Origin of the sequence: Variovorax sp. YR266 (assembly GCF_900107295.1) — a bacterium.
Taxonomy (GTDB): domain Bacteria; phylum Pseudomonadota; class Gammaproteobacteria; order Burkholderiales; family Burkholderiaceae_C; genus Variovorax.
In genome coordinates this window covers 278,647-391,086 of sequence record NZ_FNPM01000005.1, presented here as the reverse complement: position 1 = coordinate 391,086, position 112,440 = coordinate 278,647, and the positions used below count along the sequence as shown (strand labels likewise).

105 protein-coding genes and 1 tRNA gene (2 of these 106 cut by a window edge) are annotated in these 112,440 nt (G+C 67.0%); 56 read left to right on the top strand and 50 right to left on the bottom strand.

Annotation, left to right across the window (positions count from 1 at the left end; translation table 11 throughout):
• Positions 1-70 carry the 3' end of a hypothetical protein gene (locus BLW48_RS16210; RefSeq protein WP_093176204.1) on the top strand. 785 nt of this gene lie to the left of the window's left edge, so the window shows 70 of its 855 coding nt (coding positions 786-855); its start codon lies beyond the left edge, outside the window; it ends in the stop codon at positions 68-70.
• On the opposite strand, the gene BLW48_RS16205 is transcribed toward BLW48_RS16210, so the two are convergent.
• On the bottom strand, positions 12-1,514 hold the full coding sequence (locus BLW48_RS16205; protein ID WP_093176201.1) for a short-chain fatty acyl-CoA regulator family protein: 1,503 nt from the start codon (positions 1,512-1,514) through the stop codon (positions 12-14). The genes BLW48_RS16210 and BLW48_RS16205 overlap by 59 nt on opposite strands.
• 405 nt (positions 1,515-1,919) lie before the next feature.
• Here BLW48_RS16205 and BLW48_RS16200 point away from each other — a divergent pair, with 405 nt between their 5' ends.
• On the top strand, positions 1,920-2,273 hold the full coding sequence (locus BLW48_RS16200) for an alpha/beta hydrolase (protein ID WP_093073331.1): 354 nt from the start codon (positions 1,920-1,922) through the stop codon (positions 2,271-2,273).
• A gap of 73 nt (positions 2,274-2,346) precedes the next feature.
• Here the strand turns inward: BLW48_RS16200 and BLW48_RS16195 are convergent, their stop codons facing one another.
• Positions 2,347-2,931 carry a DNA-3-methyladenine glycosylase I gene (locus BLW48_RS16195; RefSeq protein WP_093176199.1) on the bottom strand — a complete coding sequence of 195 codons (585 nt, stop codon included), beginning with the start codon at positions 2,929-2,931 and terminating at the stop codon, positions 2,347-2,349.
• Between the two features lie 64 nt (positions 2,932-2,995).
• Here BLW48_RS16195 and BLW48_RS16190 point away from each other — a divergent pair, with 64 nt between their 5' ends.
• Together BLW48_RS16190 and BLW48_RS16185 are read left to right on the top strand one after the other, a co-directional pair.
• Entirely contained in the window at positions 2,996-4,735 is a 1,740-nt protein-coding gene (locus BLW48_RS16190) for a dipeptidase (protein WP_093176197.1), read from the top strand.
• 137 nt (positions 4,736-4,872) lie between these two features.
• On the top strand, positions 4,873-6,612 hold the full coding sequence (locus tag BLW48_RS16185) for a dipeptidase (protein ID WP_093176195.1): 1,740 nt from the start codon (positions 4,873-4,875) through the stop codon (positions 6,610-6,612).
• Between the two features lies 1 nt (position 6,613).
• Here BLW48_RS16185 and BLW48_RS16180 read toward each other — a convergent pair whose 3' ends face one another.
• The 7 genes from BLW48_RS16180 to BLW48_RS16150 form a co-directional block, all read right to left on the bottom strand.
• Positions 6,614-6,931, bottom strand: coding sequence for a chaperone modulator CbpM (locus BLW48_RS16180; RefSeq protein WP_093055675.1), 318 nt, complete (start codon positions 6,929-6,931; stop codon positions 6,614-6,616).
• Positions 6,932-6,933: 2 nt separating this feature from the next.
• Complete coding sequence (locus tag BLW48_RS16175; RefSeq protein ID WP_093055677.1) at positions 6,934-7,896, bottom strand: DnaJ C-terminal domain-containing protein; 963 nt, start codon at positions 7,894-7,896, stop codon at positions 6,934-6,936.
• 55 nt (positions 7,897-7,951) lie between these two features.
• Positions 7,952-8,596 (bottom strand): histidine phosphatase family protein, encoded by a 645-nt coding sequence (locus BLW48_RS16170; RefSeq protein ID WP_093176192.1) that lies wholly within the window; start codon positions 8,594-8,596, stop codon positions 7,952-7,954.
• 12 nt (positions 8,597-8,608) lie between these two features.
• Positions 8,609-11,011 carry a penicillin acylase family protein gene (locus tag BLW48_RS16165; protein WP_093176191.1) on the bottom strand — a complete coding sequence of 801 codons (2,403 nt, stop codon included), beginning with the start codon at positions 11,009-11,011 and terminating at the stop codon, positions 8,609-8,611.
• A gap of 94 nt (positions 11,012-11,105) precedes the next feature.
• Complete coding sequence (locus tag BLW48_RS16160) at positions 11,106-11,687, bottom strand: glutathione S-transferase family protein (RefSeq protein ID WP_093055682.1); 582 nt, start codon at positions 11,685-11,687, stop codon at positions 11,106-11,108.
• A gap of 30 nt (positions 11,688-11,717) precedes the next feature.
• Positions 11,718-12,356, bottom strand: a complete 639-nt coding sequence (locus tag BLW48_RS16155; RefSeq protein ID WP_093055684.1) for a CDP-alcohol phosphatidyltransferase family protein — start codon at positions 12,354-12,356, stop codon at positions 11,718-11,720.
• A 76-nt stretch (positions 12,357-12,432) separates the two neighbouring features.
• Entirely contained in the window at positions 12,433-13,173 is a 741-nt protein-coding gene (locus tag BLW48_RS16150; RefSeq protein ID WP_093176188.1) for a glutamine amidotransferase, read from the bottom strand.
• Between the two features lie 119 nt (positions 13,174-13,292).
• Between BLW48_RS16150 and BLW48_RS16145 the strand changes: the two genes are divergently transcribed.
• The 3 genes from BLW48_RS16145 to BLW48_RS16135 are packed head-to-tail and all read left to right on the top strand — an operon-like array spanning position 13,293 to position 14,498.
• Complete coding sequence (locus BLW48_RS16145) at positions 13,293-13,745, top strand: hypothetical protein (RefSeq protein ID WP_143047748.1); 453 nt, start codon at positions 13,293-13,295, stop codon at positions 13,743-13,745.
• Positions 13,746-14,210 carry a ribonuclease HI family protein gene (locus BLW48_RS16140; protein WP_093176186.1) on the top strand — a complete coding sequence of 155 codons (465 nt, stop codon included), beginning with the start codon at positions 13,746-13,748 and terminating at the stop codon, positions 14,208-14,210.
• A gap of 33 nt (positions 14,211-14,243) precedes the next feature.
• Positions 14,244-14,498 carry a DUF3297 family protein gene (locus BLW48_RS16135; protein WP_093176183.1) on the top strand — a complete coding sequence of 85 codons (255 nt, stop codon included), beginning with the start codon at positions 14,244-14,246 and terminating at the stop codon, positions 14,496-14,498.
• Between the two features lie 6 nt (positions 14,499-14,504).
• Here the strand turns inward: BLW48_RS16135 and BLW48_RS16130 are convergent, their stop codons facing one another.
• From BLW48_RS16130 to BLW48_RS16100, 7 genes are all read right to left on the bottom strand, one after another.
• Complete coding sequence (locus tag BLW48_RS16130; protein ID WP_256330786.1) at positions 14,505-15,488, bottom strand: DUF2272 domain-containing protein; 984 nt, start codon at positions 15,486-15,488, stop codon at positions 14,505-14,507.
• Positions 15,489-15,537: 49 nt separating this feature from the next.
• A complete protein-coding gene (locus BLW48_RS16125; RefSeq protein ID WP_093176178.1) occupies positions 15,538-16,314 on the bottom strand; it encodes a DeoR/GlpR family DNA-binding transcription regulator in 777 nt (258 codons plus the stop codon).
• A 133-nt stretch (positions 16,315-16,447) separates the two neighbouring features.
• Complete coding sequence (locus tag BLW48_RS16120; protein WP_093176392.1) at positions 16,448-18,637, bottom strand: phosphocholine-specific phospholipase C; 2,190 nt, start codon at positions 18,635-18,637, stop codon at positions 16,448-16,450.
• Positions 18,638-18,674: 37 nt separating this feature from the next.
• Positions 18,675-18,854 (bottom strand): hypothetical protein, encoded by a 180-nt coding sequence (locus tag BLW48_RS16115; protein WP_093055695.1) that lies wholly within the window; start codon positions 18,852-18,854, stop codon positions 18,675-18,677.
• Positions 18,855-18,905: 51 nt separating this feature from the next.
• A complete protein-coding gene (locus tag BLW48_RS16110) occupies positions 18,906-20,942 on the bottom strand; it encodes a LamG-like jellyroll fold domain-containing protein (RefSeq protein ID WP_093176175.1) in 2,037 nt (678 codons plus the stop codon).
• A gap of 284 nt (positions 20,943-21,226) precedes the next feature.
• Positions 21,227-21,760, bottom strand: a complete 534-nt coding sequence (locus BLW48_RS16105) for an SRPBCC family protein (RefSeq protein ID WP_093176173.1) — start codon at positions 21,758-21,760, stop codon at positions 21,227-21,229.
• A gap of 35 nt (positions 21,761-21,795) precedes the next feature.
• Entirely contained in the window at positions 21,796-22,143 is a 348-nt protein-coding gene (locus BLW48_RS16100; RefSeq protein ID WP_093055698.1) for an ArsR/SmtB family transcription factor, read from the bottom strand.
• A gap of 174 nt (positions 22,144-22,317) precedes the next feature.
• Between BLW48_RS16100 and bla the strand changes: the two genes are divergently transcribed.
• Positions 22,318-23,205: a class A beta-lactamase gene (bla, locus tag BLW48_RS16095; protein ID WP_093176170.1), complete on the top strand. Its 888-nt coding sequence runs from the start codon at positions 22,318-22,320 to the stop codon at positions 23,203-23,205.
• On the opposite strand, the gene BLW48_RS16090 is transcribed toward bla, so the two are convergent.
• The 6 genes from BLW48_RS16090 to BLW48_RS16065 all read right to left on the bottom strand — a co-directional run bounded on the left by BLW48_RS16090 (position 23,206) and on the right by BLW48_RS16065 (position 28,666).
• A complete protein-coding gene (locus BLW48_RS16090; protein WP_093176168.1) occupies positions 23,206-24,102 on the bottom strand; it encodes an amidohydrolase family protein in 897 nt (298 codons plus the stop codon). It lies immediately after the preceding gene.
• Positions 24,103-24,120: 18 nt separating this feature from the next.
• Entirely contained in the window at positions 24,121-24,555 is a 435-nt protein-coding gene (locus BLW48_RS16085) for a DUF3806 domain-containing protein (RefSeq protein WP_256216612.1), read from the bottom strand.
• A gap of 17 nt (positions 24,556-24,572) precedes the next feature.
• Entirely contained in the window at positions 24,573-25,487 is a 915-nt protein-coding gene (locus tag BLW48_RS16080; protein ID WP_093176165.1) for a bestrophin family protein, read from the bottom strand.
• A gap of 39 nt (positions 25,488-25,526) precedes the next feature.
• Entirely contained in the window at positions 25,527-26,150 is a 624-nt protein-coding gene (locus tag BLW48_RS16075) for a PAQR family membrane homeostasis protein TrhA (protein WP_093176163.1), read from the bottom strand.
• Between the two features lie 28 nt (positions 26,151-26,178).
• Positions 26,179-27,612 (bottom strand): glycerophosphodiester phosphodiesterase family protein, encoded by a 1,434-nt coding sequence (locus BLW48_RS16070; protein ID WP_093176161.1) that lies wholly within the window; start codon positions 27,610-27,612, stop codon positions 26,179-26,181.
• A gap of 106 nt (positions 27,613-27,718) precedes the next feature.
• Positions 27,719-28,666, bottom strand: coding sequence for an AraC family transcriptional regulator (locus tag BLW48_RS16065; RefSeq protein ID WP_093176158.1), 948 nt, complete (start codon positions 28,664-28,666; stop codon positions 27,719-27,721).
• A gap of 76 nt (positions 28,667-28,742) precedes the next feature.
• On the opposite strand from BLW48_RS16065, the gene BLW48_RS16060 reads away from it, so the two are divergent.
• Positions 28,743-29,561, top strand: a complete 819-nt coding sequence (locus BLW48_RS16060) for an SDR family oxidoreductase (protein WP_093176156.1) — start codon at positions 28,743-28,745, stop codon at positions 29,559-29,561.
• Between the two features lie 10 nt (positions 29,562-29,571).
• Here BLW48_RS16060 and BLW48_RS16055 read toward each other — a convergent pair whose 3' ends face one another.
• From BLW48_RS16055 to BLW48_RS16045, 3 genes are all read right to left on the bottom strand, one after another.
• Positions 29,572-30,342 carry a class I SAM-dependent methyltransferase gene (locus BLW48_RS16055; protein ID WP_093176153.1) on the bottom strand — a complete coding sequence of 257 codons (771 nt, stop codon included), beginning with the start codon at positions 30,340-30,342 and terminating at the stop codon, positions 29,572-29,574.
• 5 nt (positions 30,343-30,347) lie between these two features.
• A complete protein-coding gene (locus BLW48_RS16050; RefSeq protein ID WP_093176151.1) occupies positions 30,348-32,102 on the bottom strand; it encodes an IlvD/Edd family dehydratase in 1,755 nt (584 codons plus the stop codon).
• A gap of 67 nt (positions 32,103-32,169) precedes the next feature.
• Entirely contained in the window at positions 32,170-32,688 is a 519-nt protein-coding gene (locus tag BLW48_RS16045; protein WP_093055722.1) for an O-acetyl-ADP-ribose deacetylase, read from the bottom strand.
• A 179-nt stretch (positions 32,689-32,867) separates the two neighbouring features.
• On the opposite strand from BLW48_RS16045, the gene BLW48_RS16040 reads away from it, so the two are divergent.
• Positions 32,868-33,857 (top strand): sialic acid TRAP transporter substrate-binding protein SiaP, encoded by a 990-nt coding sequence (locus BLW48_RS16040; RefSeq protein ID WP_093176149.1) that lies wholly within the window; start codon positions 32,868-32,870, stop codon positions 33,855-33,857.
• Here the strand turns inward: BLW48_RS16040 and BLW48_RS16035 are convergent.
• From BLW48_RS16035 to BLW48_RS16025, 3 genes are all read right to left on the bottom strand, one after another.
• A complete protein-coding gene (locus tag BLW48_RS16035) occupies positions 33,854-35,266 on the bottom strand; it encodes a GTPase/DUF3482 domain-containing protein (RefSeq protein ID WP_093176146.1) in 1,413 nt (470 codons plus the stop codon). The two genes, BLW48_RS16040 and BLW48_RS16035, sit on opposite strands and share 4 nt — an antisense overlap.
• Positions 35,263-36,660, bottom strand: a complete 1,398-nt coding sequence (locus BLW48_RS16030; protein WP_093176144.1) for a DUF2868 domain-containing protein — start codon at positions 36,658-36,660, stop codon at positions 35,263-35,265. The genes BLW48_RS16035 and BLW48_RS16030 overlap by 4 nt, the downstream gene beginning before the upstream one ends.
• Before the next feature lie 351 nt (positions 36,661-37,011).
• Complete coding sequence (locus BLW48_RS16025) at positions 37,012-37,614, bottom strand: TetR/AcrR family transcriptional regulator (RefSeq protein WP_093176141.1); 603 nt, start codon at positions 37,612-37,614, stop codon at positions 37,012-37,014.
• A gap of 56 nt (positions 37,615-37,670) precedes the next feature.
• Between BLW48_RS16025 and BLW48_RS16020 the strand changes: the two genes are divergently transcribed.
• Entirely contained in the window at positions 37,671-38,114 is a 444-nt protein-coding gene (locus tag BLW48_RS16020) for a VOC family protein (RefSeq protein WP_256329105.1), read from the top strand.
• Between the two features lie 6 nt (positions 38,115-38,120).
• Here BLW48_RS16020 and BLW48_RS16015 read toward each other — a convergent pair whose 3' ends face one another.
• Together BLW48_RS16015 and BLW48_RS16010 are read right to left on the bottom strand one after the other, a co-directional pair.
• On the bottom strand, positions 38,121-39,977 hold the full coding sequence (locus BLW48_RS16015) for an ABC transporter ATP-binding protein (RefSeq protein WP_093055732.1): 1,857 nt from the start codon (positions 39,975-39,977) through the stop codon (positions 38,121-38,123).
• A 21-nt stretch (positions 39,978-39,998) separates the two neighbouring features.
• Positions 39,999-40,943, bottom strand: a complete 945-nt coding sequence (locus BLW48_RS16010; protein WP_093055734.1) for a LysR family transcriptional regulator — start codon at positions 40,941-40,943, stop codon at positions 39,999-40,001.
• 111 nt (positions 40,944-41,054) lie between these two features.
• Between BLW48_RS16010 and BLW48_RS16005 the strand changes: the two genes are divergently transcribed.
• Positions 41,055-41,888: a DODA-type extradiol aromatic ring-opening family dioxygenase gene (locus BLW48_RS16005; protein WP_093176139.1), complete on the top strand. Its 834-nt coding sequence runs from the start codon at positions 41,055-41,057 to the stop codon at positions 41,886-41,888.
• Between the two features lies 1 nt (position 41,889).
• Here the strand turns inward: BLW48_RS16005 and BLW48_RS16000 are convergent, their stop codons facing one another.
• Positions 41,890-43,347: a glycosyltransferase family 2 protein gene (locus BLW48_RS16000; RefSeq protein WP_093176136.1), complete on the bottom strand. Its 1,458-nt coding sequence runs from the start codon at positions 43,345-43,347 to the stop codon at positions 41,890-41,892.
• A 143-nt stretch (positions 43,348-43,490) separates the two neighbouring features.
• Between BLW48_RS16000 and BLW48_RS15995 the strand changes: the two genes are divergently transcribed.
• Positions 43,491-44,051 carry a cytochrome b gene (locus BLW48_RS15995; protein ID WP_093073394.1) on the top strand — a complete coding sequence of 187 codons (561 nt, stop codon included), beginning with the start codon at positions 43,491-43,493 and terminating at the stop codon, positions 44,049-44,051.
• On the top strand, positions 44,048-44,908 hold the full coding sequence (locus tag BLW48_RS15990; RefSeq protein WP_093176134.1) for an alpha/beta fold hydrolase: 861 nt from the start codon (positions 44,048-44,050) through the stop codon (positions 44,906-44,908). The genes BLW48_RS15995 and BLW48_RS15990 overlap by 4 nt, the downstream gene beginning before the upstream one ends.
• A gap of 3 nt (positions 44,909-44,911) precedes the next feature.
• On the opposite strand, the gene BLW48_RS15985 is transcribed toward BLW48_RS15990, so the two are convergent.
• Both BLW48_RS15985 and BLW48_RS15980 read right to left on the bottom strand, forming a co-directional pair.
• Positions 44,912-45,919 carry a Bug family tripartite tricarboxylate transporter substrate binding protein gene (locus BLW48_RS15985; RefSeq protein WP_093176131.1) on the bottom strand — a complete coding sequence of 336 codons (1,008 nt, stop codon included), beginning with the start codon at positions 45,917-45,919 and terminating at the stop codon, positions 44,912-44,914.
• The gene (locus tag BLW48_RS15980) at positions 45,916-46,911 is read right to left on the bottom strand and encodes a Bug family tripartite tricarboxylate transporter substrate binding protein (protein WP_093073400.1); all 996 of its coding nucleotides are present in this window, start codon (positions 46,909-46,911) and stop codon (positions 45,916-45,918) included. Before BLW48_RS15980 ends, BLW48_RS15985 begins: the two co-directional genes overlap by 4 nt.
• 155 nt (positions 46,912-47,066) lie before the next feature.
• Here BLW48_RS15980 and BLW48_RS15975 point away from each other — a divergent pair, with 155 nt between their 5' ends.
• The 7 genes from BLW48_RS15975 to BLW48_RS15945 all read left to right on the top strand — a co-directional run bounded on the left by BLW48_RS15975 (position 47,067) and on the right by BLW48_RS15945 (position 55,199).
• Entirely contained in the window at positions 47,067-48,527 is a 1,461-nt protein-coding gene (locus BLW48_RS15975) for an FAD-dependent oxidoreductase (RefSeq protein WP_093176389.1), read from the top strand.
• A gap of 85 nt (positions 48,528-48,612) precedes the next feature.
• Complete coding sequence (locus BLW48_RS15970; RefSeq protein WP_093176129.1) at positions 48,613-49,464, top strand: IclR family transcriptional regulator; 852 nt, start codon at positions 48,613-48,615, stop codon at positions 49,462-49,464.
• Between the two features lie 53 nt (positions 49,465-49,517).
• Entirely contained in the window at positions 49,518-50,813 is a 1,296-nt protein-coding gene (locus BLW48_RS15965) for an aconitase X (protein WP_093176126.1), read from the top strand.
• Positions 50,810-51,268: an aconitase X swivel domain-containing protein gene (locus BLW48_RS15960; protein WP_093176124.1), complete on the top strand. Its 459-nt coding sequence runs from the start codon at positions 50,810-50,812 to the stop codon at positions 51,266-51,268. The genes BLW48_RS15965 and BLW48_RS15960 overlap by 4 nt, the downstream gene beginning before the upstream one ends.
• Entirely contained in the window at positions 51,265-52,965 is a 1,701-nt protein-coding gene (locus BLW48_RS15955) for a dihydroxy-acid dehydratase (RefSeq protein ID WP_093176121.1), read from the top strand. Before BLW48_RS15960 ends, BLW48_RS15955 begins: the two co-directional genes overlap by 4 nt.
• A gap of 119 nt (positions 52,966-53,084) precedes the next feature.
• Positions 53,085-54,212 carry a porin gene (locus BLW48_RS15950; protein WP_093176118.1) on the top strand — a complete coding sequence of 376 codons (1,128 nt, stop codon included), beginning with the start codon at positions 53,085-53,087 and terminating at the stop codon, positions 54,210-54,212.
• Between the two features lie 15 nt (positions 54,213-54,227).
• Positions 54,228-55,199, top strand: a complete 972-nt coding sequence (locus BLW48_RS15945) for a Bug family tripartite tricarboxylate transporter substrate binding protein (protein ID WP_093176116.1) — start codon at positions 54,228-54,230, stop codon at positions 55,197-55,199.
• Here BLW48_RS15945 and BLW48_RS15940 read toward each other — a convergent pair.
• The gene (locus BLW48_RS15940; protein ID WP_093176113.1) at positions 55,186-56,121 is read right to left on the bottom strand and encodes an aldo/keto reductase; all 936 of its coding nucleotides are present in this window, start codon (positions 56,119-56,121) and stop codon (positions 55,186-55,188) included. The genes BLW48_RS15945 and BLW48_RS15940 overlap by 14 nt on opposite strands.
• Positions 56,122-56,220: 99 nt before the next feature.
• Between BLW48_RS15940 and imuA the strand changes: the two genes are divergently transcribed.
• The 4 genes from imuA to BLW48_RS15920 all read left to right on the top strand — a co-directional run bounded on the left by imuA (position 56,221) and on the right by BLW48_RS15920 (position 62,704).
• Positions 56,221-57,027 carry a translesion DNA synthesis-associated protein ImuA gene (gene imuA, locus BLW48_RS15935; RefSeq protein ID WP_093176111.1) on the top strand — a complete coding sequence of 269 codons (807 nt, stop codon included), beginning with the start codon at positions 56,221-56,223 and terminating at the stop codon, positions 57,025-57,027.
• A complete protein-coding gene (locus tag BLW48_RS15930) occupies positions 56,996-58,360 on the top strand; it encodes a Y-family DNA polymerase (protein WP_093176108.1) in 1,365 nt (454 codons plus the stop codon). Before imuA ends, BLW48_RS15930 begins: the two co-directional genes overlap by 32 nt.
• Positions 58,353-61,706 carry an error-prone DNA polymerase gene (locus tag BLW48_RS15925; RefSeq protein ID WP_093176105.1) on the top strand — a complete coding sequence of 1,118 codons (3,354 nt, stop codon included), beginning with the start codon at positions 58,353-58,355 and terminating at the stop codon, positions 61,704-61,706. The genes BLW48_RS15930 and BLW48_RS15925 overlap by 8 nt, the downstream gene beginning before the upstream one ends.
• 80 nt (positions 61,707-61,786) lie before the next feature.
• Positions 61,787-62,704: a hypothetical protein gene (locus BLW48_RS15920; protein ID WP_093176103.1), complete on the top strand. Its 918-nt coding sequence runs from the start codon at positions 61,787-61,789 to the stop codon at positions 62,702-62,704.
• 15 nt (positions 62,705-62,719) lie between these two features.
• On the opposite strand, the gene BLW48_RS15915 is transcribed toward BLW48_RS15920, so the two are convergent.
• The 4 genes from BLW48_RS15915 to BLW48_RS15900 form a co-directional block, all read right to left on the bottom strand.
• Entirely contained in the window at positions 62,720-63,733 is a 1,014-nt protein-coding gene (locus BLW48_RS15915; RefSeq protein ID WP_093176100.1) for a phosphotransferase enzyme family protein, read from the bottom strand.
• A gap of 33 nt (positions 63,734-63,766) precedes the next feature.
• Positions 63,767-64,318 carry a 2'-5' RNA ligase family protein gene (locus tag BLW48_RS15910; protein WP_256330785.1) on the bottom strand — a complete coding sequence of 184 codons (552 nt, stop codon included), beginning with the start codon at positions 64,316-64,318 and terminating at the stop codon, positions 63,767-63,769.
• The gene (locus BLW48_RS35615) at positions 64,300-64,497 is read right to left on the bottom strand and encodes a hypothetical protein (protein WP_093055774.1); all 198 of its coding nucleotides are present in this window, start codon (positions 64,495-64,497) and stop codon (positions 64,300-64,302) included. Before BLW48_RS35615 ends, BLW48_RS15910 begins: the two co-directional genes overlap by 19 nt.
• A gap of 70 nt (positions 64,498-64,567) precedes the next feature.
• Positions 64,568-65,842: an SGNH/GDSL hydrolase family protein gene (locus tag BLW48_RS15900; RefSeq protein ID WP_093176097.1), complete on the bottom strand. Its 1,275-nt coding sequence runs from the start codon at positions 65,840-65,842 to the stop codon at positions 64,568-64,570.
• Positions 65,843-65,953: 111 nt separating this feature from the next.
• On the opposite strand from BLW48_RS15900, the gene BLW48_RS15895 reads away from it, so the two are divergent.
• Complete coding sequence (locus BLW48_RS15895) at positions 65,954-66,862, top strand: LysR family transcriptional regulator (protein WP_093055778.1); 909 nt, start codon at positions 65,954-65,956, stop codon at positions 66,860-66,862.
• Here the strand turns inward: BLW48_RS15895 and BLW48_RS15890 are convergent.
• Entirely contained in the window at positions 66,859-69,024 is a 2,166-nt protein-coding gene (locus tag BLW48_RS15890) for a DUF6351 family protein (protein WP_177142342.1), read from the bottom strand. The two genes, BLW48_RS15895 and BLW48_RS15890, sit on opposite strands and share 4 nt — an antisense overlap.
• Before the next feature lie 153 nt (positions 69,025-69,177).
• Between BLW48_RS15890 and BLW48_RS15885 the strand changes: the two genes are divergently transcribed.
• A complete protein-coding gene (locus BLW48_RS15885; protein WP_093176095.1) occupies positions 69,178-69,954 on the top strand; it encodes a Crp/Fnr family transcriptional regulator in 777 nt (258 codons plus the stop codon).
• On the opposite strand, the gene BLW48_RS15880 is transcribed toward BLW48_RS15885, so the two are convergent.
• The 3 genes from BLW48_RS15880 to BLW48_RS15870 form a co-directional block, all read right to left on the bottom strand.
• Positions 69,940-70,560: a hypothetical protein gene (locus BLW48_RS15880; protein ID WP_093055784.1), complete on the bottom strand. Its 621-nt coding sequence runs from the start codon at positions 70,558-70,560 to the stop codon at positions 69,940-69,942. The two genes, BLW48_RS15885 and BLW48_RS15880, sit on opposite strands and share 15 nt — an antisense overlap.
• Positions 70,561-70,597: 37 nt before the next feature.
• On the bottom strand, positions 70,598-70,882 hold the full coding sequence (locus BLW48_RS15875; protein ID WP_093055786.1) for a hypothetical protein: 285 nt from the start codon (positions 70,880-70,882) through the stop codon (positions 70,598-70,600).
• Positions 70,883-71,024: 142 nt separating this feature from the next.
• Positions 71,025-71,098, bottom strand: a tRNA-Gly gene (locus tag BLW48_RS15870).
• A gap of 88 nt (positions 71,099-71,186) precedes the next feature.
• On the opposite strand from BLW48_RS15870, the gene BLW48_RS15865 reads away from it, so the two are divergent.
• Together BLW48_RS15865 and BLW48_RS15860 are read left to right on the top strand one after the other, a co-directional pair.
• Positions 71,187-71,624, top strand: coding sequence for a hypothetical protein (locus BLW48_RS15865; protein WP_093176092.1), 438 nt, complete (start codon positions 71,187-71,189; stop codon positions 71,622-71,624).
• Positions 71,625-71,899: 275 nt separating this feature from the next.
• On the top strand, positions 71,900-72,187 hold the full coding sequence (locus BLW48_RS15860; protein WP_093055798.1) for a hypothetical protein: 288 nt from the start codon (positions 71,900-71,902) through the stop codon (positions 72,185-72,187).
• A gap of 465 nt (positions 72,188-72,652) precedes the next feature.
• On the opposite strand, the gene BLW48_RS15855 is transcribed toward BLW48_RS15860, so the two are convergent.
• A complete protein-coding gene (locus BLW48_RS15855; RefSeq protein ID WP_093073549.1) occupies positions 72,653-73,477 on the bottom strand; it encodes a ferritin-like domain-containing protein in 825 nt (274 codons plus the stop codon).
• 263 nt (positions 73,478-73,740) lie between these two features.
• On the opposite strand from BLW48_RS15855, the gene alaS reads away from it, so the two are divergent.
• The 22 genes from alaS (at position 73,741) to BLW48_RS15745 (ending at position 99,266) form a co-directional block, all read left to right on the top strand.
• Complete coding sequence (gene alaS / locus BLW48_RS15850) at positions 73,741-76,365, top strand: alanine--tRNA ligase (protein ID WP_093176089.1); 2,625 nt, start codon at positions 73,741-73,743, stop codon at positions 76,363-76,365.
• Between the two features lie 27 nt (positions 76,366-76,392).
• On the top strand, positions 76,393-77,409 hold the full coding sequence (locus BLW48_RS15845; RefSeq protein ID WP_093055804.1) for a 2-dehydropantoate 2-reductase: 1,017 nt from the start codon (positions 76,393-76,395) through the stop codon (positions 77,407-77,409).
• A 53-nt stretch (positions 77,410-77,462) separates the two neighbouring features.
• Positions 77,463-78,722, top strand: a complete 1,260-nt coding sequence (locus BLW48_RS15840; protein WP_093176087.1) for a D-amino acid dehydrogenase — start codon at positions 77,463-77,465, stop codon at positions 78,720-78,722.
• Between the two features lie 177 nt (positions 78,723-78,899).
• Positions 78,900-79,883, top strand: coding sequence for a Bug family tripartite tricarboxylate transporter substrate binding protein (locus BLW48_RS15835; RefSeq protein WP_093073557.1), 984 nt, complete (start codon positions 78,900-78,902; stop codon positions 79,881-79,883).
• 22 nt (positions 79,884-79,905) lie between these two features.
• Positions 79,906-80,721, top strand: coding sequence for an SDR family oxidoreductase (locus BLW48_RS15830; protein WP_093073559.1), 816 nt, complete (start codon positions 79,906-79,908; stop codon positions 80,719-80,721).
• A 25-nt stretch (positions 80,722-80,746) separates the two neighbouring features.
• A complete protein-coding gene (locus BLW48_RS15825; RefSeq protein WP_093073561.1) occupies positions 80,747-81,295 on the top strand; it encodes a cupin domain-containing protein in 549 nt (182 codons plus the stop codon).
• Positions 81,296-81,306: 11 nt separating this feature from the next.
• Complete coding sequence (locus BLW48_RS15820) at positions 81,307-82,167, top strand: alpha/beta fold hydrolase (protein WP_093176084.1); 861 nt, start codon at positions 81,307-81,309, stop codon at positions 82,165-82,167.
• A gap of 42 nt (positions 82,168-82,209) precedes the next feature.
• Entirely contained in the window at positions 82,210-83,046 is an 837-nt protein-coding gene (locus BLW48_RS15815) for an IclR family transcriptional regulator (RefSeq protein WP_093055816.1), read from the top strand.
• 5 nt (positions 83,047-83,051) lie between these two features.
• Entirely contained in the window at positions 83,052-83,885 is an 834-nt protein-coding gene (locus BLW48_RS15810; protein ID WP_093176081.1) for an SDR family oxidoreductase, read from the top strand.
• A complete protein-coding gene (locus BLW48_RS15805; protein ID WP_093176079.1) occupies positions 83,878-85,593 on the top strand; it encodes a thiamine pyrophosphate-binding protein in 1,716 nt (571 codons plus the stop codon). Before BLW48_RS15810 ends, BLW48_RS15805 begins: the two co-directional genes overlap by 8 nt.
• Before the next feature lie 14 nt (positions 85,594-85,607).
• On the top strand, positions 85,608-86,402 hold the full coding sequence (locus BLW48_RS15800; RefSeq protein ID WP_093075107.1) for an aspartate dehydrogenase: 795 nt from the start codon (positions 85,608-85,610) through the stop codon (positions 86,400-86,402).
• An 8-nt stretch (positions 86,403-86,410) separates the two neighbouring features.
• Positions 86,411-87,886: an aldehyde dehydrogenase gene (locus BLW48_RS15795; protein ID WP_093176076.1), complete on the top strand. Its 1,476-nt coding sequence runs from the start codon at positions 86,411-86,413 to the stop codon at positions 87,884-87,886.
• 13 nt (positions 87,887-87,899) lie between these two features.
• The gene (locus tag BLW48_RS15790; RefSeq protein WP_093176073.1) at positions 87,900-88,871 is read left to right on the top strand and encodes a VOC family protein; all 972 of its coding nucleotides are present in this window, start codon (positions 87,900-87,902) and stop codon (positions 88,869-88,871) included.
• 23 nt (positions 88,872-88,894) lie between these two features.
• Complete coding sequence (locus BLW48_RS15785) at positions 88,895-89,890, top strand: Bug family tripartite tricarboxylate transporter substrate binding protein (RefSeq protein WP_093055992.1); 996 nt, start codon at positions 88,895-88,897, stop codon at positions 89,888-89,890.
• Positions 89,891-89,916: 26 nt separating this feature from the next.
• On the top strand, positions 89,917-91,074 hold the full coding sequence (locus BLW48_RS15780; protein ID WP_093176071.1) for an FAD-dependent monooxygenase: 1,158 nt from the start codon (positions 89,917-89,919) through the stop codon (positions 91,072-91,074).
• A 35-nt stretch (positions 91,075-91,109) separates the two neighbouring features.
• Positions 91,110-91,334, top strand: coding sequence for a recombinase-like helix-turn-helix domain-containing protein (locus BLW48_RS15775; RefSeq protein WP_093055826.1), 225 nt, complete (start codon positions 91,110-91,112; stop codon positions 91,332-91,334).
• 12 nt (positions 91,335-91,346) lie between these two features.
• Positions 91,347-92,384, top strand: coding sequence for an aromatic ring-hydroxylating oxygenase subunit alpha (locus BLW48_RS15770; RefSeq protein ID WP_093176068.1), 1,038 nt, complete (start codon positions 91,347-91,349; stop codon positions 92,382-92,384).
• Positions 92,385-92,403: 19 nt separating this feature from the next.
• A complete protein-coding gene (locus BLW48_RS15765; RefSeq protein WP_093073577.1) occupies positions 92,404-93,372 on the top strand; it encodes a PDR/VanB family oxidoreductase in 969 nt (322 codons plus the stop codon).
• 37 nt (positions 93,373-93,409) lie between these two features.
• The gene (locus BLW48_RS15760) at positions 93,410-94,516 is read left to right on the top strand and encodes a porin (protein ID WP_093055830.1); all 1,107 of its coding nucleotides are present in this window, start codon (positions 93,410-93,412) and stop codon (positions 94,514-94,516) included.
• A gap of 42 nt (positions 94,517-94,558) precedes the next feature.
• Positions 94,559-95,893: an MFS transporter gene (locus tag BLW48_RS15755; RefSeq protein WP_093176066.1), complete on the top strand. Its 1,335-nt coding sequence runs from the start codon at positions 94,559-94,561 to the stop codon at positions 95,891-95,893.
• Positions 95,894-96,545: 652 nt separating this feature from the next.
• Complete coding sequence (locus BLW48_RS15750) at positions 96,546-98,783, top strand: M1 family metallopeptidase (protein WP_093176063.1); 2,238 nt, start codon at positions 96,546-96,548, stop codon at positions 98,781-98,783.
• 69 nt (positions 98,784-98,852) lie between these two features.
• A complete protein-coding gene (locus tag BLW48_RS15745; protein WP_093176060.1) occupies positions 98,853-99,266 on the top strand; it encodes a hypothetical protein in 414 nt (137 codons plus the stop codon).
• Positions 99,267-99,285: 19 nt separating this feature from the next.
• Here BLW48_RS15745 and BLW48_RS15740 read toward each other — a convergent pair whose 3' ends face one another.
• The 4 genes from BLW48_RS15740 to BLW48_RS15725 all read right to left on the bottom strand — a co-directional run bounded on the left by BLW48_RS15740 (position 99,286) and on the right by BLW48_RS15725 (position 102,111).
• Positions 99,286-100,020, bottom strand: a complete 735-nt coding sequence (locus BLW48_RS15740; RefSeq protein ID WP_093055837.1) for a transporter substrate-binding domain-containing protein — start codon at positions 100,018-100,020, stop codon at positions 99,286-99,288.
• Positions 100,021-100,059: 39 nt separating this feature from the next.
• Positions 100,060-100,890 carry a substrate-binding domain-containing protein gene (locus tag BLW48_RS15735; RefSeq protein ID WP_177142341.1) on the bottom strand — a complete coding sequence of 277 codons (831 nt, stop codon included), beginning with the start codon at positions 100,888-100,890 and terminating at the stop codon, positions 100,060-100,062.
• A gap of 99 nt (positions 100,891-100,989) precedes the next feature.
• A complete protein-coding gene (locus tag BLW48_RS15730; RefSeq protein WP_093073590.1) occupies positions 100,990-101,190 on the bottom strand; it encodes a type II toxin-antitoxin system antitoxin in 201 nt (66 codons plus the stop codon).
• A gap of 24 nt (positions 101,191-101,214) precedes the next feature.
• Positions 101,215-102,111 (bottom strand): SPFH domain-containing protein, encoded by an 897-nt coding sequence (locus BLW48_RS15725; RefSeq protein WP_093055841.1) that lies wholly within the window; start codon positions 102,109-102,111, stop codon positions 101,215-101,217.
• A 206-nt stretch (positions 102,112-102,317) separates the two neighbouring features.
• On the opposite strand from BLW48_RS15725, the gene BLW48_RS15720 reads away from it, so the two are divergent.
• Positions 102,318-102,800: a Spy/CpxP family protein refolding chaperone gene (locus tag BLW48_RS15720; protein ID WP_177142340.1), complete on the top strand. Its 483-nt coding sequence runs from the start codon at positions 102,318-102,320 to the stop codon at positions 102,798-102,800.
• 24 nt (positions 102,801-102,824) lie between these two features.
• On the opposite strand, the gene BLW48_RS15715 is transcribed toward BLW48_RS15720, so the two are convergent.
• The 3 genes from BLW48_RS15715 to BLW48_RS15705 form a co-directional block, all read right to left on the bottom strand.
• A complete protein-coding gene (locus tag BLW48_RS15715) occupies positions 102,825-103,595 on the bottom strand; it encodes a TIGR04325 family methyltransferase (RefSeq protein WP_093176055.1) in 771 nt (256 codons plus the stop codon).
• A gap of 90 nt (positions 103,596-103,685) precedes the next feature.
• On the bottom strand, positions 103,686-104,585 hold the full coding sequence (locus BLW48_RS15710; RefSeq protein ID WP_093055847.1) for a response regulator transcription factor: 900 nt from the start codon (positions 104,583-104,585) through the stop codon (positions 103,686-103,688).
• A complete protein-coding gene (locus tag BLW48_RS15705) occupies positions 104,563-107,958 on the bottom strand; it encodes a hybrid sensor histidine kinase/response regulator (RefSeq protein WP_256330784.1) in 3,396 nt (1,131 codons plus the stop codon). The genes BLW48_RS15710 and BLW48_RS15705 overlap by 23 nt, the downstream gene beginning before the upstream one ends.
• Before the next feature lie 257 nt (positions 107,959-108,215).
• Between BLW48_RS15705 and urtA the strand changes: the two genes are divergently transcribed.
• The 4 genes from urtA to urtD all read left to right on the top strand — a co-directional run.
• Positions 108,216-109,481, top strand: a complete 1,266-nt coding sequence (urtA, locus tag BLW48_RS15700; protein WP_093055851.1) for an urea ABC transporter substrate-binding protein — start codon at positions 108,216-108,218, stop codon at positions 109,479-109,481.
• Between the two features lie 85 nt (positions 109,482-109,566).
• The gene (gene urtB, locus BLW48_RS15695) at positions 109,567-110,481 is read left to right on the top strand and encodes an urea ABC transporter permease subunit UrtB (protein ID WP_093055853.1); all 915 of its coding nucleotides are present in this window, start codon (positions 109,567-109,569) and stop codon (positions 110,479-110,481) included.
• A 32-nt stretch (positions 110,482-110,513) separates the two neighbouring features.
• Complete coding sequence (gene urtC / locus BLW48_RS15690) at positions 110,514-111,713, top strand: urea ABC transporter permease subunit UrtC (RefSeq protein ID WP_093176050.1); 1,200 nt, start codon at positions 110,514-110,516, stop codon at positions 111,711-111,713.
• A gap of 25 nt (positions 111,714-111,738) precedes the next feature.
• Positions 111,739-112,440, top strand: partial view of an urea ABC transporter ATP-binding protein UrtD gene (urtD, locus tag BLW48_RS15685; protein WP_093055857.1) — the 5' portion only. Its footprint extends 42 nt past the window's final position; only the first 702 of its 744 coding nucleotides appear in the window; the start codon lies at positions 111,739-111,741; its stop codon lies beyond the right edge, outside the window.

Sequence of the window (112,440 nt, the reverse complement as noted above, 5' to 3'; positions counted from 1 at the left end):
CCGCGCCGAGGTCAAGGGGAGCGGCGGGGTCGCGCTGCGGACCCTGGTGCGCGCCTGGCCGCGCTCCTGACGATCGCGTTGTTGCCGGACGGTGCCGCCGCGTAAGGCATGAACCGGCTCTGGTTCTCGTCCACGTCGAGCGGCCGGCCAACGAACGGAAACGCGCGCTGCGGGCAGGCCTCGCGCTCGCACACCTTGCAGCCCGCGCCGATGGGTGTGGGCACGTCGGGATCGCGCAAGTCCATGCCCTTTGAATAGACCAGCCGCGTGGCGTGGCTGATGTCGCAGCCCAGCCCGATCGAGAAGGTCTTGTTGGGCGAGCCATAGCCGCGGTAGCCGTGCGACACGGTGCGTGCAATCCAGAGGTAGGCGCGTCCGTCTGGCATGCGAGCGAGCTGCGTGAGCACGCGGCCGGGCTGCGCGAAGGCCTCGTACACGTTCCACAACGGGCAGGTGCCGCCGGTCTTCGAGAAGTGGAAGTGCGTGGCCGATTGCCGCTTCGAGATGTTGCCCGCGCGATCGACGCGGATCAGGAAGAAAGGCACGCCTCGCGCCTCGGGCCGCTGCAGCGAACTCAGGCGGTGGCAGATGGTTTCGAAGCCCACGCCGAAGCGGCGCGCCAGCTGGTCAATGTCGTAGCGCAACTGCTCGGCAGTTTCGAGGAACTCGCCGTACGGCAGCAGCAGCGCGGCGGCGAAGTAGTTGGCCAGGCCGATGCGCGCCAGCGAGCGAGCGGTGTCGCTCGACAGCGGCGCGGCGGCCACCAGCTCGTCGAGCATGTCGCCCACCTCGAAGAAGGCGAGCTGCGTGGCGAGCTGGAATGCATGCTGCCCGGGCTCCAGGTAGGGCGAGAGCCTCAGCACGCGCGAGCCCGGGTCGTAGCGCCGCTGCGCGCCGGCCTCGCCGTCTTCGGCGGGCACAACCCGCACGCCATGCGTATCGAGCAACTGGCGCGCGAGGCGGTCGCCGGGGCTGCCTTCGCGCAGGCGCCATTGCGCGGCGAGGGCTTCGGCCGCTTCATCGAGCGGCGCGATGTGGTTCTGGTGCGCGAAGAAGAAGTCGCGCACTTCCTCGAAGGGCATGGGCCGCGCCTGCGGCATTCGTGCGAGATCACCGCGTCCGTCGCCGAGTTCGCCTGCCAGTGCTTCGAGCCGCTCCATCGCATCGCGATGGCGCTGGTGCAGCGCGACCAATGCGCGGCCCACGGCGGGCATCTGGGTGGCGACTTCGCGCAGCTCGGCCAGCGCGACGGCATCGCCGCCGGGGTTGTCGGCCAGTGCCTCGCGCAGGCTGGCGATGAGGCGCGCTTCTTCGTCTTCGGAGAAGGCTTGGATGTCGACGCCCAGCGTGGCATGCAGGCGCAGAAGCACCGGCACCGTGAGCGGCCGCTGGTTCTGCTCGATCTGGTTCAGGTAGCTGGGCGACAGGCCCAACTGCTGCGCGAGCGCGAGCTGGCTCAGGCCGCGCTCTTCGCGCAGGCTGCGCAGCCGCACGCCCATGAAAGTCTTCTTCATCGCTTTATCCGGTTATTCGCAAGATTCGCAAATACGGCGAGGCTCATTCGCAACCATTTGCCCAATCAGGCCTTCATTATGGGCACGATCTTTCTTGAATTGCGAATTGTGCAAAGCTCGCGGACCGGCCCATTGGGGAGACGGGGAGCTTGCAGGGCGCGGTAGCTGGCATGCAACGTGCTGGGATTTGCTTGCGCGATGGCCGTCGCTTGACGGGCTAGAAGAAAAGTACACAAACTAACCGCATTTCCGGCGACCGAAAGGACAGTTGAGTTAGCCTCGACCGAAAGTTCCTCGTTATTGTTTCAATTTCATGAACACTGCGATTCGATTGAGCGGGGGTTTACCCTAGGAATCGCGGTGCACACTTGGGGCACCCAAAAGCCCAATGAAGAAGGAATTGAAATGAAGACCTCGAACATCCTCGCCGCCGCCGCTCTGTCCCTGCTCGCCGCCGCTGGCGCCCATGCAGAAACCTACGAAGGCGTTCAGCCCCTGACCTCCGGCTACAGCCGCGCCGAAGTGGCGCCCCAAGCCGTGGCAGCTGCCCGTGCCGGCAACGCTTATGGCGACAACGAAGGCGCTGCGTCGACCGCAACGCCCGCCCTGGCCGCTTCGGTCGACCGCGCCACTGTTCGCAGCGAGGCTGTTGCCGCTGCACACGCACCTGGCCAGAACCTGCGTCCCGAAACCTTCGCTGGCAGCGTGATCCCCTCGCAAGCGAAGGGCCTGACCTTCACGCGTCAAGCCGGCCTGTAATTGAAGGCGGCGCAAGCCGCCTCAGTCACACGTCAATAAAAAACCGGACCTGCGAAAGCAGCGTCCGGTTTTTTCATTGGGGCTTGGGTTTGTGTTTGGCGCCGTGCCGGTGGCAGTCGTGCGCGTGGTCGTCCACGATGCCTGTGGCCTGCATCCACGCGTAGACGATGACGGGGCCCACGAACTTGAAGCCGCGCTTCTTGAGCGCTGCGGAAATATCCTCCGACAGCGGCGTCTTCACCGGAACGCTGCCGGTGCGGTTGACGATGGGCTTGCCGCCCGCCATGCCCCAGATGAATTCGGAGAAATCTTCGCCCGCCGCCTGCATCGCGAGGTAGGCGCGTGCATTGCCGATGGTGGCCTCGATCTTCGAGCGCGAGCGCACGATGCCGGCGTCCTGCATCAGCCGCTCGACATCGGCCTCGGTGAATTTGACGATCTTCTCCGGCACGAAGCCCTTGAAGGCCTTGCGGAACGCGTCGCGCTTGCGCAGGATGGTGAGCCACGAGAGGCCAGCCTGGAAGCCGTCGAGCATGAGCTTTTCCCACAGCGCGCGGCTGTCGCGCTCGGGCACGCCCCATTCGGCGTCGTGATAAGCGGCCAGCAGCGGGTCGGTCTGGGCCCAGGCGCAGCGGATCTTGTCGGTGCTGTTGCTCATTGTTCGTTCGATTCTTTGCTCGGCTATCGTCGGGGAGTGTTTTCAGAATGAGGGGGAGACCCTGATGCAGCATTTTCGATTTTCATTGTCGGCGCTTTCCTTGGGCGTCGCGCTCGCCCTTGGTGCGCAGGCGCACGCCGAAACCATCAAGAAGCCCCAACTCGATCAGCTCGCCGCCGCTTGGCAGGCCGGCAAGCCGGCCGCCGACTTCAACGCTTTCCTTGCGCAGGCTGCAAAGAGCCAGCCCGCGTTGCAGAGCAGCGTGAATGCCTACCGCAGCAAGAAGGCCTCGCTGGCCGGCGACGACCTCGTCAACATCGCGCGCCTGCTCGGCCTCTACAACCGCCTGAAGAACCAGCAGGCCGTGATTGCGAGCATCGGCACCATGGTCGCGATTCCGACGGTGCGCAACGTGCAGGTGCCGCCCCACGAAAGCGCGTCGATCATCGAGTTCGGCCAGCTGGTGCAGAAGATGGCGACCGACTTCGGGCTTGCCTACCGCAACGTCGACAACCGCATCTTCGAAGTCAGCCTCAAGGGCAAAGGCGGCGAGGAGTTCGGCATCCTCACGCATTCCGACGTGGTGCCTGCGGTGCTGTCCGAATGGGTGCTCGACGATGGCACGCGGCTCGACCCCTTCAAGATGACCCGCATCGGCGACTTTCTCTACGGCCGCGGCACCATCGACGACAAGGGCTCGATCGCCGCAGTGCTCTACGCGATGAAGGCCGTGAAGGAAAGCGGCCTGCCCATCGAGCGCAGCATCCGCCTGATGATCGAGACCACCGAGGAAACCGGTGGCGACGCGATGCAGTACTACCGCACGAAGACGCAGCTGCCGGCCTACAACATCGTGCTCGACAGCAAGTACCCGGCCGTGGTGGCAGAGAAGGGCTCGGGCGCGCTGAAGGCGTTGTTCCCGGCAGAGCAGGCGGATGGTGCATCGACAGCCATCACGGCCATGAGCGGCGCCGCATCGGCCAACGCGATTTCGCAGACGGCGATGGCCACGCTCAAGGGCGGCGATCTTGCGGCCGCGCTCGCAAAGCTCGAAGCAGCAAAGCCGGCCTTCCTGCAGAAATACGAAGGGCAGGGCGGCAAGTTCGCCATCGACATTGCGCGTGGCGCTGACAGCATCGAGCTGAAAGTGACAGGCGTTTCGGCCCACGGCTCGCGGCCCGAGGAAGGCGTGAATCCGCTGCCGCGCCTCGCGCTGTTCCTGCAGGAGTCCGGCGTGCCACTGGCCGCCAACCACTACCTGAAGGCCGTGAAGTACATCGACGCGCTCTACGGTACCGGCTACCTCGGCGAGAAGATGGGACTGGGCTACGCCGACGACTTCATGGGCCCGCTGACCTTCTCGCCCAACCTCGTGCGCATGGGCAGCGACGGCAGGCTCGAAGTCACGGTCAATGCGCGCATGCCGCGCGGACGCACGCCCGATGAACTGAAGGCGCAGGTCACGTCGAAGATCGATGCGTGGGCGAGCGCGAACAACGTGAAGCTCGAGGTTGCCTACGACCAGGGCAACTGGATGGCGCGCGACCCCAAGGGCGCGTGGCTCTCGACCCTCCTGAACATCTACGGCGACACCACCGGCCTCGAGGCCAAGCCTGTGCCCACGGCTGGCAGCACCACCGCGAAGCTGATGCCCAACGCAATCAACTTCGGTCCCGCGATGCCCGGCAAGAAGTACACGGCGCACAACGCCAAGGAGTACAAGGAAGTGCCCGACCTCGACGCCGACATGCAGATGTTCACCGAGATGCTGGTGCGCATCGGCAACCTGCAGCAGATGCAGTAACGCACGCGGTTGGCGAACTTAAAGTCGCGCTTTCTCCCTCGTGCGCAACGTTTCTTCGTAGTGCGCAGAGACCTGTCGCAGCGCGTGGCTCGGGTATCGTCGAAGGCTTCCATTTTTGTGAAAAGGGAGTCACGCACATGCTGCAATTTCGCTTCTCGTTGCCAGCCCTCACCATGGGCTTGATGGCAGTTGGCCTCACCGCACCGGCCTTCTCGGAGACGCTCAAGAAACCCGCGCTCGACCAGTTGGCCGCGGCCTGGCAAGGCGGCAAGCCCGCCTCCAGCTTCAACGCTTTCCTGGCCCAGGCCGAGAAGGCCAACCCCGAGCTGAAGCCCGCCGTGGCCGCCTATCGCAAGAAGGCACCGCTGGCTGGTGACGACCTCACCAACATCGCGCGCCTGCTGGGCCTGTACAACCGCCTGCACAACCAGAAGGCCGTGATCGCGAGCCTCGGTGCCATGGTGGCGCTGCCGACTGCGCGCAACGTGCAGATCCCGCCGCACGAGAACCCGACGATCATCGACTTCGGCAAGCTGGTCGAGAAGATGGCGCGAGACTTCGGGCTTGCGTATCGCAACGTCGACAACCGCATCTTCGAAGTCAGCCTCAAGGGCAAGGGCACTGAAGAGTTCGGCATCCTCACGCATTCCGACGTGGTGCCCGCGGTGCTTTCAGAATGGGTGCTCGACGACGGCACGCGGCTCGACCCGTTCACCATGGTCCGCGTGGGCGACCGCCTTTACGGCCGCGGCACCATCGACGACAAGGGTTCGATCGCCGCCGTGCTCTATGCAATGAAGACGGTGAAGGAAAGCGGCCTGCCGATCCAGCGCACCATGCGCCTGATGATCGAGACCACCGAGGAAACCGGTGGCGACGCCATGGAGTACTACCGCGGCAAGGTGCCGCTGCCGGCCTACAACATCGTGCTCGACAGCGGCTACCCCGCAGTCGTGGCCGAGAAGGGCGCGGGCTCGCTGAGTGTGTTCTTCCCTGCGGAGAAAACCGATGGTGCAGTCACCGCGATCACGGACATGGGCGCAGCCGTCGCGGTCAACGCGATTTCGCAGACCGCCACCGCCACGCTCAAGGGCGGCGACCTCGCTGCGGTGCTCGCAAAGCTCGAAGCCGCGAAGCCGGCCTTCCTGCAGAAGTACGAACCGCAGGGCGGCAAGTTTGCGATTGCCATCACGCGTGACGGGGACAGCATCGCCATCAAGGTCACCGGCACCTCGGCCCATGGCTCGGAGCCCCAGAACGGCGTGAATCCGCTGCCGCGGCTGGGCCTGTTCCTGCTGGAGTCCGGTGTGACGCTGGCCGACAACCAGTTCCTCAAGGCGGTGAAGTACGTCGATGCGCTCTACGGCACCGGCTACCTCGGCGAGAAGATCGGCCTGGGCTACAGGGATGACTTCATGGGGCCACTGACTTTCTCTCCCAACCTGATCCGCACGGGTGCCGACGGCCGGGTGGTAGTGGCGGTTAACACGCGCATGCCGCGCGGACGCACGCCCGAAGAACTCAAGACCCAAGTCACCGCGAAGATCAATGACTGGGCTGCGGCGAACAAGGCCACAGTCGAGATCAAGTACGACCAGGGCAACTGGATGGCGCGCGACCCTTCTGGCCAGTGGCTGACGACGCTGCTCAACATCTACGGCGACACCACCGGCCTCGAGGCCAAGCCAGTATCCGCGGCCGGCGCCACCACGGCCAAGCAGATGCCCAACGCGATCAGCTTCGGCCCCGGCATGCCCGGCAAGAAGTACACCGGGCACAACGCCAAGGAATACAAGGAAGTGCCCGACCTCGACGCCGACCTGCAGATGTTCACCGAGATGCTGGTGCGCATCGGCAACCTGCAGCAGATGCAGTAGCTCAGCGCAGGCCGCGCGCCTGCAGCACCGCCTTGAGCCGGCGCACCTCGTGCTGCAGGTCGAGGATCAGCGCGGCAGCGTCGAGGCCCACGCCGAAGTCGCGCTCCAGCCGGCGCGCTTCGAGCGCGTGCTGCAGGTCGGCACTGGAGAACTGCCAGCGCTCGGGCTGGGTCTCGGTCGTTTCGATCCGCAGGATGCCGACCTCGACCAGTTGCACGACCCAGGCGGTGTCGGCGCCAACGGCGTGCGCCAGTTCACTCGCCGCGAGCGGCTGCGAGGCGCTGACGGCGGTGGCGGTTGTGACAGTGAAATTCACCATGCTCAGACTCCCAGATGCTGGCGTGGGTGGAACGATGCCGTGGCTTGCGCCAGCTGTTCGTAGGCTTTGCGCGCATCGTCGCTGTCGGCGGGCGGCAGCGCAATGTCGAGCAGCAGGTACAGGTCGCCGGGCGTCTTGCCTGCGAAGCCACGGCCCTTGAGCCGCAGCTTCAGGCCGTTGCGCGCGTTGCGCGGCACGGTCACTTCGACCACGCCGCCGGTGGGCGTTGGCACCTGCACCTGCGCACCCAGCGCGGCTTCGGTGGGCGTGATGGGCAGCGTCATGTACAGGTCGCGCTCTTCCACGCGGTACAGCTTGTGCGGCGCGATGCGCACTTCGAGGTACAGGTCCCCGGGCGGCTCGCCGCCGTGGCCGGGCATGCCTTGCCCCGCGAGGCGGATGAACTGGCCCGGGTGCACGCCCGGCGGGATCTTCACGCTGAGCGTGCGGTTCTCCCACTGCGGGTGGCCCTGTGCGTCGACGGTCTGCGCGCGCAGCGTGATCTCGCGCTCGGCGCCGTTGAGCGCGTCTTCGAGCGTGATCTCGATGGCCGCATGATGGTCTTCGCCGCGCGCGCGGAAGTTCTGCCGCGCGGCGCCGCGGCGTTCGGCCTCGCCGAACAGCGACGAGAAGAATTCGCTGAAGTCGGCATGATCGGCCGGGCCCTGGCGCGGGCCGCGGTGAAACTCGAAGCCTTCGTCCCAGCCCGGCGGCGGCTGGAAGTCGCCCTCGGGATGGCCTCCGCGCGCGACACGATCGGCCAGCGCGTCGTAGGCGGCGCGCTTTTCCTTGTCGCCAAGCACGTCCTTGGCCTCGTTGATGTCGCGCATGCGCTTCTCGGCGTCAGGCTCGGTGCTGACGTCGGGGTGGTACTTGCGGGCGAGCTTGCGGTAGGCCTTGCGCACTTCGTCGTCGGACGCGGTGCGGTCGATGCCCAGTGCGCTGTAGTAGTCCTTGAATTCCATGGTGTGTGGCGGTTCGTTGGGTGGACGGCAACAAGGCCCGAGGAGTGGGGGGAGGCTAGGCCAGGGCTGCGTCGCCGTCGGCTTGCCGCAGCAGCGGCGTCACGGCCCATGTGGGGCCGCGGCGCTCGAAACGCAAGGGCTGTGCATTGCCGAGCAGGCCGACGTCGACCGGCACGCCCAGCAGGGCGGCCAGCGCGTAGAGCGTGCCGCCATGTGCCACCACCAGCACCGGGGCGGGCAGCCGCAGGGCCGTGTCGAGCGCGTCGCGCGTGCGTGTGACGAACTGCGTGAGCGTTTCGCCGCCCTCTGGCTCACATGCCCAGTCGATGTTGGCGGACGAGGTACCGATCAGCGCGCCGAAGTTGCGCTCGCGCAGCGCGGCCTGTGCGGCCGGCACGAGCTTCAGCGTCGTGGCCACGGTGTACGCGGTGTCGTGCGCGCGCCGCGCGTCGCTGCACACGACGGTGCTGATCGGCTCGCCGGCCAGCAGCCCGGCGGCGCGCGCGGCCTGCTGCAGACCAAGCTCGCTCAGGGGCTCGTCCACCGCCTGGAAGATGCGCAGCGCATTGCGGCCGGTCTGCCCGTGGCGCAGGAAGTAGAAGTGATCGCAGGCTGGCGACAGCGGCTGCGCCTCGGCGATGCGGATCAGTTCGCCGAGCCCGCTCGGGGCGCTGTGGGAAGGGGCGGTTTGCTGTGACATGGATGGGCGGTGTCAGTACGCGAGCTGCAGCGGAGCGCCTTCGCGCTGCGCCCGCACGTCGGCGGGGTGGAACGGCAGCGGGTGCCACTGCTTGGCTGCGAACAGCGGCAACTGGTCGTAGGCGCGCGGCGAAGCCGGGTCGCTGCTCTGGCCGTAGGTCAGCAGGCCTTGAGCAACCGGGCCGTTGGCGTCGAAGGTCACGACCTGCATGTAGCTGCTGCCGTAGTTGACGTTGTAGCCCTTCGGGTCGATCAGCGACTGGCCCTGCGACTCCAGCTTGTTGAGCACGCCCTCGAACTCGTCGCCGCCGTGCAGCGCGATCTTCTGGCCGCGCACCAGGCGCGACTGCGGCACGCCCAGCGGCACGTCGGCCGCGAAGCCGGCGGTGCGCAGGATGCCGACCGCGTCGCCCAGCGCCTTGAACACGGCTTCGCGCGTGGCCGGCGTGGCCATGTCGAGCCCGGCGGGCGTCGCCACTGGCTGCGCGGGGTCGAACGGCACGCGCCAGACCTTGGGCACGTCCTTCGTCTTGCGCCAGAACTCGCGGAACAGCGGTGCGCCCTTCGAGTCGGCATTGCTGGTGCGGTCCCAGGCGGTGAGCACGCGGCAGCCGAGCGCCTGATCGGTGGTGAGCGTGTTGCCGGCGGCGCTGCAGGCGGCCTGCAGGTCGGCCATCACCAGCATGCCTGCGAGATTCCTGTCGCGGAAGATCACGCTGCGCAGCTCGGCCGCGCCCATGCGGTTTCCGGGCAGGCCGTCGCCGCCCGAGAGCCGGCCGCGGATTTCCATGATCGCGCTGCGCGTGCGCAGTCGTTGCGGCACGCCGATCGGGCCCACCAACGGCGACACGCCCGCCATCGGCGCGGTTTCGGGGTTGCTGAGCCAGAAGCTGTCGTTGCTGTTCTGCACGTAGTCCGGCGTGATGAGCACCGGCATGCGCGCCGGCGCGATGATGCCGGGCGCTGCGGCCGCGCTGTCGCGGTTCCATGCGCAGGCGCTGCGCGAGCCGTCGAGCACCGGCAGCCCGGCTGCGTTGAGCAGCGCGGCGGCGGCGGGCGAGGGCGCGCAACTCTTCAGCATGTCGACCGATACGTCGGGCACCACCGACAGGTCGGCGTACATCGCGTTGCCGTCGCGGTCGGCCGCGATGGTGTTGATCCACGGCATGCCCTGGTTGCCCATGGCGGCGCGCAGCTCGGCCACATTGCGGGCCAGCGCCATCTTCATCCAGCTCTCGGCCGAGCGCACGTTGAGCGTGTTGGCGTCGCGGATGGCGTAGGCCTTCTGCGCGGTCCAGCCCAGGCCGGCGCGCGGCAGCGAGATCACGGGGCCCCAGTCGGTCGAATAGAAGGTGTGCTGCACCGGCGGCGTGCCGCCGCCCGTTGCCGCGGCGGGCAGTGCCACGGTGCGCGCGACCATCTTCTTCGGCTGGCCGTCGACCAGGTACATGGTCGGGTCATTGGGGTCGAGCTTCAGCTCGTACAGCGTGAAGCGCTTGCCGGTCGACACGGTGTGCGTCCAGGCCACGTCCTTGTTGAAGCCGATGGCCACCACCGGGCTCAGGCCGCCGGTGGCGCCCATCACGTCGAGCTTGCCGGGGATGGTGAGGTGCATTTCCCAGAAGCGGTTGGTGCCGGTCCACGGAAAGTGCGGGTTGCCCAGCAGCAGGCCCTTGCCGTCCGGCGTGGCATTGCGCCCGAAGGCCCAGCCGTTGGAGCCGAGCTCGCCGCCCTCGGGGTTGGCGTTGAAACTGTGGCGGCCGATTTCGGCCACGGCTTCCTTCAGGTCCACCTGTGCGGCGCTTGTTTTGGCGCCGGGGGCGGGCGGCACCGCGGCCAGCACTGCGCCCGCCAGTGCGCCCAGGCCGCCCTGGATCATCGACATCTCGGTGGCGCGCGACAGGTCGCTGGCCGTCATCGGCCGCACCCAGGGCTTGCCGCGGCAGGCTTCGGGCAACCCGTTGGGGCCGGCGTCTTGCAGGTAGCGGTTGTAGCCGGCCACGTAGCCGCGCAGCGCGGCCTGCACGTCGGGGCTCGTGGTAGCGCCTGCACGCGCCAGCGCGGCGTCGTCCATGTGATAGCGGATGAACAGGTCGATCTGCGCATTCGGCGCGCGGCCCAGGCCCAGGTCGCCGGTGTTCTGCGCGCCCAGGAACTGCGAGCGCTCGCCGCGCAGTGTGAGCAGGTGCTCGGCCGTCTGGCAGACGTTGTCCTGCGCATGCGCATAGGCGCTGCCGTACGCCAGGCCTTCGTAGTCCGGCGCGGTGATGTGCGGGATGCCGAAGGTGGTGCGCTCGATGGTCACGCTGCGCCCGCCGGGCGGCGGCGTGCTTGCGCAGGCTGCGAGCAGGGCGACCAGGCCCACGGAAAGGGCCGTGAGCGAAAACCGGGAAGGCGTGGCGTTCTTCGATGTCATGCGGGCGTCTCTCTTATTGGAAGGGAACAAGGAAGCCGATTAAAGGACGTACCTTTGCCGCGCGTTGTCACCAGCGCGGCATGCCGCGCAGAGTTCAGCCGAACTTCATGCCCTTGGGCCGGGCCTGCAGCCGGTCGATGTAGGCGTCGAGCGTAGGCCGGTTCAGGACGCCGCCGAAGGCGCGGTGCCAGATGAGCATCGAGCCGATCATCACGTCGGCCGCGGTGAATTGCGCGCCGAACAGGTAGGGCCCGTAGCGCAGTTCGCGCTCGACCGCGTCCTTGGCCGCTTCGAAATTGGTCCAGCCGCGCGCGCTGTTGTTGCTGCGGATCTTCAGGATGGCGTCGCCCATTGCGGGCTCCAGCTGCGCGGTCGAATAGACCATCAGCGACAGGTAGCGGCCCCGGTCTGGTGTGCCGACGGGGGGAGCGAGCCGCTTGCCCGGAAACTTCTCGGCCACGTACATGCAGATGGCGGCGTTCTCGAAGACGCGCGCCTGGCCGTCGACCAGCGCCGGCAGCTTGCCCGCCGGGTTGATCTTCAGGAACTCAGGCTTCTTGTGCGCCTTGTCCTTGAGCAGGGTGGTCACGATCTCGTAGTCGGCGCCGGCTTCGTCGAGCATCCACTTGGCGATGTGCGAGCGGCTGTGCGGGTCGAAATACAGCTTCATGGTCATCGGCGTGTCTCCTTCGTCTTGAGTGAGCGGTCAGAACTTCGGGATTCGCAGCGTCTTGCTGATCATGAGCGTGCCCGACAGGGCGAACAGCAGCGTGAGCGGATGCAACTGCCACGGCCCGATGACCCAGGCGCCGCCCCACAAGGCGCTGCCGATGTGGCCCTGCCAGGCCGCGTATGCCAGCACGCCTACCAGCACCACGCTGGTCGGAATGGGGGTGCCCTCGAAGTACTTCACCTTGTCGGAGCCGGCCGACAGTGCCTCGGCCGTCACGTTGAAGCGCGCAAGCCGGCTCACGCCGCAGCCCACGAAATAGATCAGGATCACGCAGTCCCAGCCGCCGTTCAGTCCGGCTGCGAAGCCGAGCGCGGCGGGCGCCATGCCGAAGGAGATGATGTCGGCCAGAGAGTCGAGCTCGCGCCCGAGGGCAGATTGCGTCTGGCGCCAGCGCGCGATGCGGCCATCGAGCACGTCGAAGATGAAAGCGGCCGGTGCGAGCGCGGCCGACCACAGGAACTGCGCGAGCGACTGGCTCGCCATGAAGGCCATTGCGAGGAACACCGCGCCCACCCCGCAGGCTGCATTGCCGAGCGTGAAGGCGTCGGCCAGGTGGAATTCCCGGAGCATCGAAAAATGCTTGCGGGTCGGCGCGGGGGAGGGAGTGGTCATGAAAGATGGGTTGGGCAAACGGCGAATGGACCGCACCTTAACCGAAGCGAAACGCGCTTTTTGTCAGCGCAGGGCGTCAGACGCCGTGATGCGCTTCGACGATCCGTGCGAAGCGCCCGAGCAGGCCGGCCGCTGCATCGGTCGGGACCACGTGCTCGCGCAGTGCGGCCGGGTCGGTGCCGGCGCGAGCCAGGTCGCCGGCCAGCTGGTCGATGTAGCCGCGCATGACGTCGGCGTCGAACTCGGGGTGGAACTGCACGCCCCAGGCATGCGCGCCCGCGCGGAACGCGTGCACCGGCTCGTGGTCGTTGCCGGCCAGCCGCACCGCGCCTTCGGGCAGGCGCAGAGCGCTCTGCCAGTGCACCGCGTGGGCCGGGAACTGCGCGGGCAGGCCGTGCAGCAACTGGTCGGTAGCGGCGGCATCGTCGAGCGTGACGGTCACGGTGCCGACCTCCGCGCCCTGCGGGTGGTCGCCGGCCTCGCCGCCGAGCGCATGCGCGAGCAACTGGTGGCCGTAGCAGATGCCGAGCACCGGCGTGTCGCGCGCCACGAGCTGCGCGAGCCAGGCGGCCGTGGTCTCGCTCCAGGGTTCGCGGTGCGACACCATCGCGTGCGAACCCGTGACGACCGCGCCTGACACTTCGGCCGGGTCGGGCAGGGCGTCGCCGCGGCGCGGATCGACCACCAGCAGGGGCAGCGCGTGCGTGTCGAGCCCGTCGGCGATCCAGTGCTCGAAGTCGCCGCGCTGCGCGCGCAGGGCCTCGAAGGTGTCTCCAAGCTTGACGATGACGAGCGGGTGCGGGCGGTGGTTGTCCATGCCCGCGATCATGCCGCAGGTGCACAACGCGCTCGCAACGGCTACAGTGGATGACCCGGGGCGGTCCCCGGGTGTTTGACCTGACTGCAACCCTGCCGAAAAATCGACTGATGCGCACCTTGGCTGCCTCCCTCATGATCTTCGCTGCGGCGCTGGGCGCACATGCGGCGGAGGTGGTGCGCTGCACGGACGCCAGCGGGGCCATCTCCTACACCAACGTGGCTTGCCCGGCGGGTAGCAAGCAGTCGCGGCAGGTGCCGATCCTCGAGTCGCCGCCCGCCGAGGCGCGCCGGCCGGACTACACACCGGCGCCGACCCCGACAGCACCGATTGCACCGCCCAACCAGGTGGCGAGCAATCCGCCTTCGGGCCCGGCCATCATCCCGCGCTATCCCGCCGACACGCAGCCCGCGGCGGCCGATCCCCCGGCCGTCGTCATCCTGAGCCCCGACCCGTACTACGACGGCGTGCGCCCCATTCGCCGGCCGCCACCGCATGCGCACGACCCTGGGCCGCCGCCCGGCCAGAGGCCCTGCCAGAACCTCGCAGGCATCAAGCGCGGCAACTGCTGAATGAGTGCAGGAGAAGCCAGGCCCGACAGCCTTCCGTGGACCGTCTACTGCGACGGCAGCGCCATGCCCAACCCGGGGCGCATGGGCATCGGCGCCGTCATCACCGCGCCTGACGGCAAGCGCCACACGCTGTCGCAAGCCACGCATGCCACAGGCTGCAACAACGAGGCCGAACTGCGGGCGCTGACGCTCGCGCTGCAAGATCTGCGCGAGCGGGGTGCGACGGCGGTGCGGGCCTACAGCGACAACAGCATCCTGGTCGAGCAGCTCGGCCCGGCCGGGGCGAAACCGATCGAGCGCCTGGCCGGCCTGTTCGACGATGCCCGCGCCTTGCTCGGCAGCTTCGACGACGTGCGCGTGCAGTGGATTCCGCGCCACCGCAACGGCGAGGCCGACGCACTGGCACGCGCCGCCTTGGGCTTCGCGCCCAAGCCGCCTGCAAGGCCCGCGAAGAAGCGGCGATAGGGTCGGGCCCGGGAGCCCCTATCATCACGCGCCATGACAGAAGCCACTTCCCGCCCACCCCTTCCCGACCACCTCTCCATCGATCCGCGCAGCCCGCACCACGTGGCCGCCGCGTTCGAGCACGACATCGGCATCCGTTTCAACGGCAAGGACCGCCTCGACGTCGAGGAATACTGCATCAGCGAAGGCTGGATCAAGGTGCCCGCCGGCAAGACCCTCGACCGCAAGGGCAAGCCGCTGCTGCTCAAGCTCAAGGGCACAGTCGAGGCGTACTACAAGGAAGCGTAAGCGCGCTCAGCGCCACTGCAGCAGCAGCGACCAGGGCTGGCGGCTCATGTGGCGATCGATGCACCCCGGAGCGCCCGGCGTGCATCCCTCGGGCAGGTAGCTCTGGTCCAGCCAGCGCGTGCCCGGCGCAAAGTCGAGCCGGCGCCGCGTGACCGACTGCAGCACGTTGCCGCCCACGGTGTCGAAGCCCGTGGCATCCACAGCCACCACCACGTCGCAATGCATGGGCAGCGGTTCGCCGCCGGTGTCCCGCGCGGCCAGCACTTCACCGATCTTGTCGAAGGTGTCGAACCCGGCGCCCGCGCCGCGTGCCTGGCAGACCAGGTCGCCGACGCGCGGCGGCGTGCGTGTCAGATCGCAGGTGCGCAGGGCGTAGCGCGTGGGGCGGCCCGCAGCCTCCTCGACGCCGGCTTGCCACGCAGCGCCCGCATAGTCGACATGTGCTTCGGAGAACACGAACTCGTCGTCCGCCAACCCCGCCTGCCGCGCCAGCCAGCTGATGAAGGCCGCGGACCAGGGCGTGTCGATCACCGCGACCCGGCTCAGTGCGGCCTGAACGGCGCGCAGCTCCACTGAATCAAGCCCCTCGTCGGGGCCGACGCCCATGCCCTGCAGGCGCCCGGCCGTCGCTTCGTTCAACGCCTGCATCAGCAGGTGCCGGTCGGCGCCCCGCAGTGCGCCGAAGCGAACGAGCGACGGGAGCTGCGGATCGACGGCCTGCCAGTAGCCCAGCACCCGCTGCCATGGCGCGAGGCCCGGCACCGTGCGGCGCGTGTCCTCGGCTTCGGAGTCGCCGGCTTCGGTCATGCGCCCTTCGGCATCCATGGACTGGCCGCCGAAGGCCTCGTGCTCCTGCAGTGCGAAGGTCGCCATTGCGAGTGCGCGCGACGGTGAAGGGGCCTGCGTGGCCGTTTCGAGGCAGCCCGATGCAGCGGAAGCCAGGCCCGGCGCGGATGCGAGCAAGAAGGCTGCGGCGCCCAGGGCAGCCATCGCCCATCGTGAGGCAGGGGGCGCGTCCGGTCGCAGCATGCGATGCGCCTCAGGCCACTATCACCCGCTCGCACGCCTTGCGCAGTGCCGACAGCCCCGGCAGTTCGCGCGCCTTGGCATCGGTGACCACCACGTCGATGTCCGTCGTCCGCGCATAGGTCACGCGGCTGGCCTGGCCGATCTTGGCGTGGTCGGCCAACAGCACCAGCTGCTGCGCCTGCTCGGCCATGGCGCGCGCCACGGTGGCCTCGTGGTGCTCGAAGCTCATCGCGCCGTGCTTGGCGTGCAGCCCCACCGGCGACAGCAGCGCCACGTCGGCGCGGTAGCGGCGGATGGCCTCGACCGTGGTGTCGCCGCAGGTGGCCTGCGCTTTCACGTCGATCTGGCCGCCCAGCAGGATGGTCTGGTTGCCGGTGAGCCGGCCTTCGCCCGCGCCCGCGAACTTGAGCGCGATGTTCAGCGAGTTGGTGATGACCGTCATGCCGCTCAGCGTGCCGATCTCTTCCGCGCAGATCGACATGGTGCTGCCCGCGTCCATGAAGATGGTCTGCCCCGGCCGCAGTAGTGCGATGGCGGCCTTGGCAATGGCGCGCTTTTCGCGCTGGCGCGCCACCAGCCGCACCGCGAGCGGCGGCTCGGGCTCCGCCTTGATGGCAACGGCACCGCCATGCACGCGGCGCAGTTCGCCCAGGCCTTCGAGTTCGAGCAGGTCGCGGCGCACCGTTTCGCGCGACACCGTGAGGTCCTGCATGACGCGCTCGACGCTGAGTCGCGAGAAGGTGGCGAGCAGGCTGCGGATGCGCAGGAATCGTTCTTCTTGGAGCATGGAATGCCGGCGTAAAAAAGAAAAAGGGGCGGCGTCAGTGTGACAGCCGCCCCGGTTGCACGTGAACAGGCACAGGGGCCGTGCAATTGTGCCGGCCAATATCCCGATGCAGGTGCGTTGGCCCCGTCCGTTGTCAGAGATCGGCGAGGCCCATGGCCGGATCGCTCACCGAGTGCTTGCCGGTTTCGACGCGGCCGGCAAAGCGGCGATAGAAGGCCGGATCGGCATCGCAGGTAACGGCGAAGTCGTACCACTGGCCGCTGCTGGCCAGTACCCACAGTTGCTCGGCCTTGCCGCCGCCACTCACCGTGGCGTTCCACGGGCCGTCGTCGCGGTAGGCCTTGGCGCGCACTGTGAACTTGCAGGCCCCACCACCGCCGTTGAGCATTTCCAGGTACACGTTGCCGTTTGCAATGTCGTAGCACACCTGCACTTCGGGGTTGGGTGCGCCACCGGCGCGAAGCCGGTTGAGGTCGCCCTTGAAGTGGCGGTGATAGCCGCTTGGCCCGAGCACCCAGAGGTCGTAGAAACCGCTGTTGTCGGTCGTGGGGTTCCACGTGTCGTCGAGCGTCTTGCCGGGCTCGACCATGTAACGGCGCGGCAGGCGGTCGAGGTTGAGCTTGTCGTACACATGGAACACGGCCGCGGCCTTGCCGCTGTTCTTGAAGATCAGCCGCATCTGGCCCTTGATGACATCGGCGCGCGCGCTCGTGTGCAGCTCGTATGGCAGGGCGCGCGAGGGGCGTGTGCCGGTGGCCTGGCGCGGCAGTTGCGGGTCGAGCGGCAACGCCACTTGCGCCAGGGCCTGCTGGTCGGCACGCAGCTTGTCGGCGTCAGCCTTGGTCGTGCGTCCCGTCAGCGTGGGCAGTGCTTCCGTGTTGGGCGTGGCGAAGTTGAATGCGCTGGTGAGGTCGCCGCACACTGCGCGGCGGAACGGCGAGATGTTGGGCTCCTTCACGCCGAAGCGTGCCTCGATGAAGCGGATCACCGAGGTGTGGTCGAAGGCCTGCGAATTGACCCAGCCGCCGCGGCTCCATGGCGAGACGATATACATCGGCACGCGCACGCCGGGGCCGTACACACGGCCGTCAGGTGCGGGCTGGCCGCTGGTGCCCGGCGGCTTCGGATGCGTGAAGCGCTCCACGGCGAGGTCGGCCTCGGGCAGCGTGGTCTTGCCGGCCATCGAGCCGTCGGGGTTGAGCGAGGGCGCGGCCGGCGAGGGGTAGTGGTCGAAGTAGCCGTCGTTCTCGTCGAAGTTGATGAGCAGCACGGTCTTGCTCCACACGTCCGGCACGGCGGTGAGCGCGTCCAGCGTTTCCTGGATGTACCAGCCGCCCTGCACCGGGCTCGAGGGGCCGGGGTGCTCGGAGTAGGCCGCGGGCGCGATGATCCACGACACCTTCGGCAGCTTGCCGTTCTTGATGTCCTGGCGGAACTGCTCGAGGAAGCCGCCGTCGGGCATGGTGTTGGCAATGCCCTTGTAGAGCGGGTTGCCGGCGTCGTCGCTGGCCGGGTCGTAGGCGGGCGACGGGCCGTCGTTGCTCACTGGCTTGCCCGAATCCTCGTTGGCCTTGCGGTACTGCTTGAAGCCGGCCAACGGGTTGTCGGTGAAGTTGTCCGGCAGGCTCTGGTAGATGATCCAGCTGACCTTGGCTTCCTGCAGCCGCTCGGGGTAGGTCTTCCACTCGTAGCCGGTGGCGGATGGACCGATGTCGTCCCATTCGTTGTTGACGGTGGCCACGTTGGCGCCCATGGGGCCGTTGGTGCCGGTCCAGTGGAACATGCGGTTCGAGTTGGTGCCCGTGTGCATGCTGCAGTGGTAGTCGTCACACAGCGTGAAGGCATTGGCCAGCGCGAACTGGAACGTTACTTCGGCCTCCTTGAAGTAGCCCATCGACGCATTGGTCTTGTAGCGCGGCCATTGGTAGGCGCGCCCGCCGTCCCAGGCGTTCTGGCCGTCGCTCCAGGAGTGCGGGGTACCGCTCACGCGTTGTGCGTTGCCTTTGCGGCTGTCGAGGTGGTAGGGCAGGATAGGTTTGCCGCTGGCATCGCTTTGCTGCCACACGTTCAAGCCCTTTGGCAGCGGAATGGTGAAGCGGTCGCCGAAGCCCCGCACACCCATCAGCGTGCCGAAGTATTGGTCGAACGAACGGTTCTCCTGCATCAGGATCACGATGTGCTCGACGTCCTGGATGGTGCCGGTCTTGTTGTTGGCCGGAATGGCGAGCGCGCGGCGGATGCTCGGCGGAAAGGCCGAGAGCGCAAGGGCGGCGGCGCCGGTCGTGGCCGTGCCGGTGAGGAATTTGCGACGTGAGTTCGTCATGGGCTTGTTGTTTTGGTTGGACATGGTTCGGCGGGGCTCAGGGTGCGCAGCTCTTCACGGGGGCAACGCCGGTGTCGGGTTGCGTGGGCGTGGTGGGGGGCGTCGGTGTGCCGCCGACGAAGCCGCCGCCACCTCCGCTGCCGCCGCAGGCGGAAAGGGCGCAGGCCAGAACGAGCGCGGGCACGAGGCGCGCGCAAAGAAGGGTTTGAACTTGCATGGTTTGATCCTCTGGAATCGTTGTTGTCTTGGGGCTCGGGGGTGATCGGGGTCAGGGCAGCGTCGACAGCGGCGTGCCCGACTTGAAGATGCTGGTCAGCTCGTCGTTCGTGAGCGAGCGGTTCCAGATCGCGAAGTCGTCGAAGTCCATGGCGCCGCGCGGCGAAGAGGTTTCGCGCTGGTAGTAGAGGCCGGTGCCGTCCTCGTTCAGGCCCAGGCCGTTGCCCAGGCCGCCGAGCTTGTCGACCAGCGCGCTGGTGATGGCGGTGCTGTTGGTCTGGATGCCCCTGACGGGGTCCATCACGTAGCCCTTCATCGTGAGTGCGGCCTTGTCGATCACCACCGCCACGTAGGCCCACTGGCCAGCGCTCAGGCTGTAGCCGTTGCTATCGGCGCGTGCGCTGCCCGTGCCTACGTTGAAGCGGATCTCGCAGCTGCCGAACAGCCCGATGGCCAGGCCCGCGTTGCCGCCGGTGGTGTAGTTCTTGTTGCCGATCACCGTGCCGCCGTTGCTCACGCCCTGGCTGCAGGTGTTGTCGGTGCGCAGCCAGAAGCCGATGGTGAAGGCCGTGACCGCCGGGTTGGTTGTTACGTCGCTGTTCTGAACGAGGCGATAGCCGGCCGTGCCGCTGGCGTTCTTCACGGTGCTGTCGACGCGCAGCGCCTTGGCCTTGTTGGGTGCCGGGAAGCTGTCGTCGACCAGCGTGCCGCCGTTGGCGTCGGCAGCCCAAGGGGCGAGCGTGGAGGCACTCTTCGCATCGACTGCAGGCAGGGCGTTGAGCGGGTAGTAGTTGACCAGCCCGTTCACCAGCGTGGGAGCGAGCGTCACCGGCGGTTCCGGCGGTACCGGCTTGACGTAGGCGATCTGCGCGGAAAGCGCTACGCTGGCCTCGCCGGCGACGACCGTGTACAGGTAGGCATAGACCCCGTCGCTCTCGGCGACGATGGGGTCGACGTAGGCAGTCGAGCCGGCGGGCAGCATAGCCACCAGCTTGCCGTCGCGCAGCACCTGCACTGGTGCGGTCGTGGTGCCGGCGAGCGTCCACGACAGCTCGATGCTGCGCTTGTCCGCACCCGTCTTCGCCGAGAGGCCGCGCAGCGACGTGGCCGCCTGCAGGGCCTGGCCGTTGAAGCGGTAGTCGGCGGCCGCGGGCAGCGCGCCGAGGTGACGCAACACGGTCGGCGCGATGTCGGTGGCGGCCGAAAGCGCGAGCAGGCTTGCGTCAGCAGGAGCGGCCGTGCCGACGCCGGCTTGCGCCGCGAGCGTTTTGTTGCTCGCGATGAAGATGGTCTTGTTGTCGTTGTCCTGCAGGCCGGTTGCACCGCCGAAGGTGTCGAGGCCGTGGCTGGTCGTGAGGATCACGAGCCAGTCTTCCTTCGGATCGTTGGCGGTGCGCTGCGCGATGCGCGCCAGCAACTGGCCCACGCCGGCGGCGGTGTCGGCGACCGCGCGCTGGTACGCGTCGCTCTTCAGGCCGCTGCTTGCCGCCGCGCCCGGTGCGCCGTACTGCGCGACCAGCAGGTCGTAGCCCGTGTCGATGAGTTGCGCGGTGCGGTCGGTGACGCAGGTGTCGGAGCCGGCGCAGTCGATTGCGCTGTCGAGCGTGCCGGTTTCGTTCGACAGCAGCAGCGGATAGAGCGCGCTTGCGGTGACGGAAGCTGTCTTGTAGGCGGTCGTCTTGTTCTGCCTGGCGAGCGCGAAGACCGAGGGCGCGAGCTTGACGTCGATGCGCTGGTCGTTCGTGTCCCAGCGCACGCCGTGGCGCTGTGCCCATGTGCCGGTCAGCAGCGTGGCCCAGCCCGGGCCGTCGGTGGTGCGCTGTTCGCTCAGCGTGCCGTTGGCGCCGCCGGTCCATGCCGGTGCAACGCGCAGCGACTGCAATGCCGGCACCTTGTTCTGTGCCATGGCGTCGCGAAGCGCCGCATGCGTGAGGCCGTCGATCTCGACGACGAGTGCCTTGGGCCCGCTCTTGCCCTGGTTGACTGTCGGCGCCGGGTTGCTTCCGCTACCAGGCGACGGTGTGCCGATGGGTGGGAAACCGTTGCCGCTACCTCCACCGCAAGCGGTAAGAAGCAGCAGGGCGCACATGCTTGTTCCTGCCCATGCGCGGCGCGTGTTCATTCCTCTGATCATGTTTTCCCTCGAAGTTCTGAGACGCATATCCCGCGGCTGCGCCGAAGGAACGTGGGTGTCTTTCTGTTCTTGTGCAAATAAAGTTATTTACAACAAAACACACAAATACTCTTAATGCCTCAGATGCTGCGGTTCTCAGGTGACAACGGTTTGACAATCCCCGCGAACGCCAACGCCCAAAAGAAACGGGGCCCGAAGGCCCCGCGTGAGAGAAATGAAGGAGGAACGTGCTGCTTCAGTCAGCGAATCTGCGCTTCGTAGTCCTTCTCGAGCGCCGCGTGGTTTGTCCAGAAGCCCTTTGGCTTGCGCCCCGCCAGCACCTCGATGAGCACATCGACGTGCGCATGCCACCCGCCCGCCACGCTGACCATGTCCTTGCGGCTTGCCAGCCGGCGATGCGTGAGCACGAGCTGTGTGGTGTTGCCCTGCGGCGTGAGCTCGAAGGTGACTTCCGACGGCGCCGGGCCTTCGTCCCAGCTGATCGTCAGCAGCGTCGGCGCTTCCATGCGCACCAGCCGCGACTTCTGCACGATGGGCTGGCGGCAATCGGCGTAGCGGTCGGGAGCCACTTCGCCAGTGAGTTCGGTGTGGTTGAAACGCAGGTCGAACATCTCGCCGGGCTTCTGCGTCATGGTGCCGCCGGCCAGCCAGGTGGCGCGCTTGTCGGGGTCGGTCAGGTAGGCCCACACGCGCTCGATGGGGGCGGGCAGGGTGCGCTCCATGCGCAGGGTGCCGGGGTCGACCTGCTGGCCGAGGCTGTGCTTGATCGTCATGGGTATGTGCTCCTTGTGAATGAAGAAGGGGGAGATCACTTGCGCGATTTCTCTTCGCGCCGCAGTTCCTGCTCCAGCGCGTCGAGACGGTTGTTCCAGAAGCCTTCGTAGTAGCGCAGCCAGGCATCTGCCGTGGCCAGTGCTGCGGGCTCCAGCCGGCAGACGTGCGCGCGGCCCTGCACGGTGCGCGACACCAGGCCCGCGCGTTCCAGAGTCTTCACGTGCTTGGACGCCCCCGCGAAGGACATGCGAAACGGCGCACCGAGTTCGCCCACGCTGCATTCGCCATGAGACAGCAACTGCAGCATGGTGCGGCGCGTGCTGTCGGCCAGGGCGTGGAATACGGCGTCGAGCCGTTCGTCTGCGAGTTCTAGTTCAACCATGAGGTTGAATATAGGTATTTCCAGATCAATGTTCAACTATATGGTTGAATAAACCTTGCCGTTACAGCGGATACACCCGGGACGCACAACGCCGTCCGGAGGCTGGATCGACGAGGGCGCCGCTCCTAGGATTCGCTTCGTACCATCCACTCGACCAAAGAAAGAGAAAACGAAATGAACCCTCTAGTCCAGCGCCGGAGCCTGCTGCTTGCCGCCTCCGTCCTGCCGCTCGCCAGCGCATGCACTGCGTGGTCTGGTACGGCATCGCAGTCTTCGGCCGAGGCGCAGCTCGCCGCGCTCGAAAGTGCCTCGGGCGGCCGCCTGGGCGTGGTCGGCTTCCACACCGGCAGCGGCGCGCGCATACAGCATCGGCCGCACGAACGCTTTCCGCTGTGCAGCACCTTCAAGCTGATGCTGGCCGCGGCCGTGCTCGAACGTGGCACCAAGGACAGCGGCCTGCTGTCGAGGAACATCAGCTACAGCAAGGCGGATCTGGTCGCCTATTCGCCGATAACCGAGAAGCACGTTGCCACCGGCATGACCGTGGCCGCGATGTGCGCCGCCACCGTCCAGTACAGCGACAACGCGGCCGCCAACCTGCTGCTGAAGGTGCTGGGTGGCCCGCCCGCCGTTACCGCCTTTGCGCGCGGCATCGGCGACCAGGCCTTCAGGCTCGACCGCACCGAGCCCGAGCTCAACACCAGCATTCCCGGCGACCCGCGCGACACCACCACGCCCGCGGCCATGGCCGACAGCGTGCAGCGGCTGGCGTTGGGCGATGCGCTGGGCACTGTGCAGCGCGACCAGCTGCAGACCTGGCTGCTGGGCAACACCACGAGCACAGAGCGCTTTCTGGCGGGCGTGCCGGCCGGCTGGAAGGTGGGGGACAAGACCGGATCGGGCTCGTATGGCTCCACGAACGACGTCGGCGTGCTGTGGCCGCCGGCCGGTGCACCGATCGTGCTGTCGGTCTACCTGACCTTTCCGCAGAAGGATGCGAAGGGGCGCAACGATGTCATTGCGTCGGCGACGCGCATTGCGGTGGCCGCGCTGGCAGGCTGATCAGCGAAGGTCGAACAGCGCGGCGGCGTTGCCCCAGGCGATGCGTTGCGCTACGTCGGCCGGCAGATCGCCGAGCCAGGTGCGGTAGCCGCGCATCGTCTCGTCGTAGGCGCTCCAGCGCTGGTTGACCCAGGTGTCGGAGCCGACCATGAAGCGACCCGGGTACTTGAGGATCAGCGCACGCCATTCGGGGCACAGCCTGCCGCCTTCGCAGGTCAGCCCCGGGCGGTACGAGAGCTCACCCATCAGCAGCGGATAGCGCTCCAGCAGCGCTTGCACCCGTTCGACCGGTGGGCCGCCGATGCCGGTGTGGGCCCAGATCAGGCGCAGGGCCTGGCCCTTCGATGGCGCGTTTGCCATCAGCAGGTCGATTGCCACGTCGTCGACGTGCGCAAGCACCGCGAGCTTGCGCTGCTCAGCCAGCGCTATCAGCTTCTTCGCCACGGGGCCGTTGGCATCGGCGCTGTCGTACAGGTGGAATTCCCCGAGTCCGCGATAGGGTCCGCTCGCGGTGCCGCGCGCAAGCTCGGTCTGCACCATCTCGTAGATGGTCTCGTCGCGGAACCAGTTGGTGTAGTCGTCGCGGTTGCGGTACAGGCGCACGAAGGGCACGACCGTCACGCCCGCGGCGCGTGTCTCGCGCGCTGCGGCCAGGGTCTGCGTGCCAGCGTTGGGGCGCGAATTGGCAATGATCGCCTTGACGTTGTTGCGCTGTATGCGCGCGAGCGCCTCGGCGGGCGGGTAAGGGCCGGTGTTGCCGTCCCAGGCTTCCTGGTTGTAGTGCAGGTGCGTGTCGAACAGCGGGCCTGCGTAAGCCGGGGCCTGTCCGTAGGCGCTGGGCGCGATGGTCGTGCAGGCGGCCACAAGCACGGCGGCGATTGGCGCGATGGTTTTCATGCGGTGCTTCGAGCCAGATCAGGCATCCGGGTAGTGCTCGGCCAGCACCTCGCGAACGGTTTCCTGCAGCCCCTCGAACATCTCCGTGACGTTGACTGCCTTGCCGTCCTCGATCCGCTTGGAGATCATGGTCTTGGGAAACAGCAGGAGCGAGGTTTGCTTGTACCGGAGCGCGGGGTCCCGTCCGTACTCGTCCTCGACCATCCACCAGTCGAAATCGGTACGAGTGCTGATGAACACTTTGCCGAATGCGAGGCCCAGCGCCTGAAGGGAGTAGGTGGCTTCAGGCTCGACGAGCTTCGAGTCGATGACTTTCTGCAGTGCGGCGAGGTCTGTCCTTGTACCGGTCAACTCGTGACCGCTGGCTTCGGACACCAGCTCCGACGCGTGCATGAGCTGGGTAGCAATGGCCCGAAGGTCCGACTTAGCGGGGGAAACGATCTTTTGTTCCATGGCGCGAGTATTCCCTCTCAGGTTTGCATGTACTTGTCGGATCTTGACTCTGTCGGCATCGGCTGCGGCTCGCCGATCATCTCGCGCAAGGTCGATTCGATCGTGCGGGACATGGCGTCCAGCGCAAGGTCGTTCGGCGAGGTGCCGAAGGGGTCTTCGATCTCGGCCCCGAGTGCTTCGAGCGCGAAGAAGGTGTAGGCGATGAACGCGACCACCACCGGCGTCATGGGGCCGATGGCGTCCACCAGGCCGAAGGGCAGCAGCACGCAGTACAGGTAGATCGTGCGGTGGATGATGACCGAGTAGGTGAATGGAATCGGCGTGCCCGCGATGCGCTCGCATCCGCCCAGCGCTTCGGTCAGGCGGCCCAGCGGAATTTCCATGGCCTGCGCGAGCGTCGGGTCGAGCTGGCCGCCCTTGCGTTTGTCCCGCAGCCATTCGCCGACCATCAGCAGGAGAACGGCCGGCTTGAAGCGCGCGGCCTGCAGGCGGGCGCAGTCTTCGGGCAACAGCAGCCGCGCGAGGTCGGCCGAGGGATCGGTGCCGCGCAACTGGTGGCGCAGAGCATGCACGAAGGCGATGAGGCGAAGCGTCGGCTTGCCTGCCTCGGCGGGCGCATCGGCCAGCGTCAGCACCTGCCGCACCAGCGAGCGGGTTTCGTTGAGCAGCGTGCCCCACAGGGTGCGCGCCTCCCAGTAGCGCGAATAGCTCGTGCCGTTGCGAAAGCCAAGGAAGATGGCCAGTGTCAGGCCGATGAGCGAGAAGGGCACGAAATTGAGCGACACCTTCCACTGGAACAACCGGCCGTGGAGCACCGTCACCAGCACCGCGAAGGCGGTGGTCCACAGGAGCTGCGGCGCTATGTCCAGCAGGACCGAGCCGCGCCACACGAAGAGCATGCGCAGCCAATGGGGGCGGGGTCGGACGATCATCGGTCGGCGATTATCCCCGCACGACCGGCCCGCAGGCCCCTACAGCACGAACCAGCCCACCGCCACGTAGTGGCTCGCAGTGCCTGCCAGCACGAACAGGTGCCAGGCTCCGTGCGCGTGCCGGAAGCCTTGCCTGTTGCGATAGAACACGGTACCCGCCGTGTAGAGCACGCCGCCGATCAGCAGCCATGCGAGCCCCGCGCCGTCGAGCCGCGCGGCCAGCGGCACGGCGGCCAGCACGCCGAGCCATCCCATTCCGATGTACAGCGCCAGCGAGGGCTTCTTCGCCCCGCCGCCCTTGGCCGGCATCAGCTCGCGCCAGATGCCGAAGAGCGCCGCGCCCCAGATCGTCGCCAGCAGCAGCCAGCCCCATGGGCCTTGCAGCGTGACCAGCGCGAAGGGCGTGTAGGTGCCGGCGATCAGCAGGTAGATCGCGCAGTGGTCGGCACGCTCCCACATGCGCTTGAGCCGCCCGCGCGTGCTGTGGAAGAGGGTGGAGGCCGCATACAGGGCCACGGCCGAAAGCGAGAACACCAGCGCCCCCGCAATGCGCGCGGGGTCGCCGGTGGGCACGGTCTTGGCGAGCAGCAGCGCCGTTGCAGGCAGCGCGAGCAGCAGGCCCAGCAGGTGGCTGTATCCGTTGAGTCGTTCTCCGGGGTACATCGTGCTGGCTGCCTTTCGCCGTTCTGCCTCAGCGGCCCGTTTCCTTCAGGTACGTCTTGCGCGCCGCGAACGCCGTGTTCGCGAAGTCCGAGAACACGCCGTCGATGCCGGCGCGGAAGTACGCCAGGTACTCGGCTGTCGGGTCGCCCTTGTAGATGCCGGCCAGGTACTTCGCCTCGTTGCGGAAGGTGTAGCTGTGCACGAACAGGCCGGCCTTGTGCGCGTCGGCGATCAGGCTGGTGGGCTTGATGGTGTTCACGTCGGCCAGGCCCTTGTTGGGCGTGACGAAGGGCACGATGGTGTGGGCCATGACCTGCGGCTTCCACGGGCCGATGCCGTCGGCATAGGTCTTCACGTCGGCCAGGCCCGCGGGCGTGAGCATCTCGCCGAACCACTTGGGGTTGCCGGCCAGCGTCCAGCTGTAGGGGCGGCCGTCGACGAAGGTGTAGACGTCCTTGGTGGCGTAGATCATCTCGCCAGTCTGGTAGTTGACGTCGTTGCCGTCCACCAGTTGCACGGCGCGGGCCTTCATGCCGGCCGAGCGCAGGTACTTCAGGCTCTCGGGCTCGAAGCTCTGCACGAAGATCGGTGCGTCTTTCCGGTTCAGATCGTTGAAGTTCATGATCTTCAGCAGCGCGTCTTCGAGCGGATGGCTGCCCGCAGGGCCGCAGCCGTTGGCAATGGCCTGCGCGTTGTTCCAGATCGGGTTCTTGGTTTCCGGGTACACGGTGAGCGTGCGGCCGGTGTAGGCGCTCTTGGCCTTGGCGATGTCGATCACTTCCTGGAAGCTCAGGATCGGCAGCTTGCCGTTGAGGTCGGTGGGGCGCTGGTCCCGGGCGTCATAGGTGGTGCCGCGAATCCACTGGCGCAGTTCGTCCATTGTGAAGTCGGTGATGGACCAGTCGTTGGTGTGGTCCTCGCCATCGACGATGAGCGACTTGAGCACCGACTTCGGATCGCTCGGATCGGTCAGGTCGATCAGGTACTGGGCCGGGCCGTTGGCCTCGATGGCCGGGTACTTCACGTCGACCAGCACGCCGGGCACGGTGCGCTTGCGGCCCGCAACGGTGGTGTTGGTCGCGGCGACGTCGGCGATGTTGGTGTTGTCGCTGAGCCAGGGGTTGTGACGCGCGACGAGCACGCAGTCCTTGGTGAGGTGCAGGTCGGTCTCGAGCGAATCGGCGCCGGCATCGGCTGCGGCTTCGTAGGCGACCTTGGTTTCTTCGGGGTACAGGCCCGGTAGGCCGCGATGGCCGATGACCAGGGGCACGGAGCCGTCGAGCGTGCCCAGCGGTGCGGGGGCAGGGGGAGCCGGGGCGGGTGCGGGCGCCGGTGCCGGCGGGAGGACCGGGAACGAGACGCCTCCATCGTTGCCGCCACCACATGCGGCTATCACGAGGCAGCCACCGATGGCTGCGATGGCGGCGCGAACCGGGCGGGGCGCGGGAACGTTCTTTTTCATGTGGAGTTTTCGAATATTTGTTGAAAGAGAAACGAAAGCCGCCGGATGCTAGGTTTGCCCCGTGACGGGACAGTGACCAGCGAGTGCCCGCTGACGAGCCCTGAGATCACGCAGGCGCGTAGGTGCGACCAGTGCGTGCGAACGTGCTTGGAGACAGCCCCACCGAGCGGCTGAAGGCAGTGCTGAACGCGCTTGCCGACTGATAGCCGATTGCATGCGCGACCTCTCCAAGCGAAAGACCGTCATGCCACAGCATGTCCTTGGCCAGAGCCATCCGCCATCGCAGCACGTACTCCATCGGGGGCACACCAAGAATCTGTGTGAAGCGGGCGGCAAACGCGGCGCGCGACATTCCGACCTTCTTCGCGAGATCCTCGATGGTCCAGCGCCGTGCCACGTCCTCGTGAATAAGCCGCAGCGCATCCGCCATTCGCGCATTTGCCAGACCCGCCAGGAGCCCGGAAATCGGCGCGTCGTCTTGTGTCGGCCGCCAGCGCAGGGCCTCGATCAGCATGATCTCGACAAGGCGCGTCAGGATGGCGTCGCCACCGGGTCTTGGCGTCGTGTTCTCTTCATCGATGGCGCGCGCAATCCACGTCAAGCGCGCCGCTCCGCTGTCAGCGGCCTTGATGTGGACCACTGTCGGCAGGAGCCCCACCAGCAGCGGGGCACTCGTCGGGTCGAACAGGAAGTAGCCGCCGAGCATCCTGACTGCCGCCTCGTCACCCTGGGTGCCATGGCGGATCTCTCCCGCCGGGCTGGCATCTGCGATGCGCATCGTGGGGCGATCCATGGCCTCGAGGTCGCTGCCCATCCGGAAGCCGGGCGTTGCCGGCAGCAAGACGTAGTCCCCGGGTTCCATCAGGAAGGGCTCAGCCGAGTCCAGGCTCAGCCAGCACGAGCCTTTCAGCATCAGGCAGAAGCTGGGCTGTCCGTAGTTCGGGTATTGCACTGCCCAGCTACCCGCGCCGCTGACGAACTTCGACAGAACGGTTCGTGGACGGAGCAAAGCCACGATGGAAGCCAGTGGGTCAGCGTTTAGACGATCGCGCATGAAATCGAGATTAGGCGGGATGGATCGTCTTGGTCAAGAACCCTAGCATCGGACCGATCTTCAAAGGACATCGAACATGAAAACTGTACTTATCACTGGCTGCTCTTCGGGTTACGGCAAAGCCACGGCAGAGCATTTCATCAAGCAAGGCTGGAACGTCGTCGCGACGATGCGCAAACCGGATCCGGCGTTTCTGGGTGAGCCTTCGCAGCGCTTGCGAGTGGTCCAGCTCGACGTGACGAACAACGACAGCATCGTGCAAGCCATCGACCAAGGTATTGCCGCCTTCGGCAAGATCGACGTGCTGGTGAACAACGCGGGAATCGGCTTGTTCTCGGCCTTCGAGGTGACGCCAATGGAAACCGTGCGCGAGGTGTTCGAGACCAACACCTTCGGCGCCATGGCAATGACCCAGGCCATGATTCCGCTCATGCGCGAGCGCGGGGAAGGGGCCATCGTCAACGTGACGTCCAGCGTCTGCTTCGCCGGCATGCCGATGGTTGCGCCCTATGCGGCGAGCAAGTTCGCCATCGAAGGGTTCACCGAGGCCCTGTTCTTCGAACTCGAATCCGTCGGCGTGCGCGTCAGGCTCGTGGAGCCCGGCTATGGTCCCGGGACGGCCTTCACGGCAAATGGCATGGACCGCATGAACGGCTTGATCTCACCGCCGTACCAGGCGTATGCAGGGCAGCTCATGGCGCAGTTCGGGACTGCCGGCGCGGTGACGACTCCAGATCAGGTCGCGGCGGCCGTCTTTGCGGCAGCGACGGAAGAGTCCGAAACGCTGCGCTTCCCGGCCGGACCGGACAGTGCCCATTTGGCCAATGCACGGTGGAACAGCACCGACGAGCAATTCCTGACAGGAATGCGGTCGATGCTGCGCATGAAGAGGTGAGTCGAGGCGCTCAGGGCCGCGTACCCACCAGCACCGGCTGGAAGAACGCGCCGTCGATGCGCCGAACGTTCTGCAGCCCCGCTTCTTGCATGAGCTCGCTCAGCCGCGTCGTTGATATGGCGTAGTAGCGCGATCGCATCACGCGCGTGCTCACGGCATGCGTGGCGAGGTCTTCCGTGACGAAGAAGAAGCCAAGGTCGTAGTGCTCGCCCGTGCCTCCGTCATCGAAATCCCAGACCTGGAACAGTACATGGCGTTGGCCGTTCTCCAGGCGTGCGCCGTAGTGCTTCACGATGTTGCTGCCGCGCTCTTCCTTCGCGTAGTCGCGCACGCTGACGACGCAGCCGCCGCCGGGGCGCAGGCAGGCGGTCATCTGGCGCAAGGCGGTCCGCAGGTCGGCGTCGGTCTGCAGATGCGGCATTGAGTTGTCGCAGGACATGACGACGTCGAAGCCGCCGCCGTGATGTGTGTGCGCCTCGCGCATGTCGCACACCGAGAAAGCGATGTCGAGGCCGCGCAGTTTCGCTTCATGCCGCGCGCGTTCGATCTCGTTGGCCGACAGGTCGGAGGCCGTCACCACGTGGCCGAGTGCCGCGAGCCCGAGCGCTTGCGTGCCGATGCCGCACGACACGTCGAGCACTTTGCGATGCGCGCCACCACCGGGCCATTCGGCCTCGATGAGTTGCGAGAGCTTGTCGCCCTGCAGGCGGATGCTCTCGTTCCAGTCCGGATAGATCAGGTGATAGAGCGGTGCGAGCTCGTCGTAGAAATCGTCGGTCATGCGCTTTATCGTGGCACCTTGCCCACGGTGTTCGGCGCCCGGAGAAAGTCGAAGTCCACGCCCTTGTCGGCCTGCATCACGGTCTGCAGGAACAGCTTCTTGTAGCCGCGCTCGGCGATGGGCTCGACCACCGTCGTTTCCTTCGTGCGGCGCGCCAGTTCTTCGTCTGTCACCAGCAGCGAGATCTCGCGCTTCGCCACGCTCAGCCGGATGCGGTCGCCGCTGCGCACATACGCCAGAGGCCCGCCGATGGCCGACTCGGGCGTCACGTGCAGCACGATGGTGCCGAAGGCGGTGCCGCTCATGCGACCGTCGGAGATGCGCACGATGTCTTTCACGCCAGCGCGTGCGAGCTTGCGTGGAATGGGGATGTAGCCCGCCTCCGGCATGCCAGGCGCCCCCTTGGGGCCGATGTTCTTGAGCACCAGCACGTCTTGCGGCGTGACGTCGAGCGCGTCGCTGTCGATGCGCTGCACCAGGTCTTCGGCGTTCTCGAAGACCACGGCGCGGCCCTCGTGCTCCATCAGCGCCGGGTCGGCGGCCGATTGCTTGATGATCGCGCCGCCCGGCGCCAGGTTGCCCCACAGCACAGCGATGCCGCCCTGCGGATAGATCGGCTGGCTGGCGGGCCGCACCACGTCCTGCCTGAAGCCTGGCCCTGCGCGCTCGATTTCCTCGCCCAGCGTGCGGCCCGTGACCGTGAGTGCATCGAGGTGCAGCAGCGTCTTGAGTTCGCGCAGCAGCGTGGCCATGCCGCCAGCGGCGTGGAAGTCTTCCATGTAGTGCTGGCCTGAGGGCTTCAGGTCGAGCAGCACCGGCGTCTCGCGGCCCATGCGGTCGAGCGCGAGCAGGTCGATGTCCAGGCCCATGCGGCCGGCGATGGCTGCGAGGTGCACGATGCCGTTGGTCGAGCCGCCGATGGCCAGCAGCACGCGCATTGCGTTCTCGAAGGCGGCGGGGGTCAGCACCTTGTCGATGGTGAGGCGGTCGCGCGCGATCTGCACGGCTTGCGCGCCGGTCTGCTCGGCAATGCGGATGCGGTCGGCCGTCACAGCGGGTGGCGAGGCGCCGCCCGGCATCGTCATGCCCAGCGCCTCGGCAATGCAGGCCATGGTGCTGGCCGTGCCCATCACCGAGCAGGTGCCCACGCTTGCGACCAGCTGATTGTTGACGTCTGCGGTTTCCTCGGCGTCGATTTCGCCCGCGCGGTACCTGCCCCAGTAGCGCCGGCAGTCGGTGCAGGCGCCCACGCGTTCGCCGCGATGGCTGCCCGTGAGCATCGAGCCGGTGATGAGCTGGATCGACGGCAGGCCCGCGGAGGCTGCGCCCATGAGCTGCGCCGGCACGGTCTTGTCGCAGCCGCCGATGAGCACCACGGCGTCCATGGGCTGCGCGCGCACCATCTCCTCGGTGTCCATCGACATCAGGTTGCGCAGGTACATGCTGGTCGGCGCGGCGAAGCTCTCGTGCACCGAGATGGTCGGAAAGTCCATCGGCAGGCCGCCCGCGAGCATCACGCCGCGCTTGATGGCCTCGATGAGCTGCGGTGCGTTGCCATGGCAGGGGTTGTAGGCGCTGCCGGTGTTGGCGATGCCGACCACGGGGCGATCGAGCGCCGCATCGGTGTAGCCCGCGCCCTTGATGAAGGCCTTGCGCAGGAAGAGCGAGAAGCCGCGGTCGCCGTAGCTGGTCAGGCCCTTGCGCATGCCCGCGTTGCTGTTGCTGTTGTTGTCGTCGGGCTCGAAGGGAGATTCGGACATGGGACGTGGTTTTGTTGTTAGTCGGAACTGGTATTTGACTCGCTGACAGCTTTTCTGGGCTTTTCTTTCAGCGCGCGCCTTCGGCCAGTGCAGCCTCGTAGACCGCGAGGTCGCCTGGAGAGAAGCAGCAGAAGACGACTTCCTCCACTGACGTGACGACCGCCAGCGCTTCGCGCACGGTGCTCACCGCGACCTTTGCCGCCAGCTCGACGGGATAGCCATAGATGCCCGTGCTGATGCTCGGAAACGCGATGCTGCCCACCCCTTGCCCGGCGGCGAGCGCCATCGAGCGCCGGTAGCACGACGCGAGCAGTTCGGGCTCGCCCGCCTCGCCACCACGCCACACAGGGCCGACCGTGTGGATGATGAAGCGGGCAGGCAGGCGGTAGCCCTTCGTGAGCTTTGCATCGCCCGTCTTGCAGCCGCCCAGCAGCCGGCATTCGTGCACCAGCTCCGGCCCGGCCGCGCGATGGATAGCGCCGTCCACGCCACCGCCGCCGAGCAGCGAGGAGTTGGCGGCGTTGACGATGGCGTCGACCTGCAGCGTGGTGATGTCGGCGCGGATGGCGTGAAGGGTGGTCGTCATGGTGCGGTGGCTCGGGGCTGGCATCGTAGGCGCGCGGGCCGGAGTCGGGCAAACCCGCTTTCGATGTTTGTTGCAAATATTTACGATTCCCGGGTCGGGCGCATTTGCCCGGCGTCCGTCCGCTGCCATGGCGTCGATCTTGCATACGGCCGGACTGTTCTCAACCCGAGGGAGAGTCGATGAAAAGCTTGTTGCCATGGCGCCGCGCCGGTGTTCTTTGCATGGCGCTCGCAGGGGCGGTAGCCGCCCATGCGCAGGTGCTGCAGTTCAAGTGGGGCCATGTCTACGAGCCCACGAGCATCTTCCACCAGCAGGCAGAGCTTGCGGCGCGCAAGATCGCCGAGCAGTCCGACGGCAAGATCAAGATCGAGGTGGTGCCGTCTTCCAAGCTGGGGCAGGAGGCCGACTTTCCGCTGATGCTGGCGAACGATTCGGTGCAGATCGCCTACGTCGGGCAGGCCACGCTGGCCGAGGGCTATCCGCCGCTGAGCCTGGGGAGCTATCCCTTCGCCTTCAAGGACCTCGACCACATGCGCAAATACCTGGCGAGCCCGCTGCTGGCTGACCTGATGAAGGGCTACAACGAAAGGAGCGGCAACCGCATGGTGGCCGCCGTGTACTACGGCGCGCGCCAGGTCACGTCGGCCAAGCCGTTGTCGAAGCCCGAAGACTTCCGCGACCTGCGCCTGTACGTGCCCGCCGCCGCGGCCTACCAGCTGTTTGCTACCGCGCTCGACGCCAAGCCGGTGACGCTGCCTTTCATGAGCCTCTACAGCGCGCTCAAGAAGAACGAGGTGGAGGCGCAGGAAAACCCGCTGGACATCGTCAAGTCGAAGAAGCTCTACGAAGTGCAGAAGTACGTGCTGCTGACGGCGCACGTCTACGACACGCTGGGCATCGTCATCGGCAAGGCCGCATGGGCCAGGCTCGCGCCGGCGCAGCAGGCGATGGTCGAGAAGGTACTGGTGGAAACCGCGAAGTGGACCAACGTCGGCGTGATCGCCGGCGAACTCGAGGACGAGAAGTTCCTGCGCGACAAGGGCATGACCGTGGCGCCGGTCAACCGGCAGCTGTTCCTGGAGCGGATCGTCAAGCGCTCGACGCCTGAGCAGGCGGGGGCGCGGCCGGGCGACTACGCAAAGCTGCAGGCGCTGGCAGGGGCGAATTAAGGCGCTTCGAAAGCACGCAGCAGCGCCTGCGACAGTTCGGCCACGAGTGCTTCGCGCTGGGGCGAGGGGCGCCAGAAACTGCGCGTTGCAATGCCTGTCGATTCCCACTCGGGATGGTTGCGTGCCGGCTGCGCGCCGCGCACCGCGGCCGCGGCGGCTCGCGTGGGGGAATCGCCGTCCTCGGGCGATTCGGCGGCGATGCGCTGTGTGGCCGCATGGCCGCGCTGCTCCAGCGCCTGCGTGAGCTTCAGCTGCCACGCGACCAGCGTGAACAGCACGCCGTCTTCCACGGTGAGTTCGTGCACGTCGCGCAGCTTGTTGGCCAGCTTGCGGCCGAGCGGCCCCCAGCCCTGCGACACCGCACCGCCGATGGCGCCACCCAGCGCTGCACCCGCGCCGAGCGAGATGCCGGCCACGGCCAGGTCGGCGACCACGCCCACCGCCGCACCGATGACCGCGCCCTTGCCGAGGCGCAGGCCCGCGTCCTTCATGGCCTCGGGGCTGAAGAAGTCGAGCGTCCAGCGGCCTTCGATCATCGGCAGCGGGGCCTCATCGGCGTCGCCCTGGCGAAAGCCGTAGAGCGCGAGCAGGTCGTCGGTGCAGCGCTGGGCCTTGTCGAACACGGCCTTCTGTAGTGCAGCGACTAGGGCCTGCCGTCGCGCGGCGTCGGCAAATTCGGTGGACGACACCGTGCGGCGCACCGCAGCGGCATCGACTAGCAGGGCGGCGATGCGCGTGCAGGCGGACTGGCGGCGTTGCACCGCTTCGTCGGCCAGTGCATCGACGACGCCGTGCAGCAGGTCGCGGCGCTCGCGCAGCAGCGTGGCCAGGTCGTTGTACAAGTCCTGCTCGGCGCCGACGAACGGGGCAGCCGCGTCGAAGCGCACCTGCACGTGCAGGCCGTAGGCCGAGAGCAGCTCTTTCCACGCGGGCTCGCGGCTGGCGGCATCGCGCACGAAATTCAGCACCGGCAGCACGGGGCGCGCGCAGGAGTTGAGCAACTCGATCTCGTCGCGGAACTTGGGCAGCACCGGTTCGCGCACATCGATGACGAGAAAGGCCGCGTCGATGTCGAGCATGGTGCGCAGCACCTTGGCCTCCTGCTCGAACACGCCATGGGCTTCGGGGCCCTGCAAGAACTGGCGGATGCGGTCGGGGGGCGTCGCTTGCGCGTCGAAGCCGGCAAGGTGCTCGCGCAGCGCGACGGCGTCTTCGAGGCCCGGCGTGTCGAAGAAGCGCACGGCGGCTTCGCCGTTCACGTCGAGGTCGACCGATTCGACATGGCGCGTGGTGCCGGGGCGCTGCGACACCTCGCCGAAGCCGATGCGCCGCGTGAGCGTGCGCAGCAACGAGGTCTTGCCGGCGTTGGTGTGGCCGACGACGGCGATGCGAATGGGCTGTTGCGTCATGGGGCGATCGCGCTTTCCGGCAAGGCGATGTCCAGGCGGTCGCTGGCGGTGATGCGCTCCAGGCCAGTGTCGCGCAGCCAGTCGAGCCATCGCTGCGTGGCGCTCGCACCGGGCGCGTCGGCCAGCCACAGGCGGCACTCGCCGCAATGCGCCAGCACTTCGCGCAGGAAACGTTCGGTGCCGCGGTCGGGGCTCGATGCGGCGTGGCACACCAGCAGTACCGTGCGCGGATGGGTATGGGCCAACTGGTCGAGCAGGGCGCGGCGCGCGGGCGCACTGCCGTCGATGCGCTGCGCCTGCGTCGCGACGCCGGCGGGCAGGGCGGCTGGAGGCCACGGCATGTCGGGCGGCAGTTCGAAGCCGACGACGAAGAGGGCGTCATGCAGTTCCGAGGCCGGCAGGCCCGTGGGCACGGCGCTGTGCGTGCGGCCCGGATCGGCATCGACGATGGCCGCTGGCGCCAACGCTGCGAAGCGGGCCAGCAGCTTGCGGTAGTAGGGCTCGCGCCAGTCGGGCTGCAGCGCCTTGCGGCGGCGCTTCCAGACAAAGGCGCTCAGCAGCACGAGCGCGACGCGCGGCAGCAGCCCGTAGACGACGATGCAGCCGGTCAGCCACAGTGCCCAGGTGCGCTGGCCTGCAGCGCCGGGAGTTGCCGCCAGCACGGTGGCGGCATCGGGCACCGGAAAGCCAAGCTTCGCTGGCGCCCAGCCCAGCACCTGCACCACGCGCACGAAGAAGTCCGGGTCAAGAATCGTCGTCTCCCAGCTCAACGTGTAGCTGCGAAACGCGAGCGCGAACAGCATCGCGGCCAGCACCACGGCAAACGACAGCGACCAGATGCCGTGGCTCACCAGCCCGAAGGCCCATGGCAACAGCTTTGCGCGGGACAGCAGCCCCGTGGCCGCGCGCACCAGCACCGGCGCCTGTCCACGCTTGCCGCCCGCCACCCGCGCCGTGAGCGACAGCCAGATCCAGCCGAGCGATGCGGTATTGAACGAGCCGAGCGGCATCCACAGGCCCGCGAGCCACAGCAGCAGCGTGAGCGCGTGCAGGCCCAGCAGGCTCACGAGCGCGACGATCACGTTGATGTGGCGCTCGCCGCCGCCGAGCACGTTGCCCGCCAGCCCGAGACCGGCCATGACGATCAGCGCCACCAGCGCGAGCAGCACCCACGGCGCCCACTGCCGGGCACGTGCGAGTTCAGGCTGCAGGCCAATGCGCTCGCCGAGCTGGAGCGCGCGTTCGGTGATCTGCCCGTGGGCATCGGCTGTGCGCGAGGCGGCGATGCGAAGGGCTTGCGCGTCGTCGAGCGGGCCGCTCTGTTCGGTCCATCGGATCGCCTCGGTGATCACCGCATCCGGAAAAGCAGATTCGCGCAGCGCGGTGTTGGTCAACAGGGTCCCTTCGCAGCCAATCGGTCAATGAGGCCCCGCACGGCGCCGGGGCGCGCAAATTATGCCCGGCGAGCTTCGGGCGGCCACGACGAGAAACGGGGCCGCAAGCGGCCCCGTTGTGCATGGTGCGGGAGTCGGTGGCGCGTGCCCGGTCTCAGCGAAGGCCGAAGAACGAAAGCACGGCTACGACAACCACGACCAGACCGACGATGTAGATGATGGAATTCACGCGAAGACTCCTCTGGGTTGAAGATGAGTCCAGCATTGCGCCGCGTTCGCGTCATCACTGTCGGCAGGGGGCGGCGTGCGATGTAGGCGCGTGCGAAGCATCGGCCCACGACATGTCCCGCATCAGCGCTTCCTGACCGGGCCGAGCGCCCGCTCGAGCAGCCACAGCATCGCCGTACGGGTTTCCTCTACGTCCGCGCCTGCGTCGATGGCCAGCGCGGCCCGGTCGAAGGCCGCCGCGAGCAGCGGGGTCAGGGCGTCGAGCGACACCTCGCCCTTGCCCAGGCCGGCGCGCTCCAGCCCCTGTCGCAGCGACTTAGCCGAGGTCGCGTCGTCCATCGCCATGACTTCGGCCATGCCCAGCACCGCGGGGCCGTCGATCAGCAGCAGCCGCGTGCGGCCCGGCGCCGTCATCGCGTTCAGATAGGCCTTGCTGCCTTCGAGCAGCGCCTCGCGCGGCGAGAGCTGCTCGGGCGTGGCCGCCTCGATGTCGGCGGCCACGGCTTCGCCTTCGCGCAGCAGCACCTGACGGAACAGGTCGCGCTTGTCGACGAAGTGGTGGTACAGCGCGCCGCGGGTGATGCCGGCGGCCGTCGCAATCTCCGGCGTCGAGGTGTCGCCGTAGCCCTTGCCGACGAAGAGCGCACGCGCCGCCTCGATCAGTGCGAGGCGGGTGGTTTCCGTACGTTCACGATTGGTTCGGACTGGGGTGGGTGAATCGGCCATTTACATACAGTCTGTCTGTAAGTTATATTCAAATTTACATGCAGCCTGTATGTTAAATGAAAGGACCCATCGTGAAAGTGACGAGCTACTACCCCGTTCTCATGACCAACGACGTGGCGGGAACGGCGAACTTCTACCAGGCGCACTTCGGCTTCACGCCGCTGTTCACGAGCGACTGGTATGTGCATCTGCAACTGGCGGACGAGCCCTCGGTGAATCTCGCCGTGCTCGACGGCCGGCACGAAACCATTCCGGCTGCCGCGCGCGGTCAGGTGGCTGGCGGCACGTTGCTGAATTTCGAGGTGGACGACCCCGACGCGGTGCACGACCGGCTGAAGGCCGCCGGCCTGCCGATCCTCCTGCCGCTGCGCGACGAGGCCTTCGGCCAGCGCCACTTCATCACGCGCGACCCGAACGGTGTGTTGATCGACATCATCAAGCCGATCCCGCCGAGCGGGGAGTTCGCTGCGCAATACGAGGCCGGCGCGTTGCCGACCTGACAACGATCAGGCGCGCAGTGCCTCGTCTTCCTCGAGGCTGTCGCCCAGGAACCCGCCGCTCTGGTGCGCCCACAGCCGCGCATACAGGCCGCCTTGCGCCATCAGCGTGCGGTGGTCGCCTTCTTCAACCACACGGCCTTCGTCGAGCACGATGAGCCGGTCCATCGCCGCGATGGTCGACAGCCGGTGCGCGATCGCGATCACCGTCTTGCCTTCCATCAGCGTGTAGAGGCTCTGCTGGATGGCGGCTTCGACTTCTGAGTCGAGCGCGCTGGTGGCCTCGTCGAGCAGCAGGATCGGTGCGTCCTTCAGCATCACGCGCGCAATGGCCACGCGCTGGCGCTGGCCGCCTGAGAGCTTCACGCCGCGCTCGCCCACATGCGCTTCGTAGCCGCGTCGGCCGCTTGCGTCGCCCAGTGTCTGGATGAAGTCGTGCGCTTCCGCACGCCCGGCGGCCGCCTCGATCTGCTCATGCGTGGCGTCGGGCCGGCCGTAGGCGATGTTGTCGGCCACCGAGCGGTGCATCAGCGAGGTGTCTTGCGTGACCATGCCGATGTGGCTGCGCAGCGAGTCCTGCGTGACATGCGCGATATCTTGTCCGTCGATCAGGATGCGGCCGCTTTCCAGGTCGTGAAAGCGCAGCAGCAGGTTCACCAGCGTCGACTTGCCCGCGCCCGAACGGCCGACCAGGCCGATCTTCTCGCCCGGCTTCACTGTCAGGTTCAGGTCGTCGATCACGCGGCGGCCTGCGTCGGCATAGCGGAAGCTCGCATGCTCGAAACGCACCTCGCCGCGCGGCACGTCGAGCACCGTGGCATTGGCCGCGTCGAGCACGGTGCGCGGGCGCGAAAGCGTCTTCATGCCGTCCTGCACGGTGCCGATGTTTTCGAACAGGCTGGTCATTTCCCACATGATCCAGTGCGACATGCCCTGCAGCCGCAGCGCCATTGCCGTGGCCGCGGCCACCGCACCCACGCCGACCGTGCCGTGCGACCACAGCCACAGCGCCACACCCGCCATGCCGGCCGTGAGGCCCATGCTCAGCGTGTGGTTGACGATTTCGAAGGCGCTCACCAGCCGCATCTGGCCGTAGCCGGTCTTCATGAACTCGCGCATCGCGTCGCGCGCGAAGCCGGCCTCGCGCTGCGTGTGCGAGAACAGCTTGACGGTCGCGATGTTGGTGTAGGCATCGGTCACGCGGCCGGTCATCATCGCGCGTGCGTCGGCCTGCGCCTTGCCGACCTTGCCCAGGCGCGGCACGAAGTACACCAGCGAGCCGATGTACAGCGCCAACCAGATGATGAAGGGCCACACCAGCTGCGCGTCGAGCACGCCCACCAGGATGATCATGGTGGCCACGTACACGCCCATGGCCACCAGCACGTCGGCCAGCACGAACACGGTGTCGCGCACCGCGAGCGCGGTCTGCATCACCTTGGCCGTGATGCGGCCGGCGAACTCGTCCTGGTAGAAGGCCATGCTCTGGCCCAGCATCAGCCTGTGAAAGTTCCAGCGCAGGCGCATCGGCAGGTTCACCGCGAGCGTCTGGTGCTTCACGATGGTCTGCAGCGCGACCACGCCGATGCTGATCACCAGGAACGCGGCCAGCCACATGAGCGTGGTGCCGCGGTCTGCCCACAGGCGCGCGGGCACCTGTGGGCCAAGCCAGTCGACGATGCGCCCGAGGATCGCGAACAGCGCCGCCTCGAAGATCGACATGACGGCGGTGAGCGCCGCCATCGCCGCGATCTTGCCGCGCACGCCGTGCGTGCAGGCCCAGAGAAAAGCGAGGAAGCCCTGCGGCGGCAAAGCGGGTTCGGCGGCGGGGTACGGATGGAGGAGTTTTTCGAAGAAGCGGAACAAGGACTGAGTCTCCCGGAGAGCTCAGGACTGTAGCCGCGCCTGCATGACCTTGCCCCGAAAAGGTGCGTTCGGTGGCGCATCCAGGCCCAGCCGCTCGCCCAGGAAGTCGATGAAAGTACGCAGCTTGGGCGACATGTACTGCCTGCTGGTGTACACCGCGAAGAGCGTGACGGGCGTGGCTTCGAACTCCGGCAGCAGCCGCACCAGCCGGCCCTGCGCGATATCGTCGTCGATCAGCCACAGCGGCATGAAGGCGATGCCCATGTCCGCGTGCACCGCGTGCAGCGTGAGCGTGGTGTCGTCGGAGCGCATGGCCGGCGCCAGCCGCAGCGGAAACATCCGCCCGCCCGGGCCCTTGAGCGCGAGGTTGTCCAGGTTCACGTAGCTCGGCACGATGGCGCCCAGCTTCGCGAGGTCGGCCGGCACTTCGGGTGCGCCGCCCATGCGCTTCAGGTAGGCCGGTGTGCCCGCCAGGAAGAAGGGCACGCGGCACAGCGGCCTGGCGATCAAGGCGGGCGAGGGTTCCTGCGTGGCGCGCAAAGCCAGGTCGTAGCCGTCGGCCGCAAGATCGACCTTGCGGTTTTCCAGGTGCATGTCGACCAGCACCTCCGGGTACTTCTCGCGGTAGTCGGCCAGCACCCGCGCGAAACGCGGCGTGGCGCACCACACGGGCGCGCTCACCTTGAGCTGGCCGCGTGGCGTGTCGTGCGTCTGGCCGATGGCGGCTTCGGCCGCGTCGAGCAGGTCGAGTGCGCGGCGGCTCTGCTCGTACCAGGCGGTGCCAGCCTCGGTCAGGCTCAGGTGGCGGCTGGAGCGGTGCAGCAGCCGCGCACCGAGCGACTTCTCAAGCTGTGCCACGTGCTTGCTGGCCATTGGCGGCGACATGTTCAGCCGCTCGGCCGCAGCCACGAAACTGCCCGCCTCCACGACTTCGCGGAACACCCGCAGGCTGGTCATCCGGTCCATGTGAGCATCCTTCAAGCTTTCCTGTGAGGAACTGATTCGATGCATCGTAGCCTGTCGATTTCCCTGCAGGAAATGTCTACAGTCGATGCAACGCTTTCAAGGAGCATCGGCTTGACCCACGACAACACCACCGCGAACAACGCTTCGCGCCTGCCCACGTACTTCATCTCGCACGGCGGCGGCCCCTGGCCCTGGATGAAGAAGGAAATGGGCCCGACCTACGACCAGCTCGCCGCCTCGCTGGCCGACATGCCACGCCAGATCGGCCGCACGCCCAGCGCCATCCTCATGGTGTCGGCGCATTGGGAGGCACCTGCCTTCACGGTGCAGGGCAACGCCAAGCCGCCGATGATCTACGACTACGGCGGCTTCCCGGCCCACACCTACGAGGTGCACTACGACTCGCCCGGCTCGCCCGAACTCGCGCAGCGCGTGCAGTCGCTGATCGCTGCTGCCGGCCTGCCGGTGCAGATCGATCCCGAGCGCGGCTACGACCACGGCATGTTCGCGCCGATGGCCGCGATGTACCCGAAGGCCGACGTGCCGGTGGTGCAGCTGTCGCTTCGGCGCGGGCTCGACCCGGCCGAGCACCTGGCGCTGGGCCGCGCACTCACACCGCTGCGCGACGAGAACGTGCTGATCGTCGGCAGCGGGCTGAGCTATCACAACCTGCGCAACTTCGGCCCGCAGGCGCATGGGGTGTCGAAGGCTTTCGACGACTGGCTCGATGAGGCGGTGGTGAAGAGCTCCGCTGGCGAGCGCAGCGCGCAATTGCTCGACTGGGATTCAGCCCCGGCGGCGCGCATGGCGCATCCGCGTGAAGAGCATCTGATTCCTTTGATGGTGGCCGTCGGAGCGGCCGAGGCGGAGGCTGGCGAGCGCGTGTATCACGAAGACGCTTTCATGGGCGGTCTGGTGGTGTCGAGCTTCCGCTTCGGCGCTTGAGCTAACTGCGCCGCGCGCCGTCGGCATCGACCAACCCCACGCGCGTCTGCCGCCCCCACGTACCGCGCCCCGTCAGGAAAGTCCACCACCCCCAGGCCGCACCCGTGTGGCGCAGGATCTGAAAGGTGAATGGCTCGACCAGCGCAGCCATGAAGGCCTGCGCCATGTTCGCCTCGCTGCTGTGGCCGATCCAGCGCCGGTACAGGTACACCGACCACAGGTGAAATGCGAGGTCGAGCACGATCTTCGCGCCGATTACGCCGGCCACCGGCGCCAGCACGCCGAAGTTGCCGCGCACCAGATACATCAGCAGCAGCCCGAAGGCGGCCAGCCCGTAGAGCGGCTGCAGCGTGTCGATGGCCTTCACCGGCAGCATCGCGACGCCGAGCCAGCCGTAGCGCCGGTCACCAACCATCGCTCGATACCAGAACTGCGTCTGCAGGAAGCCACCGAACCAGCGGCGGCGCTGGCGCAGGAAGGCGCCGGTGCTGCTCGGGGCATCGGTGTGTGCCTGTGCGTCGCCCAGCACGCGCACTGTCCATGGCAGGCCGTGCGCCTGCGCATGGCGGTGCAGGCGATGGATGAGTTCGTAGTCTTCCACCAGGCAGTCGGTGTCGAAGCCGCCCACGGCGCGCACCGCGTCGGTCCTGAAGCCGGCGAAGGCGCCGGAGATCAGCAGCAGGCCGTTGACGCGCATCCATGCATAGCGCGAGAGGAAGTTGCGGATGTACTCATAGGTCTGGAACCACTGGAAGCAGCGGCCGGCCAGCGAGCGGCTGCACACCGGGGTGATGACGCCGGTGGCGGCGACGAGGTTCGGCTCTTCGGAGAAGGCTCGGCGGACGGCGCCGATGGCATGGCTGTCGAGCAGCGTGTCGCCATCGACCGTGAGCACGGTGTCGGTGTCGATGCACAGGACGGCCGCGTTCAGTGCCACTGCCTTGCCGCCGTGCGGCAGGCGCAGCCAGTAAAGAGAGGGGTGTGTTGCACTGGCAGCGCTCAGCGAACCAAGTTCGGGCGCGACCAGCCCGTAGCGCGTGGTCAGCAGCTCCGCCGTGCCATCGGTCGAGCCGTCGTCCGCGATCACGATGCGGTCGGGTGCGTCGGTCTGGCCGAGCAGGGCGGCCAGCGTCACGGGCAGCACGGCTGCCTCGTTGTGCGAGGCGACGATCACGCCCAGGGTGTTGCGCCTCACCGCGGCCGCAGGGGAAGGAGAGGGCCGGGGCCGCAATATCGGTAGCGTCATCCAGGCGACGAACAGCAGCAGCACGGTGTCGTACAGCACGTAGGCCACCCCCACCGACCAGGCTCCGACATTGCCGACCTTGAAGGCCATGGCGAAGAGCAATGCCCACAGCACGAGCACGCTCCCGTGAATGAGCCAGCTTCGCAGCGGGGTGCTGGGTGGAGACAGGCGCGGCGATGCGGCCACGAAGGCGCTTTGGAAAGGATCGTTCAAGAGAAGGTGCCCGGGCGGCTGTCGGTCGGTGGTTCGTTGTCGATACGCAAAAACTCGGCCTGCGGTTTCGAAAGTCCCAAGGCAAAGCCGGGACAATCGCACGCGTCATCGACTGAGTCGCCCCACGCCCGAAAATTCCCCGCATGCTCGCACAAACCCGCTACACCCGAACCGCGATCGCGCTGCACTGGCTGATAGCCGTGCTCATGGCCGTCAACATCGCCCTGATCCTGCTGGTCGACCACTACCCCGACGACTGGGTGCGCCCGGCCGTCGACACCCACAAGTCGATCGGCATCACGGTGCTGGGCCTGGTGATTTTGCGGCTCCTGTGGCGCGCCACGCACAAGCCGCCGGCCATGCCGGGCTCGTACGGTGCGCTCGAACGGTTCGCGGCGCATGCGGCCCACGGCGCTCTTTACCTGCTGATGATCCTGCTGCCGCTGTCGGGCTGGATGCACGACTCGGCCTGGAAAGACGCCGCCACCCACCCGATGCAGCTTTTCGGCCTGTTCGAATGGCCGCGCATCGGCTGGATCATGGCCATCGAGCCCACCATGAAGGAAACCTGGCACACCGTGCTGGGCGGCGTGCATGTCTGGGCGGGCTATGTGCTGTACGTGCTCTTTGCGCTGCACGTGCTGGGCGCGCTCAAGCACCAATTCTTCGACGGCGAGGCCGAACTCCAGCGGATGCTGCCATGACCACACAAGAAGAAACCGAGGCCCGCGAGGCCATCGCCCGCATCGACGCGCTGTCGACCCACTACGACCCGGTGCACGAGGGCGTGCGCGTGCGCTGGCGCCGCTTCGGTACCGACACCGCCCGGCCCCCGCTGGTGCTGCTGCACGGCGGCCATGGCAGCTGGATGCACTGGCTGCGCAACGCCGAGGCGCTGTCGGCCGACCGCACGCTGTGGCTGCCCGACATGCCGGGTTTCAACGAATCCGATGCGCCACCGCGCGTGGCGCCGGGCGAAGACTCGCTGCCACCGCTGCTTGATGCGCTCGGCGGCACGCTCGACCAGCTCATCGGCGCTGGCACGCCCATCGACCTCGGCGGCTTCTCCTTCGGCGGCTTGACGGCTGCACGGTTCGCCCTGCGGCGCGGAGCCATCCGCCGCTTCGCGCTCGTGGGCAGCGGCGGCCACGGCACGCTGCGGCGCATGACGGCTCAGATGATCAACTGGCGCGCCGCCCCGGACCGGGAGGCGGAACGCGCCGCATTGCTGAACAACCTGGCCGCGCTGATGCTGCACGACCCGGCAGCCATCGACGCGCTGGCCTTCGAGATCCATGACATCTCGTGCCATGGCACGCGCTTTCGCAGCAAGGAGGTGTCGCAGTCGGGCGGGCTGCAGCAGGCGCTCGGTACGCTGGGCGTGCCTACGCTGCTGCTGTGGGGCGAGTACGACGTCACCGCCGACCCGCGCCCGCTGGTGGCGCGGCTGGTGGCCGAAGGCCCGGGGCGCGAAGGCGTGGTGATCGACGGCGCCGGGCACTGGGCGCAGTACGAGCGCGCCGACGAAGTCAATGCGCGGCTGCTGGAGTTCTTTCGCTGAACCCTATTGCTGCTGCTTCACCAGCCCCAGCTTGCGGATGATGTCGCCCCACTGCTCGTAGGTCGCGCGCGTCAGCGCGGCCAGCTCCGCGGGGCTCGACGACTCGGCCTCGTACGCGCCCTGGCGGAAGAAGTCGCGCGTGGCCGGCATCGCCAGCACCTGCGCCAGCGCGGCATGCAGTTTCTCGACCACCGGAGCCGGCATGCGCGCCGGTCCGTAGAAGCCTAACCAGCTCGGCATGTCCACCCCGCTCACGCCCTGTTCGCCCATGGTGGGCACGTCGGGCAGCATCGGGCTGCGCTTGGGCGCCGCTACGGCCAGCATGCGCACCTTGCCGGTGGCCGTGTTCTGTATGGCGTTGGGCGCGGCATCGAAGTAGTACTGCACGCGGCCTGCGAGAAAGTCTTTTGCGGCGTCGGCGCCGCCCTTGTAGGGCACGTGCACCACGTCCAGTCCGGCTTGCCGCGCGAAGGCCTCGCCGTAGATGTGCGACGAGGTGCCGGTGCCGAAGGAGGCGTAGCTCATCTTCCCCGGGTTGGCCTTGATGTACGCCACCAGTTCCTGCACCGTGCGCGCCGGCACGCTCGCATGCACGGTCAGCACCAGCGGCCCGCGCGAGCCTAGCGAGATCGGTGTCAGGTCCTTGAACGGGTCGTAGCGCACCTGCGCCAGCGTCTGCGGGTTCTGCGCCACGACGGAGGAGGGCGCGTACATGAAGGTGTAGCCGTCGGGCGCGGCGCGGATCACCTCTTCAGTCGCAAGGATGAAGCTCGCGCCCGGCCGGTTCTCGACGATCACCGGCGTCTGCAGCACCTCGGCGAGCTTGTTGGCGACGAAGCGCGCCTGCGAGTCCGACGCGCCGCCTGCCGCCAGGCCCAGCACGATGCGGATGGTGCGGCCCTTGTCCGGAAAAGGTGCGGCGGCATGGGCTGCCAGCAGCGGCATGGCCGCGCCGAGCGCAAGCCAGGCGGCAAAGCGGCGGCGATCAAGAAGGGAGCGCATGCCGCTCATTGCTTGGCCAACCCGACCTGCTGCACCATCGCACCCCAGCTGTCGTAGGTCGAGCGCGTGATGCCGGCAAATTCCTCCGGCGTGGTGCCCCCCGCCTCGTAGCCGCCGCTGCGATAGAAATCGCGCACCTGCGGCATCGCCAGCACCTTCGCGAGCGCCGTGTTGAGCTTTTCGACCACCGGCGCCGGCATGCGCGCCGGCCCGTAGAAGCCCAGCCAGCTCGGCAGATCGAGCCCTGCGTAGCCTTGCTCGGCGAAGGTGGGTACGTCGGGCAGCGCGGCAATGCGCGCGTTGGCGGCCACCGCGAGGATCTTCACCTTGCCCGTGGCCGAGGTGATGATGGCCGACGAGGCCGAGTCGAACATGTACTGCACGCGCCCGCCGATCAGGTCTTTCGCCGCGTCGGAGCCGCCCTTGTACGGGATGTGCACCGCGTCGATGCCGGTCTTCTTCACGAAGGCCTCGCCGTAGATGTGCGACGAGGTGCCCGCGCCGAACGAGGCGTAGCTCACCTTGCCGGGGTGCGCCTTCACGTAGGCCACCAGTTCCTTCACGTTGTTCACCGGCACGCTGGTACTCAGCGACAGCACCAGCGGCCCGCGCCCGCCCATCGAGATGGCGGTGAAGTCCTTGAACGGGTCGTAGGGCACCTGGGCGAAGGTGTGCGGGTTCTGCGCCATGGTGGACGAGGGCGCGTACAGCAGCGTGTAGCCGTCGGGCAGGGCGCGCGACACCTCGTTGGCCGCCAGCATGGTGCTGGCGCCGGGCTTGTTGTCGACGATCACGCTGGTGCCCAGCACCTCGCCGAGCTTCTGCGCCACGATGCGCGCCTGCGCATCGGTGCCACCGCCGGCGGTGAAGCCCACGACGATGCGGATGGGCTTGCCGCGCGCCGGAAAGTCCTGCGCCACGGCCAGTGATGCAAGGCCCAGGAAGGCTGCGGCGCCGAGGGCCGAGCCGAAGGCACGGCGGGTGCCGTGAAGTTTCTTCATCGATGTCTCCGTTGGATTTCTCTTTCTATATTGATCTCTAAAACCATAAAAATCCATATTTACTAGGGAATACCCCAGAAATATGGCTTTTGAGTTTGACAAAATGGAAAATGAAATCAAAATACGACGAAACAAGCCAAGCCGAGAACGCATTCATGAAAACTGTCGTCCGTACCGACGAGCGCATCCTGTCTTCCGACATCTTCGACCGCGACAGCCGCGTCAAGCGGCCTGACCACGGCAGCTGGGCCGAGCCCGGCAAGAGCATTCCGGTCTATCACCGCTGCGGTGTGCTAGTGGTCGGAGGCGGCCCGTCGGGCACGGCGGCCGCAGCAGCAGCGGCCCGCGCGGGCGCCGATGTGGCGCTGCTGGAGCGCTACAACCACCTGGGAGGCCTGTCGACCGGCGGCCTCGTCATCTGGATCGACCGCATGACCGACTGGGAAGGCAAGCTGGTGATCCGCGGCTTCGCCGAAGAGCTGTTCGACCGACTGCCGGCCGACGCCATCGCCGGCCCCTCGCGTGCAGACTGGGGCTCGCAGGACACCGCCAAGGCCGCACACTGGTCGCAGCGCACTGCCGCCTATCACGGCGTCGTCACCTGGTCGCCCACCATCGACCCCGAGCGGCTGAAGCTGCTCTCGCAAGAGATCGTGCTGGAGCGCAAGGTCAAGCTCATCTACCACTCGTGGGCCGCCATTCCCATCGTGCAGGACGGTGCCGTCAAGGGCGTGGTGTTCGAGAGCAAGGAAGGCCGCATGGCCATCATGGCCGACGTGGTGGTCGACGCCACCGGCGACGGCGACCTGTTCGCCCGCGCCGGTGCCGACTACGTGAACGACATCGAAGAGGCCGACGTGCACCACTGCATGAACACCTCGTGGCTGTTCGGCGGCGTGGACATGAACCGCTGGATCGAGTTCAAGGCCGGCCAGCCCGAGGCCTTCACCGCCTTCATGGCGGGCGGCCGCGAGCAATGCGGCCTGTTCGAGCGGCCTTTCGTCTCGTGGCGCAACGACGTTGCCCTCTTCATGGGGCCGCGCCAGTCGGGCTACTCGGCGCTCGACGTGGACGACCTCACTGCCGTGGAAGTGCGCTCGCACCGCGCCATGGCCGCGCACCTGGACTACTTCCGCGCCCATGCACCGGGCTTCGAGAACGCCTACCTGATGCTGAGCGCGCCGCAGATCGGCGTGCGCCATGCGCGTCGCCTGAGCGGCGTGGGCTCGGTGCTGCGCAGCCAGTGGCCCGACGGTGTGCCGCTGGCCGACGAGATCGGCGTGTCGCCCGCGGTGTCGCCGAAGTTTCCGAACATCTCCATTCCCTACGGCGCGTTGGTGCCGCAGAAGCTCGACGGCCTGCTGGCCTGCGGGCGCCACATCTCGTGCGACCGCAACTCGCACGGCTTCATGCGCGAGATTCCCCAGTGCTGGATCACCGGCCAGGCCGCGGGCGTGGCTGCGGCGCTGGCATCGCGCGGCGGCATCGCGCCGCGCTTCATCGACGTGGGGGCGCTGCAGTCCGAACTGCTGGCCCAGGGCGTGTACCTGCGAGCCGGGGCACCCGGAATTGGGCAGGGCGCGGCGTCGCCTGCAACGGCCGAAGCCGGCGCCTGAGCCATTGACCATGACCCCGGACGCCCTCTCTTCGCGAGCCTCTACATTGGAGAGTCCTGAGAAGAGTCTTGCAAAGGGTCCCTCCATGTCCACTGAAAAAAACGACACCTCCTTTTCCGCAGCCGAGCCGGCCGAACCGGTGGAGGTGCGCGGCGAGCGCTCCGACACCGTGAGCGCGCTGGAGCGCGGCATCTCGGTGCTGCGCTGCTTCAGCGAAGAACGCCCGGTGCTGGGTCATGCAGACATTGCGCGCATCACCGGTATTCCGCGCCCCACCGTCAACCGGCTGGTCGCCACGCTGCTCTCGCTGGGCATGCTCAAGCCCGCGCAGGCGGCCGACCGCTTCATGCTCGGGCCGGGCGTGGTGTCGCTGTCGCGCGTGTTCCTCGGCAGCCTCGACGTGCGCGCCGCAGCCCGGCCCAGCATGCAGGCGATGGCGGAGGAGGTGGGTGCCTCGGTCTACCTTGCGATCCGCGACGGCATGGAGATGGTGCTCATCGAAGCCTGCCGCCCGCGCTCGTCGATGCTCTCGGCGCGGCTCGACGTGGGCTCGCGCGCGCCGCTGGCCAACTCGGCGCTCGGCCGCTCGTACCTTTCAGCATTGCCCGAGGTGCAGCGCAACCAGCTGATCGATTCGATGCGCCTGCTGCGTGGCCCCGAGTGGGACAGCATCGCGCCGAACATGAATCGCGCCATCGGCGAATCGAAGCGGCTGGGCTATTGCCTGTCGCTCGGCGAATTCCACCGCGAGATCAACTCCGTGTCGGTGCCCCTCATCGGGCCTGACGGCGAAGTGATGGCGCTCAACGGCGGCGGCGCTGCCTTCGTCTTCACCGAGGAGCGCCTGCGCAACGAACTCGCACCGCGCCTGCACGACATCGCGCTGAGCATTGCGCGCGATATCGGCGGCCACGTGCCCACACCCTCGCCGGGCTAGCAGGCCCGGCCGGGGTTCACCCCCCACGACACAGAAGAACGGAGACACAGGCCATGCACCTGAGCGATGAAGAAAAAGCCATGTACGACGGGCGCGACGGCCCGGCCGTGCAGAAGGCGATGGACCTGCTGATGCGCTACGGCGAGGCATTGGGCGCCGAGCGGCTGGTCGAGACGCGCAACGTCTGCGCCACCATCACATCGACCACGCCCTTCCAGCGCGACTTCGCGCTCGCCAAGGGCGGCGGCATGGATGCGGTGTTCTCCGAATTCAGCCTCGACAGCCAGGAAACCGTCGAGATCCCGAAGTTCAAGGTCTTCACCAGCCACCTGCAGCTGGGCTTCGACCCCGGCCAGCCCGAGCGCATGGGCGTGAGCGAGGAGATCGTCCAGTTCTACAACAAGAGCGAGCGCCATGCGGCCGGGCTCGGCGCGCAGATCATGAACACCTGCACGCCGTACCAGGTCGGCAACATCCCGACGCGCGGCGAGCACTGCGCGTGGATGGAGTCGTCGGCGGTCGTGTATTGCAATTCGGTGCTGGGCGCGCGCACCAACACCGAAGGCCGCGAGAGCACGGGTGCCGCCATGCTCACCGGCCGTATTCCGTATTGGGGCTACCACCTCGACGAGAACCGCCGCGCCACGCACGTGGTCGAGCTAGACATCGAGGTCGAGTCTGTGCAGGACTGGGGCCTGCTCGGCTACTACATCGGCGAGCACGTGCAGGAGCGCGTGCCGGTGGTGCACAGCAAGAGCGGCATTGGCCGCGTACCCAACCTGCCGCGGCTCAAGCATTTCGGCGCGGCAGCATCTTCATCGGGCGGCGTGGAGATGTATCACATTGCCGGCATCACGCCCGAGGCGCTGACGCTCGAGCAGGCGCTCGGCGGCCGTGCGCCGGTCGAGGTGCTGCGCTACGGCGAGGCCGAGCGCCGCGCCACCTACGAGAAGATCAACGTCACGGGCAAGGACTCGGAAATCCAGTACGTGATGCTGGGCTGCCCGCACTACACGATCGAGCAGATCTGGGAGGCCGCGCAGCTCATCGAGGGCCGCAAGGTGCATCCGAGCTGCGAGCTGTGGATCTTCACGCCGCGCGCCATCAAGTCGCTGGCCGACCGTAACGGCTACACGAAGATCATCGAGGACGCGGGCGGAATCATCATGAGCGACAGCTGCTCCGCCATGAGCCGCGCCGTGCCCAAGGGCACGAAGACGGTGGCGCTCGACTCGGCCAAGCAAGCCCACTACCTGCCCGCCATCCTCGGCGTGCAGGCCTGGTTCGGCAGCACGGCCGAATGCATCGACGCCGCCTGCACCGGCCGCTGGAACGGAGGCTATGCATGAGCGACGCAGTCATGAGCGAACAAACCATCGTCATCCGTGGCCGCAAGGTGGTGGGCGGCGTGGCCGAGGGCGAGGCGCTGGTCACGCGCGACCGCATCTCGGGCTGGGGCGGCATCGATCCGCGCACCGGCACCGTCATCGAGACGCGGCACGAACTGCGCGGCCAGAGCTTCGCGGGCAAGGTGCTGGTGTTTCCGGGGGCCAAGGGCTCGTCGGGCTGGTCGGCGATGTTCCATATGACGCGGCTCATGAACTCGGCGCCGGCAGCATTCCTCTTCAACGAGATGACGACCAAGATGGCGCTGGGCGCCGTGGTCACGCATTCGCCATCGATGACTGACTTCGAACGCGACCCGCTCGAATGCATCGCAACCGGCGACTGGGTGCGCGTGGACGCCGATCGTGGCGTGATCGAGATCACCAAGAAGAACAACACATCCGGAGACCGCTCATGACCCGCCCCCTGCGCAGCAACTTCCCGCGCGGCTCCTACCTGTGGTCGGTGCGCAATGCGCACTGGCGCGCGCTCGGCATTCCGGAAGAGGATTGCGAGAAGCCCAAGATCGCCGTCGTCAACAGTTCGTCGGAACTGGCCGCCTGCTTCAGCCATCTCGACCGCGTGGCGGGGGAGATAAAGGCCGCGATCCGCGCCGCAGGCGGCATTCCTTTCGAGATCCGCACGGCAGCGCCCAGCGACTTCATCACCGGCGCCGGTGCGCGCGGCGCCTACATGCTGGGTGCGCGCGATCTGGTCACCAACGACATCGAGGTGGCAGTCGAAGGCGCACAGCTCGACGGCATGGTGTGCCTCACCTCCTGCGACAAGACGGTGCCGGGCCAGCTCATGGCTGCCGCTCGGCTCAACATTCCGACGCTGCTGGTGCCCTGCGGCTACCAGCCCAGCGGCGAGTACCGCGGCAGGCACATGGACATCGAGGAGGTGTTCATCGGCGCGATGCATGCCGTCACGGGGAACCTGCCTGTGGAAGAACTTGTAGGCATGAGCCGGGAGGCGATCCGCGGGCCCGGCGTGTGTTCGGGCTTGGGCACTGCGAACTCGATGCACATCGTCTGCGAAGCGCTCGGCATGGCCTTGCCCGGCAGTGCGCCGGTGGCAGCGCTGAGCCAGAAGATGATGGCCGACGTGCGCGCAGCCGGCACCCGCATCGTGCAGATGGTGTGGGACGACCTGAAGCCGCGCGACATCCTCTCGCCCGGCGCTTTCGTCAACGCGGTGCGTGCGGTGCTTTCAGTCGGCGGCTCGCTCAACACCGCCAAGCACCTGCAGGCGATAGCGACCGAAGGGGAGTGCGGCGTCGACGTGTACGGCCTCTTCGAAAGCCTCGGCCCCACGACGCCGGTGCTGGCCGGCGTGCGGCCCATCGGCGAGCATTCCATCGAGGCCTTCGAGGCAGCGGGTGGTTGCCGCGCGCTGATGAAGCAGCTCGAACCCTTGCTCGACACCAGCGCGCTGACGGTCACAGGCGGCACGGTGGCAGAGAACCTGCGCAACGCCGAAGTGGCCGACGCCGAAGTGATCCGCCCCATCGACCGCCCGGTCGCACCGCTGCCGGCCATCGTGCTGCTGCGCGGCAACCTCGCGCCCGAGTCTGGCCTCATCAAGACCGGCATCGCAGAGCGCAAGGTGCGGCGCTTCACCGGGCCGGCCGTGTGCTTCTGGACTTCGGATGCGGCCATCGCCGCGCTGAAGAAGGGCGAGATCGTGCCCGGCCAGGTGGTCGTGATGCGCGGCGCCGGCGCCTGCGGCGGCCCGGCCATGGGTGGCGGTGCGTCGCGCGTGGTCTTCGCTGTCGATGGCGCGGGCCTTGGGGACCAGGTCGCACTTCTCACCGACGGGCACCTTTCGGGCCTGGTCTGCAAGGGGCTCGTGGTAGCCGAGGTGTCGCCCGAAGCCGCGCTGGGCGGACCGCTCGGGCTGGTGCGCGACGGCGACGTGATCACCATCGACCTCGACGCCCGCCGCCTCGATATCGCGCTGACCGACGCCGAACTCCAGGCCCGTCGCGCCGACTGGCAGCCGCCGCCGCCGGCCTTCGACACCGGCTGGCTGCAGCAGTACCGGCGCAACGTGAGTCCGCTCTCCAAGGGCGCAGTGCTCGTGCGCACCGAACGCCCCGAGCCCTCGAGCTAGACCTTTTCCACCCCGGCCTTCGCCAACCGGTGCGAACCCCCGTTCGCACCCGGTGGCGCAGCCCTGCGCGCGATTCCAGAGTTTTTCAACCGAAGAGAAGAAGCAGGAGACAAAAAACCATGAAGAGATTTTTGATGTGGTCGGCGCTGGGGCTGGCAAGCAGCGGCGCGGCGCATGCGCAATCCAGCGTCACCGTGTTCGGCGTGGTGGACCTCGGCATCCAGTACACGAGCGGCGCCGGCAGCGGCTCGGTCAAGGCGCTGTCGAACGGCGGGCTCTCGACCAGCCGGCTCGGATTTCGCGGCACCGAAGACCTGGGCGGCGGCCTGCGCGCGGGCTTCTGGCTCGAAGGCAGCCTGAACCCCGACAACGGCACCGGCCGGCCGAGCAACAGCAACAACCAGACGAGCGGCGCGGGCGCGGCAGGGCCCATAACCTTCGACCGCATGTCCTTCGTGAGCCTCTCGTCGGACACGCTGGGCGAAGTGCGGCTGGGCCACGACTTCATTCCCACGCACTACAACAGCATCTACTTCGACCCCTTCAACGCCAACGGCGTGGCGCGCGCGGGCAACCTCACCTTTGCGGGCGCGGGCACCGGGCCGCTGCCCACGGCCATCACCGGCAGCAACACGGTGAGCTACTGGCTGCCGCCCAACATCGGCGGCTTCTACGGCATGGCGATGGTCGGCACCGGCGAGAACGACTCGACTGTCGCGAACCGCGACGACGGCAACTTCGCCGGCGCGCGCTTCGGCTTCGCCTCGGGCGCGTTCGACATCGCTGCGGCCGTCACGCGCTCGCACTTCGACGCCACCACAACCATCGGCAACTACACGCACGCCAACATCGGCGGCTCGTGGGATGCGGGCTTCGCGAAGTTCTTTGCGCTCTACAACAAGGTGACGGTGAAGCTCACGGGCGGCACGGTGCGCAAGAACACCACCGAGATCGGTGCGCACATTCCGGCTTTCGAGGTCGGCCGCATCCGCATCAGCTATGCCTACCTCGACGACCGCAGCGACGAGAGCCTGCGCAACGCCAACGGCATGCCGCGCAACCGCGACGACGCGCGGCAGTTCGGCATCGGCTACGTGCACAACCTCTCCAAGCGCACCGCGCTCTACGGCACCTATGCGCGGTTGATGAACAGCGGGCAGGCCCGCTATGTGGTCAGCGGCGGCGTTGCACCGGGGGCCGGGCAGCGCTCGTCGGGGTGGGAATTCGGTGTGCGGCATCTCTTCTGAACCAAGGAGCCTTTCATGCGACGCAGAACCCTGACCATGGCGGCGCTCCCGGCTCTTGCGGCCGCGATGCTGCCCGGCGCGGCGGCCTGGAGCGCCGACGCGTACCCGAACAAGCCGCTGCGGCTGATCGTCGGCTTCGCGCCCGGCGGCGGCGCCGACGTGCTCACGCGCATCATCGCGGAGGGGCTGTCGAAGCAGCTCGGCCAGCAGGTGATCGTGGAGAACCGGCCCGGCGCCGACGGCGTGCTCGCGGCGCAGGCCACTTCGTCGGCCAAGCCTGATGGCTACACGCTGCTGATGGGCACCAACACCGCGATGGTGGCAGCGCCCACGCTGCGGCCGACGCCGCCCTACGACCCGTTCAAGGCCTTCACGCCGATCAGCTCGGCCGGGCAGTTCTCGATGTTCCTCGTGGTGCCGACGAGCCTGCCGGTGAAGAGCGTGAACGAACTGCTGGCAATGGTCTCGGCCAAGCCGGGCGCCTACAACTCGGCATCGAGCAACAGCGCTTCGGAGCTTGCGATGCTGCAGCTGCTGGGCGACCGCAAGGTGGTCAACGCGCGCTACAAGGGCGACATGCAGGCCATGACCGACCTGTTGGGCGGGCAGATCCAGATGATGTTCACCACCGGCACGCTGGCGCCGGGCTTCGTGAAGGAAGGGCGCATCCGCGCGCTGGTAACGCTGCTGCCGCAGCGCAGCGGCCTGCTGCCCGACGTGCCGACCGGCGGCGAGCTGGGGCTGGGCAAGCTCACCATCACGCCGTGGGCCGGCTTCTTCGGGCCGCCGGGGCTGCCGCAGGCGATTACCGACAAGCTCTCGCTGGAGCTGCAGAACACGCTCAAGCGGCCCGACGTGCATGCGCAGCTGGTGCAGCAGGGCTTCGAGGGCTACGGCATGAGCCCCGCGAAGTTCGCCGAGTTCTTCCGCACGCAGTACGACGCCTTCGGCGCCACCGTGCGGGAGCACAACGTCAAGTTCGAATAGCGGCGGCCTCGCGGCGCCAGAAGGCTGCATCGGGGAAGGTGCCCGCGCCGGCCGCGGCGTTGTCCGCGATGTGCTCGCCGCGGCTGGTGCCGGGAATCGTGCAGGTCACGGCCGGGTGGCTCAGCACGAACTTCAGCAGCACCTGCGCCCAGCTCGTGCAGCCGATCTCGCCGGCCCACGCGGGCAGCGGCTTGTCGCGCAGACGGCGCAGCAGGCCACCGCCGCCGAAGGGCATGTTGACGATCACCGCCACGCCGCGCTCGGCCGCCAGCGGCAGCAGGCGCTGCTCGGCCTCGCGCGCGTCGAGCGAATAGTTGATCTGCAGAAAATCGAGCTTCTCGGCGCGCAGCACGGCCTCGACCTCGTCGTAGGCCGAGGCCGTGTAGTGCGTGATGCCGATGTAGCGCACGCGGCCTTTCTCCTTCCAGCCGCGCAATGTGGCGAGGTGCGTGCGCCAGTCGACGAGGTTGTGCACCTGCATCAGGTCCATGCGCTGCGTGCGCAGCCGCGCGAACGATTGCTCCATCTGCGCAATGCCGGCCTCGCGGCCCGAGGTCCAGACCTTGGTGGCGAGGAAGGCCTTGTCGCGCTGCTTCGCTGCGGTCAGCAGTTCGCCGGTGGTTTCCTCGGAGCGGCCGTACATCGGCGAGCTGTCGATCATCGTGCCGCCGGCCGCGAACAGGGCGTCGAGCACGCCGGGAAGGCGCTTGTATTCCTCGCTGCCGGGGCGCTGATCGAAGCCGATCCAGGTGCCGCAGCCGATCACGGGCAGGGCTTCCTGGGTGGAGGGGATGGGGCGGGTGTTCATGGCGGACTTGCTCTGCGGTTGTGCGGAGGCGGGGAGCGCGGCGCTTGCGCACAGCGCGGCGCCCAGGCGCAGCAGTTCGGCGCGGGTGAGAGGGAAATCCTTCGAGGGCGGCATCGGCGGCCAGTATCCGACGATGGGGCAAAAAAGAGAAAAGCAGCTTTCTTGTTGTGGGCCATGAAATACTGTATAAAAATACAGTTAACAGTCTTCACCATGGGCCTTCCTTTCCTCGACTCCTTTTCCGCTGCCGCAGGCCGTGGCGTCTGGCATGCCGACGAGCTCGGCCTGGCCGACGCACAGGTCGTCGCCACCGGCCACACTGCGCTCGACGCGCAGTTGCCGGGCGGCGGCTGGCCGGTCGGGGCGATGACGGAGCTGCTGCAGGCCGCGCCCGAGGCCCATGTCTGGCGGCTGCTGCTGCCCGCGCTGGCGCAGGCGGTGCAGGCGCGGGGCGGGCCGGTGGTGCTGGTCGGCGCGCCTTATGAGCCTTGCGGACCGTCGCTCGCGGCGCAGGGGCTGCCGGTGGAGGCCCTCATGTGGATCAGGAGCGAGGCCCCGGCCGCCCGGCTGTGGGCCTGCGAGCAGGCACTGCGCTGCGCGGACATCGCCGCCGTCGTGGCCTGGCTGCCGCAGGCGCGTGTGGGTGAGCTGCGGCGGCTGCAACTGGCGGCTGCGCAGCACGAGGTGCTGCTGTTCGTGTGCCGGCCCGAATCGGTCGCGCTGTCGGCCTCGCCGGCGCGGCTGCGCATTCGTGCCGGGCGCTGCGAGGCTGACGCATCGCAGATCGAACTGCACATCCTCAAGCGCCGCGGCCCGCCGCTGGCCACGCCGGTGATGCTGCCGGCGCGCAACGAACGCATGACCGCATTGCTGGCCGCCGCCCGGCTGCGCCGCAAGCTGCGTCTGCAGCAACTGGGCACGGTGCCGGCCGGCGAGTCGGCAACCTCGGCGACCGTGGTGCGCATCGACGCGTGGAAAGGAGGCCCGGATGCACTGGATAGCCTTGCGGTGGTCGCTTGACGCCGACACGCCCGATGCTCCTGTCTTGCCCACGCCCGAAGCGCTGGGCTGGTGGGCGCTGCAGTACACGCCCCACGTGGCCTGGCAAGACGAGGCACTGATGCTCGAAGTCTCCGCCTGCGAGCGCCTGTGGGGCGGGCGGTTGCAGCTGATGCGCCAGTTGCTTGCCGACAACCCCGCGCCCGACGTTCGCATGCAGGGTGCGCAGGGCGCCACGAGCCTGATCGCGCTGGCCCGGCTGCGCCTGTTCGTGCGACAGGAAAAGCGGCCGCAGGAGGTGCCGGCCGGACTGCCTCTCGACACTCTGAGCGCCGCGCGCGAACACCTCGACCTGCTTGCGCGCCTGGGTTGCCGCACTTGGGGCGAGGTGGCGGCGCTTCCGCGCGGCGGCCTCACGCGGCGCTTCGGCGCAGGGCTGCGCGAGGCGCTCGACGCCGCATGGGGCCTGCGCCCCGAAAGCCATGCCTGGCTCACGCTGCCCGACGTGTTCGAGCAGAAGCTGGAGCTGCCCGCGCTGGCCGAGACCGCGCCCGAACTCATGTGGTCGGCCAACCGGCTACTGTCGGCCCTGCAGATCTGGCTGCGTGCCCGCCAGCGTGGTGCGCGCGCGCTCGAACTGGAGTGGACGCTCGATCTCAAGCGCTTCAATGGCGTGAACCTGCCGCCGCACCAGCAGGTCACCGTGCGCACGGCCGAGCCCACGCAGGACATGGCGCACCTGCGCCGCCTGCTGTCCGAAAAACTGGCCCTCACCACGCTGGCCGCGCCCGCGAGCTGGCTCAGGCTGCGCACGCTCGAAACCGATCCGTGGGCTGGCGCCAGCACCAGCTTTCTGCCGGAAGACAACCGCAAGGGCGACAGGCTGCACGAGATGGTCGAGCGGCTCAGCGTGCGGCTCGGAGCGCAGCAGGTGGTGGTGCCGTCGGCGCAGGCCGACCACCGGCCCGAACGCAAGCAGGCATGGCGGCCCGCGCTGCAGAAAGAAAAGGAAAAGGCGCCCGGTGACAAGGTCCGCAAGGAAGCAAAGGCCGCCAAGGCCGCGGCGTCGCAGCCCGACGCCATCTACCCGCCGTGGCTGCTGCCCGAGCCGCTGCTGCTCGAAATGGACGGCGAGCGCCCGTGCTATCGCGGCCCGCTGAGCAGGCTGATCGGGCCGCAGCGTGTCGAGACGGGCTGGTGGGGCGACAAGGAAGACGGCGGCCAGCCCGCGATGCGCGACTACTACGTCGCGGAAAGCCCCGAGGCCGGGCTGGTGTGGATCTTTCGCGAGCGGCCCGCCGCGCGCTTTTCTTCCGGTGAGGTGCGCTGGTATCTGCAGGGCTTCTATGCCTGACCTGAGCGGCAAGCAACTGCGCGGGCGCAACTCGGCCAAGGTGCATGCGCTGCCGTTGCCGCTGCGCAAAAAAGCCGCGCCGACGCTGCCGGACTATGCCGAGCTGCATTGCCTGACCAACTTCAGCTTCCAGCGGGGCGCTTCGACGCCGGAGCAGATGGTGGAGCGGGCCTACCAGCTCGGCTATATCGCGCTCGCCATTACCGACGAATGCTCGGTGGCGGGCATCGTGCGGGCCCATGTGGCCCTGCGCAACCTTCCGGCGAAGCTGGCCGAGCACGAGCGCGAGCATCCCGACGAGCCGGAGATCCCGCGTAACTCCGCTTTCCGCCTGCTGTTCGGCAGCGAGTTCCAGTTCGAGCGCTTCAAGCTCGCGGTGATCGCAAACGACACCGAGGGCTGGGGCAACCTGTGCGAGTTCATCACCGCCGCGCGCAACACCGAACTGCCCAAGGGCGAGTACCGCGTGAGCTGGGAAGACAGCGACGTGGCCTCGCTGCAGCACTGCCAGGTTCTTTTCGTACCGCATCGCAACCCCGGCGGTGCGATGGATGTTGCGACGCTGCACGAAGACCTGATGGCCGCCAAGGCGCTGTACGGCGAAAACCTCTGGCTGGCCGTGGAGCTGTTCAACGAACTCGACGACGACCTCTGGTTCGTCACGCTGATGCAGGCGGGCGAGGAAACAGGCGTGCCGCTCGTGGCCGCCGGTGACGTGCGCATGGACGTGCGCTCGCAGAAGCCGTTGCACGACGTGCTGACGGCGGTGCGCGAAGGCAAGACGGTGGCCGAATGCGGCTTTGCGCTGCAGTCGAATGCCGAGCGGCATCTGCGGCCGCGCATGCGACTGGCGGAACTTTATTTTCAGGAGATGCTGACGAACACGCTGGTGGTGGCCGGGCGATGCAGCTTCGATCCGGAAGTGATCCGGGAGAACTACAAGTACCCGCTTGAGAGCGTGGGAAACCACGAGACGCCGGCGCAGACGCTGGTGCGCAAGACGTGGGAAGGGGCGCAGGTTCGCTATCCACAGGGCGTGCCCGACGTGGTACGGACTCAAGTGCAGAAAGAGCTCGATCTCATCCTCGAACTCGAATACGAGATGTTCTTTCTCACGGTGGAAGACATCGTGCGCTTCGCCCGCTCGCAGAGCATCCTTTGCCAGGGGCGCGGATCGTCGGCCAATTCGGCGGTCTGCTATTGCCTGGGCATCACCGCGATCAACCCTGAAAAGGCCCATCTGCTGTTCGAGCGCTTCCTGAGCCGCCATCGCCGCGAGCCGCCCGACATCGACGTTGACTTCGAGCACCAGCGGCGCGAGGAAGTCATTCAGTACATCTACGACAAATACGGCCGCGACCGTGCCGCCATCGCCGCTGTCGTCATCTGCTATCGCGCACGCAGCGCGTTGCGCGACGTGGGCAAGGCCATCGGCATCGACGAGCGGCTGATCGACGAGTTCGCGAAAGACCACTACTGGTTCGACGAGACAGTGCTCGGCGAGCAACTGCGCCAGGCTTCGGCGCGCGTCGGTGTCGAGGAGGACGAACTCAAGCTGATGCACTGGATCGAGATGACGCAGCGGCTCAAGGGCTTTCCGCGCCACCTGAGCCAGCACGTGGGCGGCTTCGTGCTCACGCACACGAAGCTCACGCGGCTGGTACCGGTCGAGAAGGCGTCGATGAAAGACCGCTCCGTCATCCAGTGGGAGAAGGACGATCTCGAAGCGATGGGCATGCTCAAGGTCGATGTGCTCGCGCTCGGCATGCTCAGCGCGATCCGCCGGGGGCTCGCTCACATGAATCGCTGGCGGGGCTCGATGCTGGAGATGCACCAGATACCGAGCGACGACCAGAAGGTGTTCGACATGATCTGCGACGCCGACACCATCGGCGTGTTCCAGATCGAGAGCCGGGCGCAGATGTCGATGCTGCCGCGCCTGAAACCTCGCACGTACGAAGACCTGGTGATCGAGGTTGCCATCGTGCGGCCCGGGCCTATACAGGGCGGCATGGTGCATCCGTATCTCAAGCAGCGGGAGCGCAAGCGCAACAACCTGCCTATCCACTATGAGAAGGAAGAGCTGCGCCCTGCGTTGGAGCGAACGCTGGGCATTCCGATCTTCCAGGAGCAGGTGATGCAGATCGCCATGATCGCGGCCAAGTTCACAGCCGACGAGGCTGATCAACTGCGGCGTGCCATGGCGGCATGGAAGCGAAAGGGCGGTCTCGGAAAGTTCCACGACAAGCTCGTGAATGGCATGACCGACAACGGCTACAAGGCCAGCTTTGCCGAAGCCATCTTCAAGCAGGTCATGGGCTTCGGCGACTACGGCTTCCCCGAAAGCCACGCCGCCAGCTTTGCGCTGCTGGTAACGGTGAGCAGCTGGCTCAAGAACTACGAGCCGGCCTGCTTCCTCGCCGCGTTGCTCGATTCGCAGCCGATGGGCTTCTACAGCCCGTCGCAGCTCGTTCAGGACGCACGTCGCCATGGCGTCGAGGTGCGCCCGGTCGACGTCACGCGCAGCGAACTCGACACCACGCTCGAAGCTCGCGACCCCGATGCGCTGCGTTCTCCGGGCATCGATCCACGCTACATCGACCGCCTCGGCAACGAGAACCAGCCCGCGGTGCGGCTGGGCCTGAACCGCATATCGAGCCTCAGCAAGGGTGGCGCCGAGCGCCTGCTCAAAGCACGCGACCAATCGCCCTTCACGAGCACCGAAGACCTTGCCCTGCGCGCCGAACTCGACGGCAAGGACATGGCCGCGCTGGCCGCCGCCGATGCGCTGATGTCGCTCTCGGGCCATCGGCGCCAGCAGGTGTGGGACGCCACCGCGCAGCACCGGTCGCCGGCTCTGCTGCGGGGCGTGCCGATCAACGAGCAGGCGCTGCTGCTGCCGGCCGCGCCCGAGGGGGAGGAGATCGTCGGCGACTACGCGGCGCTCGGCCTCACGCTGCGCCGCCATCCGCTCGCGCTGCTGCGCCCGCGCCTTGCGCGCATGAAGCTCATGAGCGCGGCCGAACTGCGTTCGCTGCCCAGCGGGCAGACCGCGCGCGCCTGCGGCATCGTCAAGGGACGGCAGCGCCCACAGACCGCCAACGGCACCATCTTCGTCACGCTGGAGGACGAGACGGGCAACGTCAACGTCATCGTCTGGAGCCATGTCATCGAGGCCTGGCGCGAGCCGCTGCTCAAGTCGCACCTGCTCGCAGTGCAGGGCACGTGGCAGCGCGACGACGACAGCGGCGGCAAGGTGCAGCACCTGATCGCCACGGGCTTCAGGGACCTGACGCCGCTCATGGGCCGGCTCGCGCAGAGCAATACGAGCCGCGACTTTCATTGACGCGGGAAGGGAACGACCGAATGCAACCGATCGTTCCATGCCTCGCGCCTTCCTCCGCTTTTCGCTAACCTGTTTCCGCCATGTCCGCACTTGCCGTTCTCGCCCCCATCGTCGCCACGCCCATCGGTCCGCCGCCTCCTGCGCCCGACGTGCCCGTGCCACCACCGCCGCCGCCCATGCCACCGCCGGAGGGCGATCCGCCACCAGTCGTGCCGCCTGTGACAGATCCCGGCTTTCCGCCGCCGGTGGTGGAGCCTCCACCTATGCAGAAGGCCGGGACGGCGGTGCCGTTCGGCAAGCCGCATGCGCGGCGCCTGCGCGAGATCTACCGTTCGGCCGGCTGGCCGTGCTGCGACACCGTCGAAGTCGAACTGCTCGCCGGCGGCTATCTGGAGCGCGTGCGCACGGTGCACGGCCACGAGACGCTGCGCGTGACCGACTCCGGCATTGCGCGCATCGCCACCACGCTCACCATCAACCGCGCCGCGCTGTCGCCGCACGAAGCCCTGGTGGAGCGCGTGGCGCGCGAGATGACGCGCGGCGGCCGCATCGCATGGCGCGGCCTGGGCCTGCGCGCCCGACTGCCGCCGCTGGAAGAGGGCGGCAAGCCGCGCTGGTGCGTTGCGCGGCCCGATGTGTTCTCCATCCGCAATACCAGCGTGGAGGCTTACGCGCACCCCATCGTGCACGAGGTGAAGGTGAGCCGCGCCGACCTGCTGGGCGACCTGCGCAAGCCCGACAAGCGCGCGGCGTACCTCGACCTGGGCGGCGAGTGCTGGTACGTGCTGGGCAACGACGCGAAGGGCCGCTGCATCGCCAAACCAGAAGAAGTGCCGGCCGAATGCGGCGTGATGGTGCTGGAGGGCGAACGCCTCGTGGTCGCGCGAGCGGCCGTGCATCGCGCGTTCGATCGCATTCCGTTCGCGGTGTGGCTCGCGCTGGCCAAGGCGCAGCCGATTGCCGGATTCGAGGACGACGTGCAGGACATGCTGATCTGACGACCTCGGGCCGGGTCAGGTGATGTCGTCGTAGCTCCGGTGCGCGATGGCGACGACGTCACCGGGCAGGAACTGGCTCTGCATCTGGCGCAGGCCTTCTTCGCGGTCTTCAGCACTGGCCGTGGCGTCGAACATCTGGTCGCAGAACTCGAGCACGTCTTTTGCGATGCGTTCGTAGCGGTAGTAGGCGAGGGGGACGAGGTCGATGTCTTTAAGTCCGTAGCCTTCGTAGAACAGCGCTTCTTCCTGCGGCTGGTTCCATACGTGGCCGACGCCACCGCCGATGAACATCAGGTCGCGCTCTTTCGGGGCGAAGATGAGCGTGTCCCAGTCGACGATGGAAATGCGGTCGTTGTCGCCGACGAGGACATTGCCCGCGTGGAGATCGGAGTGGCACAGCACCAGCTGCGGCGGGCGTTCGAGCAGGATGGAGGCGAGCTGTTCGCTGCGATAGACGACGGTGTCGATCTCTTCCGCATGCTCCTCCCAGAAGGCGAGGAAGCGCTTGACGATGTCGTCGCCCTTCACGCCGTTGATGAACCGGCGCTGGTAGCGGCGGACGCCTTCACGCCAGTGGTGGGCGTAGTGCTCTTTGGGAAGACCGGCCGACAGCGCTTCGGGCAGCTCGGTGCGATGGATCGCGCCCAATGCGGCGCCGAGCGTGGTCCATTGGCGGTTCGTCAATGCGCGCTCGAAACCGTTCTTGCCGTCGAAGAAGGGATAGAGCGCCCAGTCGAAGCCGTGGCCTTGCGTGCTCAACTGCTGACTCGTTGTGGGCAGCGGCGACATCACGGCTTCGATGCCTTTGTCGTGGTGAAGGAAGGCAGGGACCGCGACGACCGGCTGGTCGAAATCGCCTCTGCGCAGCTTGAGGAAGTACGCGGCGCCGTCACTCGCATTGATGCGAAAGACGGCGGAGTTCACATCCGCGCCGAGGGGCAGGAATTCGATGCGGGCGTCGTGCAGGCCATAGGCATCGGCGAGGTATTGCGCGACGGTTTCGCGCGACAGGTCGGGGGGCGTCAGCATGCGGCCACTTTAGCGCCGGACGAATGCCGCACCTCAGTGCAGAGGATAGGAGCCGAGGGGTTCGTGACGAAACGGATACGTGAAGTGCGAGCGGACCAGTCGGAACTCTGTTGCCGTCCAGCGGATGGGCTTCAGGGAAGTGGGCCTTGCTGCGCGTTCGGCGTCCCGTGCGATCGTGACGTGCGGCGTCCATCCGCGGACATGGACATCGAGGGAAAAGCCGGCTCGCACCAGCGCACGACTGATGTCGTACTGAAGGCGCCGCAAATCTTCATGCTCCGACGGTTGCACTACCGAGGCGTCGTTCGACCATGTGCAGGAGCGGTCGAGCGTGAGTTGCAGTGGCTGCATCGACACTTCGGAGAGCGCGGCGCGCAGACGTTGCTCGGCGTTGCCTTGCTGATCGGGGAGGTACTGGAGCGTCAGGTGCAGGCGGTCTACGGGCGGAAAGGAGCAGCCTCTGGGCCACCACCAGTTCTTGCGGTGCGCCTCTATTTCAGCTTGCACTTCCCTGGCGGGAAAGAGTCCGACGAGAAGCTTATTGGACTCGGCCATCGGGCGCTTCTTCAGGATCCAGGCGGCCACCAGCTCTCGGCCGTCGTGCGGATGACGCGCGCTGCCTGCACGCGAATGTCTCCCTTGTCGCGGGTCACCTTGAAGGGCCAGGTCGAGATCCGGCCTGTGTGGGAGCGGGGCTGCAACTGGTGCAGTCTGGAGAAAAAAAGAACCTGCGCAGTGGGCGCAGGCGGATTGGCGGTAGTCATCGGCGTCGCCTTGAAGTTGTTCTTGGAGACGACGAATTTTAGAGAAATACTGTATTTATGTACAGTATTTTCAGGGTCGAGCAGGCGTGCCCAGCAGAGCATCCAGGTCGACCGCCGCTGCCATCGCCCTGTAACCCGCATCGCCCGGATGCAAGTGGTCGCCCGAGTCCATCGCCGCCTTCAGCCGCGAGGGCCGGGCCGGGTCGCGCAACACCGCGTCGAAGTCGACCACGGCGTCGAACGCGCCGCCTTCGCGGATCCAGCGGTTCACGGCCTGGCGCACCTTGTCCTTCTCAGGCGAGTAGTGGCCTTCGAGCGGTGTGCCCTCCAGCGCGCGTTCGGTCGGCGCGATGGTGCCGGCCATGATGCGCACGTTGTGGGCATGGGCCAGCTCCGCCAGCTGCCGCAGGCCCTGGATGACGGCTTCCGCGCGCACGGCGGGTTCGTTTGGTGCGAACGGGCCGCCGGGCCAGCCGATGTCGTTGGTGCCCAGCAGCACGATCATGGCGCGCACGCCCGGCTGGGCGAACACATCGCGGCCCGCGCGTTCCAGGCCGGCGTGGCCCATGCCGTCCTTCAACAGGCGGCCGCCGGAGATGCCAGCGTTCAGCACAGCGACATTGCGTCCCACCAGCCGCTCGGCCAGCGCGTCGGGCCAGCGGGTATTGGCGCTGGGCGTGGAACCGTTGCCGTCGGTCAGCGAATCGCCGAGGGTGGCGACGGTGGTTGGTGGCTGGGGTGTCTCGACGATCAGGCCGCTGACGTAGACACGGGTGCTCCATTGCGTTGCCGCTGCCGGCAGGCGCGCGGCGCCGGTCAGGTCGCCATCGGCCACGTAGGCGGTCTGGCGCGCATCGAAGTGAAAGCCCGCGGGCTGGCTGGGCCGCGGCAGATAGAGCGACACCGCAACCTTGCCGAGAGCGGGCATGGCGATGTCCACTGGGTCGCTGACCAGCCGTGCGCCGGGCGGGATGGTGACGTCGGCCTGCTCGCCGAAGCGCAACGGCCGGTCGCTGCCCTCGACCACCGCGGAGCCTTCGGCATGCCGGGCCACGCGCGCTGCGCCGATGTACAGCGGCGCCACTCCACCTTCGTTGCTGATCACCACGCGCAGCCGCGACCCGCCGATGCTCAGCCGCGCCACCTGGCGCACGGTCTGCCGGTTGAACTGGAAGGGCAGGCCGGTGGGCAGCACGAAGTCGCCGTTCCATATGGGTTGCGTGCTGGCCATCCAGCTGGGGCTCCAGTAGGCCGCCGGTTCTGCTGTTGAAGTTGCGGCTGTGGCGGCCAGGGTGAGCGCGAGGGCGCCGTGGCGCAGGATCGATGCGAGTGTCGATGTGGTCATGAGAAGAGGTCCTTGGATGAAAGCTGAAGCAAGGCCCTGACTTTCTTTCATGCGTATCCGGATGGGTAGACGGCAGAATGGCATCCAGACCATTCCAAATACGAATACGCCATGGACACCCTGCGCGCCCTCGAAGCCTTCGTGCACAGCGTGGAGCTGGGCAGCCTGTCAGGTGCGGCCCGCGCGCTCGACACCACGCAGCCCACCGTCAGCAAGCTGGTCGCGGGGCTGGAGCGTTCGCTCGGCGTGCGCCTGCTGCGGCGCACCGCAGCAGGCCTGAGCCTGACCGAGGAAGGCCAGCGCTTTCACGAGCGCGCGCGGCGCATGCTGGAGGACTACGGCGACGCGGTGTCCGACGTGCGCGAAGGCATCCAGCAGCCGCGCGGCCTGCTGCGCATGAGCGCGCCGGTGACCATGGGCCAGCGGCATCTCAACGCGATGGCGGTGGAGTTCCTGGGCCTGTACCCGGACATTGAGCTGGAGCTGGTGCTCGACGACCGCTTCGTCGATCCGCTGGAGGAGCGCATCGACGTTTCGCTGCGCGTCGGCGGCGCCTTGCCGCCCGACTTGGTCGCTCGCCACCTGGGCACGTGGCCGCGCGTGCTGGTCGCTTCACCGGACTACATCGCGGCACGCGGCAAGCCGCGCAAGCCTCAGGACCTGCTGGCGCACGACTACCTGCGCTATGCGGCGGGCGACGACGGCGTGCTGCTTCAAGGCCCCGATGGCCCCGTCACCGTGCCGGTGCGCAGCCGCTATCGGGTGAACAACGCGGTGGCTCTGCTCGACAGCGTGCTCGGCGGCGCCGGCATCTCGTTGCAGCCCACCTGGATGGTGGCCGACCTGCTCGAACAAGGCCGGCTGGTGCGCCTGCTCGGCCGCCACACCGGCCCGGCGCAGGAGGTGCACCTGCTGTATGCCCCGCGCCGCCACCAGCCGCTGCGCGTGCGCGTGCTGGTGGACTTCCTGGCCGAGCGGGTGGCGAAGCTGCCGGGCGCCTCCCGCCCGGTTACGCGCTAGTTCAGCGGCAGCCGCAAGAAGGTGCCCCGCAGCGCCTCCTGGCCCGCGCCCGGCTTGCTCCAGTCGCACACGCCGCTCGGGAAGATGGTCTGCAGGCGCGCCAGATCGGCGCCTGCAATGGTCACCGAGTAGTCAGCCGCATTCACCGGCTTCAGCTGGCACTTGAGCACGTCGTTCACCAGCGGCGTACCGGCAACGAGGCGCGGCGTGCTGAAGCGCGGGTACACCACGTTGCAGCTGGCCGCCGGATTGGTCGACGCAGCTTCGTCGATGCGCGTGCCGCTCGCGTCCCAGCAGGCATCGTTCGCGCCAGCGGGCTTGTTGCGCACGACCTTGTCGATGGACGGTGCAGCCGTGTCGGCAGCCATGTTGTCCAGCCACTTGTTGATGAGGTCGAGCGAGGCCGACATGTAGTCGACGGGCGACTTCGATCCCAGCGTCCAGATGATCTGGTTGTCGCTGCGGCCGTTGGCGCGCTGCAGGCGGGCCCGGATGATCAGGTCCTGCATCGTGTCGTGGATGTCGCCCACCGCATCGGCGTTGCCGCGCTGCGTGATGATCGGAATGTTCGCAAGGCCCGGCCCCTTGAAGCTGTTCTTGAAGCCGCCCGCGTAGGTGAGCTTCAGCGCATCGGGGTCTGCCACGGAGCGCGCGGCCTGCGTGTTGCCGTCGCCGTCGTAGCCGCCGACCTTCTCGTTGAGGTCGAGGAACTCCGTCACCGAGATCGCGCCGCTGTTCAGCGCGGCCAGGCCGTACTGCACGCCGACGTTGTCGATGGGGCGACGCGCCTCCTGCGTGCCGGCGCGCTTGCCGAGCAGGTTCACGTTGGTCTGGAACAGGTCGCAGCGGATGCCGTTGGGGTTGGTCGTGCGGTTGAACACGTTCGACACGTTGGCCGGTTCGAGAAAGCCGCAGCCCACGGCGTTGTCGGACTTGATGATGCTCGCGAAGGACAGGTCCCAGCTCGTGCAGGTGTTGGTGTTGAAGCCGTTCACCGCGTTTTGCTTGGCCGTGGTCCAGGTGGTGGTGTCGAGCTTGTAGACGTTGTTGAGCAGCCGGCACTCCATCACCTCGGGCATCAGCGTCTCGGGGAAGGACACGATGGGCTGGATGCCGTCGAGCAGGCCTGGGTAAAGCTGCGCGATCAGGTACTGCTGGATGGCGCCGCCCGAGCCGCCGAAGCCGACCGTCCACTTGGGCACGGCGCCGAATTCTTCGATGACGTGCTCCTTCAGCATCATCAGCGTCTCGCCCTGCAGGTGCGGGTTGGCGTGCTGGTTGTTCCAAAGCTCGGTCGAGTTCATGAAGGCGAAGCCGCGCGACAGTTGGATATGGCCCACATCGCCGAGGATCGTCTCGATGGGATGCACGCCCTGGTTGTACTGGGCGGAGCCGCAGCAGTCGAAGTACACGACGAGCTTCTTGTTCCAGCCCGCGCCGGGCTTCCAGGTGGCGGGTGCGTCCTTGGTTGGGTTGTCGAGCACCGCGAGCCGGTACACGCCGCGGTTGATGGTGCCCGACTCCACACGCACGATGTAGGGCACGGTGTTGCCGTCGTTGGTGGTGGTGGTCGCGAGGTCAGCGGGGCGCGTGCCCGTGGGGTCTGAAAGCGGTTTGAAAGTATTGGAGGTGCTGCGGTAGTACCAGACCACCTGCGTCGCGGCCGAGCAGTCGGCGTCGAGCGGCGAACCCAGGCCGTTCTGCACCGTGCGGCATTCATAGGGCGAGATGTGCGGGCCCGACAGGATGGGCCCGGTGATGGGGTAGTTGACCAGCTTCGTCTCAGTGCGCTGCGCGGTGTTGTCGGCGTTGCTGACCACCAGCGTATTGGTACTGCCCGTGGTGCTGGAAGCGTCCGTCGTGAGCCCGGTGACGAGGCCGCGCAGCACGCGGGCCGTGCTGTCGGCCACCGGCACCTGCGAACTCACGTCCTTGCCGTTCAGGCTCACGCGCACCTTGTCGAGCGCCACGCCAACTGGCGCGGTGATTTCGATCAGCGAGTCGCCGCCGCTGACCATGTCGGGCGACGACGAGAGCGTCTTCACCTGGAACGCGGCCGGCGTCTGCGTCGCGGGCGGCGGGCTGGCGCCGGGAATAAACGAAAACCCCGATCCGCCGTCGGAGCCTCCGCCGCATCCCGCGACGAGCAGAGCTCCTGCCATAGCGAGACCCGCGGCAAGGGCGCGGGGCCGGCGCGGCCACGGAAAAACCCGCTTGTGCGGGCGACGGGGTGTAGCGAACATGGACGTCTCCTGTGTTGTATGTCTTGAAAGAATACGAATGGACGTTCCGGGGCGCGGTCGTTGCGACGACACATGACGCGCGAATTGCTACAGGTAATCCCTGATTCACCCAGCGAGTCTTTTTCTTCTTCCTCCGCTGCGCAGGTGCTGGAAGAGACGGTGCGGCGTTCCAAATGGGCGTCGGCCCTGTCGCCGGCTGACCTCGAACATGTGCTCGGCAGCATGCAGGAACGGCAGTTCGCGCGCGGCGGCTGCATTGCGCGCGCCGGCGAGCCGGTCGAGCACTGGATGGCGCTGATCGACGGCTTCGCAAAGATGTCGGTCGCATCCGAAGACGGACGGGTCTCGACGCTCACGGGCGTGTCGGCCGGCGTGTGGTTCGGCGAAGGCTCGTTGTTCAAGCACGAGGCGCGCCGCTACGACGTGTTCGCGCTGCGGCCCACGCGCGTGGCGCTGATGCCCCGGCGCACCTTCGAATGGCTGCGCGGCACCAGCGTGCCGTTCAACCACTATCTGCAGGAACTGCTCAACGCGCGGCTCAGCCTCTTCATCGGCGCGCTGGAGCATGAGCGCCTGCTCGACACCGACGCGCGGGTCGCGAACTGCCTGGCGAGCCTGTTCAATCCTGATCTGTATCCCGATGCGCCGCGCTTCCTGGAGGTGGGGCAGACGGAGATCGGACTGCTCGCGAACGTGTCGAGGCAGCGCGTGAATGTTGCGCTGCAGCGCTTTCAGGCGCTGGGACTCATCCGCCTCGAAAAGCGCGGGCTGACGGTGCTCGATCTTGGCGGCTTGCGCGGCTACAAGGCAGAAGGCGTCTTGCCGCTGCGCCCGTCAGGTGCTGCGTAGCTGGCGCGTGCCGACTGGCGTGTCGGGGCCGGTGCGCACATTGCGTTCGATGAACTCGCGCGCAATGGCTTCCACGTTGGCCGGCGCCGGCGCGTTGAAGGACATGCGGTACTTCAGCAGCTTGCCGTTGCGCACCGCGAGGTATGTGAACGAGTCGTAGGCCTTGGCGTCCTTTGCATGCACGAGGCGGAACGAGACCGTGCGGAAGGTCAGCCCTTCGATGCGCACGTCGCGTGTGGGGCCGATCCTGGCGCTTGCGTACATGCCCTGGGCGGTGGCGCGCTGCACCTCGGCGATGGTGCTCTTGAAGTGCTCGTCGAATTGCGGGTCGTCCACGCCTGGTTGCCAGGCGCGCTTCATGTCGTACACGTAGACATCGATCCAGCCGACGCTGCTCTCGAAGCGGTGACTGTTGCCGAGGCCCGCATTCAGTGCCTCGTAAGACTTGGAGTTGATGTAGCGCCACTGCACGCCCGTGGGCGGGGCCGGTGCCGACTCGGCGGCGGGCGGCGTTGCTGCCGTTGTTCCTGCGGCCGGCGCCGTGTTCGGTGCGCTCGCGCAGGCGCAGAGCAGGGCGCAGAGAAGCAGGGCGAACAGCAGTTTCATGGGCTGGTCCTGGAGTCGAGGGGAAAGAACGGGCAGGTCAGTCGAGGCGGATCTCGAAGTAGGCCTCGTCGGCTTCGCCGAGTGCGCGAAAGCCGGCAGTCTTGGCGGTTTCGTAGGCCTTGGCCCAGGTGGCGGCCAGCGCAAGTTCGTCCTTGCTGAGTTCGTCGGCGCTGGACTCGCTGGCGTTCTCGAATGCCTTCAGCGCGGCTTCGACGCTCTCGCCCAGCAGCTTGTCGAGTTCGCGGCGGAAGCGCGACTCCGCAGTGGCGATGACGTCGGCCGGGGCGTCGGGGAAATCGACCAGTTTCACGGTGTAGCTCATGGGCCGGATGCTACGTGATCGCAAAGGCCGTATGGAGGCACCTTTGCCACAGCGCCCCGACCGTTTCGACACGGTCTTGCTGGTGCCGGGAGCAGTACGGCAGGTGCCTGAAGGAAGACACGCAGGAATTCGCGGGAGCTGTTGGAGCGGGTGAAGGGAATCGAACCCTCGTATGAAGCTTGGGAAGCTGCCGTTCTACCATTGAACTACACCCGCATCTGGCAAGTCGCCGACTGCATGCCTGCGAGCGACGACAGGCGGGAGTATAGATGCATGTCCTTCGACCCAGGAGCCTCAACCGAGCATGAAACTCAAGCCCACTCACCTCGCCCTTCATTTGTTCTTCGCCGCGGCAGCAAGCTCGGCCGCAGCCGGAACAATCGCATGCGTGCCAGCTCACAACAGCGCAGGGCCGGCGCCCTGGATCCGCAGGATCTCGATCGACGAGCACTCTCGCACCGTCAACATGGACATCGTGCGCCAGAGGACCAAAGACACGGAGACCATGGGCAAGATGCGGGCCGAGTTGCTGAGCATGGACGAGACCCAGGGCGGCGAGCCGGTCTACGTCTTCAATGCCATTCCTGCCGCGGGCGATGAAGTCACGAACCTTTTCAAGCTGTTCAAGGCGGGGGAGTGGCGTCTGATAAGTGCCGGGGTGACGTTCGTGGGCAAGGTGCCGGTGCTGCGGGCGGTCGATCCGGGCACGGTCTTCAATTGCAAGCGGTCGGATATGGGGTAGTCCGGCAGCAGCCGACGGCGCTCAGAAATTTTTTTCGCGCACTGCCTCTTTCGCAGGCATCGCGTCGCAGGCCACGCCAGGCAAGGCTTTCGAGCGATGCGCACACAGTTTTCCACAACGTTGTCCCCGTCAAGAAGGAACAACGTGTCATGGCCGTGTGGTATGGGCAAGTCAAGGGAAAAATGGGTAGCCCGAGGGTAGGCGCGCGCCGACAGACTTGAAGGCGGGCGCGGAGGAACATGACTCCACCGCACCCTTGCGGAAAGGAGCGTGAAATGACGTTCGACTTCTTGTTTCGCCCGAATCACACCGCGTACCTCCGGCGCGCGGCGGCACTTCTTGAAGAGGCGCAAATGGCGCGCATCGAGCATCAGGCGGCGGCAGAGCATCACAGCGCCCTGGCCCGGATGTATGCCGAACGGGTCAGGCGCCTCGAGAACGAGCTCTATCGCCAGCCGCAGGCGGTGGCGCATGGGCTGGTGGCGGAAGGCACCGCGGAAGACCGGCCGCAGCTGTATTCGCTGGACGGAACCCGCAAGCCGGGGCTGACCTCGGCGAACTGAAAGCAGCGGGGGGCCGGGCGTGGGTTCGGTCTGTGCGGCGTCGCGCCAAAAAAATACCCGCCGAAGCGGGTCCGAGTGACCCTTGTGGGCCGGCTCTAAGCACTGACAGAGAGCTCTTCTTTTATGCGGCCCTGTTGCGTGACAGCATCGGTATGGTCTGTGGTCGCCCCGGACGCCGGTGTCAGCCGGAAACAGGCAGTCGCCGTAGGACACTTATTAAAACGTGAACTATTTGGCAGTTTTGTGCGGTTGGCAGACCGCTGGCGCTCACCTGATCAGACCCATCGATCTGAAGTGTCGGTCCTGTCCGACAAGGCGCCGGGGCATGAGGCCCTAGATTTTGCGGACTCGCTTCGAAGTGCGAGTTCTCTGTGCGTGACAGCACTCAAGAGGTTCAACCCAGCCCTGTGCTGGGTTTTTTTTTGCGGCGCCGGCAACCCGCACATCTATCTATCCAGCCATCCCTCAGCGCAGGAACACGTGCTGCATGAACTGCCTGATCGGGTACTGGATCACCGCCTGCACCTTCGCCGGCAGCTCCAGCGGCCGCATCAGCATCTTGAGCGTGTTGCCGGGGCTCAGGTTCGTGCGGATGGTGCTGTTCATGTCCGCGCTCAGCCGCTCCACGTAGGCCGTGTCGCTGGCGCGGCCGGGCGAGCGCGCCTTCACCACGTGGCGGATCGCGCAGTCGGCGTCCTCGCTCTTGAGTTCGAGCGTGCGGCGGCCGATGGTGCCCATCACGCGGAAGCGGCTCAGCTTTTCCTGCTCGCGATAGCGGCGGAAGAAGCGGTAGAAGTGCTTGTAGTGGTTGACCTCGTCGGTCGCGATGCGGGTGGCCAGGTCTTGCAGCACGGGCTCGTTGGTGCTGCGGGCCATGGCGCGGTAGTAGGTGGCGGTGCCGGTCTCGACCACGCAGCGGGCGGTCATTTCGAGGGCGCGGGTCGGCGCCAGCAGCTCTACCTTGCAGTAGGTCGCGTATTCCTCAAGGAAGCCCTGGTAGGCGGTGTCCCATTCGAACTCAGGCCACACGTGGCGAACGTAGGCGCGCAGGGCCTTGCCGTGCTGCAATTCTTCCTGCTCCCAGTGGTTCGACAGCCAGTCGGTGACTTCGTCGTCGCCCCGGAAGAAGTCGACCAGGTTCTGTGTGTAGAGGTCGGAGCCGCTCTCTATGAAGGAGGCGGACGTCACCAGGTAGAAGAGATTCTCGTCCGGGCGTACCTTGTCGAGCGCGATGCGCGAGAAATCCAGGTCTTCGATCTGCCAGTGTTGTTCCGCCTCTTGGCTTGCCATGCGAACTCCTTGATCTTTTTGTCCGTACAAGTACGGATGGCGCAGACCGTATTTGGTTCTCGTTTTTTGCGCCAAGTCACATATTAGCCGCGGAGTCCGGATCGTGCAGTTTTCCCGGTGCGGCCCGATCCGGGCGCGGGCGCCATGGCCAAACCTATAATCGTTTGTTCAAGCAAATCAAGCAGTTAGGCCGGTTCGCCGCAGTGGGTTCGACAAGAGGGTCGCCATCGCCGCGCCGCCCTCGACAGAAGACGAATCCAAAGATGAGCCAGCCCACATTCACGGTCGCGGACATCCGCAAGACCTTTCTCGATTTCTTCGCCTCCAAGGGCCACACCGTCGTGGCCTCGAGCTCGCTGGTGCCGGGCAACGACCCGACGCTCATGTTCACCAACTCGGGCATGGTCCAGTTCAAGGACGTGTTCCTCGGCGAAGACAAGCGCAACTACGTGCGTGCAGCCTCGGTCCAGGCCTGCCTGCGCGCTGGCGGCAAGCACAACGACCTCGAGAACGTGGGCTACACCGCGCGCCACCACACCTTCTTCGAGATGCTGGGCAACTGGAGCTTCGGCGACTACTTCAAGCGCGAATCGCTCACCTGGGCCTTCGAGCTGCTGACCAAGGTCTACAAGCTGCCGGCCGAGAAGCTCTGGGCCACGGTCTACATCGAGGACGACGAGGCCTACGACATCTGGACCAAGGAAATCGGCCTGCCGCCAGAACGCGTCGTGCGCATCGGCGACAACAAGGGCGGACGCTACATGTCCGACAACTTCTGGATGATGGCCGACACGGGCCCCTGCGGCCCGTGCTCCGAAATCTTCTATGACCACGGCCCCGAGATTCCCGGCGGCCCGCCCGGCAGCCCCGACGAAGACGGCGACCGCTACATCGAGATCTGGAACAACGTGTTCATGCAGTTCGACATGCAGCCCGACGGCTCGGTCAAGAAACTGCCCGCACCCTGCGTCGACACCGGCATGGGCCTGGAGCGCCTGGCCGCGATCCTGCAGCACGTGCACAGCAACTACGAAATCGACATCTTCGACGCGCTCATCAAGGCCGCTGGCCGCGAAACCGGCACGCAAGACCTGGCCAACAACTCGCTCAAGGTGATCGCCGACCACATCCGCGCCACCTCGTTCCTGGTGGCCGATGGCGTGATCCCGTCGAACGAAGGCCGCGGCTATGTGCAGCGCCGCATCATCCGTCGCGCCATTCGCCACGGCTACAAGCTGGGCCAGAAGAAGCCCTTTTTCCACAAGCTCGTGCCCGACCTCGTGAAGCTCATGGGCGACGCATATCCCAAGCTCGTGGCCGACGAAAAGCGCATCATCGACACGCTGAAGGCTGAGGAAGAACGCTTCTTCGAAACGCTGGCCAACGGCATGGAAATCCTCGATGCGGCACTGGCCGGCGACGCCAAGGTGCTGCCGGGCGAAGTGGCCTTCAAGCTGCATGACACCTACGGCTTTCCGCTCGACCTGTCGGCCGACGTATGCCGCGAGCGCGGCGTGAGCGTCGACGAGGCGGGCTTCAACGCCGCCATGGAAAAGCAGAAGGCCGCGGGCCGTGCTGCCGGCAAGTTCAAGATGGACCGCAACGTCGAATACGCCGGCGCGGGCAACACCTTCACCGGCTACGACCACCTGGAGGAAAGCGCCAAGGTCGTCGCGCTGTACTTCGAAGGCGCGGCTGTTCAAGAGCTGAAGGAGGGCCAGAGCGGCATCGTCGTGCTCGACACCACGCCTTTCTATTCGGAGAGCGGCGGCCAGGTCGGCGACCAGGGTGTGCTTATCGCCGAAGGCGTGCAGTTCGGCGTGGAAGACACACAGAAGATCAAGGCCGACGTGTTCGGCCATCACGGCACGCAGACCCAGGGCACGCTGAAGGTCGGCGACGCGGTCAAGGCCGCGGTCGACACCGCCCGCCGCGCCGCCACCATGCGCAACCACTCGGTCACCCACCTGATGCACAAGGCCCTGCGCGAAGTGCTGGGCGATCACGTGCAGCAGAAGGGCTCGCTGGTCGATGCCGACAAGACGCGCTTCGACTTCGCGCACAACGCACCCGTCACGCACGCGCAGATCCTCGAGATCGAGAAGCGCGTCAACGCCGAGATCCTCGCCAACTCCGAGACGCACGCCCGCGTGATGGACATGGAGTCGGCCCAGAAGACCGGCGCGATGATGCTGTTCGGCGAGAAGTACGGCGAGACCGTGCGCGTGCTCGACATCGGCACCAGCCGCGAACTGTGCGGCGGCACCCACGTGGGCCGCACGGGCGACATCGGCCTCTTCAAGATCGTCAGCGAAGGCGGCGTGGCCGCTGGTGTGCGCCGTATCGAAGCCGTCACGGGCGCCAATGCGCTGTCGTACCTGCAGGACCTCGAATCGACCGTGCACAGCGTGGCCGCCACGCTCAAGTCGCCAGCGGCCGAGCTGCAGGGCCGGCTTACGCAGGTGCTGGAACAGGTGAGGGCGCTCGAGCGCGAAGTGGGTGCGCTCAAGGGCAAGCTCGCATCGTCCAAGGGCGACGAACTCGTGTCGCAGGCTGTGGACGTCAAGGGCATCAAGGTGCTGGCCGCCAAGCTCGACGGCGCCGACGCCAAGACGCTGCGCGACACCATGGACAAGCTGAAGGACAAGCTCAAGACCGCCGCCATCGTGCTGGCCGCAGTCGACGGCGACAAGGTGCAGATCGCAGCCGGCGTCACGGCCGACAGCGTGGGCAAGGTCAAGGCCGGCGAGCTGGTCAACTTCGTGGCCCAGCAGGTCGGTGGCAAGGGCGGCGGCAAGGCCGACATGGCCATGGCCGGCGGCACCAATGCGGCGGGCCTTCCGGCCGCGCTGCAATCGGTGCAGGCCTGGGTCGCGGAACGCGCCTGACAGACACGCATCAGGAACAAGCACTTCATGCCCGACGCTACCCCCGGTGAAGTGCTTGTGATGGGGGCGGGCACCATCGGGTGCTTCATAGGCGGCAGCCTCGCGGCGGCCGGAGTGCCCGTTACTTTCGTCGGCCGTCCGCGCGTGCTCGAAAAGCTCGCCAAGCACGGCCTGACGCTCACCGACATGGACGGCGCAACGCGCAAGCTGTCCGCTGAAAAGCTGCGCTTGTGCGAGCAGGTCCCCGTGGGTGCAAGGCCTTCGCTGGTGCTCCTGTGCGTGAAGAGTGGCGCCACGGCTGCGGCGGCGGGCGAGCTGGCTTTCGCGCTGCCTGCGGGCACCACGGTGGTCTCGCTGCAGAACGGTATTTCCAATTGCGCGGCTGCATCGCAGACCGGCCCTTCGCTCAATGTGCGCGCCGGCATGGTGCCCTACAACGTGGCCGAGATCGGCCCTGGCGCCTTCCATCGCGGCACCCCCGGCCGGCTGGCCGCGGAAGACGACGCGGCGCTACGCCCGTGGCTGCCCGTGTTCGAGCGCGCCGGCGTGCCGCTCGACCTGCATGCCGACCTGCTGCCCGTGCAGTGGGGCAAGCTGATGCTCAACCTCAACAACCCCGTCAACGCGCTCTCGGGCCTGCCCCTGCGCGAAGAGCTGATGCTGCGCGGCTACCGCCGCTGCTTCGCGTCGCTGATCGAGGAAGCGCTGGGCATTCTCAACGTCGCGGGCATTGCGCCGGCGCAGGTGGCTGCCGTTCCGGCGCATCGGCTGGTCAGCCTGCTGCGCCTGCCCGACTGGCTGTTCCGCATCATCGCGGGACGCATGCTGCGCATCGATGCCAAGGCGCGTTCCAGCATGGCCGACGACCTCGCGCTCGGCCGCCGCACCGAGATCGATTCGCTCAGCGGCGAGGTCGTGCGCCTCGCGCAGGAGCACGGCCTGAGCGCACCGCGCAACGCGCGCATGGTCGCGCTGCTCGATGCCTGGCCGCACCAGCCCAAGCGCTGGACGGCACGGCAATTGCAGGATGCTCTCGGCCTGTAGCGCTTAGCCTGTACCCTCGGCTGCGTTGCAGCAGCTTTCAAAGGGTTGTTCTCATGCAGGTCTTGATTCTCGGCAGCGGTGTCATCGGCACCTCGGTGGCGTATTACCTGGCGCGCGCCGGGCACGAGGTGACGGTGCTGGAGCGCCAGCCGGCGCCCGCGCTCGAAACCAGCTTCGGCAACGCGGGTGAGGTTTCGCCCGGCTACTCGGCGCCGTGGGCCGGGCCCGGCGTGCCGGTCAAGGCCATCAAGTGGATGCTCATGCAGCACAGCCCGTTGGTCATCAAGCCCATGCTCGATCCGGCCATGTGGCGCTGGGGCCTGTCGATGCTGCGCAACTGCACGCAGGCGCGCTACGAGATCAACAAGGGCCGCATGGTGCGGCTGGCCGAATACAGCCGCGACTGCCTGAAGGCACTGCGCGCCGACACCGGCATCGCCTACGACGAGCGCATGCAGGGCACGCTGCAACTCTTTCGCACGCAGCAGCAGCTTGACGGCACCTCGAAGGATGTCGAAGTGCTCAAGGCTTCCGGCGTGCCGTACCAGGTGCTCGACCGCGAAGGCTGCGTGCAGTACGAGCCCGCGCTCGCGGCCGTGAAAGACAAATTCGTCGGTGGCCTGCGCCTGCCCGGTGACGAGACTGGCGACTGCTTCAAGTTCACGCAGGCGCTGGCCAAGCTGGCGGAAGCCGAGGGCGTCAAGTTCAGGTTCGGCATCAACATCCAGGCCATCGAACACGATGCAGCCCAGGGCGTGACGGCTGTGCGCACTGATGCCGGCAGCTTCACCGCCGACCGCTACGTGGTCGCGCTCGGCAGCTATTCGCCCGCGCTGGTCAAGCCGCTGGGCATTCGGCTGCCGGTGTATCCGGTCAAGGGCTTCTCGATCACCGTGCCCATCACCGACGCTGGCGGCGCACCCGAATCGACCGTGATGGACGAGACCTTCAAGGTGGCGGTCACGCGTCTCGGCGATCGCATCCGCGTGGGTGGCACCGCCCAGCTCTCGGGCTTCGACCTGCAGCTCAACGAGCGCCGTCGCGACACGCTCGAACACGTCGTGACCGACCTGTTCCCCAAGGGCGGCGACGTGCGCGACGCCTCCTTCTGGACCGGCCTGCGCCCGATGACGCCCGACGGCACGCCCGTGATCGGCGCCACCCGCATTCCCAACCTGATGCTCAGCACCGGCCACGGCACCCTCGGCTGGACCATGGCGGCAGGCACCGGCCGCGTGATGGCCGACCTGATTGCGGGCAAGGCGCCCGAGATCGACATGGAAGGCCTCACCGTGGCGCGCTACGGCGGCTGAAGAGCCCGACGCTCCCACCCCTGCAGGGCGGCCCGAAAAGGCCGCCCTGTTTTCGTTGAGTCACAAAAATCAGGGTTTCTACTTAGTCACGAAGTTGTCTTCCTCGGTATTCTCACGGCGTTCCATTAATAAATCGTTGTTTCTTTAGTGAAACAAAACCACGATCACACGGACCCGATGAAACAGACACGCCGCCATGCCATCGCCGCTGCCATTTCCCTGGCCGCCGCTTGCGCCACCGGACTCGCCTGGGCAGACAGCTACCCGAGCAAGCCGATCACGTTGGTCGTTGCCTATCCGGCCGGTGGCGACACCGACGCGCTGGCGCGGCTCTTCGCCGAAAAGCTCTCGACGCGCGTCGGCCAGCCCGTGGTGGTCGACAACCGCCCCGGCGCCAGCGGCATCATCGGCAGCGCCTACGTGTCGAAGGCCGCGCCCGACGGCTACACGCTGCTGCTCGCGCCCAGCACCTTCTCCATCGCGCAGCTGGTGCTGAAGACGAATGGCTCGTCGGGCTACGACGTGTTGAACGGCTTCACGCCCATCGTGCAGACGGGCAGCCAGCCGCTGTTCCTCGTGGCCAGCGGCGGCAGCGGCTTCGCCGGGCTGAAGGACGCCGTGACCGCAGCAAAGGGCGGCAAGTCGCTGAGCTATGCGAGCCCGGGCAGCGGCTCGCCGATGCACATCCTCGGCGAGATGTTCGCCCGCGCCTCGGGCACTAGCCTCGCGCACGTGCCGTACAAGGGCGTGGCGCCCGCCGTCAACGACGTGCTCGGCGGCCACGTGCCCGTCACCTTCATCACGCTCGGCCCGGTGTCGCCGTACTTCGCCAACGGCAAGCTGCGCCCGCTGGCCGTGGCCTCGGCCCAGCGCTCGCCGCTTGCGCCCAACGTGCCGACGCTGGCGGAGCAGGGCTACAAGGACGTCGAAGTGACGGCCTGGAACGGCCTCTGGGGCCCGCGCAACCTGCCGCCCGAAATCGTGAAGACGCTCAACGGCCACTTCAACGAAATCCTGAAGATGCCCGAGATCGTCGCGCGCATGGCGGTGCTCGGCACCACGCCCGTGGGCGGCGACGCCGACGTGCTCGGCAAGACCAACGCCGCCGACTACACGCGCTTCGGCAAGGTCATCAAGGAGCTCGGCATCCAGGCCGACTGAACCGACTGAAGCCCGCATCCCCATGACCGAACTCAAAGCCATTCCCGATCCATCGAGCCTGCAGGCACTGCTGGCCGAACTGCCGGCCAACCTGCTGGCCGGCCGCCGCGTCCTCGTGACCGGTGGCGCGCGCGGCCTGGGCCTTGCCTTCGCGCAGTGCATTGCCGCGGCAGGTGCGAGCGTGGTGCTGGCAGACATCCTGGGCGAACTGGCCGAGACCGAGGCGAAGGCGCTGCGCGAAGCGGGCCACACAGCCCACGCATTGCCGGTCGACCTGTCGAACCCCGGCTCCATCGTGGCCTGCGCCGACGAAGCCATCCGCCTGCTCGGCGGACTCGACGGCCTCGTCAACAACGCAGCCATTACCAATTCGGGCGGCCGCGACGCGCACCAGCTCGAAATCGACATGTGGGACCGCGTGATGAACGTCAACGTGCGCGGCAGCTGGCTCATGGGCCGCGCCTGCCGCAGCGCGCTGGCCGAAAGCGGCCGCGGCGCCATCGTCAACCTCGCGTCCGACACGGCGCTGTGGGGCGCGCCCAACCTGCTGGCCTACGCATCGAGCAAGGGCGCCGTCATTTCCATGACGCGCTCGCTGGCGCGCGAGTGGGGCGGCGACAACATCACCGTCAACGCCGTCGCGCCCGGCCTCACGCTGGTCGAGGCCACCGAATACGTGCCGATGGCGCGCCACCAGAAGTACCTCGAAGGCCGCGCCATTCCGCGCGAGCAGCAAGCCGCCGACGTGTGCGGCGCGACCCTGTTCCTGCTTTCCGGCCTCGCACGCTTCGTGACGGGCCAGTTGCTGGCCGTCAACGGCGGCTTCGCGATGCACTGATTTTTCCGACCAAGGAGTACACCCGATGAGCGATCTGTCCGAACAGCAGAAGATCAACGAAGCCGGCACCAACAGCCTGGCGCAGCCCGAAGGCAGCAGCCTCGCGGAGTGGATGAACACCCGCATCGCGCGCTACGAAACCCGCAAGTACGACTGGGACGCGCTGAAGTTCCAGTCCGACTTCGACCCCAAGTTCCGCCGTGCGCAGATGCGCTACGTGGGCACCGGTGGCACCGGCGTCGCTAAGGACGTCAACACAGTGCCCGCCGAGCACTTCACCTTCTCGACCATGGTCATCCCGGCCGGCCACGAAGGCCCGCCGCACCTGCACACCGACGTGGAAGAAGTGTTCTTCCTGATTCGCGGCAAGCTCAAGGTGGTGATCGAGAAAGACGGCGAGCGCTTCGAAACCATCATGACCGACCGCGACCTGATCTCGGTGCCACCCGGCGTGTACCGCGAAGAGATCAACATCGGCGACGAAGACGCGCTGATGTGCGTGATGCTCGGCGCGAAGAAGCCCGTGACGCCGACGTATCCGGCCGATCACCCGCTCGCCAAGATCAAGCGCTGAGCGAACAATCCATGAACGACGCCATCGCCACCGACGCGCTGACGCTGCCGGCCTCCGAGCTGGCGCGGCTCGACGCACGCTTTCCGGCCCGCAATGTCGCGGTCGCCGGTGGGGCCGTGGTGTCGGTGCGCGAATGCGGCCAGGGCCCGGCCATCGTGTGCCTGCACGGCATCGGCTCGGGTGCGGCGTCGTGGATCGACACCGCCGCGCTGCTCGCGTCGCAGGCCCGCGTGATTGCATGGGACGCTCCGGGCTACGGTGAATCGACGCCGCTCGAAGCCGCCGCGCCGACCGCAGCCGACTACGCGGCACGCCTGAGCGCGCTGCTCGATGCACTCGGCATCGAGTCGTGCGTGCTGGTTGGCCATTCGCTCGGCGCGATCACCGCTGCGTCGGCCGCACGCACCGATTCGCGCATCCGCCGCCTCGTGCTCGTCAGCCCGGCGATCGGCTACGGCGCCCCGTCCCGCGCGGAGGCTCGTGCCAAGGTGCGCACAGAGCGTCTCGCCACGCTCGACGAACTCGGCATCGCCGGCATGGCCGCGAAGCGCGCGGGCCGGCTTGTCTCCGACAAGGCCAGCGGCCACGCCCGCCAATGGGTGCGCTGGAACATGGCCCGGCTGAACGACCGCGGCTATCGCCAGGCCGTCGAGCTGCTGTGCAACGCCGACCTGCTGGCCGACCTGCCGCCGCCCATGCCCGTACGCGTGGCCTGCGGCGCGCTCGACGTGGTCACGCCTCCGGCCGCCTGCGAAGAAGTCGCGCGCCAGTGCGGCGTGTCGCTTGAATTGGTGGACGATGCGGGCCACGCCGGCTATGTGGAACAACCGCAGGCCGTCGCCGCACTGCTGCGCGAATCGCTCGCCGGCTGACCGCAACACAAACACAAGACATCCAAGGAAGGAAAAAGAGGCATGGCCAACAACGACAACGAGACGATGGAAGAGGGCGCCGACCGCTACAACGTGCCCGCGCTGGAGCGCGGCCTGCGCGTGTTGTGCGAGTTCAGCCGCGAAAGCCGCACGCTCTCCGCCCCCGAACTGGCTCGCCGCTTCGACCTGCCGCGCTCCACCGTTTTCCGCCTGCTCACCACGCTTGAGAACATGGGTTTCCTCGAGCGCGCCGAGGGTGGGCGCGACTACCGCCTGGGCCTGGCCGTGCTGCGCCTGGGCTTCGAATACCTCGCCTCGCTGGAACTCACGCAGCTCGGCACACCACTGCTCAACCGCCTGTGCGACGAACTGCGCACGCCCTGCAACCTGGTGGTGCGCGATGGCCGCTCCATCGTCTACGTTGCCAAGGTCGCACCGCCCACGCCCTTTGCCAGCTCGGTCACCGTCGGCACGCGTCTGCCGGCCCATGCCACCGTGCTCGGCCGCATCCTGCTCGAAGACCTCACGCTGCCGCAGCTGCGCGCGCTCTACCCCGAGGACAAGCTCGAAACCTTCTCGCCGAGCACGCCCAAGACCGTGAACGAACTCTTCGACATGGTGCAGGCCGACCGCCAGCGCGGCTATGTGCTGGGCGAGGGCTTCTTCGAGTCGAACATCTCCAGCATCGCTGCGCCGGTGCGTGACCACAGCGGCCACATCGTGGCGGCGCTGGGCGCCACCATCACCTCGGACCACATCGAAGAAAGCCGCATGGACGAGATGGTGCTGCGCGTGCGCGGCACGGCCGACGAGATCTCGGGCTTGCTGAATTACTCCCCAGCGCGCGCCGCCAAGGTGGTGCCGCTTCGCAGCGCATGACGGTCATGGCACAGCAGGCTTCCTCCTTCTTTGCAGCCAAGGCGCTGGCCGGCCGCGTGGCCGTGGTCACGGGCGGTTCGTCGGGCATCGGCCTGGCCACCGTCGAGCTGCTGCTCGGCTGCGGCGCATCCGTCGCGCTGTGCGGCCGCAATGCAGAGCGGCTCGACGACGCCGTGACCGATCTGCACGCGCGGTACCCGAACGCCAAGCTCTTCGCCCAGCCATGCGACGTGCTCGACGGTGCCTCGGTCCGCTCCTTCGCCGCCGCCAGCGAAGCCGCGCTCGGCCCGGCATCGATGCTGGTCAACAACGCAGGGCAGGGCCGCGTCTCCACCTTCGCCGACACCGACGATGCAGCCTGGACTGAAGAGCTCAACCTGAAGTTCTTCTCCGTCATCAACCCCACGCGCGCCTTCCTGCCGCAACTCGCGGCGCAGCGCGCGGTGCTGGGCGATGCTTCCATCGTCTGCGCCAACTCGCTGCTGGCGCGCCAGCCCGAACCGCACATGGTTGCCACCTCGGCCGCGCGCGCCGGCCTGCTGAACCTCGTGCGCTCCATGGCCACCGAATTCGCTCCGCAGGGCGTGCGCGTCAACGGCATCCTGATCGGCCTGGTCGAGTCGGGCCAATGGCGTCGCCGCTTCGAGGCGCGCGAAGACAAGTCGCAAGACTGGGCAGCCTGGAGCGGCCAGCTCGCGAAGAACAAACACATCCCGCTGGGTCGCCTGGGGCTTCCGACCGAAGCCGCGCGCGCGATTCTTTTTCTTGCTTCCCCGCTCGCGTCGTACACGACGGGCAGCCATATCGACATTTCCGGAGGCCTCTCGCGCCATGCATAACCCCACGAACAACAACACGGTCACCGTCGGCGCAGTCGTCGCCGCCTTTCTCGAACAGTGCGGCGTCAAGGCGGCCTTCGGCGTGATCTCTATCCACAACATGCCGATCCTCGACGCCTTTGCGCAGCGCGGTGCGATCCGCTTCGTGCCGGCGCGCGGCGAGGCCGGAGCCGGAAACATGGCCGATGCGTATGCGCGCTCCACGGCCAGCCTCGGCGTGTGCCTCACCAGCACCGGCCCGGCCGCCGGCAACATCGCGGGCAGCATGGTCGAGGCACTGACCGCCGGCGCGCCGCTGTTGCACATCACGGGGCAGATCGAGACGCCGTACCTCGACAAGGGCATGTCGTACATCCACGAGGCGCCCGACCAGCTCACCATGCTCAAGGCCGTGTCGAAGGCGGCCCTGCGCGTGCGCAGCGTCGAGACGGTGCTCGGCACGCTCAAGCGCGCGGTGCAGCTTGCGATGACGGCGCCGACCGGCCCGGTGAGCGTGGAGATTCCGATCGACATCCAGTCCGCCCTGACGACCATGCCGGCCGACCTGTCGCCGCTGCCCATCGAGCGGCCGGTGCCTTCTGCTGCTTCGCTCGACGCACTGGCTGCGCGCCTTGCTGCAGCCAAGCGCCCGATGCTGTGGGTCGGTGGCGGCGCACGCCATGCCCGAGCCGCCATCCAACGCCTGCAGAAGCTCGGCTTCGGCGTTGTCACCACCACGCAGGGCCGTGGCACGGTGCCCGAAGACGATGCCGGCTCGCTCGGCTCGTACAACATCCACAAGCCGGTCGAGGCGCTGTACCAGCGCTGCGACGCGATGCTGGTTGTCGGCTCGCGCCTGCGCGGCAACGAAACGCTCAAGTACGAACTGAAGCTGCCGCGCCCGCTGCTGCGCATCGATGCCGATGCTGCCGCCGAAGGCCGTGGCTACGCCACCGACCTGTTCGTCTGCGGCGACTCCGCTCTGGCCCTCGAAGGCCTGGCCGACCGCCTCGAAGCCGCGACGTACAAGGCCGACCCCGAACTGCTCGCCGACCTGCGCGCCGCGCACGAGCAGGCCGTGGCCTCGCTCACCGACGGCCTCGGCCCATATGCCGAGCTTGTGAAGGCGCTGCAGTCCGCCGCCGGCCGCAACTTCAACTGGGTGCGCGACGTGACCGTGTCGAACAGCACCTGGGGCAACCGCGAACTGCGCATCTTCGAACCCAGCGCCGGCGTGCACGCCACGGGCGGCGGCATCGGGCAGGGCATGCCCATGGCCATTGGCGCTGCCATCGGCGCGGCCGAAACGGCCTCGGGCCGCAAGACCTTCTGCCTGGCCGGCGACGGCGGCTTCATCCTGAACCTGGGCGAGCTTGCGACCGCCGTGCAGGAGCAGGCCGACATGGTCATCGTGCTCATGAACGACAAGGGCTACGGCGTCATCAAGAACATCCAGGACGCGCAGTACGGCGGCCGCCGCTGCTATGCCGACCTGCACACGCCCGACTACGCGCTGCTGTGCAAGTCGCTGTCGCTGCCGCACGCCCGCGTGCAGCGCATGGACGAGTTGAAGGCGAAGCTTGGCGAGGCGCTGGCGAAGAAGGGCCCGTTCCTGCTGGAGATCGACATGCTCTCCATCGGCGATTTCAAGAGCGCCTTCGCAGGCCCGCCGACCAACACCGTCACGCAGATTCCGGCGCTCGGCAAGGCTGCCGCTTCGGTGGAGTGAAGGACGTGAGCGCGTTGCCCGCATTGCGTATTGCTCTCGTAGGCTGCGGTGCCATCGGCACCTCGGTACTCGAACTGCTCAAGGGCGATGCCGCCCTGGAGGTGGTTGCCATCGTCGTGCCCGCCGAGGGCGTGGCCGCGGCGCAGAAGGTTGCGCCCGGCGTGCAGGTTGGCAGTAGCGTGCCTGCCGATGGCATCGACCTCGTGGTCGAGACGGCTGGCCATGCGGCCATCGAAGAGCATGTGCTGCCCGCGCTGGCACGCGGCACGCCCTGCGTGGTCGCTTCGGTCGGCGCGCTGTCGGCCGCCGGCTTCGCCGAAAAGCTCGAAGCCGCCGCCATCGCAGGCAAGACGCAGGTGCAGCTGATTCCCGGCGCCATCGGCGCAATCGATGCACTCGCCGCAGCCCGCATCGGCGGCCTCGACAGCGTGCGCTACACCGGCCGCAAGCCGCCGCAGGCATGGAAGGGCACGCCGGCGGAACAGGGCCGCGACCTCGATGCGCTGGTGCAGCCCACCGTGATCTTCGAAGGCAGCGCGCGCGAAGCGGCCTTGCTCTATCCGAAGAACGCCAACGTCGCCGCCACCGTCTCGCTCGCGGGGCTCGGGCTCGACAGGACACAGGTGCGCCTGATTGCCGACCCGGCCACCACCGAGAACGTGCACACCGTCGAAGCCGAAGGCGCCTTCGGCAGCTTCGAGCTGACCATGCGCAACAAGCCGCTCGCGGCCAACCCCAAGACATCCGCGCTCACCGTGTACAGCGCCGTGCGCGCGCTGCGCAACCGCGTTGCCGCGCTCGCCATCTGAGTCACTCCATGATTTCTTCCGAACTCCTTCCGATCTGCATTGCCGGCGAATGGCGCCTGGGCGGCGGCGACGTCTACGAAAGCCTCTACCCCGCCACCGGCGAGCCCATCGCGCGCCTGAAGGCCGCGAGCCTCGCCGATGTCGAGGAGGCCATCACCCGCGCCGACCACGCCTTCCGCACCAGCGGCTGGGCCCAGCGCCTGCCGCACGAGCGCGCCGCCGTGCTGCACCGTGTGGCGCAACTGATCCGCGAGGAGAGCGAATCGCTCGCGCAGAAGCAGCGCCTGGACAACGGCAAGCCGATCACCGAAACACGCAACCTCGTGGCCAGCGCTGCGGGCACCTTCCAGTTCTTCGCCGCTGCGCTGGAGACGCTGGAAGAAACCATCACGCCGTCGCGCGGCGCCTTTGTCACGATGAGCGTGCACGAGCCCATGGGCGTGGTCGCGGCCATCACGCCGTGGAACTCGCCCATTGCCAGCGAGGCGCAGAAGCTGGCGCCCGCGCTGGCTGCAGGCAACGCGGTGGTCGTGAAGCCCGCCGAGGTGACGCCGCTGATGGCGCTGGAACTGGCCCGCATCTGCGAGCAGGCCGGCGTGCCGAAGGGCATCGTCAGCGTGCTGCCGGGCAAGGGCTCGGTGATTGGCGATGCGATCACCAAGCATCCGCTGGTCAAGCGCGTGTCGTTCACCGGCGGCACCACCACGGGCAAGCACATCGCGCACATTGCGGCCGACAAGATGATGCCGGTGTCGCTCGAACTCGGCGGCAAGTCGCCGACCATGGTGCTCGACGACGCGGACCTCGACCACGCGGTGAACGGCGTGCTGTACGGCATCTTCAGTTCGTCGGGCGAGTCGTGCATCGCGGGCTCGCGCCTCTTCGTGGCGCGTGGCATCTACGACGAGTTCCTGACGCGCCTCGCGGAAGGCGCCAATGCGCTGCGCGTGGGCGACCCGGCTTCGGAGCGCACGCAGATGGGCCCGCTCATCACGGCGAAGCATCGCGAGGGTATCGAGCGCTATGTGGACCTCGGCGTGTCCGAAGGCGGCAGGATTCGCACGGGCGGCGTACGCCCGCATGGTGATGGCTATGACCGGGGCTATTTCTACAAGCCGACCATCATCGAAGGCCTGGGCAACAGCGCCCGCATCAGCCAGGAAGAAATCTTCGGCCCGGTGCTCGTCGCGATGCCTTTCGACAACGAGGAAGAGCTGATCGCGCAGGCCAACGACAGCGTCTACGCGCTGGCTGCCGGCGTGTGGAGTCGCGACTTCAAGCGCGCCTGGAAGCTCGGCCGCGCGGTGCAGGCCGGCACGGTCTGGGTCAACACCTACAAGCAGTTCTCCGTGTCCACGCCGTTCGGCGGCTGGCGCGATAGCGGCCTGGGCCGCGAGAAGGGCCGCGAAGGCATCTTCCAGTACATGGAACAGAAGAGCATGTACTGGGGCACGAACGAACAACCGCTCCCATGGGCGAACTGAAGAGGACCGCACCATGAGCGTACTTGGCATCGACCAGATCACCTACGGCGCGGACGACCTGCCCGCATGCCGCCAGTTCTTCGAGGACTGGGGCCTCACGCTGAAGTCGGAAGCCGCCGACGAACTCGTCTTCGAATGCCTCAACGGCTGCAAGGTGGTCGTCGCGGCGTTGGACAAGCCGGGCCTGCCGCCCGCGATGGAAGAGGGCCCGACGCTGCGCGAAGTGGTGTGGGGCGTCGAGAGCGATGCGGACCTCGACCGCTACGCCGCCGCCATCGTGCAAGACCCGGCCTTCTTCGACAGCACGGTCGAAGGCGCACGCCGTATCGGCTGCATCGACCCCAACGGCCTGGCCGTGCGCCTGCAGGTCAGCCGCAAGCGGGCGGTGGAAGTCGATTGCGCCGCCATGAACACCTGGAACGCCAAGCTGCGCATCAACCAGGCCGCGCCGATCTACGAGCGCGCGACACCCATCGAAGTCGGCCACGTCGTGTTTTTCGTGAGCGACGTGAAGGCCACCAGCGTGTTCTACGCGCAGCGCTTCGGCTTCGTGGCGTCAGACAGCTATCCGAACCGCGGCGCCTTCATGCGCTGCGCGGCAGAGGGCGGCCACCACGACCTGTTCCTGCTGCAGATTCCCTCGGGCAAGCGCGGGCTGAATCACGTGGCCTTCACCGTGCGCGACATCCACGAAGTGTTCGGCGGTGGCCTGCACTTCTCGCGCCGTGGCTGGGAGACGCAACTGGGCCCGGGTCGCCACCCGGTGTCGTCGGCGTACTTCTGGTACTTCAAGAACCCGGCCGGCGGCCTCATCGAGTACTACGCCGACGAAGACCAGCTCACCGCCGAATGGCAGCCGCGCGAGTTCGAGCCGGGCCCGACGGTGTTCGCCGAATGGGCGGTGGACGGCGGCCTCGATGGCAACACGCGCCGGCAGAAGAACGCGGAAGGCCCGAAGGGCGCTTTCCTGACCGAAAAGAAATGAACCCCTCGATTCCCTCGACTCTCATGCAACGACGTTTCTCCTTCTCCGTCCTGTTCGCCGCGCTGGCGGCCTTCACGCTCGCGGCACCCGTACACGCACAGCAGAGCGAGGCCCAGAAGCAGCTCGCCAGCGAGCGCTTCACCATCATCTCGCCGTTCCCGCCCGGCGGCCCGGTCGACACGCTGGCTCGCGTGCTTTCCGATGGCCTTGCCAAGCGCTATGGCCAGGCGGCCGTGGTCGACAACCAGGTGGGCGCGGCCGGCAACATCGGCATGGAGAAGGTCAAGCGCGCCAAGGGCGACGGCCACACGCTGCTGGTGATTCCCGCGGGCAACGTCACCATCAACCCGACGCTGATGCCCAACTTCCCGTTCGACATGGCGAAGGACTTCGTGCCGATCACCATGCTGGCCAAGGCGCCCAACGTGCTGGTGGCGTCGCCCGCATCGGGCATCAAGAATGCGAAGGAGCTGGTGGCGCAGGCCAAGGCCAAGCCCGGCACGCTGTCGTATGCCTCGCCCGGCGTGGGCAGTGGCCTGCATCTGGCGGGCGAGCTGTTCAAGCAGCAGGCCGGCATCGACATGCTGCATGTGCCCTACAAGGGCACGCCGCCCGCGCTCAACGACGTGCTCGGCGGCTCGGTGCCGCTGATGTTCAGCAACCTGCCCGCAACGCTGCCTTTCCTGAAGCAGGGCAAGCTGGTCGCCATCGGCATCACGGAGGCCAGGCGCAGCCCCGCCGCACCCGACATTCCCACGCTGGCGGAGCAGGGCATCCAGGGCGTGACCGTGACCTCGTGGTACGGCCTGATGGCGCCCAAGGGCACGCCGCCCGCCGTGGTCGAACAGCTCGCGAAGGACGCCGCCGAGATGCTGTCGCAGCCCGAGGTGCGCGAGCGCCTGAAGCTGCAGGGCATGACCGACGCGGCCATGAAGCCCGCCGAGTTCGCCGCCTACATCCGCGATGAGACGGCCACATGGGCCAGGATCATCAAGGCCCGCAACATCGTTGCCGAATAAGCCGGCCGCACGCGAAAGAAGCTCTCATGAAGACAAGCGAATCAACCATCGGCATCGTCGGCGCCGGCATCGGCGGCCTCGTGGCTGCCATTGCGCTGCGGCGCGCGGGCCACGACGTGATCGTGTTCGAGCAGGCCAAGCAGTTCGCCCGCGTCGGCGCGGACATCAACCTCACGCCCAATGCCGTGCGCGCGCTCGACGGCCTCGGCGTGGGCGAGGCGGCCCGCGTGACGGCAGCACGCCCGTCGCACCGCATCAGCCGCACCTACGACACCGGCGAAGAAACCTCGCGCCTGGAGATGGCCGATTCGGCGGAGCAGCGCTATGGCGCGCCGCAGCTCACCATCCACCGCGCCGACCTGCTGGCCGCGCTGGCCAACATGTTCCCGGCGGAGCAGGTCGCGCTCGGCAAGCGCGCCGAGACCATCGCCGCCGATGAAGCCGGCGTGACCATCGCCTTCACCGACGGCACCAGCGCCCGCGTCGGCGCGCTGATCGGTGCCGATGGCATCCACTCCTGCGTGCGCACCGCGATGTTCGGCGCAGAGAGCCCGCGCTTCACCGGCATCGTGGCGTACCGCGCCGTGGTGCCCGCAGAGCGCGTGGCCGGCGTGCCCAACCTCGGCGCCTTCACCAAGTGGTGGGGCCCCAACCCGCAGAGCCAGATCGTCACTTTTCCGCTCAACCGCGGCAAGGACATCTTCATCTTTGCCACCACGCCGCAGGACACCTGGCATCTCGAGTCGTGGACCGCGCCGGGCAGCGTCGACGAGCTGCGCGAGCAATACGTGGCCTACCACCCCGAGGCGCGTGCCCTGCTCGACGCCTGCGACACGGTGCTGAAGACCGCGCTGTACGAGCGCGACCCGATGCCTGCCTGGGCGCGGGGCCGCATGGCGCTGCTGGGCGACGCCGCGCACCCGATGCTGCCCTTCATGGCGCAGGGCGCGGGCATGGCCATCGAAGACGCGGTGGTGCTGTCGCGCCACCTCGAAGGCGTGGCCATGGCCGACATTCCCGCCGCACTGCAGGGCTTCGAGAAAGCGCGCATCGAACGCGCCAGCCAGGTCCAGCTCGGCTCGCGCGGCAACAACTGGCTGCGCGAAGGTGGCAATGCCGACTGGGTCTATGGCTACGACGCCTGGACCGCGCCGCTCGCAACCCCGGCCATGGCCGCCGCCTGATTCACTTCACCTCGCTCGCCCCACGGAGGCTCACGATGCAACCCCAAGACCGCTACCTGCAACCGCACCAGGCGCGCCAGCGCCCCGCGACCACTTACGAAGACCTGCTGGGCGACGTGATCGAGCGCGCCTTCGGCGATGGCATCCACGACCTGCCAGGGCTCGTGCAGCGGCTCAACGACAGCGGCCTCGCCACGCCGGGCGGCCAGCCCTGGACCGAGGCGCTGTACCGCAAGGAAATGGCCGCGCTGGCTGCCTGAGGAGTACCCACCATGACCATCGCCATCCAACCCGTTCCCGCCGATCCGGTCGATCATCTTCTGGAGATCGGCCTGAAGGACCTCTGGTATCCGATCTGCCCCTCGCACTTCATCAAGGAGAACCCCATCTCCCTGCGCCGCCTCGGCCGCAAGATCGCGCTGTGGCGCGACGGCGAAGGCGTGCTGCATGCGCTGGAAGACCGCTGCCCGCATCGCGGTGCGCCGCTGTCGCAGGGCGTGGTGCTGGGCGACCGCCTCTCGTGCCCGTATCACGGCGTCGAGGTGCGGCATGACGGTGTCGTCACGCGCGTGCCCGGCAGCCCCGGCTGCAAGCTCGAAGGCTCGAAGGCGACTCGGCACTTCCACGTGCAGGAGCGCGCGGGTGCGGTGTTTCTCTACAACTCGAAGGAGCCGGTCGACATTCCGCCGCCGCTGGTGCTGCCCGAGCAACTGACCGACGACGCCGGGTATTCGAGCTTCCTTTGCTACACCGAGTGGAAGGGCGACTACCGCTACGTGCTCGACAACGTGATGGACCCGATGCACGGCACGTACCTGCACAAGCAGTCGCATTCGATGGCCGAGGGCGACTCGAGTGCGAAGTTCGGCATTCGCCCGACCGACATCGGCTTCGTGTTCGAGAAGGAAGGCCAGCGCAACGTCAACTTCGACTGGACCGAGTGGGCCGACACCGGCATCCACTGGATGCGCCTGGAAATTCCGTACCCCAAGACCGGCGGCCCTGGCGGCAACTTCATCATCATCGGCGCGTTCTCGCCGATCGTGAAGGGCATGACGGCCACCTTCTTCTGGCGCGTGCGCAAGCTGGAGCCGGGCTGGCAGCGCGACACCTGGCGCTTCCTCTACAAGAACCGTCTCGAAGCGCGCCACTGGCACGTGCTGGAGCAGGACCGCGTGATGCTCGAGGAGATGGAGCCCGACGCCAATCAGCACGAGAACCTGTACCAGCACGACCTGGGCATCGTTCGCCTGCGTCGCCACATGCGCAACCTGGCGCAGGCCCAGCTGGCGGAAGCCGCAACAGCCTGAGCGGGAAGCGAGCATCGCCATGTCTTCTCCCACGCTCAACGCCCTCGTGCACACCATGCGCTACGAGGCCGACGGCATCGTGAGCGTCGAGTTCCGGCCGGCCACGCCTGCCGTGGACTTTCCTGCCTTCGAGGCCGGCTCCCACATCGACCTGCACCTGCCCAACGGGCTTGTGCGCAGCTACTCGCTGTGCAACCCATCGAGCGACCGCCAGCGCTACGTGGTGGGCGTGCTCAACGACCGCAAGAGCCGCGGCGGCTCGCGCTACGTGCACCAGCAGCTGCGCGTGGGCATGACGCTGCCCATCTCGGCGCCCCGCAACAACTTCAAGCTGGAGGAGGGCGCGGAACGCTCGGTGCTCGTGGCCGGCGGCATCGGCGTGACGCCCATCTGGTGCATGCTGCAGCGGCTGGTGGCCATCGGCAAGCCGGTCGAGATCCTGTACTGCGCACGCACCCGCAAGGAGGCAGCCTTCTGCGACGGCATCGAAGCGCTGGCGAAAGAAAAGTCGGTGCAGCTGACCTGGCACTTCGACGACGAGAAGGGCGCGCCGCCCAACCTTGCCGAGCTGTTGTCGGGCAAGGGCAGCGCCAGCCACTACTACTGCTGTGGCCCCACGCCGATGCTCGATGCCTTCGAGAAGGGCTGCGAGCAACTGGGCTACACCAACGCGCACATCGAACGCTTCGCCGCCGTGCATGTGGAGGCGCCAAGCGCCACGCAGAGCTACGTGGTGCAGTGCGCGAAGAGCGGCAAGAGCGTCGAGGTGCCGGCGGGCAAGTCGATTCTCGACAGTCTGATCGACGCCGGCCTCAACCCCGACCACAGCTGCAAGGAAGGCGTGTGCGGCGCCTGCGAAACGGCTGTGCTCGAAGGCGAGGTCGACCATCACGACGGCATCCTCACCAAGATCGAACGTGCGTCCAACAAGACCATGATGATCTGCGTCTCCCGCTGCAAGGGCGAGAGGCTGGTGCTCGACATCTGAGGCCCGCGGCCAGAGAAAAACCACTCCCGAAAATCCAATGAAAAACTACTTGATCGCGCTGGCTGCGGCCAGCACGGCTGGCGGAGCGCTGGCCCAATCTTCCCTCACGCTCTTCGGCGTGGTCGACGCAGCCGTCACCTACACCAAGGGCAGCGGCAACGGTTCGGCCCACAAGACGCAGCTGACCAACAGCGGCAACATGTTCAGCCGCCTCGGTTTTCGAGGCACCGAAGACTTGGGCGGTGGCTACTCGGCCAACTTCTGGCTGGAGATGGGTCTGCAGAACGACAGCGGCACGGGCTTTCCGTCGAACTCCAACAACCAGGCCAGCGGCAACGGCACGGCGGGCGTGCTGAGCTTCAACCGCCGCTCCACCGTGAGCCTCGCAGGGCCCTTCGGCGAACTGCGGCTGGGGCGCGACTATGTGCCGGCGTTCTGGAACACCGCCATCTTCGACCCCTTCGGCACAGGCGGCGGCATCGGCGCGAACCAGATCTACTTCTCGGGCCTCGGTGGCCTCGTCGCGCCCACGGGCACGCGTGCCTCGAACAGCATCGGCTACCTGCTGCCGGCCAGCCTCGGCGGCTTCTACGGGCAGGTGATGTACGCGATGGGCGAGAACGATTCCAACTCGGTGCTGCCTGGCACGCGGGTGTCGAACGAGCATGACGGCGACCACACGGGCGCGCGCTTCGGCTACCAGAGCGGCGGGCTCAACATCGCGCTGGCCACCGGCCGCACGCGCTATGCGAGCGGCGACCTGCGCGTGACGAACCTCGGTGCGTCCTATACCTTCGATGCGTCGCTCATGAACCTCAAGCTCACGAGCGAGCTGTACAAGGAGTCGAAGGGCACGACCGATGCCAAGGGAGCGCTCATCGGCCTGCAGCTGCCCATCGGGCCCGGCGAGATCAAGGCCTCGTATGCGCGCTACCGGCTGGAGCCTGTCGGTGCAGCGCTGAAGCCAACGTCCTCGAAGCTGGCGATCGGCTACGTGCACAACCTGTCGAAGCGCACCGCGCTGTACGCGACCATCGCGCGCATCAGCAACAGCAATGGTGCGTCGCAAGCCCTTTCGGGCGCTATCACCGCGCCGAACCGCGCCTCCAGCGGCACCGAGTTCGGCATGCGCCACATGTTCTAGGCGCAAGGGCGCGTCACCACTCCCACATCGGCAGGACAGGTCATGCAGAGCAACAGCATCGGCAGTAGCAAGAACTTTCGTTGGTACGGTGTCATCACGCTGTTCGTGATCGTCGCGATCTCCTACGTGGACCGCATCAACATCGCGGTGCTGATCACCGATGCCGCGTTCCTGAACCATGTGGGCATCGCGGCCACCGACCGCGTGAGCCAGGGCTTCCTCGCGACGGCCTTCATGCTGGGCTATGGCGTGTCGGCTTTCGTGCTCACGCCGTTCTGCTCGGCGCTGTTCGGCGTGCGGCGCAGCCTGGTGTACGGCCTGATCCTCTGGGGCGTGGTGACGTGGGCCTCGCCGATGTTCCACAGCTACGGCATGTTGCTGGCCTCGCGCATCCTGCTGGGCGTGTCAGAGGGGCCGCTGTTCTCGCTGGCCTCGGCGTACATCAAGGCGCATTTCCGCAGCGACGAGAACGGCAAGCCCAATGCTTTCGTGAACATGGGCACGGGGTTGGGGCTGGCCATTGGCTATCCGCTGGTTGGCTATCTGCTCACGCAGTTCGCGTGGGACACCTCCTTCCACGTGCTCGGCGTGCTGAACATCGTGCTCGGCATTCCGCTGGTGCTGGCTTTCGTGCGCATGCCGCCGGTGCATGCCGATGGCGTGAAGCCTTCGTCGTTCGGCGAGGCGATGGCGCGCGTGAGCGGCATCGTAAAGGGCGCGCTGCACACGCGGCACCTGTTCCTCATCACGCTGCTGACCTCGGCCGCGCTGGCCTACCTCTGGGGCAGCAGCAACTGGCTGCCGACGTATCTGCGCGAAGCGCGAGGCTTTTCGATGCGCGAGATGGGCTGGCTGGCCTCGCTGCCGCAATACGCCACGGTGCTTGCTGTGTTCGTGGGCGGTGTGCTCATCGACAAGGTCGGGCGCGAGCGCGTGCCCTTCATCTTCATGGGCGCGAGCTTGGGTGTGGCGCTGTCGGTGCTGATGGCCATCAACGCACGCGATCCGTACGCAGCGGCATGCTGCCTCGTTGCAGCCAACTTCTTCTGGGGCCTCCAGAGTCCGGCCATTCCGAGCACGGTGCAGTACTGCTCGCGGCCCGAGCACACGGCCAGTGCGTTCGGCGTGACCAATGGCGCGGGCAGCCTCGTGGCGGGCTTCATGCCGGCGCTGATGGGCGGCGTGATCAGCGCGGTGTCGCATGTCTCGGGCACCGCGAGCACGGCCGCTGCATCGGCGGCTTCGGCCTCGGGTTTCTTCGCGGGCTTTGCGCTGCTGATCGGCACGCAGGTCGTGGTGTTCGCATGCGGCCTCTTGCTGTGGCTGCGCGACCGCACGCACGGCGCTGCAGCAGTCTCAGGTTCACAGCTTTCCTGAGCTTTTCGAAGGCTTGTACCTTCGTACTGTGGCCACGCAGTCACAGTGCATGGGGCCGATTTCTGTCATCTGCGTGAGCAGGTGTTTCGACGCTAGAACCATCTACATAGCGCACGGCATGCGCTGCATGTCATGACGCCATTCGGCCTATGGCGCGCGAACATTTTGAGAGAGAAAAGTTCCGCGATTCGTTGAGCTGACTTGTTCGTTCAGCTAAAACTGGCGCACATCAATGGACGAGGGAATGCGCGTGAAATCAACGACAAGAGCCGCAGAAAGTCTTGCCATAACCGACATGGCTCGTGCCGCTTCCGCTTCGCGGAAACGCACCGCGCAGATGCGCCGGCACTGAGCGCGAGCCTTCGACTACAGCCCCGCGCTTGCATCCCATCACCCCGCGTCTGACGGGAATGGAACCTCTTACGCCTCGCATCCTGGGACCACCGCCTCGCAGGCGGTGCGACCTTGCATGACTGTGCGGTCCTGACGAACGAAAGCGTTCGCCGGGAGGGCAGTGTGTTGCCCGTTTTTCTTCCCAGATAACCCCGTTGTTCATCTCATCACCGCGCGCGTCACGCGCATCGCCGGCTATCCGCCGGGCGCATGCGGGACGGCGCATGTTTCTTCTTACCAAGAGTACTCAGAGGCGATCATGAAAAAATTCAGTACCCCGGTGGTCAATCATCTTGCCATCACCGCTGTGACCCTTGCCGTTCTGACGGCATGCGGCGGCGGCGGAGACAGTGGCGGCGCTTCGCTCGGCGGTGCCGGCACCGGCCTCAGCGCACCGTCGGACTCCGTTGTTTCGGCACCCGTGTCCGACCCCACCTCGAAGACGCCCGACGACGGCGTGCCCAATGCGGCGAATGCCGCCGTTGCAGCGGTTGATCGCTCGGCCAAGCCGATGGAGCTGCCCGACACCGTCTGGCCCAGCAACTACAAGCTGTGGTTCCGTCCCGATGCGGCGCTCAAGACTTTCGTGGGCCGTGGCGATGTGGAGATCGAAGTGCTCAAGCCGGTCGACGCCATCGTCGTTGCCGCGCACAACCTGAACTTTGCAAAGGGCCGCACCACGCTGCGCAAGGTGTCGAGCCCCGCCGAGGCGATTCCGCTGATTCCCACGCCGCAGACGCTGGGCGACTTCGTGCAACTGCGCCTGAACGACGGCCAGATCGCAAAGGGCAAGTACCTGCTGCACATGGAGTGGGACGGCAAGATCCAGTTCTCCGACGCCGAGTACTGCCCGCCCGCGGAGGTGGCGCGCAACCCGTTCTGCTCGGCCGCCACAGGCATCTTCAAGGTGGGCCTCTCAACGCCCGAGGGCGTGAGCAGCGATGCCATCGTGACGCAGGGCGAAACCAACTATGCGCGGCAATGGTTCCCGGGTTGGGACGAGCCGGCCTTCCGCCACACCTTCGAGATCTCGGCCGAGGTGCCGGGCGACTGGAAGACGGTGTCGAACGGCGCACAGACCGAGGCGACGAAGCTGCCCGACGGCTACCAGCGCGTGGCCTTCGAGAAGACGCCCTCGATGCCGATGTACCTGACCTTCTTCGGCGGCGGCAAGTTCGACATACTGGCCGACAACTTCAAGAACCCGCTCGACGGCAGCGACATGCCGCTGCGCTGGTTCACGCCGCCGGGCCGTGCCGACTGGGCCAAGTTCGCGATGGAGTGGACCAAGGTGTCGATGGACTACTACTACAAGTACACCGGCATCCCGCTGCCCTTCAAGAAGTTCGACACCGTCGCGGCCAACGACAGCTACAACAACAAGCCCAACACCGGCTTCGGCGGCATGGAGAACTGGGGCTCGATCTTCGAGTTTGCCGATTCGGTGCTCACCAAGCCGGGCGACACGCCCACGCTGTACTCGGTGACGGTGGTCACGCACGAGGTGGCGCACCAGTGGTTCGGCGACCTGGTCACGCTCGACTGGTGGGACAACGTGTGGCTCAACGAGTCGTTCGCGCGCTGGTTCGAAAGGCGCACCACGATCAAGTTCCACCCCGAGTACTACAGCTTCTCCGACTACGTGCTGGACAAGCACAACGTGATCGTGGCCGACCTGAAGAACACGGCGGTGCCGGTGCAGCGCAACCTCAACGACGCGGGTTCGTTCGGCTTCATCAGCCCGTCGATCTTCGTCTACAACAAGGGCAGCCACGTGCTGGAGACCATCCAGAACTACATCGGCGAAGAGGCGATGCAGAAGGGCCTGCAGATCTACCTGAAGGACTACGCGTACGGCAACGTCACGCCTTCGCGGCTGTGGAGTTCGCTGGAGAAGGCCACCGACAAGAAGGTGAGCGACATCGGCGACAGCCTCATCCGCCAGACCGGCATTCCGCTGCTCACGGTCGACGCGCAGTGCGCGGGCAACAGCACCTACGTGAACATCACGCAGGAGTCGTTCCCCAACCAGAACGTGTACCCGGCCTCGACCTGGACCGTTCCCGTCACGCTGGCATACGGCGACGCGATGGAAAAGCGCCAGACCTTCGTGATGTCGAACAACAGCACGCAGATCGAGCTGCCCGGCTGCACGGCCGTGCTGGCCGGGCCGACCGGGCAGGACTACTACGTGAGCAACTACAGCGCGCAGTCGTGGAGCGCACTGCTGGCCAAGGCGCAAAGTTTTGCAAGCAACAAGCCGCTGCTGCTGAATATCGAGCGCGATGCGTTCCGGCTGCTGAGCGTGGGGCGCATCACGCAGGCGCAGTACGACCAGATCAAGGGTGTGGTCAACCTGCCGGCGACCTTGCTGGCCAAGACGCAGGTGAGCCAGCAGAAGATGGCGGCGGTAGATGCCGGGGTCGAGAAGGAAGAGTACCCGCATGCGCTGCGCTTCCAGGGCAGCCTGAAGCTGCGCGAGAACGACAAGCGCTGAGCGTTGTTTGAACCGGCGCGCGCCGCCCGGCATATCGGTCGGTGCGCGCCTCATCGCACGAGGATCAACATGAACACAGCATTGAAATGGCTGGCGGCCGGGACATCGGCATTGCTGCTTGCCGCATGCGGCGCAAGCAGCAGCAGCGGACCCGAGGCCGAACTGGTCGGCACCTACGCCGTCAAGCAGAACGGCGCGCTCAAGGAACTGATCAAGATAGAGAAGCAGGGCGACCGCTACGTGATGCGCGACAAGGTGCGTACGCCCGAGTGGAGCGAACCGAAGATGCAGATGAAGCCGGTCACGCGCGAGCAATGGGCTCGCATCACCACCGACAAGGAGAGCACCGCCTTCGTCGGCATGGCGAGCGAGCAGCTAGGCATCTTCAAAGTGCCGGCGGGCTGGAAGAAGAACGGCTTCCAGACCTCGACCGGCTACTTCCTCTTCTACTCGCGGGGGCCGGTGGAGGCGTACAAGCTCTGACGGCTGAAGCGCCGGTAGGTCAGGCCGCGGGTGCCACGCTCGCGCCCTCGATGCGATGGCGCTTCAGCGCATCGGCCACGAAGCCGCTGGCCTTCATCTCTTCGACGAAGGCGGCGAGCAGCGCTTGTGCCGCGGCGCCGCGGCTGGCCGGCGTGCCCATGGCCTGCTGGATCACCATGAAGCGGCCCGGGAGCACGCGCACGCCGGGTGCGCGCTGCGCTTCGCCTTCGAGCATCTGGCGGATGCCTGCCGCCACTTCGACTTCGCCTGAACGCAGTGCTGCAAGCGCCGGGCCCGCGCCCTGCAGCCGCACGATCTCGGCCGCCTTGATCTCGCGCGTGAGGAACAGGTCGTAGGCACTGCCTGAGCCGACCGAGATGCGGTGGCCCTTCGCATCGACCTGCGCGTTGTCGGCGAGCGCCGAAGCTTCGGGCACGAGGTAGCTACCCTCGATCAGCACATAGGGCGCGGTGAACAGCAGCCCCTCGCTGCGTGCGGGGTCGATGGCGAAGAAGCCGATGTCGGCCTTTTCATTTTTGACAGCATCGACCGAAGCCGCCGCCTTCTCGAACACCACCAGCTCGACGCCCACGCCGAGCCGCCGTGCGAACTCTCGCGCCAGATCGATCGAGACGCCTACCGGCTCGCCGCTTGCCGCGTCCTTGTTGGCCAGGATGGGGTTGCCGAGGTTGATCGAGGCGCGCAGCGTGCCGCTGGGCGCGAAAGCGGAAACGAGGGCGGGGGAGATCGTCATGGCGTGGTTCGTCGATGAGAGCGGGGGATGCGCGCCAGTTTACGGTGCCGTCAGCGGCTCCAGCCCCGTCTTGGCGATGGTGGGCGCGGCAGCGGGCGAGTTGAGATAGCGGATCAGCTGCCGTGCCGCATCGGGTTGTTGCGATGCGGTGGCCACGCCGGCAGAGAACACCGTCACCTGCTGCACTTCTGCCGGCAGAGGGCCGATGTAGTCGATTCCGGCGATGGGCAACAGCTCGCTCACCTGCTGCAGGCCGAGCGCCGCGTCGCCGCGCGCTACCACTGTGCCGACGCGCTCGCTCAGGATGCGCCTGCTCTTGGGCTTGACCTGGTCTTCGATGCCGAGCTTCTTGAGCAGCTCGGTCTCGTAGTAGGTGCCGCTCGCGCTGGCCGAGTAGGCGATGGACGGGGCCGCGAGCAGCGTGCGCTTCAGCGCATCGACGGAACTGATGTCGGGCCTGGGCGCGCCCTTGCGCACTGCGAAGCCGATGGCCGAGCGCACCAGGTCGACCTGGCTGCCGGGCACGACCTTGCCCTGTGCGACGAGTGCATCGAGCGCGGGGCGAGCGAGGATCACAACGTCGGCCGGCTCGTTGCGTGCGAGGCGGCTGGGGATCGAGTCGTCGGCGTTGCCCATCGAGGCGCCGTATGCCGTCTTCACGGTGCGGCCGCTGCTGCGCTCGAACTCGGGGCGCAGGTCGTTGTAGGCGGCGGTGAAGCCGCCCGAGGTCATGACGTGGATGTCGCCACCGGCGGGCTTGCTGCCGCCGCCGAGGCCGCCGCAGCCGGCGAGCGCGAGGGCCGCAATCAGCGGAAGGGCTGCGCGGCGGGTGAGGGTGCGAAAGGAAGAAAAAAGAATGGGCTTCGTCACGATGTCTCCAGAAGGAAGGGAGCGGCGGCGTGGGCGCCGCCTGCTACTGCCATCGTAGAAGCCGGGGCTGTCATTCGGCCTTCAGCAGATTCGGGGTTATCACTGAGGGGACGACGCAGGCTCGTCGGGCTTGCCCGCGTCCGCGGCGGGCAGCCTTCCTCGCCTGGCCAGCCCTTCGCGCAGCAGGAACTCGACCTGCGCGTTCGCGCTTCGCAGCTCCTGCGCCGCCAGGCGTTCGATCTCGGCCCACAGGGCCGGATCGATGCGCAGGGGGTAGGATTTTTTTCCGGGACTGGCCATCGGGTGCGGGTAGAGAGACGGGCTTCAGGTGTACAGCGTACCGGTGTTGACCACGGGCTGCGTCTCCCGGTCGGAGCACAGCACCACCAGCAGGTTCGACACCATCGAGGCCTTGCGCTCGTCGTCCAGCACCACGAGATTGCGCTCCGACAGGCCCTTGAGCGCTGCCTCGACCATGCCGACCGCGCCCGCCACGATCTGGTGCCGCGCACTGACGATGGCCACCGCCTGCTGGCGGCGCAGCATCACCTGCGCGATCTCGGGGGCGTAGGCGAGGTGGGTGAGCTTGGCGTCGAGCACTTCGACGCCCGCGCTGGCAAAGCGTTGGTTCAGCTCGTCCTTGAGTGCATCGGCCACCGTGTCGAGCCCGGCGCGCAGCGTGGTTTCTTCGCTCTGCAGGTCGTCGCCGCTGTCGTAGGCATAGAGAGTGGCAAGGTGGCGGATGGCCGCTTCGGCCTGGATGGCGACGAACTTGTTGTAGTCGTCGATCTCGAATACGGCCTGCGCCGTGTCGTAGACCCTCCACACCACTGCCGCGCCAATCTCCACCGGGTTGCCGCGCTTGTCGTTCACTTTCAGCGGCGGTGTGTTGAGGTTGCGTGCGCGCAGAGAGATCTTCTGGCCGCTTTGCAAAGGATTGGTCCAGCGCAGGCCCTCGGTGCGGTCGGTGCCCTGGTACTCGCCGAACAGCGTGAGGATGATGCCCTCGTTGGGCTGCAGCATGTAGAGGCCAGGGATCAGCACGAGGCCGATCACGATCAGCAGAATGCTCATGGGCAGCGGCATCAGGCGCTGCACCAGCGCCCATATGCCGACAGCGATCAGCAGCAGCACCACGGCCGACACGCCGTAGCCGTTGATCGACCGGTAGGGGCGCTCCTTGCGGACCTTGCGCGGTGTTGTGGGGGTCTTCTCTTGCATGTAGCCTCCGTTAAAAGTGATATCACTTTAATATCTTTTTGAAGGCCGTCAAGATGTTTTCGACGCCGATGAAGCGCTGCCCCGATCCAGAAGTAAAGACGGCCTGCTTTACCCCGGGTTTACGGGCTCGCAACGCCCGGGACAGCTGTCGCGCCTGAAATGCGCGGTGGTCCTTCGAGGGCCAGGCATCGAAGGAACCCGCAATGATGATGAATCGACCCCTGCAGCGCTTCGCGCTCGCCGCAGCCCTTGTCGCCGTGAGCGGCCATTGCTTTGCGCAATTCGGCGGTGGCGGTGGCATGGGCGGAGGCCGGCGCGGTACGCGGCCCGACAGCACGACGAGCCCGCGCACAGGCGATGGCCTGTCAACGCCGGCAACCGCTGCGGGCAAGATCCGCGACAAGCTCTACGACCTGCGCGTGCAACTCATGATCACGCCCGAGCAGTCCCAGCTGTGGGACCGCTTCTCCGATGCGGTGTGGGACATGGTCAGCCGCGCCGGCATGACCGCTGCGGCACCACCAGACGACCTGACCGCCGTGCAGTTCGCACAGCAGCGCGCCATGCAGGCACAAGACCGTGCCCGGCGCACGCAGGCGGTGAGCGATGCGTTGTCGAAGCTCTACGACGCAATGACGCCCGAACAGCGCCACACTGCCGACCAGAACCTGCCGGCCGTCATTCCCTGACCGGGCCGATGCATCAGCGGGCGATCAGGTGATGAGGTCGAAGCAGCAGCCTGCGTAGTACGGCTTGTCCCCGCCGTCGACGAAGGGCACCTCGATAGGCTTGCCCTCGTTGCGCCACACATCGCGCTTCCTGTAGCCGGAGCGCGCGAGGTCGGCCAGCAGCTCGTCGTGGTGCTGGATGCGGTACGGGCACACGGCCACGCCGATGCTGTTGAGCGTGTAGATGGTGCGTTCCGGGTGCACGGCCGTGGTGTTCATGACGATGCGCCTGGGCTTCACGGCCAGTGCGGAAAGAATCGCGTCCATGCGGGTCGGCAAGTACTGCAGGCTGCCCGACACATACAGCACGTCGCAGCCGCTCGCATCGCGGTAGTCGGTGGTGAAGCCGAGTTGCTCGGTCGCTTCGCGCTTGACGGCCATCGCGCGGCCGCTTTCGACCACGCCGGGCACGTCGCACACCGTCCAGCGCAGGGTGTCGGGGTAGCTCAGCACGCGGCGGAAGGCGTAGTACTTGATGCCGACGTGTCCGCCCAGGTCGAACACGCGCGTCAGGCCCGCGTCGATGGAGCGGCCCAGCCAGAAGAGACCGGGGTAGTCGTAGAAATAGATCTGCGGGCTGTAGAGCTCGCCCGCGTCGGCATTGGCGTAGCCAACGGCCTTGGAGGGCGGTGCGCCAGCCTCGGCCGCCGCGAAGCTCTCGAACGAACCCATGAAGAGGTTCTCGTCCGTGTTGTTCAGGAACTTGCGCCTGTACGCACTTTCGCGGGGAGGAAACTGCAGAAGGCCTGAAAGCATCTATTTCTCCGGTGGCATGCCCATTCTGGGTGCAACCGGAGCATTCGAGGGCTATAGCCCAGTGCCGTTGGGGCGGTTACCCCATGGGGGTTACATACCGCTCGCCAGCGCCGCCGCAGCCGCCCGCGTTTCCACCCCCAGCTTCTCGAAGATGTGTTCCAGGTGCTTGTTCACCGTGCGCGGGCTGGTGCCCAGAATCTCGCCGATGTCGCGGTTGGTCTTGCCCTTGGCAAGCCAAGACAGCACCTCTGTCTCGCGCGGCGTAAGGGCGGCGTCGGCAAGGCGGGCCGCCGGCCCTTCGCGCTGGATGGCGAAGAGCAGCATCGTCTCGCCGAGCGCCGCTGCGCCGAGGTTGCGCACCGACAGCCGCATGCCCGTGGCGGTGCCGATGGCAATGGCCGCGCCCGGCGCGAGAGCCGGTTCCAGCGAAGCAGGCAGCAGGCCCGGCGCTACCGGGTCTTCCAGCGCATGCAGCCACAGCGCGGCCTGCGGCGAGCGCCACGCGATGCGCCCGCGCGTGTCGATGAACACCACGCCCATGCCGGCCACGTCAACCGCGTCGCGGGCCATGCGCGTGATGCGCGCGTTGCGCGCGTGCGTGTGCAGCCGCGCCAGCACCTCCTGCGCGCGGATCGGCTTCACCACGTAGTCGACGCCGCCGCACTCGAAGCCCTCGACCACGTGCGAGGTTTCAGAAAGCCCCGTCATGAACAGCACGGGAATGTGCGCCCATGCCGGGTTGGCCTTGATGCGCCTGCAGGTCTCGAAGCCCGAGAGGCCGGGCATCAGGCCGTCGAGCAAGATTGCGTCGGGCACCACCAGTTCGAGCCGCTGCAGCGCGGCCTCGCCGTCGGCCGCCACCAGCACGGTGTAGCCGCTGGCCTCCAGCGTGTCGCACAGCATGCCGAGGCTGCTGGGTGCGTCGTCCACCACCAGCACCACGGGGCGTTCGGATGATGATGGCGATTCAGGGGGTGAGGGTGTCTGCATCTTCGGCCAGTGCGTTGCGGAGGTTGTCGAGTTCGAAGCGCGTGACCATGCCGCGCAGCCAGGTGCAGGTCGATGCCGCTGCGGGCGAGGCGGCCGCCAGCCGGTCGAGCGCCGTGTGCAGGCCGCGCACATGGCCCATCTGCACGAGGCGCATGAGCTCGGCGCGGTCGTCTTCCGAAAGGGCAAGCTGGCGCGGGCGCTGCGGCGCGTCTTCTGCAGCGACGGGCGGCAATGCGTCGCTGCCCGACAGCCACTCAAGGCCGAGGTGCCGCTCCAGCGTGGCGATCAGCGCCGACTCGATCACCGGCTTGCCCACGAAGGCCTGGCAGTCGGCCGCGCGCAGCCGCTCGCTCTGGTTCTCGAACATGTTGGCCGAGACGATGATGATCGGGACGTCGCGAAAGCCCGAGGCGCGCACCGACGCGGCGGTCTGCCAGCCGTCCATGTCGTCCATCGTCAGGTCGAGCAGGATGGCCGAGGGCAGCTCCTCGCGCAGGCTGTCGAGGCATTCGGTGCCGCTCGCAGCCTCGCGCACCTCGAAGCCCAGCGGCGCGAGCATGCCGGCGAGCATCTGGCGCTGCACGGGCTGGTCGTCCACCACCAGCAGCGTGCGGCGCGCGCCGATGTAGCCCGACACGGGTTGCCGCAGCGCGCCGGCCTTGCTGGCCTGCGGGCCGGGGTCGGCCACCTCGCGCAGGTACACCCGCACGCTGAAGGTGCTGCCTTGCGAAGAGGTCGAGGCCAGCTTGAGCTCGCCGCCCATCAGCGAAGTGAGCAGCCCGGTGATCGTGAGGCCCAGCCCCGTGCCGGGCTCGCCGCGGCGGCGGCCCGCCGCACCGCGCTCGAAGGGCAGGAAGATGCGCTGGTGGTCCTGCGCCGCCACGCCGATGCCGGTGTCGACCACGTCGAAGCGCAGCACCTCGCGCCGCGCATCCACATGCAGCGTGACGGTGCCGCTGTCGGTGAAGCGCACCGCGTTCGTCAGCAGGTTGATGAGAATCTGCCGCAGCCACTTCGCGTCGGCATGCACCCATGGCGGCAACTGCCCGGCGTGCGTGAAGACGAAGGCCAGGCCCTTGTTCTCCGCCTGCGGCCGCACCATGTGCACGAGCTGGTCGAGAAAGGCCGGCAGCGCGAGCGGCGCGGGCTCCAGCTGCAGCCTGCCGGCCTCGATGCGCGCCAGGTCGAGCAGGCCGTCGATCAGGCCCAGCATGTGCTCGCCGCTGCGGTGAATGGTCTGCACCGCCTCGCGCGGCGGCGTCACGGCGTCGCCCTTGAGCAGGATCTGCGAGTAGCCCAGGATGCTGTTGAGCGGCGTGCGCAGCTCGTGCGTCATGCCGGCCACATAGCGCGTCTTGGCCTGGTTCGCGGCCTCGGCGGCTTCCTTGGCGGTCTGCAGCGCGGCATCGGTGCGGCGGTGCGCCTCGATTTCGAGGGCCAGCAGATTGTTGTGGCGGTTCGATTCTTCCTGCGCCATCTGCCGGCTTTCGCTGCCCAGCACCACCCACCACGCGGCCACAGCGGCCACGACCGAGAGCAATGCGAACACTTTGAGAAAGGCAGTGGCCATGACCGAATCGCTGGTGCCCGCCAGCGCCTCCTGCGCATAGACCACGCCGACCACGGTGGCCAGCAACGCAATGAGCGAGGCGGCTATCAGCAGGTAATGCGCCACGCGGAAGTTCAGCCGCGCCGACAGCGCCGGCGGCAGCAGCGCCTGCAGCCAGCCGCTCATCTGCTCGGCCGCGCGCGAGTTTGTCTTGCAGCGGTCGTGGCAGCGCGATTCGAGCGTGCAGCACAGCGAGCAGATCGGCGCGCTGTACGCAGGGCAGTGCGCCATGTCTTCAGACTCGAAGCTGTTGTCGCACACCGAGCACTTCACGCTCTGGCCCGGCTTCCAGCGGTCGATGTCTGTGCGCGCGAGGTAGTAGCGCCCGCGCGTACGCCAGGCCAGCAGAGGCGACACGGCCATGGCCGTCACCAGCGCGATGAAGGGCGAGAAGGCGCGGGCCCAATGCCCCAGCACGCCGGAGTAGGCCAGCATGGCCAGCGCAGCCGCCACCAGCATCGCCATCAGCCCCACCGGGTTGATGTCGTACAGGTGCGCGCGCTTGAACTCGATGGTCTTCGGGCTCCAGCCCAGCGGCTTGTTGATGACCAGGTCGGCCACCAGCGCGCCGACCCAGGCGATGGCGATGTTGCTGTAGAAGCCCAGCACGTGCTCCAGTGCCGCGAATACGCCCAGCGCCATCAGCAATATCGCGATGACCACGTTGAACACCAGCCACACCACGCGCCCCGGGTGGCTGTGCGTGAGCCGCGCGAAGAAGTTAGACCACGCGAGCGAACCCGCGTAGGCGTTCGTCAGGTTGATCTTCATCTGCGAGATCACCACGAACAGCACAGTGATGCCCAGCACCCAGGCCGGGTCGCGCAGCACGTACGAAAAGCCCGTGAGGTACATCTGCGTGGGCTCGATCGCGTGGTTGGCCGGTATCTCGTGCTGCAGGGCCAGGAAGGCGAGGAACGCGCCACCCATCATCTTCAGCATGCCCGGCACGATCCAGCCCGGCCCGGCGATGAGCACCGCGGTCCACCAGCGGCCACTGTTGGCGGCGGTCTTCTCGGGCAGGAAGCGCAGGTAGTCGACCTGCTCGCCGATCTGCACCACCAGCGAGAAGGCCACCGTGGCGGCGGCGCCGAACATCAGCGGATCGAAGCCGCTGCTGTCCGAAGTGCGGCCGACCAGGCTGGTGAAGTCGGCGTACAGCTCGGGCTTCTTCACCAGCACCGCAATGAAGGGGCAGACGAACAGCACGATCCAGATCGGCTGCGTCCACAGTTGCAGCCCCGATATGAGCGTGATGCCCCGCGCCACCAGCGGAATGATGACGATCGACGACACCATGTACAGCAGCCATAGCGGCCAGTCGAGGTACATCTGCAGCGCCAGCGCGAGGATGGCCGCCTCCAGCGCGAAGAAGATGAAGGTGAAGCTTGCGTAGATCAGCGAGGTGAGCGTGGAACCCAGGTAGCCGAAGCCCGCGCCGCGCGTGAGCAGGTCCATGTCCACGCCGTGCCGTGCCGCGTAGTACGAGATGGGCAGGCCCGTGAGGAAGGTGATGAGCCCCACCACCAGGATGGCCCACAGCGCATTCGAGAAGCCGTAGCTCAGCGCGATGGCGCCGCCGATGGCCTCCAGCGCCAGGAACGAGGTGGCGCCGAAGGCCGCGTTGGCCACGCGGAACTCCGACCACTTGCGAAAGCTGCGTGGCGTGTAGCGCAGCGCGTAGTCCTCCAGCGTTTCGTTCGCGACCCATGCGTTGTAGTCGCGGCGGATGCGAAAGATCTTCTGTCCGGAGACGGATTGCATGGCTGGTTCTCGCGGCGGCGGTGGCATGGGGCAGGTACAGCAAGAAGCGCTCCCTGTGCTTCTTTCCCCTCGATGTTTTCCACCGATGTCTGGCTCGCGAGTCTGCGGGCAGGGCGGGCTCCCGCCGCTACGTTGAATGACGTATTCGCGCAAACCCGGGTGATTTCTAAAGTACCAGCCATGGTGCTCGAGGCACCGTCCGATGCACTGCGATGGTGCGCGGCTCTACTTTCCAACAACCTGCCTGGAGTTTCCTGATGTCGCGTGATTCAGATCTTTCTCTCGATGCCCTGGCATTGCGCCGCCGCCGTCTGCTGCAGGGCGCCGCCGCGCTGCCCGTGATGGGCCTGAGCGGCCTGAGCTTCGGCCAGGGGCAGTTCCCCACGGCCAAGGTCAACACCACCAAGCTCGCCGTGACCGACACCGAGGTAACGGTGGGCCAGCTGCATTCGTCCACCGGCACCATGGCGATTTCGGAGACCGGCTCCATCCAGGCCGAGCAGCTCGCCATCGACCAGATCAACGCCATGGGCGGCGTGCTGGGCCGCAAGATCAAGGTCATCAAGGAAGACGGCGCCTCCGACTGGCCTACCTTCGCCGAGAAGTCGAAGAAGCTGCTGGTCAACGATCACTGCGCGGCCGTGTTCGGCTGCTGGACCAGCGCCTCGCGCAAGGCAGTGCTGCCTGTGTTCGAGAAAGAGAACGGCCTCTTGTACTACCCGACCTTCTACGAAGGCCTGGAGCAGAGCAAGAACGTGATCTACACCGGCCAGGAGGCCACGCAGCAGATCATCTGGGGCCTGGACTGGGGCGCGAAGGAGAAGAAGGCCAAGACCTTCTTCCTGGTGGGCTCCGACTACATCTGGCCGCGCACCTCGATGAAGATCGCGCGCAAGCACATCGAGAACTTCCAGAAGGGTTCGGTCAAGGGCGAGGAGTACTACCCGCTGGGCCACACCAACTTCAACTCGCTGATCAACAAGATCAAGGTGGCCAAACCCGACTGCATCTTTGCGGCCGTGGTGGGCGGCTCGAACGTGGCCTTCTACAAGCAGCTCAAGGCCGCGGGCATCACGGGCGACAAGCAATTCCTGCTGACGCTGGCTGTGACGGAAGACGAAATGACCGGCGTGGGTGGCGAGAACTTCGCGGGCTTCTACTCGTCGATGAAGTACTTCCAGACGCTGGACAACGCGAACAACAAGAAGTTCGTGGAAGCCTTCAAGGCGAAGTACGGCAAGGACGCGGTGATCGGCGACGTGACGCAGGCGGGCTACCTCGGTCCGTGGCTGTGGAAGGCGGCGGTGGAGAAGGCCGGCAGCTTCGACGTGGACAAGGTGGTGGCGGGCTCGCCGGGCATCGAGCTGAAGACGGCGCCCGAGGGGTACGTGAAGCTGGATGCGAACCATCACCTGTGGAGCAAGGCGCGCATCGGGCAGGGGCAGCTCGATGGCACGTTCAAGGTGGTGGCGGAGTCGGCTGAGCTGATCAAGCCGGATCCGTTCCCGAAGGGCTACCAGTAAGCCAGCAAGCAGGCCGTCGGCCTTCACCCCAACCCTCTCCCGCTGGCGGGAGAGGGGGCAACTCCAACATTCCGGACTTCCCGCCATGACTCTGTCGGACATGATGAACATCGGCCTCATGCAGGGCTTCGCGGGGCTGAGCCTCTTCGCGGTGCTGCTGCTGATGGGGCTGGGCCTGGCGATCATCTTCGGCCAGATGGGCGTGATCAACATGGCGCATGGCGAGTTCATGACCATCGGCGCCTATTCGATCTACCTGGCCGCGCGCATCACCGAAAGCCTGGCGCCGGCGTTCATGCCGTACTACTTCCCGATCGCCATCGGGCTGGCCTTCGTCTTCGCCTTCATCACCGGATGGATCGTGGAGTGGGTGCTGATTCGCCATCTGTACAAGCGCCCGCTCGACACGTTGCTCGCCACCTGGGGTGTGAGCCTGGGCCTGCAGCAGATCTTTCGCACCTTCATCGGCCCGAAGGAAGTGAGTCCCACGCTGCCCGAATGGCTCATGGGCTCGTGGACGCCGCATGAAGGCCTCGACATTCCGATCAACGGCCTGTTCGTATTGGCGCTCACAGCGCTGGTCACGGGCGGCGTGCTCATCGCTCTGCACAAGAGTCGATGGGGCTTGCGGGTCCGCGCCACAGTGGCCAACCGAACGATGGCCAACGCCACCGGCATCGACACGAAGAAGACCGACCGCCTGACCTTTGCCATCGGCTGCGGCATTGCCGGCATGGCGGGCGCGGCCTTCACCACCATCGGTTCGACCGGGCCGACCTCGGGTTCGCTCTACATCGTCGACGCCTTCCTGGTCGTCACCTTCGGCGGCGCGGCCAGCCTGTTCGGCACGGTGGTTTCGGCCTTTGGCATCGCGCAGACGCAGTCGATCTCCGAGTTCTTCATGACCGGCTCGATGGCCAAGGTGCTGACGCTGTCGCTGATCGTGCTGATCTTGATGATGCGCCCCCAAGGCCTGTTCGCCGTCAAGGTCCGCCGCTGATGAACCCGATTCCCTTGCAGGAGAACGTTCCGATGAATTTCATCAAGGCCTCGATCCAGCGCTACCAGCTCGGCAGCCTGCTGCTCCTGGTGCTGCTGCTCGCGGTGGTGCTGCCGCTGTCGCTCGACATCTTCCGCCTCAACCTCGTGGGCAAGTACCTCACCTACGCCTTCGTGGCCGTGGGGCTCGTCATGGTGTGGGGCTACGGCGGCGTGCTGAGCCTGGGGCAGGGCGTGTTCTTCGGCATCGGCGGGTATGCGATGGCGATGTTCCTCAAGCTCGAAGCCTCCGATCCCATCACGACCAAGATCCAGTCGACGCCCGGCATTCCGGACTTCATGGACTGGAACCAGATCACCGAATTGCCCACGCTGTGGCTGCCATTCAAGAGCCTGCCTCTGAGCCTTGCACTGGTAGTGCTGGCGCCGATGGCACTGGCCTGGCTCGTGAGCTTTGCGATGTTCAAGCGGCGCGTGGGCGGCGTGTACTTCGCGATCATCACGCAGGCGGTGGCGCTGATCTGCACCGTGCTCATCATCGGCCAGCAGGGCTACACGGGCGGCGTGAACGGCATGACCGACCTGAAGACGATGCTGGGCTGGGACACGCGCACCGACAGCGCCAAGTACGTGCTGTATTACGTCTGCGTCGGCTTGCTGGTGGCGAGCATCCTGCTGTGCCGCTGGGTGCAGACCAGCAAGCTGGGTACGCTGCTGCTTGCCATGCGGGACAAGGAAGACCGCGTGCGCTTCTCGGGCTACGACGTGTCGAATTTCAAGGTCTTCATCTTCTGCCTGGCGGCCGGGCTCTCGGGCATCGGTGGCGCGATGTTCGCGCTGCAGGTGGGCTTCATGTCGCCGAGCTTCGTGGGCATCGTGCCCTCGATCGAGATGGTGATCTTCTGCGCGGTAGGCGGGCGCATGAGCCTGGTGGGCGCGGTGTACGGCGCGCTGCTGGTGAATGCGGGCAAGACGCTGTTCTCCGAGAGCTTTCCGGACCTGTGGCTGTTCCTGATGGCCGGGCTCTTCATCGGCGTGACCATGGCCTTCCCGATGGGGCTTGCCGGAGTGTGGGAAGAAAAGATCCGGCCGTGGTGGAAGTCGCGTCGCCAGGCGCTGCGCGATGCAGCTGTCAAGCCGCCGGTCTCTGCTGTTGCACCTGCACCCGTGGCACCAGTCGCGGCACAACCCGAACCCACGCTGCCCGAAGGCGTCGGCAGCCAGCGCGCCTGACGACTGAACCCGGAGCCACACCCTCATGAGCAACACCGACTTCGCGCTCGCCGTGGAAGATCTCACCGTCTCCTTCGACGGCTTCAAGGCCATCGACGACCTCACGCTGTACATCGACCGCAACGAGTTGCGTGTGATCATCGGTCCCAACGGGGCAGGCAAGACCACGCTGCTCGACCTGATCTGCGGCAAGACGCGCGCAAGCGCCGGCAGCATCAAGTTCAAGAACACCGAGCTCACGAAGATGGCCGAGCACAAGCGCGTGCGGCTGGGCATCGGCCGCAAGTTCCAGACACCATCCATCTACGAGAACCTGAGCGTGTTCCAGAACCTGGAGGTGTCGTTCCCGAAGGGCCGCTCGGTGTTCGGCGCGCTGGCTTTCAAGTGCGACGACGAGGTCAAGGCCAAGGTGCAGGCGATTGCGGAAGAGATCGGCCTGGCCGACCGCCTCGACACAGAGGCCGGCCTGCTGAGCCACGGCCAGAAGCAGTGGCTTGAGATTGGCATGTTGCTGATGCAGGAGCCCGAGCTGCTGATGCTCGACGAACCCATTGCCGGCATGAGCGCGCGCGAACGAGAGCTCACGGCCGACCTGCTCAAGCGCATCTGCCAGAACCGCGCGGTGATCGTCATCGAGCACGACATGGCCTTCGTCAAGCAGATCGCGCACAAGGTCACCGTGATGCACCAGGGGAGGATCCTTGCCGAGGGGCCCATGGAGAAGGTG

Bases quoted from the DNA above. Each gene is read 5' to 3' on its own strand.
- BLW48_RS16205 (WP_093176201.1), bottom strand. From the start codon at position 1,514: ATGAAGAAGACTTTCATGGGCGTGCGGCTGCGCAGCCTGCGCGAAGAG.
- BLW48_RS16200 (WP_093073331.1), top strand. From the start codon at position 1,920: ATGAAGACCTCGAACATCCTCGCCGCCGCCGCTCTGTCCCTGCTCGCC.
- BLW48_RS16195 (WP_093176199.1), bottom strand. From the start codon at position 2,931: ATGAGCAACAGCACCGACAAGATCCGCTGCGCCTGGGCCCAGACCGAC.
- BLW48_RS16190 (WP_093176197.1), top strand. From the start codon at position 2,996: ATGCAGCATTTTCGATTTTCATTGTCGGCGCTTTCCTTGGGCGTCGCG.
- BLW48_RS16185 (WP_093176195.1), top strand. From the start codon at position 4,873: ATGCTGCAATTTCGCTTCTCGTTGCCAGCCCTCACCATGGGCTTGATG.
- BLW48_RS16180 (WP_093055675.1), bottom strand. From the start codon at position 6,931: ATGGTGAATTTCACTGTCACAACCGCCACCGCCGTCAGCGCCTCGCAG.
- BLW48_RS16175 (WP_093055677.1), bottom strand. From the start codon at position 7,896: ATGGAATTCAAGGACTACTACAGCGCACTGGGCATCGACCGCACCGCG.
- BLW48_RS16170 (WP_093176192.1), bottom strand. From the start codon at position 8,596: ATGTCACAGCAAACCGCCCCTTCCCACAGCGCCCCGAGCGGGCTCGGC.
- BLW48_RS16165 (WP_093176191.1), bottom strand. From the start codon at position 11,011: ATGACATCGAAGAACGCCACGCCTTCCCGGTTTTCGCTCACGGCCCTT.
- BLW48_RS16160 (WP_093055682.1), bottom strand. From the start codon at position 11,687: ATGACCATGAAGCTGTATTTCGACCCGCACAGCCGCTCGCACATCGCC.
- BLW48_RS16155 (WP_093055684.1), bottom strand. From the start codon at position 12,356: ATGACCACTCCCTCCCCCGCGCCGACCCGCAAGCATTTTTCGATGCTC.
- BLW48_RS16150 (WP_093176188.1), bottom strand. From the start codon at position 13,173: ATGGACAACCACCGCCCGCACCCGCTCGTCATCGTCAAGCTTGGAGAC.
- BLW48_RS16140 (WP_093176186.1), top strand. From the start codon at position 13,746: ATGAGTGCAGGAGAAGCCAGGCCCGACAGCCTTCCGTGGACCGTCTAC.
- BLW48_RS16135 (WP_093176183.1), top strand. From the start codon at position 14,244: ATGACAGAAGCCACTTCCCGCCCACCCCTTCCCGACCACCTCTCCATC.
- BLW48_RS16130 (WP_256330786.1), bottom strand. From the start codon at position 15,488: ATGGCTGCCCTGGGCGCCGCAGCCTTCTTGCTCGCATCCGCGCCGGGC.
- BLW48_RS16125 (WP_093176178.1), bottom strand. From the start codon at position 16,314: ATGCTCCAAGAAGAACGATTCCTGCGCATCCGCAGCCTGCTCGCCACC.
- BLW48_RS16120 (WP_093176392.1), bottom strand. From the start codon at position 18,637: ATGACGAACTCACGTCGCAAATTCCTCACCGGCACGGCCACGACCGGC.
- BLW48_RS16115 (WP_093055695.1), bottom strand. From the start codon at position 18,854: ATGCAAGTTCAAACCCTTCTTTGCGCGCGCCTCGTGCCCGCGCTCGTT.
- BLW48_RS16110 (WP_093176175.1), bottom strand. From the start codon at position 20,942: ATGTGCGCCCTGCTGCTTCTTACCGCTTGCGGTGGAGGTAGCGGCAAC.
- BLW48_RS16105 (WP_093176173.1), bottom strand. From the start codon at position 21,760: ATGACGATCAAGCACAGCCTCGGCCAGCAGGTCGACCCCGGCACCCTG.
- BLW48_RS16100 (WP_093055698.1), bottom strand. From the start codon at position 22,143: ATGGTTGAACTAGAACTCGCAGACGAACGGCTCGACGCCGTATTCCAC.
- bla (WP_093176170.1), top strand. From the start codon at position 22,318: ATGAACCCTCTAGTCCAGCGCCGGAGCCTGCTGCTTGCCGCCTCCGTC.
- BLW48_RS16090 (WP_093176168.1), bottom strand. From the start codon at position 24,102: ATGAAAACCATCGCGCCAATCGCCGCCGTGCTTGTGGCCGCCTGCACG.
- BLW48_RS16085 (WP_256216612.1), bottom strand. From the start codon at position 24,555: ATGGAACAAAAGATCGTTTCCCCCGCTAAGTCGGACCTTCGGGCCATT.
- BLW48_RS16080 (WP_093176165.1), bottom strand. From the start codon at position 25,487: ATGATCGTCCGACCCCGCCCCCATTGGCTGCGCATGCTCTTCGTGTGG.
- BLW48_RS16075 (WP_093176163.1), bottom strand. From the start codon at position 26,150: ATGTACCCCGGAGAACGACTCAACGGATACAGCCACCTGCTGGGCCTG.
- BLW48_RS16070 (WP_093176161.1), bottom strand. From the start codon at position 27,612: ATGAAAAAGAACGTTCCCGCGCCCCGCCCGGTTCGCGCCGCCATCGCA.
- BLW48_RS16065 (WP_093176158.1), bottom strand. From the start codon at position 28,666: ATGCGCGATCGTCTAAACGCTGACCCACTGGCTTCCATCGTGGCTTTG.
- BLW48_RS16060 (WP_093176156.1), top strand. From the start codon at position 28,743: ATGAAAACTGTACTTATCACTGGCTGCTCTTCGGGTTACGGCAAAGCC.
- BLW48_RS16055 (WP_093176153.1), bottom strand. From the start codon at position 30,342: ATGACCGACGATTTCTACGACGAGCTCGCACCGCTCTATCACCTGATC.
- BLW48_RS16050 (WP_093176151.1), bottom strand. From the start codon at position 32,102: ATGTCCGAATCTCCCTTCGAGCCCGACGACAACAACAGCAACAGCAAC.
- BLW48_RS16045 (WP_093055722.1), bottom strand. From the start codon at position 32,688: ATGACGACCACCCTTCACGCCATCCGCGCCGACATCACCACGCTGCAG.
- BLW48_RS16040 (WP_093176149.1), top strand. From the start codon at position 32,868: ATGAAAAGCTTGTTGCCATGGCGCCGCGCCGGTGTTCTTTGCATGGCG.
- BLW48_RS16035 (WP_093176146.1), bottom strand. From the start codon at position 35,266: ATGACGCAACAGCCCATTCGCATCGCCGTCGTCGGCCACACCAACGCC.
- BLW48_RS16025 (WP_093176141.1), bottom strand. From the start codon at position 37,614: ATGGCCGATTCACCCACCCCAGTCCGAACCAATCGTGAACGTACGGAA.
- BLW48_RS16020 (WP_256329105.1), top strand. From the start codon at position 37,671: ATGAAAGGACCCATCGTGAAAGTGACGAGCTACTACCCCGTTCTCATG.
- BLW48_RS16010 (WP_093055734.1), bottom strand. From the start codon at position 40,943: ATGGACCGGATGACCAGCCTGCGGGTGTTCCGCGAAGTCGTGGAGGCG.
- BLW48_RS15995 (WP_093073394.1), top strand. From the start codon at position 43,491: ATGCTCGCACAAACCCGCTACACCCGAACCGCGATCGCGCTGCACTGG.
- BLW48_RS15990 (WP_093176134.1), top strand. From the start codon at position 44,048: ATGACCACACAAGAAGAAACCGAGGCCCGCGAGGCCATCGCCCGCATC.
- BLW48_RS15985 (WP_093176131.1), bottom strand. From the start codon at position 45,919: ATGAGCGGCATGCGCTCCCTTCTTGATCGCCGCCGCTTTGCCGCCTGG.
- BLW48_RS15980 (WP_093073400.1), bottom strand. From the start codon at position 46,911: ATGAAGAAACTTCACGGCACCCGCCGTGCCTTCGGCTCGGCCCTCGGC.
- BLW48_RS15975 (WP_093176389.1), top strand. From the start codon at position 47,067: ATGAAAACTGTCGTCCGTACCGACGAGCGCATCCTGTCTTCCGACATC.
- BLW48_RS15970 (WP_093176129.1), top strand. From the start codon at position 48,613: ATGTCCACTGAAAAAAACGACACCTCCTTTTCCGCAGCCGAGCCGGCC.
- BLW48_RS15965 (WP_093176126.1), top strand. From the start codon at position 49,518: ATGCACCTGAGCGATGAAGAAAAAGCCATGTACGACGGGCGCGACGGC.
- BLW48_RS15960 (WP_093176124.1), top strand. From the start codon at position 50,810: ATGAGCGACGCAGTCATGAGCGAACAAACCATCGTCATCCGTGGCCGC.
- BLW48_RS15955 (WP_093176121.1), top strand. From the start codon at position 51,265: ATGACCCGCCCCCTGCGCAGCAACTTCCCGCGCGGCTCCTACCTGTGG.
- BLW48_RS15950 (WP_093176118.1), top strand. From the start codon at position 53,085: ATGAAGAGATTTTTGATGTGGTCGGCGCTGGGGCTGGCAAGCAGCGGC.
- BLW48_RS15945 (WP_093176116.1), top strand. From the start codon at position 54,228: ATGCGACGCAGAACCCTGACCATGGCGGCGCTCCCGGCTCTTGCGGCC.
- BLW48_RS15940 (WP_093176113.1), bottom strand. From the start codon at position 56,121: ATGCCGCCCTCGAAGGATTTCCCTCTCACCCGCGCCGAACTGCTGCGC.
- imuA (WP_093176111.1), top strand. From the start codon at position 56,221: ATGGGCCTTCCTTTCCTCGACTCCTTTTCCGCTGCCGCAGGCCGTGGC.
- BLW48_RS15930 (WP_093176108.1), top strand. From the start codon at position 56,996: ATGCACTGGATAGCCTTGCGGTGGTCGCTTGACGCCGACACGCCCGAT.
- BLW48_RS15925 (WP_093176105.1), top strand. From the start codon at position 58,353: ATGCCTGACCTGAGCGGCAAGCAACTGCGCGGGCGCAACTCGGCCAAG.
- BLW48_RS15920 (WP_093176103.1), top strand. From the start codon at position 61,787: ATGTCCGCACTTGCCGTTCTCGCCCCCATCGTCGCCACGCCCATCGGT.
- BLW48_RS15915 (WP_093176100.1), bottom strand. From the start codon at position 63,733: ATGCTGACGCCCCCCGACCTGTCGCGCGAAACCGTCGCGCAATACCTC.
- BLW48_RS35615 (WP_093055774.1), bottom strand. From the start codon at position 64,497: ATGACTACCGCCAATCCGCCTGCGCCCACTGCGCAGGTTCTTTTTTTC.
- BLW48_RS15900 (WP_093176097.1), bottom strand. From the start codon at position 65,842: ATGACCACATCGACACTCGCATCGATCCTGCGCCACGGCGCCCTCGCG.
- BLW48_RS15895 (WP_093055778.1), top strand. From the start codon at position 65,954: ATGGACACCCTGCGCGCCCTCGAAGCCTTCGTGCACAGCGTGGAGCTG.
- BLW48_RS15890 (WP_177142342.1), bottom strand. From the start codon at position 69,024: ATGGCAGGAGCTCTGCTCGTCGCGGGATGCGGCGGAGGCTCCGACGGC.
- BLW48_RS15885 (WP_093176095.1), top strand. From the start codon at position 69,178: ATGACGCGCGAATTGCTACAGGTAATCCCTGATTCACCCAGCGAGTCT.
- BLW48_RS15880 (WP_093055784.1), bottom strand. From the start codon at position 70,560: ATGAAACTGCTGTTCGCCCTGCTTCTCTGCGCCCTGCTCTGCGCCTGC.
- BLW48_RS15875 (WP_093055786.1), bottom strand. From the start codon at position 70,882: ATGAGCTACACCGTGAAACTGGTCGATTTCCCCGACGCCCCGGCCGAC.
- BLW48_RS15865 (WP_093176092.1), top strand. From the start codon at position 71,187: ATGAAACTCAAGCCCACTCACCTCGCCCTTCATTTGTTCTTCGCCGCG.
- BLW48_RS15860 (WP_093055798.1), top strand. From the start codon at position 71,900: ATGACGTTCGACTTCTTGTTTCGCCCGAATCACACCGCGTACCTCCGG.
- BLW48_RS15855 (WP_093073549.1), bottom strand. From the start codon at position 73,477: ATGGCAAGCCAAGAGGCGGAACAACACTGGCAGATCGAAGACCTGGAT.
- alaS (WP_093176089.1), top strand. From the start codon at position 73,741: ATGAGCCAGCCCACATTCACGGTCGCGGACATCCGCAAGACCTTTCTC.
- BLW48_RS15845 (WP_093055804.1), top strand. From the start codon at position 76,393: ATGCCCGACGCTACCCCCGGTGAAGTGCTTGTGATGGGGGCGGGCACC.
- BLW48_RS15840 (WP_093176087.1), top strand. From the start codon at position 77,463: ATGCAGGTCTTGATTCTCGGCAGCGGTGTCATCGGCACCTCGGTGGCG.
- BLW48_RS15835 (WP_093073557.1), top strand. From the start codon at position 78,900: ATGAAACAGACACGCCGCCATGCCATCGCCGCTGCCATTTCCCTGGCC.
- BLW48_RS15830 (WP_093073559.1), top strand. From the start codon at position 79,906: ATGACCGAACTCAAAGCCATTCCCGATCCATCGAGCCTGCAGGCACTG.
- BLW48_RS15825 (WP_093073561.1), top strand. From the start codon at position 80,747: ATGAGCGATCTGTCCGAACAGCAGAAGATCAACGAAGCCGGCACCAAC.
- BLW48_RS15820 (WP_093176084.1), top strand. From the start codon at position 81,307: ATGAACGACGCCATCGCCACCGACGCGCTGACGCTGCCGGCCTCCGAG.
- BLW48_RS15815 (WP_093055816.1), top strand. From the start codon at position 82,210: ATGGCCAACAACGACAACGAGACGATGGAAGAGGGCGCCGACCGCTAC.
- BLW48_RS15810 (WP_093176081.1), top strand. From the start codon at position 83,052: ATGGCACAGCAGGCTTCCTCCTTCTTTGCAGCCAAGGCGCTGGCCGGC.
- BLW48_RS15805 (WP_093176079.1), top strand. From the start codon at position 83,878: ATGCATAACCCCACGAACAACAACACGGTCACCGTCGGCGCAGTCGTC.
- BLW48_RS15795 (WP_093176076.1), top strand. From the start codon at position 86,411: ATGATTTCTTCCGAACTCCTTCCGATCTGCATTGCCGGCGAATGGCGC.
- BLW48_RS15790 (WP_093176073.1), top strand. From the start codon at position 87,900: ATGAGCGTACTTGGCATCGACCAGATCACCTACGGCGCGGACGACCTG.
- BLW48_RS15785 (WP_093055992.1), top strand. From the start codon at position 88,895: ATGCAACGACGTTTCTCCTTCTCCGTCCTGTTCGCCGCGCTGGCGGCC.
- BLW48_RS15780 (WP_093176071.1), top strand. From the start codon at position 89,917: ATGAAGACAAGCGAATCAACCATCGGCATCGTCGGCGCCGGCATCGGC.
- BLW48_RS15775 (WP_093055826.1), top strand. From the start codon at position 91,110: ATGCAACCCCAAGACCGCTACCTGCAACCGCACCAGGCGCGCCAGCGC.
- BLW48_RS15770 (WP_093176068.1), top strand. From the start codon at position 91,347: ATGACCATCGCCATCCAACCCGTTCCCGCCGATCCGGTCGATCATCTT.
- BLW48_RS15765 (WP_093073577.1), top strand. From the start codon at position 92,404: ATGTCTTCTCCCACGCTCAACGCCCTCGTGCACACCATGCGCTACGAG.
- BLW48_RS15760 (WP_093055830.1), top strand. From the start codon at position 93,410: ATGAAAAACTACTTGATCGCGCTGGCTGCGGCCAGCACGGCTGGCGGA.
- BLW48_RS15755 (WP_093176066.1), top strand. From the start codon at position 94,559: ATGCAGAGCAACAGCATCGGCAGTAGCAAGAACTTTCGTTGGTACGGT.
- BLW48_RS15750 (WP_093176063.1), top strand. From the start codon at position 96,546: ATGAAAAAATTCAGTACCCCGGTGGTCAATCATCTTGCCATCACCGCT.
- BLW48_RS15745 (WP_093176060.1), top strand. From the start codon at position 98,853: ATGAACACAGCATTGAAATGGCTGGCGGCCGGGACATCGGCATTGCTG.
- BLW48_RS15740 (WP_093055837.1), bottom strand. From the start codon at position 100,020: ATGACGATCTCCCCCGCCCTCGTTTCCGCTTTCGCGCCCAGCGGCACG.
- BLW48_RS15730 (WP_093073590.1), bottom strand. From the start codon at position 101,190: ATGGCCAGTCCCGGAAAAAAATCCTACCCCCTGCGCATCGATCCGGCC.
- BLW48_RS15725 (WP_093055841.1), bottom strand. From the start codon at position 102,111: ATGCAAGAGAAGACCCCCACAACACCGCGCAAGGTCCGCAAGGAGCGC.
- BLW48_RS15720 (WP_177142340.1), top strand. From the start codon at position 102,318: ATGATGAATCGACCCCTGCAGCGCTTCGCGCTCGCCGCAGCCCTTGTC.
- BLW48_RS15715 (WP_093176055.1), bottom strand. From the start codon at position 103,595: ATGCTTTCAGGCCTTCTGCAGTTTCCTCCCCGCGAAAGTGCGTACAGG.
- BLW48_RS15710 (WP_093055847.1), bottom strand. From the start codon at position 104,585: ATGCAGACACCCTCACCCCCTGAATCGCCATCATCATCCGAACGCCCC.
- BLW48_RS15705 (WP_256330784.1), bottom strand. From the start codon at position 107,958: ATGCAATCCGTCTCCGGACAGAAGATCTTTCGCATCCGCCGCGACTAC.
- urtA (WP_093055851.1), top strand. From the start codon at position 108,216: ATGTCGCGTGATTCAGATCTTTCTCTCGATGCCCTGGCATTGCGCCGC.
- urtB (WP_093055853.1), top strand. From the start codon at position 109,567: ATGACTCTGTCGGACATGATGAACATCGGCCTCATGCAGGGCTTCGCG.
- urtC (WP_093176050.1), top strand. From the start codon at position 110,514: ATGAATTTCATCAAGGCCTCGATCCAGCGCTACCAGCTCGGCAGCCTG.